At 73.8% G+C, this 115,343-nt stretch carries 82 protein-coding genes and 1 pseudogene (2 of these 83 cut by a window edge); 45 read left to right on the top strand and 38 right to left on the bottom strand.

What is annotated here, in order from left to right; all coding sequences use genetic code 11:
• A protein-coding gene (galU, locus tag ACFY6U_RS43185) for a UTP--glucose-1-phosphate uridylyltransferase GalU (protein WP_390047357.1) crosses the window boundary here: on the bottom strand, window positions 1-102 show its 5' portion. 849 nt of this gene lie to the left of the window's left edge; the window shows 102 of its 951 coding nt (coding positions 1-102); the start codon lies at window positions 100-102; its stop codon lies beyond the left edge, outside the window.
• A 414-nt stretch (window positions 103-516) separates the two neighbouring features.
• On the opposite strand from galU, the gene ACFY6U_RS43180 reads away from it, so the two are divergent.
• On the top strand, window positions 517-2,352 hold the full coding sequence (locus ACFY6U_RS43180) for a ricin-type beta-trefoil lectin domain protein (protein ID WP_390047355.1): 1,836 nt from the start codon (window positions 517-519) through the stop codon (window positions 2,350-2,352).
• 48 nt (window positions 2,353-2,400) lie between these two features.
• Complete coding sequence (locus ACFY6U_RS43175; RefSeq protein ID WP_390047353.1) at window positions 2,401-3,072, top strand: TetR/AcrR family transcriptional regulator; 672 nt, start codon at window positions 2,401-2,403, stop codon at window positions 3,070-3,072.
• Between the two features lie 321 nt (window positions 3,073-3,393).
• On the opposite strand, the gene ACFY6U_RS43170 is transcribed toward ACFY6U_RS43175, so the two are convergent.
• Window positions 3,394-3,702: a DUF6980 family protein gene (locus ACFY6U_RS43170; protein ID WP_390047352.1), complete on the bottom strand. Its 309-nt coding sequence runs from the start codon at window positions 3,700-3,702 to the stop codon at window positions 3,394-3,396.
• Between the two features lie 58 nt (window positions 3,703-3,760).
• Window positions 3,761-4,783 (bottom strand): hypothetical protein, encoded by a 1,023-nt coding sequence (locus ACFY6U_RS43165; RefSeq protein ID WP_390047351.1) that lies wholly within the window; start codon window positions 4,781-4,783, stop codon window positions 3,761-3,763.
• Window positions 4,784-5,064: 281 nt separating this feature from the next.
• On the opposite strand from ACFY6U_RS43165, the gene ACFY6U_RS43160 reads away from it, so the two are divergent.
• From ACFY6U_RS43160 to ACFY6U_RS43125, 8 genes are all read left to right on the top strand, one after another.
• The gene (locus ACFY6U_RS43160) at window positions 5,065-5,670 is read left to right on the top strand and encodes a CGNR zinc finger domain-containing protein (RefSeq protein WP_390047349.1); all 606 of its coding nucleotides are present in this window, start codon (window positions 5,065-5,067) and stop codon (window positions 5,668-5,670) included.
• Between the two features lie 284 nt (window positions 5,671-5,954).
• Complete coding sequence (locus ACFY6U_RS43155; protein ID WP_390047348.1) at window positions 5,955-8,435, top strand: beta-glucosidase; 2,481 nt, start codon at window positions 5,955-5,957, stop codon at window positions 8,433-8,435.
• A 528-nt stretch (window positions 8,436-8,963) separates the two neighbouring features.
• The gene (locus tag ACFY6U_RS43150) at window positions 8,964-15,848 is read left to right on the top strand and encodes an SDR family NAD(P)-dependent oxidoreductase (RefSeq protein WP_390047346.1); all 6,885 of its coding nucleotides are present in this window, start codon (window positions 8,964-8,966) and stop codon (window positions 15,846-15,848) included.
• A 1-nt stretch (window position 15,849) separates the two neighbouring features.
• Window positions 15,850-20,463 (top strand): beta-ketoacyl synthase N-terminal-like domain-containing protein, encoded by a 4,614-nt coding sequence (locus tag ACFY6U_RS43145; protein ID WP_390047344.1) that lies wholly within the window; start codon window positions 15,850-15,852, stop codon window positions 20,461-20,463.
• Window positions 20,460-20,777 carry an acyl carrier protein gene (locus ACFY6U_RS43140; RefSeq protein WP_089105552.1) on the top strand — a complete coding sequence of 106 codons (318 nt, stop codon included), beginning with the start codon at window positions 20,460-20,462 and terminating at the stop codon, window positions 20,775-20,777. Before ACFY6U_RS43145 ends, ACFY6U_RS43140 begins: the two co-directional genes overlap by 4 nt.
• Before the next feature lie 3 nt (window positions 20,778-20,780).
• Entirely contained in the window at window positions 20,781-21,596 is an 816-nt protein-coding gene (locus ACFY6U_RS43135) for an alpha/beta fold hydrolase (RefSeq protein WP_390047342.1), read from the top strand.
• Complete coding sequence (locus ACFY6U_RS43130; protein ID WP_390047340.1) at window positions 21,593-22,783, top strand: glycosyltransferase; 1,191 nt, start codon at window positions 21,593-21,595, stop codon at window positions 22,781-22,783. The genes ACFY6U_RS43135 and ACFY6U_RS43130 overlap by 4 nt, the downstream gene beginning before the upstream one ends.
• Window positions 22,767-23,822: a class I SAM-dependent methyltransferase gene (locus tag ACFY6U_RS43125; RefSeq protein ID WP_390047338.1), complete on the top strand. Its 1,056-nt coding sequence runs from the start codon at window positions 22,767-22,769 to the stop codon at window positions 23,820-23,822. Before ACFY6U_RS43130 ends, ACFY6U_RS43125 begins: the two co-directional genes overlap by 17 nt.
• A gap of 9 nt (window positions 23,823-23,831) precedes the next feature.
• On the opposite strand, the gene ACFY6U_RS43120 is transcribed toward ACFY6U_RS43125, so the two are convergent.
• Entirely contained in the window at window positions 23,832-24,833 is a 1,002-nt protein-coding gene (locus ACFY6U_RS43120) for a YbhN family protein (protein ID WP_390047336.1), read from the bottom strand.
• A gap of 200 nt (window positions 24,834-25,033) precedes the next feature.
• Here ACFY6U_RS43120 and ACFY6U_RS43115 point away from each other — a divergent pair, with 200 nt between their 5' ends.
• Window positions 25,034-25,678, top strand: a complete 645-nt coding sequence (locus tag ACFY6U_RS43115) for a DedA family protein (RefSeq protein WP_390047334.1) — start codon at window positions 25,034-25,036, stop codon at window positions 25,676-25,678.
• A 94-nt stretch (window positions 25,679-25,772) separates the two neighbouring features.
• On the opposite strand, the gene ACFY6U_RS43110 is transcribed toward ACFY6U_RS43115, so the two are convergent.
• A complete protein-coding gene (locus ACFY6U_RS43110) occupies window positions 25,773-26,300 on the bottom strand; it encodes a gamma carbonic anhydrase family protein (RefSeq protein ID WP_390047332.1) in 528 nt (175 codons plus the stop codon).
• 110 nt (window positions 26,301-26,410) lie between these two features.
• On the opposite strand from ACFY6U_RS43110, the gene ACFY6U_RS43105 reads away from it, so the two are divergent.
• Window positions 26,411-27,175, top strand: a complete 765-nt coding sequence (locus ACFY6U_RS43105) for an acyltransferase (RefSeq protein WP_390047330.1) — start codon at window positions 26,411-26,413, stop codon at window positions 27,173-27,175.
• Between the two features lie 38 nt (window positions 27,176-27,213).
• Here ACFY6U_RS43105 and ACFY6U_RS43100 read toward each other — a convergent pair whose 3' ends face one another.
• Complete coding sequence (locus ACFY6U_RS43100; protein WP_390047328.1) at window positions 27,214-28,071, bottom strand: DMT family transporter; 858 nt, start codon at window positions 28,069-28,071, stop codon at window positions 27,214-27,216.
• 127 nt (window positions 28,072-28,198) lie between these two features.
• Between ACFY6U_RS43100 and ACFY6U_RS43095 the strand changes: the two genes are divergently transcribed.
• The gene (locus ACFY6U_RS43095; protein ID WP_351494624.1) at window positions 28,199-28,771 is read left to right on the top strand and encodes a helix-turn-helix domain-containing protein; all 573 of its coding nucleotides are present in this window, start codon (window positions 28,199-28,201) and stop codon (window positions 28,769-28,771) included.
• A 31-nt stretch (window positions 28,772-28,802) separates the two neighbouring features.
• Window positions 28,803-29,357: a YbaK/EbsC family protein gene (locus tag ACFY6U_RS43090; RefSeq protein ID WP_390047326.1), complete on the top strand. Its 555-nt coding sequence runs from the start codon at window positions 28,803-28,805 to the stop codon at window positions 29,355-29,357.
• Here ACFY6U_RS43090 and ACFY6U_RS43085 read toward each other — a convergent pair.
• On the bottom strand, window positions 29,354-30,544 hold the full coding sequence (locus ACFY6U_RS43085; RefSeq protein ID WP_390047324.1) for a cation diffusion facilitator family transporter: 1,191 nt from the start codon (window positions 30,542-30,544) through the stop codon (window positions 29,354-29,356). The genes ACFY6U_RS43090 and ACFY6U_RS43085 overlap by 4 nt on opposite strands.
• A 63-nt stretch (window positions 30,545-30,607) precedes the next feature.
• On the opposite strand from ACFY6U_RS43085, the gene ACFY6U_RS43080 reads away from it, so the two are divergent.
• On the top strand, window positions 30,608-30,973 hold the full coding sequence (locus tag ACFY6U_RS43080; protein ID WP_351494594.1) for a metalloregulator ArsR/SmtB family transcription factor: 366 nt from the start codon (window positions 30,608-30,610) through the stop codon (window positions 30,971-30,973).
• On the opposite strand, the gene ACFY6U_RS43075 is transcribed toward ACFY6U_RS43080, so the two are convergent.
• Window positions 30,954-31,259, bottom strand: coding sequence for a MarR family transcriptional regulator (locus ACFY6U_RS43075; RefSeq protein ID WP_390047322.1), 306 nt, complete (start codon window positions 31,257-31,259; stop codon window positions 30,954-30,956). The two genes, ACFY6U_RS43080 and ACFY6U_RS43075, sit on opposite strands and share 20 nt — an antisense overlap.
• A 125-nt stretch (window positions 31,260-31,384) precedes the next feature.
• Between ACFY6U_RS43075 and ACFY6U_RS43070 the strand changes: the two genes are divergently transcribed.
• Window positions 31,385-31,870: a hypothetical protein gene (locus ACFY6U_RS43070; RefSeq protein ID WP_390047493.1), complete on the top strand. Its 486-nt coding sequence runs from the start codon at window positions 31,385-31,387 to the stop codon at window positions 31,868-31,870.
• Complete coding sequence (locus ACFY6U_RS43065; protein WP_390047479.1) at window positions 31,759-32,205, top strand: MFS transporter; 447 nt, start codon at window positions 31,759-31,761, stop codon at window positions 32,203-32,205. Before ACFY6U_RS43070 ends, ACFY6U_RS43065 begins: the two co-directional genes overlap by 112 nt.
• A 3-nt stretch (window positions 32,206-32,208) precedes the next feature.
• On the opposite strand, the gene ACFY6U_RS43060 is transcribed toward ACFY6U_RS43065, so the two are convergent.
• The 3 genes from ACFY6U_RS43060 to ACFY6U_RS43050 all read right to left on the bottom strand — a co-directional run bounded on the left by ACFY6U_RS43060 (window position 32,209) and on the right by ACFY6U_RS43050 (window position 35,789).
• Window positions 32,209-33,432, bottom strand: a complete 1,224-nt coding sequence (locus ACFY6U_RS43060; RefSeq protein WP_390047320.1) for a 4-hydroxybenzoate 3-monooxygenase — start codon at window positions 33,430-33,432, stop codon at window positions 32,209-32,211.
• 74 nt (window positions 33,433-33,506) lie between these two features.
• Complete coding sequence (locus ACFY6U_RS43055; protein ID WP_390047318.1) at window positions 33,507-35,144, bottom strand: APC family permease; 1,638 nt, start codon at window positions 35,142-35,144, stop codon at window positions 33,507-33,509.
• 231 nt (window positions 35,145-35,375) lie between these two features.
• The gene (locus ACFY6U_RS43050) at window positions 35,376-35,789 is read right to left on the bottom strand and encodes a CoA-binding protein (RefSeq protein WP_390047316.1); all 414 of its coding nucleotides are present in this window, start codon (window positions 35,787-35,789) and stop codon (window positions 35,376-35,378) included.
• A gap of 205 nt (window positions 35,790-35,994) precedes the next feature.
• Between ACFY6U_RS43050 and ACFY6U_RS43045 the strand changes: the two genes are divergently transcribed.
• From ACFY6U_RS43045 to ACFY6U_RS43010, 8 genes are all read left to right on the top strand, one after another.
• Window positions 35,995-36,726: a hypothetical protein gene (locus ACFY6U_RS43045; RefSeq protein WP_390047314.1), complete on the top strand. Its 732-nt coding sequence runs from the start codon at window positions 35,995-35,997 to the stop codon at window positions 36,724-36,726.
• Entirely contained in the window at window positions 36,723-37,265 is a 543-nt protein-coding gene (locus tag ACFY6U_RS43040; protein WP_390047312.1) for a SixA phosphatase family protein, read from the top strand. The genes ACFY6U_RS43045 and ACFY6U_RS43040 overlap by 4 nt, the downstream gene beginning before the upstream one ends.
• Window positions 37,266-37,303: 38 nt before the next feature.
• Entirely contained in the window at window positions 37,304-37,930 is a 627-nt protein-coding gene (locus tag ACFY6U_RS43035; RefSeq protein ID WP_390047310.1) for a YigZ family protein, read from the top strand.
• A 101-nt stretch (window positions 37,931-38,031) separates the two neighbouring features.
• Entirely contained in the window at window positions 38,032-38,175 is a 144-nt protein-coding gene (locus ACFY6U_RS43030) for a hypothetical protein (protein ID WP_390047308.1), read from the top strand.
• On the top strand, window positions 38,172-39,098 hold the full coding sequence (locus ACFY6U_RS43025; protein ID WP_390047306.1) for a PmoA family protein: 927 nt from the start codon (window positions 38,172-38,174) through the stop codon (window positions 39,096-39,098). The genes ACFY6U_RS43030 and ACFY6U_RS43025 overlap by 4 nt, the downstream gene beginning before the upstream one ends.
• A complete protein-coding gene (locus ACFY6U_RS43020; RefSeq protein WP_390047304.1) occupies window positions 39,092-39,853 on the top strand; it encodes a cupin in 762 nt (253 codons plus the stop codon). Before ACFY6U_RS43025 ends, ACFY6U_RS43020 begins: the two co-directional genes overlap by 7 nt.
• 215 nt (window positions 39,854-40,068) lie before the next feature.
• Window positions 40,069-41,232: an exonuclease SbcCD subunit D gene (locus tag ACFY6U_RS43015; RefSeq protein ID WP_390047302.1), complete on the top strand. Its 1,164-nt coding sequence runs from the start codon at window positions 40,069-40,071 to the stop codon at window positions 41,230-41,232.
• A gap of 40 nt (window positions 41,233-41,272) precedes the next feature.
• Window positions 41,273-44,263, top strand: coding sequence for an AAA family ATPase (locus tag ACFY6U_RS43010; protein ID WP_390047300.1), 2,991 nt, complete (start codon window positions 41,273-41,275; stop codon window positions 44,261-44,263).
• A gap of 106 nt (window positions 44,264-44,369) precedes the next feature.
• On the opposite strand, the gene ACFY6U_RS43005 is transcribed toward ACFY6U_RS43010, so the two are convergent.
• A complete protein-coding gene (locus tag ACFY6U_RS43005; protein ID WP_390047298.1) occupies window positions 44,370-44,831 on the bottom strand; it encodes an Lrp/AsnC family transcriptional regulator in 462 nt (153 codons plus the stop codon).
• A 137-nt stretch (window positions 44,832-44,968) separates the two neighbouring features.
• On the opposite strand from ACFY6U_RS43005, the gene ACFY6U_RS43000 reads away from it, so the two are divergent.
• Both ACFY6U_RS43000 and ACFY6U_RS42995 read left to right on the top strand, forming a co-directional pair.
• Window positions 44,969-45,442, top strand: a complete 474-nt coding sequence (locus ACFY6U_RS43000) for a rhodanese-like domain-containing protein (RefSeq protein WP_390047296.1) — start codon at window positions 44,969-44,971, stop codon at window positions 45,440-45,442.
• Window positions 45,443-45,489: 47 nt separating this feature from the next.
• A complete protein-coding gene (locus tag ACFY6U_RS42995; RefSeq protein ID WP_351499245.1) occupies window positions 45,490-46,005 on the top strand; it encodes an immunity 21 family protein in 516 nt (171 codons plus the stop codon).
• Between the two features lie 7 nt (window positions 46,006-46,012).
• Here the strand turns inward: ACFY6U_RS42995 and ACFY6U_RS42990 are convergent, their stop codons facing one another.
• From ACFY6U_RS42990 to ACFY6U_RS42965, 6 genes are all read right to left on the bottom strand, one after another.
• A complete protein-coding gene (locus tag ACFY6U_RS42990) occupies window positions 46,013-47,242 on the bottom strand; it encodes a cytochrome P450 (RefSeq protein ID WP_390047294.1) in 1,230 nt (409 codons plus the stop codon).
• A gap of 34 nt (window positions 47,243-47,276) precedes the next feature.
• Window positions 47,277-48,671, bottom strand: a complete 1,395-nt coding sequence (locus ACFY6U_RS42985; RefSeq protein ID WP_351499249.1) for an FAD/NAD(P)-binding oxidoreductase — start codon at window positions 48,669-48,671, stop codon at window positions 47,277-47,279.
• A complete protein-coding gene (locus ACFY6U_RS42980; RefSeq protein WP_351499285.1) occupies window positions 48,658-48,885 on the bottom strand; it encodes a ferredoxin in 228 nt (75 codons plus the stop codon). The genes ACFY6U_RS42985 and ACFY6U_RS42980 overlap by 14 nt, the downstream gene beginning before the upstream one ends.
• Before the next feature lie 146 nt (window positions 48,886-49,031).
• On the bottom strand, window positions 49,032-49,703 hold the full coding sequence (locus tag ACFY6U_RS42975; protein WP_390047292.1) for a hypothetical protein: 672 nt from the start codon (window positions 49,701-49,703) through the stop codon (window positions 49,032-49,034).
• Window positions 49,704-49,883: 180 nt separating this feature from the next.
• Entirely contained in the window at window positions 49,884-51,572 is a 1,689-nt protein-coding gene (locus tag ACFY6U_RS42970; protein ID WP_390047290.1) for a DUF885 domain-containing protein, read from the bottom strand.
• A gap of 33 nt (window positions 51,573-51,605) precedes the next feature.
• Window positions 51,606-52,097, bottom strand: coding sequence for an Lrp/AsnC family transcriptional regulator (locus ACFY6U_RS42965; RefSeq protein WP_351499255.1), 492 nt, complete (start codon window positions 52,095-52,097; stop codon window positions 51,606-51,608).
• Between the two features lie 59 nt (window positions 52,098-52,156).
• On the opposite strand from ACFY6U_RS42965, the gene ACFY6U_RS42960 reads away from it, so the two are divergent.
• Window positions 52,157-53,341 (top strand): trans-sulfuration enzyme family protein, encoded by a 1,185-nt coding sequence (locus tag ACFY6U_RS42960; RefSeq protein ID WP_390047287.1) that lies wholly within the window; start codon window positions 52,157-52,159, stop codon window positions 53,339-53,341.
• Window positions 53,342-53,352: 11 nt separating this feature from the next.
• Here the strand turns inward: ACFY6U_RS42960 and ACFY6U_RS42955 are convergent, their stop codons facing one another.
• Window positions 53,353-56,142 (bottom strand): AAA family ATPase, encoded by a 2,790-nt coding sequence (locus ACFY6U_RS42955; RefSeq protein ID WP_390047285.1) that lies wholly within the window; start codon window positions 56,140-56,142, stop codon window positions 53,353-53,355.
• Between the two features lie 221 nt (window positions 56,143-56,363).
• Here ACFY6U_RS42955 and ACFY6U_RS42950 point away from each other — a divergent pair, with 221 nt between their 5' ends.
• Together ACFY6U_RS42950 and ACFY6U_RS42945 are read left to right on the top strand one after the other, a co-directional pair.
• The gene (locus tag ACFY6U_RS42950; protein ID WP_390047283.1) at window positions 56,364-57,563 is read left to right on the top strand and encodes an epoxide hydrolase family protein; all 1,200 of its coding nucleotides are present in this window, start codon (window positions 56,364-56,366) and stop codon (window positions 57,561-57,563) included.
• Window positions 57,564-57,683: 120 nt separating this feature from the next.
• Window positions 57,684-58,115, top strand: coding sequence for a VOC family protein (locus tag ACFY6U_RS42945; RefSeq protein WP_390047281.1), 432 nt, complete (start codon window positions 57,684-57,686; stop codon window positions 58,113-58,115).
• Between the two features lie 128 nt (window positions 58,116-58,243).
• Here the strand turns inward: ACFY6U_RS42945 and ACFY6U_RS42940 are convergent, their stop codons facing one another.
• The 5 genes from ACFY6U_RS42940 to ACFY6U_RS42920 all read right to left on the bottom strand — a co-directional run bounded on the left by ACFY6U_RS42940 (window position 58,244) and on the right by ACFY6U_RS42920 (window position 67,277).
• The gene (locus ACFY6U_RS42940; RefSeq protein ID WP_390047279.1) at window positions 58,244-59,647 is read right to left on the bottom strand and encodes a GNAT family N-acetyltransferase; all 1,404 of its coding nucleotides are present in this window, start codon (window positions 59,645-59,647) and stop codon (window positions 58,244-58,246) included.
• Window positions 59,648-59,827: 180 nt separating this feature from the next.
• Window positions 59,828-62,494 carry a DUF6493 family protein gene (locus tag ACFY6U_RS42935; protein WP_390047277.1) on the bottom strand — a complete coding sequence of 889 codons (2,667 nt, stop codon included), beginning with the start codon at window positions 62,492-62,494 and terminating at the stop codon, window positions 59,828-59,830.
• On the bottom strand, window positions 62,494-63,924 hold the full coding sequence (locus ACFY6U_RS42930) for an SWIM zinc finger family protein (RefSeq protein WP_390047275.1): 1,431 nt from the start codon (window positions 63,922-63,924) through the stop codon (window positions 62,494-62,496). Before ACFY6U_RS42930 ends, ACFY6U_RS42935 begins: the two co-directional genes overlap by 1 nt.
• Window positions 63,925-64,075: 151 nt before the next feature.
• A complete protein-coding gene (locus ACFY6U_RS42925) occupies window positions 64,076-65,656 on the bottom strand; it encodes an alkaline phosphatase D family protein (protein ID WP_390047273.1) in 1,581 nt (526 codons plus the stop codon).
• 190 nt (window positions 65,657-65,846) lie between these two features.
• The gene (locus ACFY6U_RS42920; protein WP_390047271.1) at window positions 65,847-67,277 is read right to left on the bottom strand and encodes a PLP-dependent aminotransferase family protein; all 1,431 of its coding nucleotides are present in this window, start codon (window positions 67,275-67,277) and stop codon (window positions 65,847-65,849) included.
• Between ACFY6U_RS42920 and ACFY6U_RS42915 the strand changes: the two are divergent.
• Window positions 67,268-68,113 (top strand): annotated as a pseudogene (locus tag ACFY6U_RS42915) (DMT family transporter); the annotation flags it as partial. The gene ACFY6U_RS42920 and the pseudogene ACFY6U_RS42915 sit on opposite strands and share 10 nt — an antisense overlap.
• Window positions 68,114-68,437: 324 nt before the next feature.
• On the opposite strand, the gene ACFY6U_RS42910 reads toward ACFY6U_RS42915, so the two are convergent.
• On the bottom strand, window positions 68,438-69,268 hold the full coding sequence (locus tag ACFY6U_RS42910; protein ID WP_390047269.1) for an alpha/beta fold hydrolase: 831 nt from the start codon (window positions 69,266-69,268) through the stop codon (window positions 68,438-68,440).
• A gap of 352 nt (window positions 69,269-69,620) precedes the next feature.
• On the opposite strand from ACFY6U_RS42910, the gene ACFY6U_RS42905 reads away from it, so the two are divergent.
• Window positions 69,621-70,382 carry a GntR family transcriptional regulator gene (locus ACFY6U_RS42905; RefSeq protein WP_390047267.1) on the top strand — a complete coding sequence of 254 codons (762 nt, stop codon included), beginning with the start codon at window positions 69,621-69,623 and terminating at the stop codon, window positions 70,380-70,382.
• Window positions 70,383-70,452: 70 nt separating this feature from the next.
• On the opposite strand, the gene ACFY6U_RS42900 is transcribed toward ACFY6U_RS42905, so the two are convergent.
• Window positions 70,453-71,610 carry an ROK family transcriptional regulator gene (locus tag ACFY6U_RS42900; RefSeq protein ID WP_390047265.1) on the bottom strand — a complete coding sequence of 386 codons (1,158 nt, stop codon included), beginning with the start codon at window positions 71,608-71,610 and terminating at the stop codon, window positions 70,453-70,455.
• Between the two features lie 874 nt (window positions 71,611-72,484).
• Here ACFY6U_RS42900 and ACFY6U_RS42895 point away from each other — a divergent pair.
• On the top strand, window positions 72,485-73,540 hold the full coding sequence (locus ACFY6U_RS42895; RefSeq protein ID WP_390047263.1) for a LuxR C-terminal-related transcriptional regulator: 1,056 nt from the start codon (window positions 72,485-72,487) through the stop codon (window positions 73,538-73,540).
• Between the two features lie 62 nt (window positions 73,541-73,602).
• Here the strand turns inward: ACFY6U_RS42895 and ACFY6U_RS42890 are convergent, their stop codons facing one another.
• The 4 genes from ACFY6U_RS42890 to ACFY6U_RS42875 form a co-directional block, all read right to left on the bottom strand.
• Entirely contained in the window at window positions 73,603-74,157 is a 555-nt protein-coding gene (locus tag ACFY6U_RS42890; RefSeq protein WP_390047261.1) for a hypothetical protein, read from the bottom strand.
• Between the two features lie 306 nt (window positions 74,158-74,463).
• Window positions 74,464-74,724 carry a response regulator transcription factor gene (locus ACFY6U_RS42885; protein WP_390047259.1) on the bottom strand — a complete coding sequence of 87 codons (261 nt, stop codon included), beginning with the start codon at window positions 74,722-74,724 and terminating at the stop codon, window positions 74,464-74,466.
• Between the two features lie 142 nt (window positions 74,725-74,866).
• Entirely contained in the window at window positions 74,867-75,070 is a 204-nt protein-coding gene (locus ACFY6U_RS42880) for a hypothetical protein (protein WP_390047257.1), read from the bottom strand.
• 348 nt (window positions 75,071-75,418) lie between these two features.
• Complete coding sequence (locus ACFY6U_RS42875; protein ID WP_390047255.1) at window positions 75,419-76,912, bottom strand: amino acid adenylation domain-containing protein; 1,494 nt, start codon at window positions 76,910-76,912, stop codon at window positions 75,419-75,421.
• Between the two features lie 517 nt (window positions 76,913-77,429).
• Between ACFY6U_RS42875 and ACFY6U_RS42870 the strand changes: the two genes are divergently transcribed.
• Window positions 77,430-79,592, top strand: a complete 2,163-nt coding sequence (locus tag ACFY6U_RS42870) for a BTAD domain-containing putative transcriptional regulator (protein WP_390047253.1) — start codon at window positions 77,430-77,432, stop codon at window positions 79,590-79,592.
• Between the two features lie 94 nt (window positions 79,593-79,686).
• Here ACFY6U_RS42870 and ACFY6U_RS42865 read toward each other — a convergent pair whose 3' ends face one another.
• The 7 genes from ACFY6U_RS42865 to ACFY6U_RS42835 form a co-directional block, all read right to left on the bottom strand.
• Window positions 79,687-80,982, bottom strand: coding sequence for an MFS transporter (locus ACFY6U_RS42865; RefSeq protein ID WP_390047251.1), 1,296 nt, complete (start codon window positions 80,980-80,982; stop codon window positions 79,687-79,689).
• The gene (locus tag ACFY6U_RS42860) at window positions 80,979-87,827 is read right to left on the bottom strand and encodes an amino acid adenylation domain-containing protein (protein ID WP_390047249.1); all 6,849 of its coding nucleotides are present in this window, start codon (window positions 87,825-87,827) and stop codon (window positions 80,979-80,981) included. Before ACFY6U_RS42860 ends, ACFY6U_RS42865 begins: the two co-directional genes overlap by 4 nt.
• 62 nt (window positions 87,828-87,889) lie before the next feature.
• The gene (locus ACFY6U_RS42855) at window positions 87,890-88,636 is read right to left on the bottom strand and encodes a hypothetical protein (protein WP_390047248.1); all 747 of its coding nucleotides are present in this window, start codon (window positions 88,634-88,636) and stop codon (window positions 87,890-87,892) included.
• On the bottom strand, window positions 88,630-91,533 hold the full coding sequence (locus ACFY6U_RS42850; RefSeq protein WP_390047246.1) for a beta-ketoacyl synthase N-terminal-like domain-containing protein: 2,904 nt from the start codon (window positions 91,531-91,533) through the stop codon (window positions 88,630-88,632). Before ACFY6U_RS42850 ends, ACFY6U_RS42855 begins: the two co-directional genes overlap by 7 nt.
• The gene (locus tag ACFY6U_RS42845; RefSeq protein ID WP_390047245.1) at window positions 91,530-95,951 is read right to left on the bottom strand and encodes a MupA/Atu3671 family FMN-dependent luciferase-like monooxygenase; all 4,422 of its coding nucleotides are present in this window, start codon (window positions 95,949-95,951) and stop codon (window positions 91,530-91,532) included. Before ACFY6U_RS42845 ends, ACFY6U_RS42850 begins: the two co-directional genes overlap by 4 nt.
• Window positions 95,948-96,721: a TylF/MycF family methyltransferase gene (locus tag ACFY6U_RS42840; RefSeq protein WP_390047243.1), complete on the bottom strand. Its 774-nt coding sequence runs from the start codon at window positions 96,719-96,721 to the stop codon at window positions 95,948-95,950. The genes ACFY6U_RS42845 and ACFY6U_RS42840 overlap by 4 nt, the downstream gene beginning before the upstream one ends.
• Window positions 96,718-98,556, bottom strand: coding sequence for an AMP-binding protein (locus ACFY6U_RS42835; protein ID WP_390047241.1), 1,839 nt, complete (start codon window positions 98,554-98,556; stop codon window positions 96,718-96,720). The genes ACFY6U_RS42840 and ACFY6U_RS42835 overlap by 4 nt, the downstream gene beginning before the upstream one ends.
• Window positions 98,557-99,124: 568 nt before the next feature.
• Between ACFY6U_RS42835 and ACFY6U_RS42830 the strand changes: the two genes are divergently transcribed.
• From ACFY6U_RS42830 to ACFY6U_RS42780, 11 genes are all read left to right on the top strand, one after another.
• Window positions 99,125-100,981, top strand: a complete 1,857-nt coding sequence (locus ACFY6U_RS42830; protein WP_390047239.1) for an asparagine synthetase B family protein — start codon at window positions 99,125-99,127, stop codon at window positions 100,979-100,981.
• 92 nt (window positions 100,982-101,073) lie between these two features.
• Entirely contained in the window at window positions 101,074-102,681 is a 1,608-nt protein-coding gene (locus tag ACFY6U_RS42825) for a condensation domain-containing protein (RefSeq protein WP_390047238.1), read from the top strand.
• Entirely contained in the window at window positions 102,678-104,072 is a 1,395-nt protein-coding gene (locus tag ACFY6U_RS42820) for an MFS transporter (RefSeq protein ID WP_390047237.1), read from the top strand. Before ACFY6U_RS42825 ends, ACFY6U_RS42820 begins: the two co-directional genes overlap by 4 nt.
• A 9-nt stretch (window positions 104,073-104,081) precedes the next feature.
• Window positions 104,082-105,596: a condensation domain-containing protein gene (locus ACFY6U_RS42815; RefSeq protein WP_390047235.1), complete on the top strand. Its 1,515-nt coding sequence runs from the start codon at window positions 104,082-104,084 to the stop codon at window positions 105,594-105,596.
• Between the two features lie 265 nt (window positions 105,597-105,861).
• A complete protein-coding gene (locus ACFY6U_RS42810; protein WP_390047233.1) occupies window positions 105,862-106,878 on the top strand; it encodes an amino acid--tRNA ligase-related protein in 1,017 nt (338 codons plus the stop codon).
• 59 nt (window positions 106,879-106,937) lie between these two features.
• Window positions 106,938-107,783: a class I SAM-dependent methyltransferase gene (locus ACFY6U_RS42805; protein ID WP_350790012.1), complete on the top strand. Its 846-nt coding sequence runs from the start codon at window positions 106,938-106,940 to the stop codon at window positions 107,781-107,783.
• 68 nt (window positions 107,784-107,851) lie between these two features.
• Window positions 107,852-108,769, top strand: coding sequence for an FAD binding domain-containing protein (locus ACFY6U_RS42800; RefSeq protein WP_390047231.1), 918 nt, complete (start codon window positions 107,852-107,854; stop codon window positions 108,767-108,769).
• Entirely contained in the window at window positions 108,766-111,621 is a 2,856-nt protein-coding gene (locus ACFY6U_RS42795) for a molybdopterin-dependent oxidoreductase (protein ID WP_390047229.1), read from the top strand. The genes ACFY6U_RS42800 and ACFY6U_RS42795 overlap by 4 nt, the downstream gene beginning before the upstream one ends.
• Window positions 111,618-112,874, top strand: coding sequence for a His/Gly/Thr/Pro-type tRNA ligase C-terminal domain-containing protein (locus ACFY6U_RS42790; protein WP_390047227.1), 1,257 nt, complete (start codon window positions 111,618-111,620; stop codon window positions 112,872-112,874). Before ACFY6U_RS42795 ends, ACFY6U_RS42790 begins: the two co-directional genes overlap by 4 nt.
• Window positions 112,871-114,004: an LD-carboxypeptidase gene (locus ACFY6U_RS42785; protein ID WP_390047225.1), complete on the top strand. Its 1,134-nt coding sequence runs from the start codon at window positions 112,871-112,873 to the stop codon at window positions 114,002-114,004. The genes ACFY6U_RS42790 and ACFY6U_RS42785 overlap by 4 nt, the downstream gene beginning before the upstream one ends.
• Window positions 114,005-114,121: 117 nt before the next feature.
• Window positions 114,122-115,246 (top strand): XdhC family protein, encoded by a 1,125-nt coding sequence (locus tag ACFY6U_RS42780; protein ID WP_390047223.1) that lies wholly within the window; start codon window positions 114,122-114,124, stop codon window positions 115,244-115,246.
• Here ACFY6U_RS42780 and ACFY6U_RS42775 read toward each other — a convergent pair.
• A protein-coding gene (locus tag ACFY6U_RS42775) for an MFS transporter (RefSeq protein WP_390047221.1) crosses the window boundary here: on the bottom strand, window positions 115,169-115,343 show its final stretch. It continues 1,127 nt past the right edge of the window; 175 of the gene's 1,302 nt are visible here — the last part of the coding sequence; the start codon falls outside the window, past its right edge; it ends in the stop codon at window positions 115,169-115,171. The two genes, ACFY6U_RS42780 and ACFY6U_RS42775, sit on opposite strands and share 78 nt — an antisense overlap.

Here is a 115,343-nt window from a genome sequence, read left to right as displayed (position 1 = left end):
GGTGGCGGGCAGGAACCGGGTGCCGAGCCCGGCGGCCGGGACGACCGCCTTGCGGACCGGCCGGGGGGACGAGGGGGCGGGGGAGGGGTGGGGGGCGATCATGCGGCACATGCTGGCCCACCGGGATGAGAGGGGGCCGGGAGAAACATGGGAGGTGGCTGTGGAACCCGGCGTTGCGCCGCGGGTGACCCCGGCCGTCCGTGAGTTGAAGATTTCGTGTGCCACCGGGTCCCCGGCGCACACAAGTTGAACCTGTGCGACCGCTGAATCCGGACCGGATGCGGATACCGCCGGTAACTTATCTGAATACGCGGTTTTTTGAACCTGAGTCACCTCAACTTCTTGTTTCCTGTGAGACCTGTGTGCAAAGGTGAGCCACCCCGCGGGAGGGCCCACGGAACGGTACGGCCGTCAGACCGGCCGTTATGGACCCCAAAAGGTACGCACCAATCAGCACTGCATTCCGTCAGGGCGCCATTTCGCATGCCGTCCTGCGGCTCGGAAGGAAATGGTTCAGTGCAATCCCCCTACCCCCCACGCCCGCCCTACCCGCCTCGCCCCGGTTCGGCCCCGGGGGAGTCCGACCGCAATCTCATCGCCCAGCTCACCGGCGCCCCCGCGGCCAGGCATCATGCCGTCGCCCTGCTGCTGGCCCGGCACTGGCGTGCCACCTGCGACTACGCCGTGGTCTGCCTCGCCGCCGCCACGCCCACCGCCCAGCTCGTCGCCAGTGCCGCCTTCGAGCGGGTCCTCGGCAGGCTGGCCGGCGGTGCGGTGGGCGGTGCCCTGCGTCCGCAGCTCCTCGTGGCGGTACGGGAGACCGTCCGCGCGTGGGCCGCCGACGAAGCCGTATCGGTGGTCGCGCCGGAACTGCGCAAGACCACCGGCGGCCGCGGACTCAGCGCCGCAGGACCCGGCACCCCCGAAAGACGGCAACTCGCCGAACGTGCTTTCCAGGCTCTTCCGGGAGCCTCGCAATGCCTCCTCTGGCACACCGAGGTCGAAGCCGAACCCATAAACATACCCACTGGTCTGCTGGGCGTCGACATCGCTACCGCGACCGCCGCACTCGACGAGGCCCGCGAGCAATTCAGGACGGGATTGGTGCGCGCCCACCGGGAACTCGCGCCCTCGAAGGAATGCCGCTTCTACAACCGGCTCCTCGACCTCCCCATTCGCCGGGGCGGCGCTCTGCTCCCGGATGTGCAACGGCATCTCACCGACTGCCGGTACTGCCGGCACGCCGCCGAACAACTCAGCCATTTCGACGGCGGCCTGGGGGTGCTGCTCGCCGAGACCGTGCTCGGCTGGGGCGCCCGCCGCTATCTCGACTCGCGGCCCGGACCCGGCGCGGTCGTGGAGGCCTGGCCCGCCGGAGGCGAGGCCGCGCGCGAGGCAGTGGCGCCCGGCGGACGGCACCGCATCGTGACCGGGAGCGGACGGCGCAAGGCCGTGCTGGCCGGTGCCTGCCTGGTCTCCCTCGCACTCCTGGCCACCGTGCTCGTGGCCAAGGGCTGGTCCGACGACGGCGGTGTCCCGCGCCCCGGCACCACCTCCTGGGGAGCCCCCGGCGGCGGCACCACCCGGTCCGGCCCCGCCGTGAACCCGCCCTCCTCGACTTCCCCGTCCCCGGCCTCGGCAGGCGAGCCCGTCGAGATCGCCCACGGCAGGCTGCGCAGCCTCGACGCCGGGCGCTGCGTCGACGTGCGCGGGGGCAGGGTGCGGACCGGGGCCGAACTGCGGCTCGGCCCGTGTTCGGACGCCGGGTCGCAGCAGTGGTCGTACCAGGACGACGGCATGCTGCGCAGCGCGCTCGACCCCACCCTCTGCCTCGTCGCCGACCCCGGTGCGCACAGCGTCGTGGTCGCCGGCTGCCTGGTGCACGCGGGGGAGGTGTCGTACGACCTGACGGTGCGCGGCGAGCTCGTGCTCCGCTGGGACAAGGGCCTCGTGCTGGCAGCGGACGGCACGCGGGTGGTCGTGGCCGGGCGGAACGGGTCGGTGCGGCAGCGGTGGGAGATGGTGTCCGCGAGCGGCGGTGTGTCGGTGACGCCGAAGACCACGCCTTCCGCACCATCCGTGCCGGGCAGGACCGGCCCGACGGGGATCCTTGTGCCCCCGCCCGTTCCGGAGGAGCAGTCCGCCGAGCCGCAGGAGCCCTACGGCACCCGGGTCGCCCAGGCCGGGGACCGGCGCCCTCCCGCCGCTGTCAAACCGACCGCGCCCCACGAGCCCGAGAGCCCGGGCCCGGGTCCGGCCGACGAGGCCCTGGACACTGTGCCGGCCACCGTGACGGACGTCCTGGACGCCGTTCCCGACGTCGCGAAGGTAGCGGGCGGCCTGCTCGGCTGATACCGGATGGGGCCGGTCGGTCGAGCGCGGCGGAGCGCCGGCGGTCGGTTGCGGCACAGCCGTTCGACCGCCCGGTCGGCGGCGACTGCCTGCCGCAGGCGGTCGACGACCGCGGGCAGGCGCGCGGCGGGCATCCGGGCCGCCTCCCTCTACCAGCTCTTCGGCGACAAGGACGGACTCCTTTCGGCGCTGGCCATCCACGCCTTCGACCTCTGCTTGGCGCAGAAGCAGACCTTGTCGTCGAGCGGCGACCCGGTCGACGACATGCGCCGCGGATGGGACATGCACGTCGACTTCGGTCTCAAGCACCCCGCCTTCCATCTTCTGGTGTACGGCACCGACCGCCCCGGCCGTCGCCCACCTGCCGCGCGGGAGGCTCAGGAACTCCTCATGACGTTCCTCCACCGCGCCGCCTCCGACGGCCGCCTACGTGTACCGCCCGTCCTTGCCGCCCACCTCATCATGGCGGCGGTGACCGGCGTCACGCTCTCCCTGATCGGCATCCCCGAGAACGACCGCGACCCGGAGATCTCACCACGCATGCGGGAAGCGCTCATCGACGCCCTGACCACCGGCACGAGCCCGGCCCCAGAGCCCGCCCTGGCCGCTCGCGCCCTCGCGCTCGATGCCACCCTCGGCGCAGCGAATCCAGCCACCGTCCCGCTCCGCCCCGTCGAGACCGCACTCCTGCAGGACTGGCTCCAGCATCTCGCCCGCTAGGACGAGCCGGGTCCTCCAGAGCCATGTGCCAGACACGGCCCAGGGCCTGTCCGGCGGATCTTTCCGGGCTCGGCGCTCCTTGTCCGGTGCCACCTGGTCTTGAGCTTGTGCCATCCGGGATGGTCCGCGTGTGCGTCAGAGGAACAGCAGAATCGACCACATGATCGCGGCCAGGACCGGTAGTGCGTAGACGACGATCGGCCAGAAGGCCCGGTCGCGTGGTGGTGCGGCCCCCGCGCCGGACACTCGCGCAGTGGCTGCTGCGCAGGCCCGCATCCCGTCCCGCGGGCGCCTGACTCCGGCCGGGACGGCCGCAATCTCTCACCCTCCTCGGGCCAGCCAGCGCTCGTCGCGGAACTCGGCGGGGACCTCGTCCGCCCACGGATCGATCCCGCGGCGTTCCAGTTCGTCGAACCACCGGTCCCGTTGCGACTCGGGGAGACGCCGACCGCACCAGGGGCAGAACTCGATGGTGATGCTCGATGTGCCGCCGTCATGGATGATCAGGCCGTACTCCTGGAACCGGGCGCTGAATTCGATCAGCGCGTCCGGGCAGGCGAAGGGGTCGTCGTGCCGGTCGCAGGGCACGTTCAGGCGGCTGTTCATCGCCTCGCAGCAATGGCTGGTCATGACCTCGGTTCTTCGTTGATCGGGGCTCTGCCCAGCAGTGGATCAGAGTCGCCGTCCGCTACGAGGTCGCGCCCCGGACGGGTGCGTCGAGTGCGGGGAGCGGGGTCGCCGGGCTCTGCTGGGTGGTGCGGAAGGCCAGGAGGACTGCGGAGCCCGCGGCCCACAGGACGAGTGTCGCCAGCGGGGCGAGGACGTGGGAGCCCCGGAAGTAGCTGAGGTCGGCGATGGCGCGGACGGCGGCGCCGGGGGGCAGCAGCTCCGACAGGGCCCGGGCGCCGCCGGGCATCAGGTTGGTGCCGATGGTCGCGCCGCTGGTGGAGTTGCCGACGGTCAGCAGCAGCAGGGTGGCGAGGGGGATGCCGAGGGGGCCGACGTAGGTGGCCAGCATTTTCGTGGCGAAGGCCGCGGCGGCGGCCAGCAGGGCCAGGACGAAGGCGAGGGGGAGATACGGCGCGGGGACGGCTCCGAGGACGGGGCCGGCGATGGCGGCTGCGACCAGGCCGGATGCCGCGGCGAACGCGGCCATCAGGGCGAAGCGGTGCCGCAGCCGGAGCTGGCTGCTGAGTCCCACGACGTTCTGGGCGAGGGCGAAGCCCGAGAGGGTCACTCCGAAGGAGACGTAGAACCCGGCCAGGCCGCGGGCGTCGTACCGGTCGAGAGGCACGATGTCGGAGACGCTGAGGTGCCGGTCGGCGCCGTGCGCGTAGGCCCTGGCGAGTTTCGTGACCGCGGTGGTCGTCGACAGGCCGTTCGCGCTCGCGACATCGAGTTCGAGCTCTCTGCCATGCGGGCCGCTGCCGAACGCGGCCACGACGTCGCGGTGGCGCAGCGCATCGCGCGCCTCGGCGGCGGAACGGGCGTGCCGGACCTCGACGGAGTCGCCGAGGTCCTGCTGGACCTTGTCCGCCAGCTTCGCGCCCGTGACCGCCACGGGGATCCGGTGGGGCTGGGGGTCGCGCATGAGTCCGATGTAGCAGCTGACGAACGCCGAGACGATGACCAGGCCGATCAGGAACGGCTGCAGCCACACACGGACGGCACGGCGGCGCTTGTGGTGCGGGGGGCGGGGCTGGGGATGCACTCCGGGTTTCTCCATGACTGGTGGTGGATCGACGGCAGCGGCACGCGCGTGGCGGTGTCGAACATCTGCCATCGGACACAACGCCCACGCGACAGAAGTGTATGCCCATTGGTTATTTCGGCCCGATGTGACGCTGACCTCGGTCTTTGGTGGTGGACGCCGCCGCAGCCGTGCGGATACTGCGGGACGGGAGGGACGAGTGTCTCGTTCACGACATGGGCATATATTGTTTGGTTGTGTCGTTTACCCAAGTGTTCACGTAGCGTCGAAGGGGTCCGCCGATGTCCTGGACGGCCACAGCCCGATACGGCCTGGAGCCCGCCCCGGGTGGGCTCGCCTTCGTGCAGGACCTGCTGAACACGCTGTCCGCCGGCCAGCGGCGCGAGCCCGACCTGCTGCGGACCGTCGAGGACGCCCGTGCCTGGCTCGACCAAGCCCTGCGGAGCTGGGGCGGCGTGACCCGTCGGCCCATACCCGGCATCGAACTGACGGCCGAGGACGTGGAGGGCCTCCGCGGCTTGCGCCATGACCTGGCCCAGATCCTCGACGCCCGGCACGGTGCCCCGGCGACGGAGTCCGGCCCGGCGGCTTCGGTGCTGACCCTGCCCACCGCACTGCGGCTCGACGAGCACGGGGTCGTCCATGCCGAGCCCCGCGGCACGGGCTGGCGGCAGGTGGCTTCACTCGCCCTGACGGAGCTCTACCAAGCGCAGTGCACCGACACGCTGCGCCGCCTGAAGTCCTGCCGCAACCCCCGCTGTCTGACCGCCTTCTACGACCGCTCCCGCAACAACAGCGGCGTCTGGCACGACGTCCACGTCTGCGGAAACGCGGCCAACCTGCGCAACTACCGTGCGCGCAAGCGGGCGGGCGCGGACCGGGTCTGACGGGAGGCGGGCCCCGGCCCGCCCCGGCGGACCGCCGGCCGTCCCGGTCCCGGAGGGCCGGCCCTCCGTTTTCGGTTCTTGTCGGCGTCGGGCCCTTTTCTTGTTCAGATCGTTGACACGAGTCACCACCGGATCTAGGTTTCCGACGCGCCGGTGATGCGACTGACGGCTCGTCAAGGTCCTGTGGGGGTGGATGCGTTCACAGGCCGAACGCGCTCGGGGGTTGCCTTCGGCGTCCTCGCGGTCCACATCGTCGTGCCCGCACACCGAAGGAGTGACGGCTCATGTCCGAAACCGTCTCCCGACGATCCGCCCTGCGCCTCACGGCCGGTGCCGTCGCCGTCGCCGCCGCGGCCACCGGCGGACTCATACCGCTCACGCCCGCCGCGGCGGCGGACAGACCCGAGACCGGGGCAGGCCCCCGCGTGGAGAGGCTGCTCGCCAGACTCACGCTCGACGAGAAGATCTCCCTGCTGCACGGGGCCGACGACCCCGACTCGCTCGGCCAGGCCGGCTACGTGCCCGGCGTCCCCCGGCTGAACATCCCGCCCCTCCGGCTCGCCGACGGCCCGGCCGGCGTCCGCATCGCCGAACACGCCACCGCACTGCCCGCCCCGGTGCTGCTCGCCTCCGCCTTCGATCCCGAACTGGCCCGCCGCTACGGCCAGGTGATTGGCCGGGAGGGCCGCGCCCTCGGCCAGGACGTGCTGCTCTCCCCGATGGTCAACCTCATCCGCACCCCCTACGCGGGCCGCAATTTCGAGACGTTCAGCGAGGACCCGCTGCTCGCCTCCGACCTGGTCGCCGCCGAGATCCGGGGCATCCAGGGCGAAGGCCTGATCGCGACCGTCAAGCACTTCGCCCTCAACAACCAGGAGCAGGACCGCAACACGATCGACGTGCACGCCGGTGAACAGACCATGCACGAACTCGAACTGCGCGGCTTCGAGGCAGCGGTGGACGCCGGCACCGGTGCGGTGATGGGCTCCTACAACCGGGTCAACTCCACCTTCGCCTGCGAGAACAGGACCCTCCTCACCGACATCCTCCGTGACCAGTGGGGCTTCGCGGGCTGGGTGATGACCGACTGGTTCGCCGCCCACAGCACCGTCGCCGCGATCACCGCCGGCCTCGACATGGAGATGCCCGACGGCACGTACTTCGGGACGGCCCTCAAGTCGGCGGTGCAGAACGGCAGCGTGCCCGAGCGGTACGTCGACCGGGCGGTACGGCGGATCCTCGCGGTGATGGACCGCTTCGGCCTCCTCGACGGCAGCGCCCCGCCCCGCCCCGGCCGCGACGCCACGGCGGGCGCCGCCGTGGCCCTGGCGGTCGCCAAGGCGGGCGCCACCCTGCTGCGCAACGAGCACGGCACCCTGCCCCTGGACGACGGCAGCGTCGCGGTGATCGGACCGACCGGCTCGCTGCCCTTCGTCAGCGGCGGCGGCAGCGCCCATGTCGTCCCCGACCACGCCGACAGCCCCCTCGACGCCATCAAGGCCCGGACCCGCGGCCCGGTCACCTACGCCCTCGGCGAGGACCTGTTCGGCAAGGCCCTGCCGGCCGGCGCCCTCAGCCCCGGCTTCACCAGCGAGGGACAGCGGGTGGGCGCCGGAGAGCAGTGGACGTACGACGGCACGCTCACCGTCGCCGAGGACGACGAGTGGACCTTCGCGCTCCACTTCTCCTCCGCGGCCACCGCCCGCCCCAAGGTCCTGCTCGACGGCGAGGAGCTCTTCCCCCTCGCGGCCGGATACGGCGAGTACTTCTCCGGCGGCCTGGTCGCCGCGGCCCCCGACGGCCTGGGCGTCCGCCGCAGGACACTTCAACTGGCCCGCGGCACCCACACGTTGAAGATCACCGCGGACGGCGGCGACTCGGGTCTGCTGTTCCGGCTGCGCCGCATCACCGGCGCGACCCGCGCCCAGGACCTCGCCGACGCGGTCGGCGCCGCCCGAGCGGCCCGCCATGTCGTGCTGTTCGCCTACGAGGACGCCACCGAGGGCCTCGACCGCACCACCGTCGCCCTCCCCGGCCACCAGGAACAGCTGATCCGCGCGGTGACGGCGGCCAACCCGCGCACCACCGTCGTCCTCAACACCTCGTCGTGCACCTCGATGCCGTGGCTGGCGGGGACCGGAGCCGTGCTCCAGATGTACTACCCCGGCCAGGAGGGCGCGGCCGCCACCGCCGCCGTCCTCTTCGGCGACAGCGACCCGGGCGGACGTCTCACCCAGTCCTTCCCGGCCGACGACGACCACCACCCCGTCGCCGGCGACCCACGCCGCTACCCCGGCGTCGACGGGGTGGAGGAGTACTCGGAGGGCATCCACGCCGGCTACCGCTGGTACGACGCGCAGGGCGTGCGGCCCCTGTTCCCCTTCGGGCACGGGCTGTCGTACACCTCCTTCGCCTACTCCGACCCGCAGGCGCGGTGGGCGCACGGCGGACTGGAGGTCACGTTCACCGTGCGCAACACCGGGCGCCGCGCCGGGATCGCGGTGCCGCAGGTGTACGTCGGGCCCTCTCCGGATCTCCGACTCGACCAGGCGGTACGGGTGTTGGGCGGCTACCGGCGACTGGAGCTGGCGGCCGGGGAGCGGCGGCGGGTGACCGTGCGGGTCGCCGCGCGCACCCTGTCTTCCTGGGACGCGCGGCACCATCGCTGGACGCTCGGCACCGGGCGGCGGACCGTCTGGGTCGGCGCCTCGTCGGGCGACCTGAGGCTGCGCACCGGCGTGCGGGTGGGTGGCGGGCACCGCTGAATTCCTGTCAATGAACGGCCGGAGAGCAGAGGCTCTCCGGCCGTTTACTTCAAGGGTTTACAAGAATTTTCCCCGCTGTGTGTTTCATTTGAAGTGACGTGGTTGAAGGCAGGTTTTTGTCAGGATTGGGTGAGGGCCGGCGCAGGAGCGCTCCGTTCGGGTTTCCGGTGTGCCAGGATCGAGCCAGCGGGCCGAAGTCATCCCGAATTTACAGAGCTCGGCGCGGTCACACGGCGCGTTGCGGTGTGGTGAGTGGCGGGTGAATGGCCAGTGCGCTTTGACGGGCTTGTGGCGGTGTGCCGCCAGTGATCCGGGTGCCGAACGGCCGCCGATCCGCAGTGGATTGCTCGGATTTTCGGCTCTTGCGGTGAATTCCTCCCGCTGGCCGAATCAATACTACCGGACGTGACGGACCCCCTCCGTTATTGACCCGCGAGTAATGAACTCGCTAGTTTCCGGTGGCCTCACCACGAGTTTTCCGCCGCACACATCCCCCACCGTGCTGTCCTCCCGATTATTCGGAGTGTCATGACGTCCCCTGTGCGTGCCGTCGACCTGATCATGTGCATCACCCCTTTCGGAGAACCCGATGCCAGGCTCGCGACAGCGGTCTGTGCCGCCGGCGGACTCGGCGTCCTCGACCTGGGACGCGGCGACCGAAGAGCCCGGGAGGCACTGGCCCGCCTGAGACGGGCGGCACCGGGACCGTACGGCGTGCGGGTCGCCGCCGGCTGTACCCTCACCCCGGACGAGCTCGGCCCGGCGCCCGACACCGTGGTCCGGGCCGCCGACGCACCCTGGACCGTCGCCGAACTCGCCCCGCACGCACGCGTGTTGGCCGAGGTGACCGACCTGGCCGAAGCGCGCGCGGCGGTCGCGGCCGGAGCGCACGGACTGATCGCCCGGGGCGCCGAGAGCGGCGGCCGGGTCGGCGAGCTGAGCACCTTCGTCCTCCTTCAACAGCTGCTCGGCACCACCGAGCTGGACGTGCCCGTCTGGGCCGCCGGCGGCATCGGACCGCACACGGCGGCGGCCGCGGTGGCCGGCGGCGCGGCCGGGGTGGTCCTCGACAGCCAACTGGCCCTGCTCGCCGAGTCCCGGCTCCCCGAGGCGACGGCGGCCGCACTGCGCTCCCTGGACGGCTCCGAGACGGCCGTCGTGGCCGGTCACCGGGTCCTGCACCGCCGCGGCCCGGACGCCGTGCGACCGCCCGCCGACGATCCGGCCGCGGTCGCCGCGCTGCTCGGTGCCGAGGACCTGCGCAGTCAACTGCTCCCGGTGGGCCAGGACGGCTTCCTCGCCGCACGGTTCGCCGAGCGATGGGGCGATGTGCGGCGGACCGTAAGGGAGTTGACGGTGGCGATACGCGCGGACGCGGACGCCTGCGAGGCACTGCGTCCCGGAACCTCCGCCATGAGCCGTGCCCTCGGCACCCGGTTGCCCGTCGCGCAAGGCCCGATGACCCGGGTGAGCGACCGGGCCGCTTTCGCATCCGCCGTCGCCGACGACGGGGCGCTGCCCTTCCTGGCGCTGGCCCTCGCCGACGGCACCCGCACCCGGGAGATGCTGACCGAGGCCAAGGCCGCGCTCGACGGACGGCCCTGGGGCGTCGGCGTCCTGGGCTTCGCGCCCGAGGAACTGAGGAACGCCCAGCTCGAAGCGGTACGCGAGCTGCGGCCCAGCCACGCCATCGTCGCCGGCGGCCGGCCCGCGCAGGCCGAGGCGCTGGAGCGGGCCGGGATCAGCACCTTCCTGCACGTGCCCTCGCCCGGGCTGCTGCGGCAGTTCCTGGAGGCCGGGGCCCGGAAGTTCGTGTTCGAAGGCTCCGAGTGCGGCGGCCACGTCGGACCGCGCGCGAGCTTCCCGCTCTGGGAGGCCCAGCTCGCCGTCCTGGAGGACTTCGCGGACGCCGAGGGCCTGGAGGTGTTCTTCGCGGGCGGCATCCACGACGAACGCTCGGCGGCGATGGTCGCCGCGCTCGCCGCGCCGCTCACGGCCCGGGGCGCGGCCGTCGGCCTGCTCATGGGCACCGCCTACCTCTTCACCGAGGAGGCCGTGGACCGGGGCGCGATCCAGCCCCTGTTCCAGCGCCAGGTCATGACGGCCGCCACGACCGCCCTCCTGGAGACCGCGCCCGGCCACGCCACCCGCTGTGTGCCCAGCCCGTTCACCTTCAACTACCGCGAGCGCGAAGCGGAGTTGCGGGACAGCGGGGTGTCCGACCGGCTGGTGTGGGAGGAGCTGGAACGGCTCAACGTCGGCCGGCTGCGCATCGCCAGCAAGGGTGTCGACCGGTCGGCGGACGGCGAGTTGACGCCCGTGGACGAGCAACGCCAGTTCTCCGACGGAATGTTCATGGCCGGAGAAGTCGCCGTGCTGCGCTCGGCGCCCACCACCGTGGCTGCCCTGCACCACGCCGTGACCGACGCAGCCGCCGACCTCCTGGCGCGGCGGACGGCGGTGGCACGGCCGGCCCAGCCTCCCGCCCCCGCCCCGCTCGACATCGCGATCGTCGGCATGGCCTGCATGTTCCCCGAGGCCCCCGACCTCGCCACCTTCTGGGCGAACGTGGTCGCCGGACACGACGCGGTGACCGAGGTGCCGGTGGAACGCTGGGACCCGGCCGTGCACCACGCCGACGGCTCCACCACCTCGAAGTGGGGCGGCTTCCTGCCACCCATCCCCTTCGACCCGCTGGGCTACGGCATCCCGCCCGCCTCCCTCGGCCACATCGAGCCCGTCCAGCTGCTCGCCTTGGAGGCCGCCCGGCGCGCCCTGGACGACGCCGGATACGGCACACAGGGACGGGAGTTCGACCGGTCGCGCACCTCCGTCGTCTTCGGCGCCGAGGCCGGCAGCGACCTCTCCAACGCGGCCACCCTGCGTGCCGTACTGCCCTCGTACTACGGCAAGGTCCCCGACGGCCTCGACGAGCAGCTGCCCCGGTTCACCGAGGACTCCTTCCCGGGCATGCTGGCCAACGTCATCTCGGGGCGGATCGCGAACCGCCTCGACCTGGGCGGCGCCAACTACACCGTGGACGCGGCCTGCGCCTCCTCACTGGCCGCCGTCGACGTCGCCTGCAAGGAACTCACCGCCGGCACCAGCGACGTCGTGCTCTGCGGCGGCGCCGACCTGCACAACGGCATCAACGACTACGTCCTCTTCTCCTCGGTGCACGCCCTCTCCCCGACCGGCCGCTCCCGCGCCTTCGACGGCTCCGCCGACGGCATCGCACTGGGCGAGGGCGTGGCCTGCGTCGTCCTCAAGCGACTGGCCGACGCCGAGCGCGACGGCGACCGGATCTACGGCGTGGTCAAGGGGCTGGGCTCGTCCAGCGACGGCCGCTCCCTGGGCCTGACCGCGCCCCGGCCCGAAGGCCAGCGGGCCGCACTGCTGCGCGCCTACCGCAATGCCGGGATCTCCCCGGCCCAGGTCGGCCTGGTCGAGGCGCACGGCACCGGGACCGTCGTCGGTGACCGCACCGAACTCACCATCCTCAGTGAGGTGTTCGCGGAAGCGGGCGCGGCTAACGGAGGTTGCGGGCTCGGGTCGGTCAAGTCCCAGATCGGGCACACCAAGTGCGCCGCAGGCCTCGCCGGGCTGATCAAGACCACCCTCGCCCTGCACACCGGCGTGAAGCCGCCCACCCTGCACCTCGACCGTCCCAACCCGGCCTGGAAGGAGGCGGACAGCCCGTTCGCTTTCCACACCGAGGCCCGGCCCTGGGCGGCACCGCCCGCCGAACGGGTCGCCGGGGTCAGCGCGTTCGGGTTCGGCGGCACCAACTTCCACGTGGTGCTGGGCGCCTACGACAGCGCCGTACCACCCGAGCAGGGGATGGACGCCTGGCCCGCCGAGCTCCTCGTGTTCCGGGGGCGGGACGACAAGGCCGCCCACCGGGGCGTCGAGGAGATCCTGCGGGCGGCCTCTACCGGCTCCTGGCGGCTGCGCGACCTGGCGCTCGCCGCGGCCCGCCGCGCGGACGCCTCCCACGAGCCGGTACGGGCCGCGGTGGTCGCGACCGACGTGCCCGGGCTGGTTGGGCAACTGCGCCGCGTCCTCGCGGGGGAGCACGACCCGGCCGCCGGCATCCACCTGACCGACCCGCAGCCCGACGCGGCCGCCGACGCCAAGGTCGCCTTCCTCTTCCCCGGTCAGGGCAGCCAGCGCCCCGGCATGCTCGCCGACGTCCTCATCGCCTTCCCCGAGCTGCAGCACTACCTCCAGCTCGGCCGTGCCCACGCCGACACCCTCTACCCGCCCGCCGCCTTCGACGACGACACCCGCGAGCGCCGCCGGGCCGCCCTCACCGACACCCGGGCCGCCCAGCCCGCCCTCGGCATCACCGGCCTCGCGGCCCACGCCTTCCTGACGGCGGCCGGCGTCCGCCCCGACATGGCCGCCGGACACAGCTACGGCGAACTCGTCGCCCTCAGCGCGGCCGGTGCCCTCACCCCCGAGACCCTCCTGGACCTGAGCGCCGAACGCGCGGCCGCGATCCTGGCCGCCGCGGGCGACGAACCCGGCACCATGGCCGCCGTGTCCGGCGCGGCGGACGACGTCGAGCGCGCGCTGCGCACGGCCGGCGCCCCGGCCGCCGTGGTCGTCGCCAACCACAACTCGCCCCGGCAGACCGTCATCTCCGGCCCGACCGACGAAGTGACCGAAGCCGTACGGCTGTTGCGCGCGGCCGGTCTCGGCGCCAAGCGGATCCCGGTGGCCTGCGCCTTCCACAGCCCGGTCGTCGCCGGGGCGGGCGACCGGTTCGCGGAAGTCCTCGCCGACACGGCCGTACGACCGCCCGAGTTCCCGGTGTGGTCCAACCGCACCGCGGCCCCCTACCGGCCCGACGCCGACGCCGTACGCGCCGAACTCGCCGCCCAGATCGGCTCACCCGTCGCCTTCGCCGCCCAGATCGAGGCGATGTACGAGGCCGGGGCCCGCGTCTTCGTGGAGGCCGGCCCCGGCACCGTCCTCACCCGGCTCGTCGGACAGATCCTCGACGACCGTCCGCACACCACCGTGGCCTGCGAACCCCGTGCCGGCGGCGGACTGCGCGGCTGGCTCGACGCACTGGCCCAGCTGGCCGCGGCCGGCGCGCCGGTACGCACCGCCTGGCTGCTGCGCGGCCGGGACGCCGTGGACGCGGTCCGGGCCCCGGCGCCGAAACGGCCCGGCTGGACGGTCGACGGACAGCTCGTGCGCACCGCCGCCGGAGACCTCCTGCCCGGTGCCCTCGCACCGGCCCGACGAGTCGTGGAGACGACGACTGTGACGACGAACCAGCCGCACGGCGCCCCCGCCGACCGGGACGCGCTGATCTCCGAGTTCCTGCGCACCAGCCGGGAGATGATCGCCGCCCAGCGCGACGTCCTGCTCACCTACTTCGGCGCGGCCCAGGTGCAGGTGCCGGCCGCGCCGGTGCTCCAGCAGCTGCCGCCGGCCGAAGCGGCCGTAGCGCAGCCACCGTCGACGGAGCCCGTACCCGCCCTCGCATCCACCCCCGCCCCCGCGGTCGAGCCCGAGGCGACGGCAGACGTCGAACGGGTCGTCCTGGAGATCATCAGCGAGCGCACCGGCTACCCCGTGGACATGATCGAGCCCGACCTCGATCTGGAAGCCGACCTGAGCATCGACTCGATCAAGCGTGCTGAGATCGCCGGTGAGCTGGCCAAGCGGCTGGGCATCGCGGGCGGTGCGGAGACCCTCGACGACGCCGAACTGGAGGAGCTGGCCAAGGCGCGCACGGCGGCGGCCGTCACCGGGTGGCTGAGGGCACGGGTCGGCACCGGTGCGGAGGCGACGGCCACGGCTGCGACCGGACCGGCCCCGGCCACCACCGACGGGACGGCCGCCGCGCCCGAGCCGGTGAGGGCTGCCGCCGAGTCCGGTCCGGGCGCACCGGCACCGGAGCCCCACCCCGCCGCGGCCGCCGAGGTCCCCCCGGGCGAGGCGCCGAAGCGGTTCGAGATGCGGCCCGTGGCCCTGGCGCAGCCGGATGCCGTGGCCGACCCGGCCGCCGTGCTGTCCGGCAGGCGGTTCTTCGTCCTCGGGGGCGGCGCGCAGGTGGCGGCACGGCTCGCCGGGTACGGCGCCGAGGCCGTGACCGTGGACGCCGGCCACCTGCTCGGGGAGGCGGACGGAGCCGTGGACGGAGTGCTGTACCTGGGCGCGCTGCCCGGCAGCGACACCCCGGTGCTGCCCGACGTCTACCCGGTACTGCGGGCGGCCCTGGCCAGGAGCCCGCGCTGGCTGCTGGCCGCCCGCCCCGCCGGCGGCACGGACGCGGCGCGCTCGGCCGGACTGCACGGGCTCTTCCGCACCGTGGCCCGGGAGTACCCCGACACCGTCGCCCGGGTCGTGACCCTGGGGGACACCGCACCGGAGGCGGTCGCCGACGCGCTGCTCGACGAACTGCTCGCACCGGAACCCGCACCCGTCGTGCTGCGCACGGCCACCGGCCGGCAGGGCCTCGAACTGGTCGAGGTCGCGCCTGGCGCGCTCGGCGGCACCGGGGCGGGTCCCGCCGGGGCCGGGGCCGCCGAGGCCGCCGCGCTCGGCCTCGACCGGGACTCGGTGGTCCTGCTGGTCGGCGGCGCCCGGGGCATCACCGCGAAGTTCGCGGCCACCCTCGCCGCCGCCTGCCGCTGCCGGATCGAACTGCTCGGCCGGACACCCGCGCCGAGCGGTCCCGAGGCCCCGGACACCGCCGCCGCCCGCACCCCCGCCGAACTCCGCGCCGTCCTCGCCGCCCGCGGTGGCCTGAAGCCCGCCGAGATCAACCGCGAGGCCGAACTGATCCTGGCCCAGCGGGAGATCACCGCCACCCTCGGCGAACTCGCCGCGCTCGGCAGCGAGGCCCGCTACCGTGCCGTCGACTTCCGCGACCGCGACGCCGCCCTCCAGGCCGTCAAGGAGATCCACGCCGACCACGGCCGCCTGGACGGGGTCGTCTTCGCGGCCGGGGTGATCGAGGACCGGCTGATCGCCGAGAAGACCCCGGAGTCCTTCCAGCGGGTCTACGGCACGAAGACGACCGGCGCGGCCACCCTGCTCGCCGCCCTGGAAGAACTGCCCGACCGCCCCGGTTTCGCCGTCCTGTTCGGCAGCATCTCGGCCGTCCTCGGCAACCGCGGGCAGGCCGACTACGCCGCCGCCAACGACGCCCTGGAGAGCCTCGGCGCCGGCTGGGCGGAGCGCACCGGCAACCGCGCGCTGACCGTGCACTGGGGGCCGTGGGCGCCCGTCGGCGGACACACCGGCATGGTCAGCCCGGAACTCGGACGCGAGTACGCGCGCCGCGGCATCAGGCTGATCGACCCCGACGAGGGCACCGCCGCGCTGCTGCGGGAGCTCGCCTGGGGCGAGGAGTCCGTACGGGCCGTCGTCTACACCGCCTCGGGCTGGTGACATGACCGACGACCGCCGGACACCGGTCGCGATCGTGGGCATGGCGGTGCTGCTGCCCGGCGCCGCAGGCCTCGACGCGTATTGGCAGAACCTGCTGAACGGCACGGATGCCATAACAGACGTGCCGGACGGGCGCTGGGACGCGGAGTACTACCGGCCCGGCTCGGCGACCGGGCCCGCCGTCCCCGACCAGGTGTACTGCCGGCGCGGCGGCTTCGTGGACGGGCTGGCCGAGGTGGAGGTCACCCGGTACGGGATCATGCCGAACTCCGTCCCCGGCACCGAACCCGACCAGCTGATCGCCCTGGACGTGGCCGCAGCGGCGATCGCCGACGCGGGCGGCGCGGACCGGCTGCCCGACCGGCACCGGATCGGCGTGGTGCTGGGCCGGGGCGGCTATCTCACCCCCGGCCTGGTCCGGCTCGACCAGCGGGTCCGGACGGCGGGGCAACTCGTGCGCACCCTGGGCGAGTTGGTGCCCGACCTCACGCCCGGCCAACTGGCCCGGGTGCGCGAGGCGTTCACCGAGCGGCTCGGCCCCGCCAGCCCCGAGTCCGCGATCGGCCTGGTGCCCAACCTCGCCGCCTCCCGGATCGCCAACCGACTCGACCTGCGCGGCCCCGCCTACACCGTGGACGCGGCCTGCGCCTCCTCGCTGGTCGCCGTCGACCAGGCCGTCACCGAACTCACCGCGGGGCGCTGCGACGTGATGCTCGCCGGGGGAGTGCACCACTGCCACGACATCACCCTGTGGAGCGTCTTCTCCCAGCTGCGCGCGCTCTCCCCGAGCCAGCGCATCCGCCCCTTCCACCGCGACGCCGACGGCATCCTCATCGGCGAGGGCACCGGGGTCGTCGTCCTCAAGCGCCTCGCCGACGCCGAACGCGACGGCGACCGCGTCTACGCGGTGATCCGCGGCACCGGGGTGGCCAGCGACGGCCGTACCGCCGGGCTCGTCAACCCCGACCCCGGTGGCCAGACCCACGCCGTACGCCAGGCCTGGCGGGCCGCGGGCCTCGATCCCACCGCCCCGCACTCGCTCGGCCTCCTGGAGGCGCACGGCACCGCCACCCCGGCCGGTGACACGGCCGAACTGACCACGCTGGCCGAGGTGTTCGGGCCGGGTACCGAGGGCGAACGGGCCGTGCTGGGCTCGGTGAAGTCGATGATCGGCCACACCATGCCGGCCGCCGGGGTCGCCGGGCTGGTCAAGGCCGCCCTCGCGCTCCACCACGCCACACTGCTGCCCACCCTGCACTGCGAGGACCCGCACCCGGCCCTCGCCGCCACCCGCTTCCGCACGCTGGACCGGGCCCGGCCCTGGGAGACCGGTCCCGGACAGCCGGTCCGCAGAGCCGCGGTGAACGCCTTCGGGTTCGGCGGGATCAACGCCCACGTGGTGCTGGAGGAGGCTCCCGGCCGCCGCGCGGCCGCCGTCGTCCGCGGCACGGGAGGCACGGGGCCCCGCGTCGGGGAAGTCACCGAACCCCGCAGCACCGAGGCCACCGAGCCCCGCGTCGCAGAGGTCACCGAACCCGAGCGCATCCTCCTGCTCGCGGCCGACACCCCCGACCGGCTGACCGCGATCCTCGCCGCCGACGACTCCGCCGTCCTCGCCGCCGGTCTCGCCCCGGAAGAGACCCATCCCCAGGTGGGCCCGGTCCGCCTGGGCATCGTCGACCCCACCGCCAGACGGCTCGCGCTCGCCCGGCGCGCGGTCGGCAAGGGCCGTGCCTGGCAGGGCCGCAACGACGTGTGGTTCCGGCCCGCCCGGCTGCTCGGCGGCGAGGCCCACGGCGGACTGGCCTTCGTCTTCCCGGGACTGGAAGGCGAGTTCGCTCCCCGCGTCGACGACATCGCCGCGCATTTCGGCCTCCCCACCGTCACCGGCCCTGCCACGGATGCCGTGCGGGTCGGGGACGTAGGCCGTCATGGGTTCGGTGTCGTCGGCGTGGGGCGGCTGCTGGACTCGGCGCTGCGCCGGATGGGCGTGGTGCCGGACGCGGTCGCCGGGCACAGCGTCGGCGAGTGGACGGCGATGGTGGCCGCCGGGCTCTACGCGGGTGACCAAGTGGACGCCTTCATGGCCGAGTTCGACCCCGACGCGGTCACCGTCCCGGGCCTCGCCTTCGCCGCCGTCGGCGCCCCTGCCGACCGCGTCCTCGCCGCACTCCACGCGGACTGGACGGACGCCGGGATCGTCCTCTCCCACGACAACGCGCCGAACCAGTCGATGGTCTGCGGCCCGGACCGGGCCGTGGCGGACTTCGTCCGCGCCTTCCGGGCCGACGGCGTGCTGTGCCAGGTGCTGCCGTTCCGGTCCGGCTTCCACACCCCGATGCTGGAGCCGTACCTGACCCCCATCAGGGAGGCCGCCGAGCGCTTCAGGCTGCACCGGCCGGCGGTGCCGGTCTGGTCCGGCACCACCGCGGCCCGCTTCCCGGCGGCCGAGGCGGAGGTACGCGAACTCTTCGTCCGGCACCTGCTGGAGCCGGTCCGGTTCCGGCAACTGGTCGAGGCCCTGTACGCCGCCGGGCACCGGGTCTTCGTCCAGACCGGCCCGGGTCAGCTGGCCTCCCTGATCGGCGACACCCTCGGCGACCGCGACCACCTCGCCGTCGCCGCCAACTCGCCGCACCGCTCCGGCCTGGCACAACTCCGGCGCGTGGCAACGGCGTTGTGGACCGCGGGCGCCGTCGTGGCACCGGCGGTCCCGAAGACGGGCAGCGCGGTCACGCCGTCACGGCAGCGGCCGCCCGTCCGGCTCGACCTGGGCGGCGCGCTGGTGTCCCTGGACGGCCCGGAACTGCACGAACTCCGCACGGCGCTGGGCAGCCGACGGACCCCCGCCGGACCGTCCCCGCTGGACGACCTCGCCACCCGCATCCCGGCCGCCGCCGAACTCGACGCGCTGCTGCGGGAGACGGCCGACACGGCAGCGGTCGTCCTCACCACGATCGGCGCCTCGTCCGCCACCGCGGCCCCCACGGCCGCCCGTGCCCTGCCTCGCGTCCCGGTCCCCGCAGTGCCTTCGCCCACCGGACCTCAGCCGCCCCCCACCTCCCGCACCACCACCCTCCGGGTGTCCCCCGAGGCGATGCCCCACCTCCTCGACCACTGCTTCTTCCCGCAACGCCCCGACTGGCCCGACACCGAGGACCGCTGGCCGGTGGTCCCCGCCACCACGATCGTCCGGCACATGACGGACGCGGCCGAGGAGGCCACCGGACTGCGGGCGGTCGCCGTGCACGGAGCCCGCTTCGACCGCTGGCTCACCGCCACACCCGCCGTCGACGTCCCGGTCACCGTCACCCCCGAGGGGCCCGGCCGCGTCGCGGTCACCTTCGGCCCCACCGCCCGCGCGGTCGTAGAGGTGGCCCCGGATTATGTCCCGCCGCCCGCCGGTCCCGCCCGGCCCCCGGCCGCCGAGCGCACCCCCGACCACACCGCCGCCGAACTGTACGCCGAGCGCTGGATGTTCCACGGCCCGGCGTTCCAGGGCGTCACCGAGCTCACCGCGATCGGTGACCGGCACGTCCGCGGGGTGATCACCACGCCCGCCGCCCCGGGCGCCCTGCTCGACAACGTCGGCCAGATCCTCGGCTACTGGATCATGGCCACCCGCACCGAGCGGACCGTCGTCTTCCCGGTGCAGCTGCGGGAGACGCGCTTCCACGGCCCGCACCCCGCCCCCGGCACCGAGGTCGGCTGCCTGGTGCGGATCACCTCGCTCACCGACACCGTCCTGGAGGCGGACGTGGAGCTCACCGTCGGCGACCGGGTCTGGGCCCGGATCGACGGCTGGCAGGACCGGCGCTTCGACAACGACCCGCACACCCGCCCCGTCGAGCGCTTCCCGGAACGCAACACCCTCTCCGAGGCCCGGCCCGGCGGCTGGACCTTACTTCACGAGCGCTGGCCGGACCTGGCCTCCCGCGAGCTGATCATGCGCAACTCCCTCGGCGGTACGGAGCGTTCGCAGTACGCCGAGCACCCGCCCCGCGGCCGCAGGCAGTGGCTGCTGGGCCGGATCGCCGCCAAGGACGCGGTACGCCAGTGGCTCTGGCAGCACGGCGAGGGCCCGGTCTTCCCGGCCGAACTCCGGGTCCGCAACGATGCGTTGGGCCGCCCGTACGTGGTGGGCGTGCACGGCCGCACCCTGCCCGCGCTGGACGTCTCGCTCGCCCACCGGGCCGAGGCGGCGGTGGCGATCGTACGCCCGCACACCCCCGGACCCGGGCCGGGCATCGACCTCGAAGAGGTCACCGAACGCGATCCGGCGGCCATGGAGGTCGCGCTCGGCGCGGACGAACTCCGGCTGCTGCGGACCCTTTCCGCAGGCGACTCGACGGCTCTGTGGTTCACGCGGTTCTGGGCCGCCAAGGAGGCCGTCGCCAAGGCGGAGGGCACCGGATTCGACGGCAGGCCGAGGGACTTCACCGTCCTGGAGGCGGCCCCGGACGGCAGCCTGCTGCTGGTCTCGGGCCGGCTGGAACGCGCCTACCCGGTGCACTGCGCGCCGGTCCGCAATCCCCCCGCACTGCCGGACCGCGACTACGTCGTGGCCTGGACCCCCGGACCGGCAGCCGCAGACCCCGAGGAGGACCCGCGATGAATCCCACCGAGCCCGAGATCCGCGCCGACGAGGAAGCCGTGCTCGCCGACCTCGCGCGGATGCTCCGCACCCTCCTGGAGGAGTACGGCGACGACGACGCCGAGATCGGCATGAGCACCACCTTCAACCGCGACCTGGAGCTGGAGAGCATCGACCTGGTCACCCTGGCCGGGCTCCTGGAGGAGCGGTACGGGAAGCGGGTCAACTTCGCCGAGTTCCTGGCCGGGATGGAGTTCGACGAGATCATCGAGCTGACCGTCGGCCGGCTCGTCGAGTACGTGGTGTGGAGCCTGAAGGCCACGGAGGCGGGCTGAGCCATGGCGATCGTCGACACCGGGGACGTCCGGCTGCACGTACAGAGAATGGGCCCGGGGGAGGGCCGGATCCCGGTCGCCACCGTGGTCCTCGTCCACGGGCTGCTCACCGACAGTCTGGCCAGTTACTACTTCACCGTGGCCCCCGCCTTCGCCGTCTCCGGCCTCGACGTGGTCATGTACGACCTGCGCGGCCACGGCCGCAGCGGCCGCCCGTCGGGCGGTTACACCCTCGACCACAACATCGACGACCTGGAGGCCCTGCTCGACCACCTGTCGATCACCGGCCCGGTCCACCTCGTCGGCAACTCCTACGGCGGCACCATCGCCTTCGGCTACGCGGCCCGCCACCCGGAGCGCGCGGCCAGCCTGACCCTCATCGAGTCCGAACCGGCGACCGCCGCCTGGGCCGCGAAACTCGGCGGCATCCTGCACCGGGTCGTCACCGAACTCGCCCACAACGAGCCGGACGCGATCGCCTGGATCACCGCCAACCGCAGCCACAACACCGCCCGGCTGGCCAAGGGCGCGGCCCGGCTCGCCCGCGAGACCAGCCTCGGCCGGGACATCCCGGCCAGCCGCGTCCTGACAGAGGATCAGATCAGCGCCGTTCGCTGCCCGGTGCTCGGGGTGTACGGCGGTGACTCCGACCTGGTGGAGGTGGTCCCGCTGAAGGAGGCGCTGCTGGCGGACTACCGGTCGGTGGTGCTGCCCGGGCACGAGCACTCCGTGCTGGTCGAGGCGGCCGGCACGGTCGGCGGACACATCCTGGAGCTGATCCACTCGGTCAGCGGCGGCGTACGGGCCGGGGTCCGGTGAGCGGCTTCCTGATCGTCGTACCGCCCCTGGTCGGCCACATCAACCCGGCCGTCGGCGTCGCGGCCGAACTCGCCGGGCGCGGGCACCGGGTGGCCTGGGTCTGTGCGGACGCCGGGCTGGTGCACCGGCTGGCGGGGCCGCAGGCGCGGGTGTTCCCGTGCGCGGGGACCGCGGAGGGGGAGCGGCCCGCCGACCTGCGGGGCGCGGAGGCGCTGAAGTTCCTCTGGGAGTGGTTCCTGGTGCCGCTGGCGGACGCCATGGCGCCCGGCGTGCGGGCGGCCGTCGACGAGTTCCGCCCCGATGTGGTGGTCGCCGACCAACAGGCCTTCGCCGGGGCCCTGGTGGCCGAGCGGCTCGGGCTGCCGTGGGCGACCTCCGCGACCACCTCGGCCGAGTTCGGTGACGCCTACGACGGCATCCCCAAGGTCGCCGAGTGGCTCCGGGACCGGCTCGCGGAGCTGCGTGCCCGCTTCGGCGACCCGGCGGGCACGGCCGACCCGCGCTTCTCGCCGTATCTCACCCTGGCCTTCACCACACCCGAACTGGCGGGCCCCACCGACCGGCCGGCGGTCCGTTACGTGGGCCCGTCGATCTCCGAGCGGCCGGTCGCCGACGGGTTCCCCTGGGACTGGCTGGACCCGAGCCGGGAGCGGGTCCTCGTCTCCCTCGGCACCGCCAACGCGGACGTGGGCGGACGGTTCCTGGCCGAGTGCGTGGCCGCCGTACGCGAACGGGCCGACCGGGTGCAGGCGCTGGTCGCCGACCCCGGCGGCACCCTGCCCCCCGCGGCCGACGACAAGGACATCCTGATCCTGCCCTCGCTGCCCCAGCTCCCGCTCCTGGAACGGGTCGACGCGGTCGTCTGCCACGCCGGGCACAACACCGTCTGCGAGGCCCTGTGGCACGGCGTCCCGCTGGTCGTCGCACCCATCCGCGACGACCAGCCGGTGATCGCCGGGCAGGTCGTCGACGCCGGCGCGGGCCTCCGGGTCCGGTTCGGCCGGGTCACCGCCCCGCGCCTCGGCGAGACCCTCGACACCGTCCTGTACGAGCCCGGCCCGCGCACGGCGGCGGCCAGGATCCGCACCGCGTTCCGCGCGGCGGGCGGAGCGCCGGCCGCCGCGACCCACCTGGAAGCCCTCGCAGCCGACCCGCACGCAAGGAGAGCCGATGAGCAAGCAGAGTGACGTCGAGGCGCTGCGCTCCGCCTACGAGCGGGACCTCGCCGGGGGCACGGACCGCTTCTTCGAGCCCCGGCGCACCACCTGCCCCTGGTGCGCCTCCGACCGGCTGACCACCCGGCTGCGCACCACCGACCTGCTCCAGCACAAGCCCGGCGCCTTCGTCCTCGACCGCTGCGCGGAGTGCGGCCACACCTTCCAGAACCCGCGCCTCAACGAGACGGGCCTGGAGTTCTACTACCGCGACTTCTACGACGGCCTCGGCGAGCAGAAGATGAGCGGCACCTTCGGCGGCCGCACCAAGATGTACCAGGGCCGCGCCCGGTCCATGGTCCCGCACGACGCGACCCCGAAGAACTGGCTCGACGTCGGCACCGGCCACGGCCACTTCTGCGAGGCCGCCCGCGAGGTGCTGCCCGGCACCGCCTTCGACGGACTCGACTTCACCGACGGCGTCGAACTCGCCGCCCGCGAGGGCCGCGTGGAGCACGCCTACCGCGGCGCCTTCCCCGACCTGGCCCCCGAACTCGCGGACCGCTACGACGTGGTGAGCATGTTCCACTACCTGGAGCACAGCACCGACCCCGACCGCGAACTGCGCGCCGCCCACGAGGCGGTACGCCCCGGCGGCCACCTCCTCATCGAGGTCCCCGACCCCGAGAGCCGCTACGCCCGCCTCCTCGGCCGCTGGTGGCTGCCCTGGCTCCAGCCGCAGCACCTGCACTTCGTCCCGGTCGCCAACCTCCGCGAGCGGCTCACCGCCCTGGGCTTCACGGTCGTCGCCGAAGAGCACGCCGAGGCCCACGACCCCGTCGACCTGCTGGCCGCCGTCTGGCTCGCCCTGGACCACACCGCCCCGCGCGAGGACGCCCCCTGGCTGCCGACCCCGCCCGGCGCCCTCCAGAAGACCCTCCGCGCCGCCCTGCTCATCGCGGGCATCCCGGCCCTGATCGCCGGCACCCTCCTGGACCGCTTCGCCGTACGGCCGGTCTCGCACCGTCTCCGGGTCTCCAACGCCTACCGCATCGTCGCCCGACGCGACTGACGCCTCGCCTCACAGCACCTTCGCGCGGATCATCGCCGACAGCACCAGGGCACCCGGCAGCAGCGGGATCCAGTCGGTGAGGACGCGGTAGCCGATCACGGTCGCGGTGGCCACCGCGACCGGGGAGCCGAACGCGACCAGCGTGATCACCAGCGCCGCGTCCACCGCCACCCCGCCGGGCACCGGAACGGCACCCCCCGCCGTGCCCGCCGCCAGGTACGCGAAGATCACGGTGCCCCACGACAGCCCCAGCCCGAGCGCCTCCCCGGTGCAGGCCAGCACGCACGCCTGCACCAGCGGCATCACGGTGGCCCCGCCCCACAGGGCCAGCACCCGGGAGGGCTGCGCATGGACCGTCCGGGCATCGGTGAGCGCCGAGCGCACCAGACCGGTGACCGGCCGCCGCAGCGGTCGTACGACGGCCGTCGCCACGCCCACCAGGGTGAGCACCGCGGCCACCGGGATCAGCACCACGCCGTCCGGGAGCAGCTCGCCCAGCCGCCGCCAGGCGGACGAGGAGAGCAGGAACACGATCAGCACGACCGTCTTCGCGCCTGACTTGGCCACCGAGTACAGCGCGATCGAGGAGGTGGCCCGCTCCACGGGAACGCCCCGGGTGCGCAGGAAACGCACGGTGACGGCGTGCGCGCCGAGCCCGGCGGGCAGCGCGTGGTTGGCGGCGCCGGCGGCGAACTGCGAGGCCAGCAGCAGCCCCGGCGGCAGCCGGTCGGGCACGGCGCCCTGCCGCATGCAGGCGGCCACCACCCAGGTCAGGCAGGTGAAACCGCCCGCGGCCAGCAGCCACGCCGGTTCGGCGCGGGCGAGCCGGGTGACGCCCTCGTACAGCAGTGACCGGTTGGTCAGCCCCCAGACCGCCGCGATGAGCAGCGGGGACAGACACAGGGCGAGCCGGAGCGGCCGGCCCGCCATCGAGGAGGGCGCCGGCAGCGGACGCACGGGCGCGTCGGGGCAGGGCGAGGACAGTGAGGACAGTGAGGACAGTGAGGACACGGGGACGTTGTCCTTCCACGGCGGGCCGGCGGTGGGGAGCCGCAGGCGAGCAGACGCCGGGGAGCCTTCCCGTCCCGTATGACACCCGGATGTCCGAAAACCGAAGGCAGGGGGGCGGGCCGGTGCCGCGGGCACGGTGGTACCCGGCCGACCCGGTAGCCTTCCTGGGGAAGGAGCACGCGACAGGGGAGGATCCGGCGGTGCACGTCCAGGAATGGCTCGACTCGGTGCCTGCGGTCGCCGTCTACGCCATGGTGGCGCTGGTGATCGGACTGGAGAGCCTGGGCATCCCGCTGCCCGGCGAGATCGTCCTGGTCTCCGCCGCACTGCTCTCCTCCCAGCACTCGGGCGTCAACCCGTTCGTCCTCGGCGCCTGCGCGACCGCGGGCGCGGTGATCGGCGACTCCATCGGCTACGCGATCGGCCGCAAGGGCGGCCGCCCGCTGCTGGCCTGGCTGGGGAAGAAGTTCCCGAGACACTTCAGCGAGGGCCATGTCGCCACCGCCGAGCGCTCCTTCGAGAAGTGGGGCATGTGGGCCGTCTTCGTCGGCCGCTTCATCGCCCTCCTCCGCATCTTCGCGGGCCCCCTGGCCGGCGTCCTGCAGATGCCGTACTGGAAGTTCCTCACCGCCAACCTCCTCGGCGGCATCTGCTGGGCGGGCGGCACGACGGCGGTCGTCTACTACGTCGGCATCGTCGCGGAGGACTGGCTGAAGAGGTTCTCGTACGTGGGCCTGGCAGCGGCGGTCCTCTTCGGCCTGGCATCGATGCTGATCGTGCAGCGCCGGGCAAAGAAGGTCCAGGCCACCGAGAAGGAAGCCGAACCTGTGAGCGCCGGCGACTGAAGCGCCCCGACAGGGGCGCTGGGGGTACCCCCGGCCGAAGGCTGGGGGAGGAACTGCGCGACCAGCCCCCGCCCACCCGCACCCGCCGAACCAGCTACTCATGCACCCCGCGATGCGCCACAGCCAACTCCGCATAGAAGGTCCCGTTGAGGGTCACCCCCTCCCGCTCCTCCGCACTCAGCTCGCGCCGCACCTTCGCCGGCACCCCCGCCACCAACGACCCAGGCGGCACCACCATCCCCTGCGGCACCAGAGCCTGTGCCGCGACCAGCGACCCCGCCCCGATCACGGCCCCGTTCAGCACGGTCGCCCCCATCCCGATCAGGCAGTCGTCCTCCACGGTCGCCCCATGGACGACCGCGTTGTGTCCGATCGACACCCGCTCCCCGACACGCACCGGAAACCCCGGGTCCGCGTGCAAGGTCACATTGTCCTGGACGTTCGCCCGCGCCCCCACGGTGATCTTCTCCACGTCCCCCCGCACCACCGCCCCGTACCAGACACTCGCCCTGGCCTCGAGCGTCACGTCCCCGATCACCGAGGCGGTCGGCGCCACGAACACGTCGGCCTCGATCCTCGGCTCGCGCCCCCCGATCCCCACGATCAGCGCCCGCTGCGTCATCACCGTCTCCCATCGTCATCACCGTCCTCGGCAACCTAGCCCACCACCTGGGGCGAAGATCACAGCAGCCCACCCTCTATAAGTCGGCGCCCGCTGAGTAGCGTGACTGCGTGCCGAAGACCAAGAACACGTTCTCGTCCTGGCGCCGTCGCCTTGCCCAACGCGCAGTGCACGCGGCCTGGGCCTGGGTGCAGCGCACGGGATCCGTCAGCGCCGACCACCCGGGCCGCTTCCGGTTCGGCGCCCTCGGCGAAGCCACCCGCCTCGCCTTTCCGCTCGGCACGGTCTTCGGCGAACCGTGGATCCACCTCGGTTCGCACTGCATCGTCGGCGAACAGGTCACCCTCACCGCCGGCCTGATGCCCGACCTCGACCTCGGCCCCGATCCGATCCTCCGCATCGGCGACGGCGTCGTCCTCGGCCGCGGCAGTCACGTCATCGCGGACACGACGGTCACCATCGGCAGCGACTGCTACTTCGGCCCGTACGTCTACGTCACCTCCACCAACCACTCCTACGACGACCCGCACGAGCCCATCGGCCGCCAGTGGCCCCGCATGGAGCCCGTGGAGATCGGTCCGGGCTGCTGGATCGGCACCGGTGCGGTGATCCTGCCGGGCGCGCGGATCGGCCGGAACGTGGTGGTGGCCGCCGGTGCGGTGGTCCGGGGAACGGTGCCCGACCACGCCGTGGTGGCCGGCGCGCCCGCCCGGGTCGTACGCCGCTGGACGCCCGAGACCGGCTGGCAGCCGCCGCTGCGCACACCCGCGCCGGTGCCGATCCCGGCGGGCACCACGCCGGAGCAGCTGCGCGCGCTGGCGGAGCTGGACGAGGAGGACGTGGCGCGGCTCGCCGAGCTGGAGCCCGAGAGCTGAGCGGCGCCCGGCGCCCGGCCGGGGTGTCGGCCGCCGGTTCAGCCGGTGGCCAGCAGCAGCGTCCCCACCAGTGCCAGCCCGGCGCCCGCCGCCTGGATCGCGCGCAGCCGTTCGCTGAGGAAGCCGCGGGCCGCGAGCGCGGTGACCACCGGGTAGAGCGAGGCGAGCACCGCGGCGACGGTGACCGGGCCGTGCTGGGCGGCGACCGAGTACGTGCCGTTGGCCGCGACGTCCGCGAGTCCGACGAAGCCCAGCGCCGGGAGCGTGGACCAGGCGAAGCCGCCCTCCGGCAGCGCGGGTGCGCCCCGCCGCACGGACAGCCACAGGGCGGCGCCGCCCGTCGCGACGCTGGTCACCCGCTGTACGAAGAGGGCCAGGAAGAGGCCGGTGACCGTGGTGGACGCCTCCGTGATCAGCGCGAAGACCGTGCCGAAGCCACCGGCGGCGACAAGGGTGAGCAGGATCGTCCGGCGCTGCACGGGCGCGCCGCGCAGCTGCGGACCGCCGGCCAGGACGACCCCGGTGACGGCGACCGCGATGCCCGCGACCTGGAGCAGCCCCGGCCGCTCGCCGAGGAACAGCCCGACCCCGACCGGGACGGCGACGCTCAGGGTGGCCAGCGGGGAGACCACTCCCATCGGGCCGAGGGCGAGGGCCTCGTAGAAGGAGAAGAGCGCGACGGGTCCGACCAGGCCGGCCGCGAACGCGAACCAGAGCCGGGGCCCGGCCTCGCTCCAGCCGCCCGTGGCGACCACGATCACACCCAGGACGACCGCCGCCAGGCCCTGCGACGCGACGACGACCGTGAGCGCCGGGGCGCGTCGCGTGAGCAGCCCGCCGCCGAAGTCGGCCAGCCCCCACAGGAGACTGGTGGTCAGGGCGAAGAATGCTGTCACAGCCCGCCTCGCAGTACAGTTCGGTGAACGATCAGGTACACCCCATCGTAGTTCTGTCAGATGAACTGCGTCATTCAAAATATTGGACCATCATGCCCACCCCCATGCTCTCGACGACGGACGGAACGTGTCGGACCTCGACCTGCTGACCCAGTCCCTGGCCCGCAACGTGAAGCACTGGCGGGCGGTGCGCGGCTTCACCCTGGACGTGCTCGCGGCCCGGGCCGGGGTCAGCCGGGGCATGCTCATCCAGATCGAGCAGGCCCGCACCAACCCGAGCATCGGCACCGTCGTCAAGATCGGCGACGCGCTCGGCATCAGCATCACCACGCTGCTCGACTACGAGCAGGGCCCGAAGGTCCAGATCGTCCCCGTCGAGAAGGCCGTACGGCTGTGGCACACCGAGGCCGGCAGCTTCAACCGGCTGCTCGCCGGGACCGAGGCGCCCGGCCCGCTGGAGATGTGGGACTGGCGTCTGATGCCCGGCGAGAGCAGCCCGTCGGAGCCGCATCCGTCCGGCACGGTGGAGATCGTCCATGTCACCGCCGGTGAACTGACCCTCACCGTCGACGGGGTCGACTACCGCGTACCGACCGGCGCCAGCGCCTCCTTCGAGGCCAACACGGCCCATGTGTACGGCAACACCGGGGACGTGCCGATGGAGATGGTGATGACGGTCTCGGTGCCGCCCGTGCCCTGAGCCCGGCGGGCCGGGCTGTTAGCGTGCGGACATGCGCGCACCCATCGGAGACTTCGACACCGCCGTCCCCGCCCCCGACTGCCTCGACGAGCTGACCGCGCCGGTCGCCGACGCCGTACGCCACTGGACCGGCGCCGTGCCCGCCGACCGGATCGTCTACGTCGAGACCGACCCGCAGTGGGCGGACACCGCGGTCTTCGTCGAGCACTACGGGCGCGATCTGCTGGGTACGTCGGCCAACTGTGTGGTGGTGGCGGGCAGGCGCGGCGGCGAGACCACGCTTGCGGCCTGTCTGGTGCTGTCCACGACCAAGGTGGACGTCAACGGCGTGGTGCGCCGCCAACTCGGCGCCCGCAAGGCCTCGTTCGCCTCGACGGACACCGCGACCGGCGCGACCGGCATGGAGTACGGCGGTATCACCCCGATCGGACTCCCGCGCGACTGGCCTCTGCTGGTGGACCCGGCCGTGGTCGACCTGCCCTACGTCCTGGTCGGCAGCGGACGCCGGCGCGGCAAACTCCTCGTCCCCGGCAAGGCGTTCGCAGAGCTGCCGGGTGCGGTGGTGCTGGCGGGGCTGGGCGTCTAGGAGGCGGCGTGCGCGTGGTGCGCCAGCGCCAGGTGAGGGTCCGCCTGGCCCGGCGCCGGTGCCGGATCCGCGTGCACCAGGGCCGCCGTCAGCCGCGGTACGGCGTGCAGCAGAGCGTGTTCCGCCGCGACGGCGATCGCGTGCGCCTGGCGTACCGTCGCCTCGCCGTCGACCACGACGGCCACCTCGGCGCGCAGCCGGTGCCCGATCCACCGCAGCCGCAGCTCACCCACCGCCCGCACCCCGGGCACCTCCCGCAGCGCCCGCTCGGCCCGGTCGGTCAGCTCCGGGTCCACCGCGTCCATCACACGCCGGAACACCTCGCGCGACGCGTCCCGCAAGACCAGCGCGATCGCCGCGGTGATCGCCAACCCCACCAGCGGATCGGCGAGTTGCCAGCCGAGGGCGGCGCCGCCTGCCCCCAGCAGCACGGCCAGTGAGGTGAAGCCGTCGGTTCGGGCGTGCAGCCCGTCGGCCACCAGCGCGGCCGAGCCGATCTCCCGGCCCACCCGGATCCGGTACCGGGCCACCCACTCGTTCCCGGCGAACCCGACGAGGGCGGCCACCGCGACGGCCGTCAGGTGCGTGACCGGACGCGGATCCAGCAGCCGTTCGACGGCCGTCCACGCGGCGAAGACGGCCGACCCGGTGATCGTCAGCACGATCGCGATCCCCGCGAGGTCCTCGGCCCGTCCGTAGCCGTAGGTGAAGCGGCGGTTCGCCGCCCGGCGCCCGAGCACGAAGGCGATGCCCAGCGGTACGGCGGTCAGCGCGTCCGCCGCGTTGTGCACCGTGTCCCCGAGCAGGGCGACGGAGCCGGACAGGACCACGACGACCGCCTGCACGAGCGCGGTCGCGCCGAGCACGGCCAGCGAGACCCAGAGTGCGCGCATGCCACGCGCCGAGGACTCCAGTGCGGGGTCGAGCTTGTCGGCCGTCTCGTGGGAGTGCGGCGTCAGGAGATGGGTGAGGCGGTGCCGGAGGCCGCCGGAAGGGGAGTGGCGGGAGTGGGAGTGGCCGTGCTGATGGCCGCGGTCGTGGTCATGGCTGTGGGCGGGGTCGCCGTGCCGGCCGTGCGCGTGGTCGTGGGGGCGGCGGTCGTCGGTGTGCGCGTGGTCGTGGGGGTGGTGGCGCTCGTCCGCGTGTGCGTGTGCGTGTGCGTGCTCGTGATGGTGCCGGTCGCTCATGCGGCTCCCCTCTCCGGTGCGCGGGACGTGGACACGGGACGTCCACGACGCCATTATGTGCGTATGAGCGCACGCTTGCACCTATCACCTGCGCATCATGCGCACCCGCGCACCCCGGGCGAGGAGCAGTTCGCACTGGCCGCCGAACTCCTCGCGCTGCTCGGCGACCGCACCCGGCTCACCCTGCTGCACGCCCTGACCGCCGGAGAGGCCGACGTCAGCACGCTCACCGAGGTCTGCGGCGCCGCCCGTCCCGCCGTCAGTCAGCATCTGGCCCGGCTGCGGCTCGCCGGTCTGGTGGGAACGCGCAAGGAGGGGCGGCGGGTGGTGTACTCGTTGCGCCACGGTCATCTGCGGCGGCTGGTCGAGGAGGCGCTGAAGGTGGCGGACCACCGCCTGACCGAGACCGCTACCGCACCAGACGGTTGAGCTTCTCCAGCAGGGCGAGCACGGTCTCCGGATCGCTGGTCGCGGCCGCCAGCGCCGGGCCGACGGGCGCTTCCTGTACCGCCTTCACGCGGGCGGACGGCTCGGCGGCCGGGCTCAGCAGCGTACGCCGGCCGTCGCGCGGGTCGGGTTCTGTCGTGACCGCCTCGGCGCTGCGCAGCCGGGCCACGCAGTTGGAGACCTGGCTCTGGGCCAGGCCGGTGCGCTTGGCGATCTCGGTGACCGTGGTCCGGGGGTGGTCCCGCAGGTCGGCGGCGACGATCAGCACCGTGCCCGTGCTGGTGGGGTGTTCGCCGATGCCGTCGGTGGGGACGGCGGACTGTCGGCTGGCGCTGGGTCTTCTTCGTCAACGTCCCGATCGGCCTGCTGGTCCTCGCCCTGACCTTCCTCCTCGTGCCCGACCTGCGCACCGGCCGCACCCACCGGCTCGACCTGCCCGGTGCCCTGCTCTCCACCGCCGCGCTGACCTGCGTGACCTTCGCTCTGATGGAAGGCGACCGGTACTCCTGGAACGCCGGGATCCTCGCGCTCGGCGCCGCCGGCCTCGCCCTCGCCGCGCTGTTCCTGCGCCAGCAGGCGCGCCGTCAGGGGGCCGAACCGCTGGTGCCCTTCCGCCTCTTCGCCGACCGCGGCTTCACCGTGATGACCGCGCTGGTCGGCGCGATCGGCGCCGCCCTGATCGCCGCCGTGCTGCCGTTCGGCCTCCACTTCCAGCAGCAGCTCGGCTTCAGCGCGTGCACGCCGGGCTCGCCCTGGCGCCCTCCCCGCTGGTCTCCCTCCTCGTCTCCCCGTTCGCCGGACGCCTCAGCGACCGGATCGGCGGCCGCCGGGTGCTGCTCGCCGGACTGGTGTCCTTCTGCGCGGGGCTGTCCGCGGTGATCCTGCTCGCGCAGGGCTCGGCCACGGCAGCGGTCTTCGCCGTGCCGCTGATGTTCATGGGGCTCGGCACCGGCTGCATGATCGCCCCGCTCTCCACCGAGGCGATGCGGCACGTGCCCGCGCCGCTGGCCGGAGCCGCCTCCGGGGTCAACAACACGGCCCGGCAGCTCGGTTCGGTCCTGGGCTCGGCCGCCGCCAGCGCCCTGATGGCCGCGGGGGCCACGCCCCTGGCCGGCGTCCACCTGGCCATGGCCCTCGCGGTCGTCCTGCTCGCCCTCGCCGGTACGGCGCTGTTCACGACCCGCACCGGGAACCCGGCGGCCGTCCCCGCGTAGTGCTCAGAAGGAGGCTGCCGAACCGAGGTACTGCTCGGCGAAGGCCGTCGCCGCCGCACGCGAGGTGAACAGCCTGCGCAGCCGGGCCAGGCTGGTGCCCGCGAGGAACGGATCGCCGGAGGCCGTGCCGTGGTAGATGCCGGACAGGAACTGCGAGAACTCCTGGTAGTCCCAGACCCGGCGCAGGCAGGCGTGGGAGTAGCCCTCCAGACCACTGTCGTCGCCCTTGGTGACCTGTGCGGCGAGCGCGTCGCCCAGCAGGAAGGCGTCGTGCAGGGCGAGGTTCATGCCCTTGGCGGCGATCGGCGCGGTGAGGTGCCCGGCGTCACCGGCCAGGAAGAGGCGGCCGAACGCCATCGGTTCCACCACGTAGTCGTGCATGTCCAGCACGCGCTTCTCGATCAGCGGCCCCTCGGTGAGCGGCGGCGCCCCGGCCGCGCCGAGCCGCTCGCGCAGTTCGTCCCAGACCCGGTCGTGCGACCAGTTCTCCGGATCGTCGCCCGGCGGGCACTGCAGGTAGTAGCGGGTGACCTCGGGGCTGCGCGCCATGTGCCCGGCGAAACCGTTCGGATGGACGCCGAACACCACGCAGTCCGACGACGGCGGCGCCTCGGCGAGCAGCGCCAGCCAGGCTATGCCGTAGTCCTGCCGGGCGACCCGCACCCGCCCCCGCGGTATCGCGTCCCGGGTCACCCCGCGCGCCCCGTCGCAGCCCGCCACGAACTCGCAGCGCAGAAGGTGCCGTTCGCCGGTCGCCGGGTCGAGGTACGACACGGCGGGCCGGTCCGACTCCAGGTCGTGCAGCGCGACGTCGCGCACCCCGAACCTGATGTCCCCGCCGCGCACGTCGGCGTACTCCCGGACCAGGTCCGTCACCAGCAGCGGCTGCGGATAGACGTAATGGTGCCGGTCCGTCAGCTCGCTGTAGTCGAACCGGAACCGGTCGCCGCCGAACCGGAACTCGCACGCGCTGTGCACCTGCGCCCGGGCCGCCAGGCCGTCGCCCAGGCCGCGTTGCCGGAGCCCGTGCACCGCCCATTCCTCGATGACCCCGGCCCGCGGCCGGGTCTCGATGGACTGTCTGCTCCCGGTCTCCAGGACCACGCAGTCGACGTCGGCGGCCCGCAGGATGTTCCCGACGGTCAGCCCGGCGGGGCCGGCGCCCACGACGACGACCGTACGGCGTTCTTCGGAGGGGGAGTTGTGGTGGGGGGAGGGGTGAGTCACCCCCGCATTATGACGGTGTCCCGTCAGCCACGGCAGTGCCGCCGTGGCTGACGGGACGTAGGCGAGGAGGGGGGTCAGTGCGCGGGGGCGTCCGTGACCACGACCTCGTCGATGCTGCGCTCGATGTCCTCGGCCGTGGAGGCGGTCGCCTTGGCCCAGTAGTAGATGCCGATCGAGAAGGCGGCGATGACCAGGATGTCCCACCACAGCGCGATGTTGTTCTGGCCGCCGAAGCTGCCCTGCCAGGAGATCAGGCCCATGCCGATCAGGTAGACCGGCAGCCACTGCGCGGCCCGGAAGTCCAGCCGGGGCGCGTCCGGCAGGTTCCTGCTGTGGGCGTAGAAGGCGTAGCCGCCGAGCAGCAGGTAGCCGAGGATGATCGCGAGGCCGAGCCGCCACAGGATGTCCCAGCCGGACCAGTAGATGATCAGGTTGGCGACCACGAACGACAGCGGGGAGATCAGCTTGCCGAACGGCAGCCGGTACGGGCGCTCGCGCTGCGGCAGCTTGTCGGTGAAGACGCCGTACGCCAGCGGGGCACCGGCGTACATCAGCACGCTCGCCGAGGTGATGAAGCCGACCAGCTGCTGCCAGCTCGGGAACGGCAGGAAGCAGATCACACCGGTCACGAAGGACATGATGAGGCCGAACCACGGCACACCGCGGGAGTCGGTCCGGGTGAAGAGCTTCGGCGCGTAGCCGTTCTTCGCCAGGCCGTAGGAGACGCGGGAGGTGGCGGTGGTGTAGATCAGGCCGGTGCCACCGGGGGAGATGATCGCGTCCAGATAGAGGACCCAGGCCAGCCAGCCGAGGCCCACCAGGGTGGCGAGGCCGGCCCACGGGCCGCTGATGCCCGCGTACGCGAGGTGGCCCCAGCCGTGCGCGAAGGTGCTGTGCGGCAGCGCGGCGATGAACACGACCTGGAGCAGGACGTAGATCACGGCACCGATCGCGACCGAGCCGAGCGTGGCGCGGGGCAGGTCCTTCTTCGGGTTGCGGCTCTCGCCGGCCAACTGGATGGCCTGCTCGAAGCCGAGCAGCGCGAAGATGATGCCGCTGGTGCTGATCGCGGTCAGGACACCCTTGGCGCCGAAGGGCGCGAAGCCCTCCGAGTGGAAGTTGCCCGGGTGGAAGTTGCCGATCGCGATGATGAAGATCGCGGCCAGTGGCACGGCGATCTTCCACCAGGTCGCGGCGCTGTTGGTGTGCGCGAGCACCCGGACGCCGAAGAAGTTGACGCCGACGAACAGGGCCATGAGCACGACCGCAGCCAGCAGGCCGCTCGCGGTCAGGGTGCCGTCGGCGTGCTGGAGGTGCTGGGCCCACTTCCAGTGACCGGCGTAACCGATCATGGCTTCGACCTCGATCGGGGCCACGGTCGCGGCCTGCAGCCAGGAGAACCAGCCGAAGGACATGCCGGCCAGGCCGCCGAACGCGTAGTGCGGGTAGCGGGCCGTGCCGCCCGCCACCGGGAACATGCCGCCGAGCTCGGCGTGCACCAGTGCCAGGAGCACGATCGCGATCGCGCCGATCACCCACGAGATGATCGCCGCGGGGCCGGCCACGCCGACCGCCTTCTCGGCGCCGTACAGCCATCCGGAGCCGATGATCGAGCCCACAGAGGCCCACATCAGGCCGATCAGGCCGACGTCCCGCCTCAGACCGCCCGAAGGTGTGATGTCCTCCGTGGCGGCTTTCTCGACACTCACCATGTCAAGTGGCCTCTCAGTTTCTGAACGCAGATTTAACGAGCAAGAGGCCACAACGTAAGGGTCCGTTCCGTGCGGACAGAAGAGTGTTGCCAAAGATTTGACCCTCGATCTTTCCTGTCTTGGCCAAAGCTTTTGCACAGGTCAGTGAGGGTCACGGAATGTCCGTATTCAGTTGTGCTCAGTGAGAAGAGGGTAAGACAGGCCCAAGCTCAGATCTTCCTCAAATCCGGTTCAGTTCTGGCCCAGGCGAGGTATTTCGATGGCCGGGCAGTGGTCCATGACCATGTCCAGACCCGCGGCCCGTACCCGCTCGTACGCCGCCTCGTCGACCACCCCGAGCTGGAACCAGACCGCCTTCGCGCCCTTCGCCAGCGCCTCGTCCGCGACGGCACCGGCCAGCTCGCTGTTGACGAAGACGTCGACGACGTCGACCTCGAAGGGGATCTCCGAGAGGGACGCGTAGCCCTGCTCGCCGTGCACCGTCTCCGCCTTGGGGTGGACCGGCACGATCCGCTTGCCGAACCGCTGCAGCACCTGGGCCACCCCGTACGCCGCCCGTCCCCGGTTGGATGACAGACCGACCACCGCCCAGGTGTCACCCGTCCCGGTCAGAATCCTGCGGATCGTCGCTTCGTCGCCGTACACCGTCGGCCTCCTCGGCTCGGGGAACATTCGCCGTGGCCAACAGCGGCCGCCGGACCCTGATTCCCTGGCCCGCAGCGGGTCCCCGCAGTACCGTCGGGACAGTCCGCGCGGCAGGGGGTGTCGCATGTCCCGCATGTCCCGCCACGGTGACCTGAATCGTCGCAAGGTGCCTGCGTGCGGCCCGCCGCCCGCCTACGCTCAGCCCGTGCTGCGCATCCTCGACGCCAAGTCCGGTGAGACCGTCCCCGCCGTCTCCGCCCGCCGTGCCCTGACCCGGGTGGAGGCACACGCCTCCGGGTACGACCTGACGGCGCTGCGGGTCCTGCTCACCACCGACCTCCTCCTGCGCGCGCTGGAACTCGGCGGCACCCCGGTCCTGCCCCTGCTCACCGCCGACCATCACCAGGCCGAGCTGCACGCCGCCGCCACCACCCTCGGTATCCGCCCCTTCGAGGACGGCCGCGACCTGTCGCCGGGACTGGGCGAGGCCCAGGTCGTCCACGTGACGGCCACGGGCGGCACCGTGCCCGGGTCCGGCGTGACCGTCGCCGTCGCCTCCGCAGGCGGCCCTGAGGCCGGTGTCCTCAACACGCTCGACGACCCCGCCGCACTGCGGCTCGCCCTCCTCGACGCCCCGCGCGGCACGGCCGTCCACCTCGGCGCCGGCGCCCTCGACGCGGCCGGGCGGCGGCTCGGCAGGCTGCGGCAATCGGTGGCGCACTGGGCGCGCAGCCCCTCGCGGCCGGTGCCCGAGAAGGTCCGGGGACGGCTTCGGGACGCCTGGGAGGACGACCTCGACGTGCCCGGGGTGCTGGGCGTGCTGCGCTGGATGGAGAACCAGCCCGAGATCCCGGACGGGGCCCGCTTCGAGACCTGCGCCTACGCCGACCGGCTGCTCGCCCTCGACCTCACCCGTGACCTCGGGCGGGCGGCGTGATCACCCGGGCGGGCGCGGGCCCGCTGCGCCGCCTGGTCGTGCTGCGGCATGCCAAGTCGGCCTGGCCCGAGGGCGTCCCGGACCGCCTGCGCCCGCTCGCGGACCGCGGCCGCCGCGACGCCCCCGCCGCCGGGCGTGTCCTCGCCGAGTCCGACTCCCTGCCCGACCTCGCGGTGTGCTCCACCGCGGTACGCGCCCGGCAGACCTGGGAGCTGGCCTCCGGTCAGTGGGGCACACCGCCGCCGGTCCGCTACGACGGGCGGGTGTACGCCGCCGACGTGCCCGACCTGCTCGCGGTCGTGCACGAGGTGCCCGCCGAGGTGGAGACGCTGCTGCTGGTGGGGCACAACCCCGGCCTGGAGGAACTCGTCCTCGACCTCGCGGGCGACGGTCTCGACGACACCCTGGAGCAGGTGCGCGAGAAGTTCCCGACGTCCGCGATCGCCGTGCTGGCCTGGCACGGCACGACGTGGGCGGCCCTCGCCCCGGGAACGGCCCTGCTGACGGAGGTGACGGTGGCCCGCGGGCGCAAGGAGTAGGGGAAGGGGCGGTACACGTGTCCGCATAGGCTGGGCGGATGCAGGACGAGTACCGCACAGTTGCCCGCGCGGGCACGCACGAGACCGAGGTCAACCGCTCCCGCTTCCTGTGCGCCCTCGCCCCGGCGGCCACCGAGCGGGAGGCCCAGGAATTCGTCGCCGCGGTCCGCAAGGAGCACGCCGACGCCACCCACAACTGCTGGGCCTACGTCATCGGCGCCGACGCCGCCACCCAGAAGGCCAGTGACGACGGCGAGCCCGGCGGCACCGCGGGCGTCCCCATGCTCCAGATGCTGCTGCGCCGCGACATGCGGTACGTCGTCGCCGTCGTCACCCGCTACTACGGTGGCGTCAAGCTCGGCGCCGGCGGCCTCATCCGCGCCTACGGCGGCGCGGTCGGCGAAGCCCTCGACACCCTCGGCACGCTCACCCGCCGCCGCTTCCGGCTGGCCACGGTGACCGTCGACCACCAGCGGGCCGGCAAGGTCCAGAACGACCTGCGCGCCACCGGCCGGGAGGTCCGCGACGTCCGCTACGGCGAGGCCGTCACCATCGAGATCGGCCTGCCGGACGCCGAGGTGGACACCTTCCGCGCCTGGCTCGCCGACGCTACGGCGGGCACGGCCACCCTCGAACTGGGCGGGGAGGCGTACGGGGATGCGTGACCCGCGCGGGGGGTTGTCCTGACATTCCTCCGGATCTAGGGTCCCTGCGAGGGCAAGCGCTTTCTCCGTGTCTTGGCCTCCGCCACCTCCAGGAGGACCGCATGCCCCCACGGCTCGACACCCCGTCCGACCACGTGATCACGGGCCGCCCCGTGCACGCGGGCGAGACCGGCCCCGGCGACCTCTGCTCCGCAGCCATGCACGGCGAGCACCCCCACTGGGCCCCCACCGAGGAGCGCGCATGAGCATCCGCGTCAGCCACGTCCACGGCGAGCACGTCGCGGTCGCGGCAGCCGACGGCACCGAGATCCTGCGGTACGTCTACCGCCCCGACCCCGAGGCGTACGAGGCGCGCAAGCCGTACGCCCACCCGGTGCGCACCCTCGCGGGCCGCACCGTCACCGGCTACCGGCCGAGCGACCACCGCTGGCACAAGGGCCTCCAGATGACGGCCAGTCATCTGTCCGGGCAGAACTTCTGGGGAGGCAACTCCTATGTCCGCGGGCAGGGTTACCAGGCGCTGCCCGAGCGGGTCGGCTCGATGCGGCACGACGGGTTCACCGAGTTCGCCGTCGCGGACGACCGGTTCGCCTGCACCGAGCGGCTGACCTGGGTGGAGAACGGCGGCGCCGAGTGGGCGCGGGAGGCGCGCGGGCTCACCGTCCACTCCGTCGACGAGCAGGCCGGCGCCTGGGCGCTCGACTGGACCATCCACCTCACCAACGTCCGCGACGAGCCCCTGACCTTCGGTTCCCCCACCACCGAAGGCCGCGAGGCGGCCGGGTACACCGGGCTCCAGTGGCGCGGCCCCCGTGACTTCACCGGCGGCACCGCGTTCGGCCCGGACTCCGTCACCGGCGCCGAGAAGCTGATGGGCACCCAGGGCCCCTGGCTCGCCTGCACCGCCGAGCACGACGAGGCGGACGGGCACTCCACCATCGTCTTCGCCCACGCGCCCGAGAACCTCGACGCCCGGACGGCGATCCACGAGTCGCACTGGTTCGTGCGCGCGGAACCGATCCCCACGGCCGCTTTCTCCTGGGCGTTCTTCGAGGAGTTCGCCCTGCCGCCGGGGGAGTCCTTCGCCTACCGCTACCGGATCGTCTTCGCCGACGGCGCCTGGGACGCCGACCGCGTCGCCGCACACCTGGCGGGACTGCCGTGGTGAACGCACCCGAGCCGACGCTCCCGCACCCGCTGCCCGGTGCCGTCGGACTGTCCCACCTGAGCGCCTACGACTGGGAGGCCGCCGACGGCGTCTGCGGCGGCAGCCCGCATCTGCACCTGGTGTGCACGGAGGCGTACGTCGTCACGGGCGGCCGGGGCGCCGTGCAGACGCTCAGCCCGGACGGCTACCGGGACATCCCGCTGGAGGCCGGATCCGTCGCCTGGTTCACCCCGGGCACCGTGCACCGCATGGTGCAGGGCGGTGACCTGCGCATCACCGTGCTGATGCAGAACAGCGGACTGCCGGAGGCCGGGGACGCCGTCTTCACCTTCCCGTCCGAGGTGCTCGCCGATCCCGAACGGTACGCAGCCGTGGCGACGTTGCCGCCGGGCACGGGAGCCGAGGCGGAGCAGGCCGCCCGCAGGCGCCGGGACCTCGCCGTCGAGGGCTACCTCGGTCTGCGCGAGGCGCTGGTCGCCGGCGACGACGGCCCGTACGCGGAGTTCCAGCGGGCCGCCGCCCGGCTGGTGCGCGAGAAGGTGCCGCGCTGGCGCGAGCTGTGGCGGGCCGGTGCGCTGGCCGCCGCCGAGCGCACGGGCGCCCAGCTGGACGCGCTGCTGGCCGGCGCGCCGTCCTACCTCGGCGAGGCTACCGCGTACGAGACCGCGCCCACCCGGCTCGGCGGCTTCGGGATGTGCGGACGCCGTGACGAGTACAACCTGCCGGGGACCACGCTTCCGTACGGCGGCGAATAGCAGAGGTTTCCCTCCGGCGCTCACGGCCGTCGGGCTGTGGCACGCGGGACGCCGACGACCGGCCGATGCCCTCGGAAGGTCAGGGAATGTGAGGTGTGTGGTGGGTCAGGGGGTGATATGCGTTAGCGTGGCTGGCGTTGCCGGGGAGTCCCCGTGCTGGTTCATACGGGTCACATAGGTGCAATAGGGGTAAGGGTGCGGGTCGGGGTGGTTTCATGAGAATCCTGCACACTTCCGACTGGCATCTGGGCCGGGCGTTTCACCGCGTCAACATGCTGGGCGCCCAGTCCGAGTTCATCGGCCACCTCGTCGCGACCGTGCGCGAGCACGCCGTCGACGCCGTGGTGGTGGCGGGAGACGTCTACGACCGCGCGGTGCCGCCGCTCGCCGCGGTCGAGCTGTTCGACGACGCCCTGCACCGGCTCGCCGGCCTCGGCGTGCCCACGGTGATGATCTCCGGCAACCACGACTCCGCCCGCCGCCTCGGTGTCGGCGCCGGTCTCATCGACCGGGCCGGGATCCACCTGCGCACCGAGCCGTCGGCCTGCGGCACCCCGGTGGTGCTCGCCGACGCCTTCGGGGACGTCGCGTTCTACGGCCTGCCGTACCTCGAACCCGCCCTGGTGAAGGACGAGTTCGCGGTCGAGCGGGCCGGACACGAGACGGTGCTGGCCGCCGCCATGGACCGGGTCCGCGCCGACCTCGCCGCCCGCCCGCCCGGCACCCGCTCCGTCGTCCTCGCGCACGCCTTCGTCACCGGCGGCGAGCCCAGCGACAGCGAACGGGACATCACGGTGGGCGGGGTGGCCGCCGTCCCGGCCGGCGTCTTCGACGGCGTCGACTACGTGGCCCTGGGCCACCTGCACGGCTGCCAGACCCTCACCGGACGCGTCCGCTACTCGGGCTCCCCGCTGGCGTACTCCTTCTCCGAGGCCGGCCACCGCAAGAGCACGTGGCTCGTCGACCTCGCCGCCGACGGCACAGTCACCGCCGAGCGCCTCGACTGCCCGGTCCCGCGCCCGCTGGCCCGCATCCGCGGCACCCTGGAGGACCTCCTCGCCGACCCCGTCCTCACCGCCCACGAGGACGCCTGGGTCGAGGCCACCCTCACCGACCCGGTCCGCCCCGCCGACCCCATGGCCCGCCTCACCGACCGCTTCCCGCACACCCTCAGCCTGGTCTTCGACCCGGACCGCGCCCCGGACGACCCCGACGTCTCCTACTCCCGCCGCCTGGCCGGCCGCACCGACCGGCAGATCGCCGAGGACTTCGTCGCCCACGTGCGCGGCGCGGGCCCCGACGAACGCGAACTGGCCGTCCTGGGCGAGGCGTTCGACGCGGTGCGCGCGGACGGCGCGGTACGCGAGGTGGCCCGGTGACAGCACACCCACACCCAAGCCCCTGCACGGAGGCGGCCGCATGAGGCTCCACCGGCTCGACATCACCGCCTTCGGGCCCTTCGGCGGCTCCCAGAGCGTCGACTTCGACGCCCTCTCCGCCGCCGGGCTCTTCCTCCTGCACGGCCCGACCGGCGCTGGAAAGACCTCCGTCCTGGACGCCGTCTGCTATGCCCTCTACGGCACCGTCCCCGGCGCCCGGCAGACCGGCCAGGGCCTCACCCTGCGCAGCGACCACGCCGACCCGGCCACCCGTACCGAGGTACGCCTCGAACTCACCGTCGCCGGACGCCGGTTGGAGATCACCCGGCAGCCGCCCTGGGAGCGGCCCAAGAAGCGCGGCGCGGGCACCACCCTGGACAAGGCACAGACCTGGCTGCGCGAGTACGACGCGACGGCCCGCGGCTGGCAGGACCTCAGCCGCTCCCACCAGGAGATCGGCGAGGAGATCACCCAGCTGCTCGGCATGAGCCGCGAGCAGTTCTGCCAGGTCGTGCTGCTGCCGCAGGGCGACTTCGCCCGCTTCCTGCGCGCCGACGCCGGCGCGCGCGGCCAACTGCTCGGCCGGCTCTTCGACACCCAGCGCTTCGCCGACGTCGAGAAGCGCCTCGCCGAGCGCCGGAAGACGGCCGAGGCCCGGGTCCGGGACGGCGACTCCGCCCTGCTGGCCGACGCGCACCGCATGCAGCAGGAGGCCGGCGACGCGATGGAGCTGCCGGAGCTGGCCCCGGGCGAGCCCGGCCTGGCCTCGGCCGTTCTCGCCGCCGCCGCCGTGGCCCGCAGCACCGCGCGGGAGCGCCTGACCGTCGCCCACTGCCGGCTCACCGCCGCCGAGTCCGCCCAGTTCGCCGCCGACCGCGCACTGACCGGCGAACGCGAACTGGCGCGGTTGCAGGCCCGGTTCGAGGAGGCCCGGCAGCGGGCCGTACGGCTGGAGGAACGGGCCGGGGAGCACCGGGCGGCGCAGGCGCGCATGGAGCGGGCCCGGAAGGCGGAAGCGGTGGCGCCGGCGCTGGAGCTGCGGGACGCCGCCGAGGAGGAGCACCGCAGAGCGGCCGCCGCCGAGGTGCGCGCGCGGGCGCTGCTGCCGGAGACCCTCGCGGGAGCCGGTGCCGCAGGGCTCGCCGGCGCTGCCCGCCGGGCCGCCGAGGAGCTGGGCGGGCTGGAGTCCGCGCGCCGGGCCGAGCGACGGCTCGCCGAGGCCGTCGACGAGCGGGGCCGGCTCGACCGGCAGGAGCGGGACGACGAGGACGCCCTGCGCGAGGCCGCGGGCTGGCTCGCCGGCTGGGACGCCAGGCGCGCGGGGCTCCAGTCCCGTGTCGACTCCGCCCAGGAGGCCGCGACCCGCGCCGAGCAGCTCGCCGTACAGCGCGACCCCGCCCGGCGGCGGCTGGAGGCGGCGCGGCTGCGGGACGAGCTGGGCCGGGACACCGACGAGGCCCAGCGCACCGCCCTCGCCTCCGCGCAACGGGCCGTGGAGGCACGGACGTACTGGCTCGACCTCAAGGAACAGCGGCTGAACGGCATCGCCGCCGAGCTGGCCGCGGAGCTCACCGAGGGGGAGCCGTGCGCGGTCTGCGGGGCGACCGAACACCCGGCGCCGGCCGAGAAGTTCGCGGGCCATGTCGACCGCGAGGCCGAGGATCGCGCGCTCGCCGCCCTGCAGCGCGCCGACGAGCAGCGTGCCCGGGACGAACGGCGGCTCGGCACCGTACGCGAGGCCCTGGCCGCAGCCACCGCCGAGGCGGGCGACACCCCGACCGCGCAACTGGCCTCCCTGGCAGACGGGTTGGAGCGGGAGTACGCCCAGGCCCGACGACTGGGCTCCAGCCTGCACGCGGCGCACGAGGAGCTGCGGCTGGCCGAGCAGGAGCGCGAGCACCGGCTGGCCGGGCGCCAGCAGGCCGAACTCCGGGCCGCCGCACGGCTGACCCGCCGCGAGGGCCTCGACGCGGAACTGGCGGCCCTCGAAGAGGAGCTCGCCCAGGCCCGGGGGAGCGCCGCCAGCGTGTCCGCGCGGGCCGCACAGCTGGAGCGGCAGGTGGCGCTGCTCACCGACGCCGCCGAGACGGCGCGTGCCGCCGAGGACACCGCCCGGCACCTGAAGGACACCGACGCGCGGCTCGCCGACGCCGCCTACCGGGCCGGATTCGACACCCCGCAGGCCGCGGCCGCCGCCCTCCTCGACGACACCGCCCACCGCGAACTGCAACGGCGCCTGGACGCACGGCAGTCCGAGGAGGCGGCAGTACGGGCGGTCCTCGCGGAGACCGACACCGCGGCCGCCGCCCGGCAGCCGGCCGCCGACCTCGACACTGCGGAGCACACCGCCGCCCTGGCCGCCCGGCGGGTGCGCGACGCCGCCTCCGCCCGCGACCGGGCCGCCCGCAGCTGCGCCGAACTCGACCGGCTCTCCGCCCGCGCCACCGCGGGCGTACGGCAACTCGCCCCGCTGCGCGAGGAGTACGACCGGGTGGCCCGCCTGGCCGGACTCACCGCCGGCACCTCCGCCGACAACGAACGCAGGATGCGTCTGGAGTCGTACGTCCTCGCCGCCCGCCTGGAACAGGTCGCCGCCGCCGCCACCGTACGCCTGCAGCGCATGTCGTCCGGCCGCTACACCCTGGTCCACTCCGACGACCGCACCGGACGCGGCCGCAGCGGCCTCGGACTGCACGTCGTCGACGCCTGGACCGGACGCGAACGGGACACCGCCACCCTCTCCGGCGGCGAGACCTTCTTCGCCTCCCTCGCGCTCGCCCTCGGCCTCGCGGACGTCGTCACCGACGAGGCGGGCGGCGTCCGCCTCGACACCCTCTTCATCGACGAGGGCTTCGGCAGCCTCGACGACCAGACCCTGGACGAGGTCCTCGACGTCCTCGACTCGCTCCGTGAACGCGACCGCAGCGTCGGCATCGTCAGCCACGTCGCCGATCTGCGCCGTCGCATCCACGCCCAACTGGAGGTGGTGAAGGGGAGATCGGGCTCGGCTCTGCGGCAGCGCGGGGTCTGAGCGCGCCGCCGGAAGTGCCGCGATATGCCGTCTGGCGACCGCGGCGTCGTGGGGGCTGTCGCGCAGTTCCTCCCCCAGCCTTCGGCCGGGGCACCCCCAGCGCCCCTTACGGGGCCCCGGCCTGGGTTCCGACGGCCCGGCGGGGGAGCGGCGACGAGTAGACGACGCTCGTCGTCACCGAGCCCAGCGTGCCGATCCGGCCGGAGACCTCCTCCAGGTGGCGCATCGAGCGGGCGGTGACCTTGAGGACGAAGCAGTCGTCGCCCGTGACGTGGTGCGCCTCCAGGATCTCGGGGGTGGCGGCGACCAGGTCGTGGAAGGGCTTGTAGTTGCCGTTCGGGTAGCGCAGCCGGACGAAGGCGAGGATGGGCAGGCCGAGGCGCTCCGGGTCGACCACCGCCGCGTACCCCTGGATCACGCCCGCCTCTTCCAGCCGGCGCACCCGCTCGGTCACCGCGCTCGGGGACATCGCGACGGCCCGTGCCAGCTCGGCGAAGCTGGCCCGGCCCTCGCGCTGGAGGACGTCGAGGATGCGCCGGTCGGTGGCGTCCGGGGAAAACTCGGTCATGCGGGATGGATAACAGGGAATCCCCGGCCGGACAAGGGTGAGGCCGGGGATCACACCTTCAGGGCGCCCCGTCACCCTCGTAGATTTGCGGCCATGGAGATCCGCCGCACCGACGGCGGCCGGCGAAAGGGGCCCACATGACCGGCACCACCCTCAACCCCGTCCTGCGCGTCGCCCCCGCCGCACCCGCCGAGGCCGCCGCCCACTTCCGGGCGAGCCTCGCCTTCCACGCCGACGTCTCCGACGTGGCCGCGGCCCTGGCCGCCGACGGTCACCCCGGCTTCGTCGTCCTGGACTCCCGCTCCACCGAATCCTGGGACCGGGGCCACATCCCCGGCGCCGTCCACCTGCCCACCGCGCTCATCCCCGGGCAGGCGGCCGAACTCCTCGACAAGGCCGTGCCCGTGGTGACGTACTGCTGGGGTCCCGGCTGCAACGGCGCCACCCGCGCCGCCCTCGCGCTCGCCGAACTCGGCTATCAGGTCAAGGAGATGCTCGGCGGATTCGAGTACTGGGTGCGTGAGGGCTTCGAGTTCGAGACCTGGCAGGGCCGCGAGCGCCGCGCTCCGGACCCGCTGACCGCACCCGTCGCGGGCGACTGCGGTTGCTGATTCCCGGAGGCGAACCTGTGCCCTCGCTGTCCGTGTAGGTTCACCCCATGACTCGATATGCGGATCCAGGCGCGGTGGAGTGGGTGGAGTCGGGCGGCGGCCCGCTCGTGGCGGTCCCGGAGACGGTCCTGCCGTTCTGGGCCGGCGCCGACAGCGAGGACCTGGCCACCGACTACGACCGGGCCTGCGAGGTCGACGGCTACGTCGGACTGCTCCCGGTCGGGGACAGCACCGCCCTGGTCCTCGGCGACGAACCCGCCTCGACGTCCTTCCTGCCGGACCACGGCACCTTCGTACGGTGGTCCGCCGCCAACTCGGAGGAGGAACTCCTGGCACAGGTGCCCGCCGCCCTCGACGGAGCCGCGTGGGAGAACGAGATCCGCTGGCAGGTCCCCGGCCCCGTCGTCCTGTTCGACTCCGCCTGGCCCGGCGGCGAGGCCGAAGGCGGGGACCATCTGCGGGTCCCGCTGGAGCCGGGCACCTACGCGGTGCGCGCCGCCTACACCAGACCTGGCCCGGAAACCTGGCTGGGCCTCGTGCAGTTGCGCCGGCTCCCGTCCTGACGAACCGTCACTTGATGCCGTCGACGGCGATGGCGAGGTGGCGCGGGCCGCGCAGTACCGCGTTGGGGCGATAGGGCGGCGGGTCCTCGACGAGGCGCGGGTTGTCGAGCCGGCGGGCCAGCTGGGACAGCGCGATCTGGGCCTCCAGGCGGGCCAGCGGGGCGCCGAAGCAGCTGTGGATGCCGCTGCCGAAGCCGAGGTGCTGGATGTCCTGGCGGTCCGGGTCGAAGCGGTCGGGGTCCGTGAACCGGTGCGGGTCCCGGTTTCCGGCGCCCAGCATCAGCCAGATGCGTGACCCCTTGGGGATGGTCACCCCGTGCACCTCGAGATCGGCGATGCAGGTGCGCTGCGGGAGCAGCTGCACCGGCGGCTCGTAGCGCAGCAGCTCCTCCACGATCCGCACCGACAGCCCCGGGTCGTCGCGCAGCCGCTCCAGGTACTGCGGGTACCGCAGCAGCGTCAGCATGCCGTTGGTGATGAGGTTGACCGTCGTCTCGTGACCGGCGATGAGCAGCAGCACCGAGGTGCTGAGCACCTCCATCGTCGTCATCGCGCCGTCCGGACCGTGACTGTGCACCAGGTCGGACAGCATGTCCTCGCGCGGCTCCTTGGCGCGCTGCTCCACCAGCCCGTTCAGGTACATGCCGAGCTGGAGCCGGGCCTCCTGCGCGGTCTTCGCGGACTCGTCGGCCGTGCGGCTGTCGGGGTCCAGGCCGGCCACGATCGGGTCGACCCAGGCCCGGAACCGCGGCTCGTCCTCCCGCGGCACGCCCAGCAGCCGGCAGATGACGGTGACCGGGAACGGGTAGGCGACCTGGTCGACCAGGTCGATCTCCCGGGCGTCCCCGAGTCCGTCGATCAGCTCGGTGACGATCTCCTCCAGCTGGCCCCGCATGCCGTCGATCCGGCGCGGCCGGTGCGGCGGCCCGAAGGAACTGTTGGCGATCCGGCGCAGCCGGTCGTGCTCCGGCGGGTCGAGCCGGATGAAACTCGGGGGCAGGCCCGTCGCCTCCGGGCCGGACAGCTCGTCGTCCCCGCCCGCGGTCACGTTGGACTCGTCGGAGCTGATCCGCGGATCGTGCAGCAGGGCCTCGATGTCGTGGTAGGTGCTGATGAGGTAGGGGCCGTCCTCCTCCTCGTGCAGCACCGGCGTCTTGCGGAGTTCCTCGTACAGCGGGTACGGGTTGGCTCGGTTCGCGAAGTCGGTGATCTGGCGCAACATCGAGGTCTGCGTCATGACAGTTCCTTGGAGCGTCGGGGCCGGGTCGCGGTCAGTGGCGGGCGGGGTGGAAGACCAGCTGCGTGTCGGTCGGCGAGTAGCCGCTGAGGGTCACCATGGGGGCGTGCGTGGGCAGGGCCGGGTCCGGGAAGTCCGCGTCGACCGGCACCCGTCCCTCGGGACGGCGGTCCACGGTCGGGAACTCCACCGGGAACGGCGCGGCCCTCTCGATCTGCCGCTGGTAGAACTCCAGCCACCGCGTGTTGTCGAAACTCACCGCGGCGATCGTCCGGCCCTGGTAGCCGTACACCCCGACGAACCGGCGCTCGGCCAGCGAACCCTGGGTGATCATGATCTGCTCGCCCATCGGCGGCACCCCGACCGACTTGATGTTCACCCCGAACTGCGACGACCAGAACGCCGGCACCCACAGATGCGGTCGCCGCTCGGCACTCGGGCTGATCATGTTGTGGGCGGCGGTCTCGGCCTGGGCGACCGCGTTGCCCCAGTGCTCCAGCGACAGGAACTGGTAGCCGAACAGCGCGTGCGGCGACCGGGCGACATCGCCGGCGACGAAGATGTCGTCGGTGACGATGCCCCGGAAGTCGAAGGCACGGCAGCCCGCGTCGCAGGCGATGCCCCGCGGGCCCGCGCCGAGACCGGAACCGGCCAGCCAGTCGGTGTTGCGGACCGCGCCGAGCGACACGATCACCACGTCCGCCTCGACGACGGACTCGTCGGACAGATGGACCGCCCGCACCCGCCCGGCCGGGTCGCCCTCCAAGGCGGTGACCTGGACGCCGGTGCGCAGGTCCACGCCGTTCTCGCGGTGCATCTCGGCCGCCACCGCGCCGATCACCCCGCCGAGGGCGCCCACCAGCGGTGCGCCCGCGCGTTCCGCGACGGTGACCGCGATCCCCTGCTCCCGGCAGGCCGAGGCGATCTCCGACCCGGTGAACCCGGCGCCGATCACGAACACCCGGCGCGGGCCGGCCTTCAGCCGCCGCAGCAGCGCCGCCGCGTCGTCCCGGGTGCGCAGCGTGAACACGCCCTCCAGCCGGGCCTCGTCCTCCTTGGGCCAGGGCCGGGCCCGCACCCCGGTCGCGATCAGCAGGCGGTCGTACTCGACCTCGTCGCCGTCGGCCAGCCGCACCCGTTTGGCCTCGACGTCGAGACCCGTCGCCGCGACGCCCAGCCGCCACTTCGCGTCGATCTCCCCTCGGTGCGGCAGCGCGGTGTGGTGCGGGACCGCCCTGCCGAGCAGCACCGCCTTGGACAGCGGCGGCCGGTCGTAGGGCTCGTACGGCTCGTCGCCGATCATGGTGAGTTCGCCGGTGAACCCCTCCGCACGCAGCGTCTCGGCACCCCGCAGCCCGGCGAGCGAGGCGCCCACGACGACGATCCGGCCCTCGCGCCGCAACCAGTCGAGATAGTCAGTGGGCGGCATCGGATGCCCCTCCCGCGAATCCGTCCAGGCCGTCGGCGGTGATTGCCTGCACCGGGCAGGCGGCGACGGCCCGCGCCACCCGCTCCCGGTGCTCCTGCTCGGCCTGCGGGTTGTAGACGAGGGATTCCTCGCCGTGCATGGCGAAGACGTCCGGAGCGAGGAACGCGCACTGCGCGTATCCCTGACATCTGTTGAGGTCGACGACAAGGCGCATCATGGCTCCGCCCTTCCGGTGGCCAGGTCCGGTGCGTACCGCGGTCCGTCGATCCAGCCCCGGACGGCGGAGAACTCCCCGTACGCCAGCATGGGAGCCCGGTCCCGCCGTCGCCCGCCGGGGCCGCCGATCGGGTGAGCGAGCCGTCAGGCCGCCGGGGCCGCGGTGGAGCGACGGAAGCCCGCCACGATGATGTGCAGGCCGAGCAGCAGCGACCAGGCCGGGAACACCAGCTCGGACCAGGGCACATTGGGCGAGACGAACAGCAGCACCAGGGTGACGAGCAGGCCCAGCACCGTGAGCGGGCGGGGCATGATGCCCAGGCGGTGCCCGATCACCGACGCGGAGCAGGTGAACACGGCCGCCATCCGCATCGCGTACCCGATCATCAGCGTGTACGCCAGGTGCTGGCCGAAGTCCCAGGCGGGCCGGGAGGGCGACGTACCCGCCGGATGCGCGGTGGCAAGCACGGCCGCGGCCGCCGCGGCGCCGCCGAACATCATGGCCGTGAAGAGCAGGCCGCTGCCGAGGAACACGGTGGCCATGAACCGGTCCTCGGCGTCGCCGATGTGCGAGCGGACGGCGCCGATGAACCACAGGAAGAAGATGCCCGCGAACGGCACCAGGGCGAGGGCCGCCTGGACGGCGCTGCGCCGGGCGGGATCCGGCGGCTGGGCGGCGACCGCGGCCGCGCCCTGCGGGATGCCCAGCCGGATCAGCACGATGGCCGCGGCGAGCAGCAGCGCGAACACGATCCCGGCCGCACCGGCTGCACGGGGGGTCTGCAACGGCTCCCTCGGGTGCGTGGAGGTCTGCATCCGCGGCTCGCTTCCTGGTCCGGTGGCCCCGGCACCAGCAAGCCCGCTGCCTCCGCCCGCCGCCACCGGAGCACCTCCGAACGGCAGACCGCGTCGACCCGGTCACGGCTGCCGGCGGGCGCACACCGGCAGTGGGCGCCCGCTCGGTGCCGCCGCTCCGTCAGGCGCGGGCCCGACCCGTCAGAGCTGGGACAGCTCGTCCACCAGGTCGTCCAGGCCCAGCGAGCCCTGGGAGAGGGCCGCCATGTGCCAGGACTTGAGGTCGAAGCCGGTGCCCTGCCGCTCCCGGGCCTGCTCCCGGCCCAGCAGCCAGGCCCGCTCGCCCAGCTTGTAGCCGATGGCCTGCCCCGGCATGGACAGGTAGCGGGTCAGCTCGCTCTCCACGAAGTCCGCGGGCCGGCTGCTGTGCGCGCCGAAGAACTCCTGGGCCAGCGCGGGCGTCCAGCGCTCCCCGGGGTGGAAGGGGGAGTCGTCCGGGATCGTCAGCTCCAGGTGCATGCCGATGTCGATGATGACCCTCGCGGCCCGCATCATCTGCGCGTCCAGGTAGCCGAGGCGGCGCTCCGGGTCGGTGAGGAAGCCCAGTTCGTCCATCAGCCGCTCCGCGTACAGCGCCCAGCCCTCGGCGTTGGCGCTGACCATGCCCACGCTGGCCTGGTAGCGGGAGAGGTTCTCGGCGACGTGCTTCCACTGCGCCAGCTGCAGGTGGTGGCCGGGCACGCCCTCGTGGTACCAGGTCGACACCAGGTCGTAGACCGGGAACCGGGTCTGGCCCATGGTCGGCAGCCAGGTGATGCCCGGGCGCGAGAAGTCGTCCGACGGCGGTGTGTAGTACGGCGCCGCCGCGCTGCCGGGCGGAGCGATCCGGGACTCCACCCGGCGCACCCGCTCGGCCAGGTCGAAATGGGTGCCGTCCAGCTTCTCGATGGCCTCGTCCATCACGGACTGCAGCCAGCCGCGTACCTGGTCGACGCCCTCGATGTGGGTGCCCTGCTCGTCCAGGTGCGCCAGCGCCACCCACGGCGTGGCCGCGCCGGGCAGGATCTTCTCGGCCTCGGCCTTCATCTCGCCGAGCAGCCGGTGGTACTCGGACCAGCCGTACGCGTACGCCTCGTCCAGATCGAGGTCGGTGCCGTTGAAGTAGCGCACCCAGCGGGCGTACCGCTCCCGGCCCGCCACGTCCGGCGCGCCCTCGACCGCCGGCGCGTACACGTCCCGCATCCAGTCGCGCAGCGCCACCACGGCCTCGGTGGCGGAGCGCGCCGCCTCGTCCAGCTCTGTGCGCAGCGCCTCGGGCCCGGACGCCGCGAACTGCTCGAACCAGCCCTTGCCGGCACCCGTGTCGGCCCACTCGCCGAGCTGCCCGACGAAGGTCGCGGTGGCGCGTGGACCGGCGTACAGCTTCCGCTCCAGGCCGAGTTCGAGGGACTGCCGGTAGCCCTCCAACGCGGCCGGCACCGCACGCAGCCGCTCGGCGACCGCCGTCCAGTCCTCCTCGGTGGCGGTGGGCGTCACCGTGAACACCTGGCGCACCGCGTGCGCGGCCGAGCTCAGGTTGCTGACCGAGCGCAGGCTCTCGTCGGCCTCGTGCACGGCGAGGGAGGCGCTGAGCCGCTCGCGCAGCAGACGGGCGCAGCGACGCTCGATGTCACTGTCGGCACCGGGCTGCCGTTCGGCCTCGTCGAGCCTGGCGAGCGTGTCGCGCTGGAGCCGGGCGAGCGCCTCCGCGCCGGCCGGCGAGGTGTCGGGCAGCCGGCCCGAACTTCCCTTGTCGCCGAGGAAGGTACCGGTGATCGGATCGAGGGCGATGAGTGCGTCGACGAAGGCGTCGGCGACCTGACGGGGCAGCGGGTTGCTGGTCTGTGACATGCGGTCCATCCTCGTACGACGGACCGCCGCCCGTCACGGGGATTGAACCGACGGCACCGGCGGAAGCAGCGGCCCGCACTCCCATTGCTGGAAGATCAGCCGGGTCTCCACCCGGGCCACTTCCCGACGGGCGGTGAACTCGTCCAGGACGAGCCGTTGCAGATCCGTCATGTCCGCCACGGCCACGTGGACGAGATAGTCGTCGGGACCGGTGAGGTGGAACACCGTCCGCGACTCCGGCAGCGCCCGGATCCGCTCCACGAACGGTCCCACCAACTCCCTCCGGTGCGGCCTGACCTGCACCGACAGCAGCGCCTCCAGGCCGCGCCCGAGCTTGGCCGGATCGAGTTCGAGGCGGTGCCCGAGGATCACCCCGGAGCGGCGCAGCCGGGTCACCCGGTCCAGACAGGTCGACGGCGCCACGCCCACCTGGGCGGCGAGATCGCGGTAGGTGGTCCGGGCGTCGTTCTGCAGCAGCCGCAGCAGATGCAGATCGACCGGATCCAGTACGACAGAATCGGCCACGGCCCGAACGTAACACGGGGTTCCCCGCGCGCACCCCGTCGGTTGTTCACCCTGCCGTCATGGACGCAGCAAGCACCTACGACGACCCGGCGCCCGTCCGCGGCCCCGTCTCCCGCACACCGCGCGCCCTCGCCACCGAGGCCGTGCACGCCGGCCGCGACGACCTCGCCCGGCAGGGCCTGCACGCCGCGCCGATCGACCTGTCCACCACCTACCCGTCGTACGACAGCAGAGCCGAGGCGGCCCGGATCGACGCCTTCGCCGCCGACGGCGCGGACCCGGCGGGACCGCCGGTCTACGGACGCCTCGGCAACCCGACGGTCGCCCGCTTCGAGACCGCCCTGGCCCGCCTGGAGGGCACCGGGGCCGCGGTCGCCTTCGCCAGCGGCATGGCCGCCCTGACCGCCGTCCTCCTAGCCCGCGCGGCCGCCGGCCTGCGCCATGTCGTCGCGGTACGGCCCCTGTACGGCTGCAGCGACCACCTGCTCACCGCCGGCCTCCTCGGCACCGAGGTCACGTGGACCGACCCGGCCGGGATCACCGACGCGCTGCGCCCCGACACCGGCCTGGTGCTGGTCGAGTCCCCGGCCAACCCGACCCTCGCCGAACTCGACCTGCGGGCCGTCGCCCACGCCTGCGGCACGGTGCCGCTGCTCGCCGACAACACCTTCGCCACGCCCGTGCTGCAACGCCCCGCCGAACTCGGCGCCCGGCTGGTGCTGCACAGCGCCACCAAGTACCTCGGCGGCCACGGCGACGTGCTCGGCGGAGTGGTCGCCTGCGACGAGGAGTTCGCCGGGCAGCTCCGGAAGATACGATTCGCCACCGGCGGCGTCCTGCACCCGCTCGCCGGCTACCTGCTGCTGCGCGGCCTGTCCACCCTCCCGGTCCGGGTCCGCGCCGCCTCCGCCACCGCCGCCGAACTGGCCCACCGCCTCACCGCCGACCCGCGCGTCGCCCGCGTCCACTACCCACGGCTGGGCGGCGCGATGATCGCCTTCGAGGTCTACGACGACCCGCACGAGGTCGTCGCCCGGGTCCGCCTGATCACCCCCGCCGTCAGCCTCGGCAGCGTCGACACCCTCATCCAGCACCCGGCCTCCATCAGCCACCGCGTCATCGACGAGAGAGACCGCCGCGGCGCCGGGGTGAGCGACCGGCTGCTGCGCCTGTCGGTCGGGCTGGAGGACGTGGACGACCTGTGGCGCGACCTGGACACGGCCCTGGGCGAGTTGCGCCCCTGACACGATCGGACTCAGGGCGTGCCCGTCCCCGGAGGGGACAGCGCCGAGCGAAGGTGCCGGCGGGAGCTCACACCGAGCTTGGCGAAGACGTTGCCGAGGTGCCACTCCACCGTGCGGGGGCTGATGAACAGCTGGGCGGCGATCTCGGAGTTGGTGTGGTCCCCGGCCAGCCTGGCGATCTGGGCCTCCTGGCTGGTGAGTCCGACGCCCGCCCCGGCCGTTCGCCTGCGAACGGTCTCGCCGGTCGCCAGCAGTTCCCGGCGGGCGCGGTCGGCGAAGGCGTCGGCTCCGAACCGGCTGAACGCCTCGTAGGCGGAGCGCAGTTGGACGCGGCCTTCCTGACGGCGGTTCCGGCGCCGTAGCCACTCGCCGTACAGAAGACGGGTGCGGGCCAGCTGGACCGCCACGCGGGAGTGTCCGAGACGCTCGATCGCCTCCTGGTAGAGCGCTTCCGCGGTCCGGTCGTCGCTCAGCAACGCTTGCGAGCAGGCCCCTGTGCCCAGGGCCCACTCGGTACCGCTCGCACGGGTGCGCTCGGTGAGATCCTCCAGCGCCGCCGCGCCCGCCTCCGTGCGCCCGCTGCGGGCGGCCGCCTCGACCAGTTCGGCCAGCGCCCACCCGAACAGGCCCAGGTCCTCGTACCGGCATGCGCGCGTCGCGGCTGCCAGCGCGTCGTCGTAGCGGCCGAGTCCGTTGTACAGCAGCGCGGTGGCGTACTCGGCCATGCCGAGCACGCGCCCCTCACCCCTGGGACGCACTTCGTCGACGGTGGTCCCGATCAGTGCCATGGCCGGCTGCGTCTGTCCCCGCCAGGCGGCGAGCATCAGCGACGTGTGCATCATGGGTACGCCGCCCACCGCGTCCGAGATCGCGGTGGCCTCGTCGATCAGATCCGCCGCGGTGTCGAATTCACCGGCCTCGACGTGGGAGCACGCCTGATAGGTCAGTGCCATGGGCAGGACGGCGAGCGCCCCAGCCTGACGGGCGAGAGCGACGGCGGTCACCGCCACCTCATGCCATGCGCCGTCGTCCCACAGCTCGGGTGCGAGTGGCTCGGGTGTCACCCGGAACGCGAGCCACAACCTGTGCCGGTCAGCATCCGTCGCGCCGGCTCTCAGCTCCTGCCGGACGATGCGCAGTGCTTGCCTGAGAGCGGCTGTGCCCCTCTCGTGGCCGTCGAGGATCCGGCCGGCGATGCCGTCCACCAGCACGTCGACCATCCGCGGCGGCGTCCGCGGCGGTGGGCCGGAGCGGGCTGCCTCGGCCACTTCCCGCAGCCCGGGCCCGTCACCGAGACGACCGGCGAAGATCACCGCGCCGAACGTCTCCAGGAGGGTGTCGCGGGCAAGGGCCGCGTCGAGAGGTGCCAGCCGGTTCGCGGCGTCGAGCAGGAGCCGGGGCGCGGCGCCGCCCCGCACCCGGGAGAAGGTCAGCCGGGCTCGCAGCCGCTCGAGGCGGGCACGCCCAAGGTCGTCGAGGGGACCGGTCTCCGCGTCGGCCAGCAGGGTGTACGCCTGGTCGGTTGCTCCGGCGTCGATGTGGGCCTGGGCGGCGACCAGTGCGCGGGCCACCCGCCGCGCGGGATCGGGAGTGAGCTCCGCCGCCTGGCGCAGGAACGCGGCCGCCGCGGCGATGCCGCCCCTGCCCTGGGCCCGGTCGGCACAGCGCTCCAGGTCGACGGCGATGTCCTCGTCGGGCCGGGGCGCGGCATGAGCACGATGCCAGGCCCTGCGATCAGGATCCAGGGGAGCATCCGTCGCCTCCGCGAGTGCCCGGTGCGCCGCCCGGCGTTCCTGCGCGGCGGCCCGCCGGTAGACGGCCGAGCGCACCAGGGGGTGGTGGAATCGCACCCTGGTGCCGAACTCGACCAGTCCCGCGTCCTCGGCGGGTGCTCCGGCGTGCGCCGGTATCCCTTGCAGACCGGCCGCGCGCCACAGCAGGTCCAGATCTCCGGTGGGCTCGGCCGCGGCTGTCAGCAGAAGCCGTCGGGTGTCCGCCGGAAGCGATCGGAACCGCCGGTGAACGGCGCTTTCGATATGGCTTGCCAAAGGACGTCTGCCGGGCAGCCAGAAGCCGCCTGCCAGCTCGGCGGGCGTCAGCGCGCGCGGCAGTTGCAGGAGGGCCATCGGATTGCCGCGCGTCTCGGCGACCATCCGGTCCCGTACCAGAGGGTCGAGCGGCACGTGCACCGCCGAAGCGAGCAGGGCACGCGCGTCGGACTCGCCAAGGCCCTCGACCGTCAGTTCCGGCAGGCCGGCCACCTCACGGCCGCCGTCGGCGTCCCGCAGGGCGAAGACCAAGGCCACCGACTCGGCTGCCAGCCGTCTGGCCACGAATCCGAGCACGTGCAGGGATTCCTCGTCCAGCCACTGCGCATCGTCGACGAGGCAGGCCAGCCGGCGCTCCTTGGCGGTGTCGGCGAGCAGTCCGAGCACGGCCAGCCCCACCAGGAACCGGTTCGGTACCTTGCCGTCCTGCAGTCCGAAGGCCACGGACAGTGCGGCGCGCTGCGGACCGGGCAGCCGGTGAGCCCCGCCCAGCAAGGGCGCACAGAGCTGATGGAGGCTCGCGAAGGGAAGCTCCATCTCCGTCTCCACGCCCGCGACACGGAGCACGCGGAACCCGGCGGCCCGGCCGGCCGCGCAGTCCAGCAGCGCGGTCTTGCCGATCCCGGCCTCGCCGCGCAGCACCAGGACCGCGCTGTGGCCCGCCCGCACGGTCGCCAGTACCTGGTCCAGTGCGGCCAGCTCACGCCGCCGGCCCCGCAGGGCGACCCGCGGATCGATGGTCTGTGCATCCATGGGTTGATCTTCCTGGAACACCCGGAACGCCACTTCGGCACGTCATGTCAAAGGTATTCCTTTCGAGTTCTTCGGGCGGGTTTCTGTGCTTTGTCGTACCCGGGATCCGGCCACGGGGGACACCCCGGGGTTCTCCCTGGGGTGACGCGCGTAGATCTGCAGCACTGTGGACGAGCCGGCGGCACCGGGCCGCCGATCGAACACGGAAGACGCACCCCCACATGTCTGACACCTCAGCAGCGGCGGCCATCCGCCCGTTCACCTGCGAGTTCCCCGAGTCGGAGCTCCAGGACCTGCGTGCGCGCGTCGCCGCGACGCGCTTCCCCGAGAAGGAGACCGTTGCCGACCAGTCGCAGGGCACCCAGCTCGCCACCGTCAAGGAACTGGCGCGCTACTGGGCCACGGAGTACGACTGGCGCAAGGTCGAGGCACGGCTGAACTCCTATCCGCAGTTCATCACCGAGATCGACGGACTGGACATCCACTTCCTCCACGTCCGCTCGAAGCACGAGAACGCGCTGCCGGTGATCGTCACGCACGGCTGGCCTGGCTCGGTCATCGAGCAGCTGAAGATCATCGAGCCGCTCACCGATCCCACGGCGCACGGCGGCTCCGCCGAGGACGCGTTCCACGTGGTCATCCCTTCGATGCCCGGCTACGGCTTCTCGGGCAAGCCCACGGCCAAGGGCTGGGGCCCGGAGCGCATCGCCCGGGCCTGGGGTGAGCTGATGAAGCGCCTCGGCTACACGAAGTACGTGGCGCAGGGTGGCGACTGGGGCGCCGTCGTCACCGACCTCATGGGTGTGCAGGAGCCGGCGGGGCTGGTCGGTATCCACACCAACATGCCCAAGGTCATCCCGCCGGGCATCGAACTGGCGATCGTCGCCGGAAACCCGCTTCCGGACGACGTCGTCCTCGCCGACGACGAGCAGAAGCGCGCCGTCGAGCAGCTGGACTTCGTGTACCGGCACGTCTACTACGCCTACATGATGGGCTCGCGTCCGCAGTCCCTGACCGGCCTCGCGGACTCGCCCGTCGGCCTGGCGGCGTTCCTGCTCGATCACGACACGAAGAGCCTGGCGCTGATCACGCGCGCCTTCGACGGCGTACGGGAAGGGCTGACGCGGGACGACGTCCTGGACAACGTCACGCTCTTCTGGCTGACGAACACCGCCGTCTCGGCCGCCCGCCTCTACGCCGAGAACACCACTCCCTTCTTCGGCGCGAAGGGTGTGCAGCTCCCCGTGGCCGTCAGTGTCTTCCCCGACGAGCTCTACCAGGCGCCGGAGAGCTGGGCCAGGGAGGCCTATCCGAACCTCGTCCACTTCAACCGGCTCCCCAAGGGCGGGCACTTCGCCGCCTGGGAACAGCCCGAGCTCCTCGTCGGCGAGCTCCGCAGCGGCTTCCGCACCCTCCGCTAGACCCCTTCGCAGGGGACGGAAGCCCAGCACATGCGGGGCTTCCGTCCCCTGCGCCACAGTGATTCCTGTCCGGGGCGAACGGAGCCGGGATGGTCACCGATCGAAGATCTGGAGCCGACGATGGACATGAGGTTCGAGGTGGCCGCGATCCCGGTCGCGGACGTCGACCGTGCCCTCGGGTTCTGTCGGAACCTGGGATGGCGGCTCGACGCGGACTACGAGGCGGGCCCGGATTTCCGGATCATCCAGCTGACGCCTCCCGGTTCGGCGTGCTCGATCCACTTCGGCCGCGGAATCACCCCGGCGGCACCCGGCTCCGCCCAGGGCCTGTACCTCGTGGTCAGCGACATCCAGGCGGCCCGTGCCGATCTTCTCGGCAGAGGCGTCGAGGTGAGCGAGGTCTACCACAACGTCTACGACACGGGCAGCCAGGTCCGGGTCGACGGCCCCGACCCGGACGGCCGCACGTACGCCGCGTACGCCTCCTTCAGCGACCCCGACGGCAACGGCTGGATCCTGCAGGAGGTCACGGAGCGGCTGCCCGGGCGCTGACTGACGTCCCCCGAGGCGGGGCTGCGAGGCTGTGGCGACCCTTCGGCTGCGGGGCCGTATTCATGTGCGGGTCCGCCGCGTGGGCGCGGCCGGCCCCCACGCACCCGCAGCCGCCGACCGGCCGTGCGCTACGGCGCTTCGGCGTTCCCCAGCTCACCGGCACCGGAAAGCCACCCCGCGGCGGTCACGGCGTCCCCCGGCACCGCCTCCAGCCGGGCCGTGATGACCAACGTCCCCTCCTCGATCTGGTAATCGAGCGGCAATCCCAGCCCCCGCATCGCCGCCACCATCCCCGTGTTGGACGCCTGCGTCACCGCGTACACGCTCTCGCAGCCCGCCTCGACGGCCATCCTCACCAGCCGGCCGAGCAACTCGCTGCCGATACCGCGCCGCTGCCAGTCGTCCTCGACGAGCAGCGCCACCTCGGTCTCGTCCCCGTCCCACAGCAGATGCCCGAGGCCGACGATCCGGCCCGACGCGGTCTGCACCGCCAGCGTCCGGCCGAAGCGGGGGCTGAGCAGGTGGTTCAGGTAACGGTCCGCGTCCCCGACCGGCCCGTGGTAGCGCAGCCCGAGCGTCCGCGTCGAGCAGCGCTCGTGCATCGCCTTCGCCGCGCGCAGGTCACCGGTGTCGGCCCGGCGCACGGTGATCTCGTTGCCCGCGGGCAACGAGATCACGTCCTGGCTGCGCGGGATGCGCGGCCCGAGCCGGGCGTCCAGCTCCACCAGCGCCCGCGCCCGCGCGAACTCGGTCGGCGTGAACGGGAGATACGGCCGTTCCACGGTGATCACTCCCCCCTCCGGCGCACGCAGCCGCATCACGGTGTCCTCCAGCGCCCCCTCGACGGGAACCGCCTCGGGGCTCCGGGCCCCGCCGACCGGGTGGGCGGGGAGTGAGCGGATCGTGCACCTCCCCAACAACTGCCGGAGGGCCAGCGGAAGTTCCGCCGCGTCCAGGGCGGTTCGGGTGGCCAGGCCCAGGACCCGGGTCGGGGCGTCCACCAGATCGTGGGCGTCGGCCCGCTCGATCCAGGTGTCCGTGCCCCCGGCCAGCGCGACCGCCCGCGTGATCTCGCCGGCGATCAGTCCGCCCGGGGCCCGCAGCAGGAACTCGTCCACGGTGCCGTCGCCCAGCGGATGCGTCTGCAGGCTCAGGATGTCCACGCGCTGCCCGGCGAGCGCGCTGCACAGCGCCGCCAGCGAACCGGGTTCGTCCCGCACCGTCGTCCGCAGCCGCCACAGCGTGCTCGCCCGGTCGCCGGTTCCCGCGGCGTCCGCTCCGGGTCCGGCCTGCCGTGCCTCGGGAACGGCCGGCCGGACGCCGGTATCGGTATCCGTCACCGGCGGTGCGTGACCTGGGCGCCTCGCCCACCAGACGTGGAAGCCCGCCGTCGCCGCCAGCATGAGCGCCGAGATCACCAGCAGTGCCGGACCGTCGGGTCCGTGCCCGACCAGGTTCGCCACCGCGTCGGCCACCGCGACGGCCGTGAACAGGGCGGCGAGCTCGACGACGTCCCGTCGCCAGTGGTGCACGGGCCGTCCGTTCCTCGTGCGTGTCACATCAGACATGTCTCGATTCATGCAGCCACTGTGAAGCAACGGTGTTGCGTGATCACGAACGGTCTGTGACCGATGGGTAAAGCATGCTTACGTTCTTTTTGTGATGGTTTTTACGCTTGCCGGGGTCCGTGAAATGACCGATTCCTTCCCCTGTCAGGCTGCCGCCGTCACGGCCAGGGCGTCCCACAGTCGACGGGCCTGGACGACCAGCCTGGACGAGCCGCGACGGGCCGCCGCCCCGGAGAGATGGGGCAGCTCGCCCCGGGACCCGGACCGCTCGGCGCAGTCGGCTGCGACCGAGAGCAGCTCCCCGAGCCCACGGGCCGCGACCGGGGCGCCGGCGGTCCCCCCGGTCGCGAGGTCGGCGAGGAGCACGGGCAGGGTGTGCCGGAGCATCTCCCATATTGTCGCGTTCGCCCCCGTGGCCGCCGCCGTCCGGGCCGATTCGGCCAGCCGCAGCGGCTTCACCGCACCGCGCCGGACCAGCTGGCCGAGGTCGGCACCGAGCCGCTCCGTGTCGAGCTGCGCGCGTGCGGCGAGCACCAGCAGCGCGTCCACCGCGGCCAGTCGGTCCTCCGGATGCCGGGCGCCCAGCCCGTACGCCACGCACAGGTGCGTGCTCTCGCCCGCCGGGCCGCCGGACTCGGCGAGCAGCGGGAGGACCGCGGTCGCGCCCCGCTGGTCGCCCACGGCGGTCCAGGACAGGTCGTGCACCAGCCGTACGGCCACCAGCTCACGCCGCTCCGGGAGCGCGGCCAGCCAGTGCGGATGGTTCTCCTGGCCCCAGTGGTAGCAGTACCGGCTCTCGCCGAAGGCGGTGACCGGCCGGCCGAGCCGCCGGAACTCCTCGGGGAAGTCCGCCTGGAATTCCGGGACTTCACCCGACTCGACCAGGATCCGCGGCCCCGAGGTCCGGCGGCGGGACGGGGGCACGGCGACCTCCTCGGCCGACAGCAGCCGCGCGAGCCGCTCGCCTTCCGGTGTGCCGAGCGCGACGGCGCGCTCGGCCGCCGCCAGGGCGTCCGCACGGTCCTCGCGGCGCACCCGGAACAGGGCCTGCGCGAAGTCGGCGGCACCGACCCGGGCACCAAGACGGCGGTAGGCGTCGAGCCGGTCGACCAGTTCGCCCGGTTCGAGCAGCCCGGTGCTCCAGGTCGGCGTGGCCAGCAGCAGCGGCTGCGGATCCGTCCGTAGCCGGTGGGCGAGTTCGCGCAGGCGCAGGTCGAGCACCCGGGAGAACCCGGTGTGCGCGCACTCGTGGCCGACCGGACCACGACGGAGGGCGGCCAGCAGGACGTCGGAGCTCACAGCGCCGTACAGCGAGGCCAGAAGCAGTTCGAGGCCGTCCCGGGCGGCGAGGAGACCGTAGCGGGTGTTGCCGAAGTACTCCTCGGTGTGCCACCCGCGACTCGGCTCGGACTGTTTCCACCAGCGGGTGGCCGCGACCGGTTCGAGCGCCTCCCGCAACGCGTCCTGATCACGGTGGGCGTGGCGTGCCAGACCGTCCAGCGCCCGCTCGAACGCGGCCACGTCCCCCTCGGACGCCAGCAGGGCGCCGATCTCCTCGGCGAGTTCCACCGCCGAGTCCGGGGCCGGCGCGAGCCGGAACGGCTCCGGGGCCGGCGGCAGCACCTCCTCGTACGAATCGGGCACCGGCGTCGCCGCGATACCGAGCGCATCGGCCGCCCGGACGCGCAGAGCCGGGCTCAGCCGCTCGGCCGCGACGGCGATCCCGGACCGGACCGCGGGCTCGCCGTCGAGCCGCTTCGCATGCCGCTCCACCAGCTTCAGCGCCCGCTCCTGTACCTGGGTGTCCTCGTGACCGAACGCCTGGGCCACCGTCGGCAGCAGCTCCGCGGCCGCGGACGGGTCGCGAGCCAGCACCTTGCCGAGCAGCACCAGCTGGGCGCGCACCAGCTTCTTCTCGGCGCGGAACAGCAGGCCTTCGGAGGCCTCGGCCAGCCGACGCGGGGTGAGGTCGCCGTCCAGCGCCAGGGCGGCGAGGACCGACTGGGCGTGGGCGGCGACCGGGGAGGCGGCGTCCCGGGCCAGCGCCGTCCAGTCGGCGACCCGCTCGCGCTCCTCCTCCCGGGTGAGGGCGAGCTTGCCCAGCAGCGGCAGGAAGACCCGGTGGTCGGTCGGGCCGCCGCCGCGCAGCAGCCGGGCCACACAGGCGTCGACCACCGCCTTGCGCTCCAGCACGCCCGTGCCGGTCAGCTCCGCGAGGGCGCTCTGCCAGGAACCGGGACCCTCACCGAACAGCCAGCGGACCTCGCCGAGATCGGAGAGCTCGAACAGGCCGTTCACCAGCGGCGCGAGGTCGGGTTCGGCGCGCAGCCGGTCGACGAGGGGCACGCGCCCCCAGCTGTGGCCGATGTACCGGACCCAGCCGACCACATAGGCGTCCGTCACCGGGACCTCGCACCCCGAGCGGCGCACCAGGCCGGCCATCAGCAGGAACGGCACGTCCGCGGAGACCGGCCGCGCGGCCAGCCGCCGGGCCACGTCGGCCTGCCAGCCGGTGTCCCGGTCCGCCAGCGCCTTCAGCAGCGCGTCCGCCGGTACCTGGCGCCAGCGCATGTCGGCCCCCGCGATCCAGGTCGCGGCCGCGGCGGCCCCCGAGTGGCACATGGCCCCGGCCACCTGGAGCGCCGGATACGTGCGCTCGGACCGGCTCTCCCAGGGCGCGGCCCGCAGCTCCTTGCGCAGGGCCTGCAACCCGGGCAGCAGCGCGCGTCGTTCGGCATCCGCCAGCTTTCCCACGAGGAGGGCCGTCTCCCCGACGCGCCCCGCCCGTACCGCCTCCAGCACCGCGCTCATCACGCACCCCCGCCGATCGCCGTCATGTCCTGAGCCACGTTCTGCTTCTCGTCCTGCGCCACCGCGGCCCCCCGCCGCGCCATCCGTACCGCCAGCGCGTGCTTGCACGGCCCGCGTCCGCCGCGGTACTTCGCCCACCACAGACAACTGCAGCTCAGCACCCCCGCCGTATCCCGCACCCGGTGCACATGACCGTCCTCGGCGGTCACCGTGCCCAACTCGCCCTCCAGCGCCACCGCGCCCGCGGCCACCAGCGCCCGGGCCGACCGCAGCCGGGGGTTGTGCCGCTCCACGCGCCCCGCGTCGTACGGCAGTTCGCGGTGGAAGTAGGCGGCCTCCGCCGTGTCGTAGCCGACGCGTCCCGAGGTGCCGAGCCGGACCAGGGCCGCGCGGACCCGCTCCGGGGTGAGCCCGGAGGAAGCGGCCAGGTCGGCGATGTCGACGCGGGGCTCCCAGGCCAGCAGGACCGCGATCAGCTCCGCGTCCTCGGCGGCCTCGTCGGTGGCAAGGGCGTCCAGCACGCCGCCCTCACCGGAGAACCCCCGGGCCGGGTCCGGCGACAGCGTCAGCGTGAGCCGCATGCCCTGGAGCAGGACCTCCCAGGCGGCGGCCGTACCGGAGGCGGCGAGGGCGCCCTGCGGACCGTAGACGCGCAGGGCCGTCGCATGGCGCAGCACCCGCTGCAGCGCGGCCAGCCGCTCCGGTCCCGGCAGGCACACCGCACCCGGCACCCGCCGGGTCGTCGGCCGCAGCCCCCGGCCCGCCGGCACCACCCAGCCGGGACCCGCCGGACCCCGGCGGGCGGTGCCGCCGCGGGGGAGCGAGCGCAGGAAACGTACCGCCTCGTCCGCCGGCAGCTCGGCCCGCAGATCGAACCCGGCGGCTATGACCTGCGCCTCCGCGAAGCCGCGCAGCCAGCGGTCCGGCAGCGGGACCTTCTTCTCCACCACCGGCCCGTCCAGCGTGGTGACCGCCAACTCCTCCGGGCCGACCCGCAGATGCAGCGGGTCGTCCGAGCCGAGCCGGGAGAGCGCTTCCCGCAGCGGGTTGTTGACGTCGACGTTCGTCGTGCCCTGGCCCACCTCGCCGCCGTCCAGTCCCGGGCCGAGGACGTCCAGCCGGGCGTACACGCCGCCGCAGCCGGAGAAGGACTCGAAGCGCAGCCGGTCGCCGTTGCCCGTCACCACCGGGTCCAGCGAGGCGCGCAGCTGCGGCTGGTAGTACCGCGCCGCCGCCACGTCCGCCACCGCGAGCAGCCCGGCCGCGGCCACCTGAGGGGAGGTCAGGAAGCCCGCGAAGAACCGCGGATGGTCCTCGACCCCGGTGGGTGTCGCACCCCGGGAGGTCTCGAGCCCGAGATGGCGGCCGTCGGCGCCGGAGCGCAGCACGGAGAGTTGACGATAGGCCACGGCCTGTGAAGATCGCGTCATGGGAAAAACCGTAGAGGCGACCACTGACAATCGGCTCCGACCTGCGAGAACAACACGAAGACGCACCGTGGGCGGGCGAGTTCGGAGAATGCGGCAGGGCCGCGCGCCGGGGGATGACGCCGGTGCGCGGCCCTGTGAAAGCGTACGGGAGTTACTGGCCGACTCGGCCCGGCTGCAGGGTCTGCGTGAACAGCACGGTGCCGTCGTACTCGCGCAGCCGCACCGTCAGCTCGCCGCTGGCACCGTCGATGTCGACCTCGCCGAAGAACTGGTAGCCCTCGGCGGGTGACACGTTCGAGGCGGTCGGCGCCTTGACGAACACCCGGTCGGGGCCGAACGTGCCGTCCAGCGCGTTGGCCGGGAAGGCACCGGCGTTCAGCGGGCCGGAGACGAACTCCCAGAACGGCGCGAAGTCCTTGAACGCGGCCCGGGACGGGTCGTAGTGCTGGGCCGAGGTGTGGTGGACGTCGGCCGTCAGCCACACCGTGCCGGTGATCTTCCGGTGCTTGATGTACCGCAGCAGCTCCGCGATCTGCAGCTCGCGGCCGAGCGGCGCGCCCGGGTCGCCCTGGGCGACGGCCTCGAAGTTCGCCTTGCCCTCGACCGGGTCGGGCACGACAAGACCGAGCGGCATGTCCGCGGCGATCACCTTCCACACCGCACGCGACCGCGACAGCTCGCGCTTCAGCCACGTCAGCTGCTCGGCGCCGAGGATGCCCTGCGGGTCGGTCGTCTGGTCGTCGGGCGAGTTGGCGTTGCGGTAGGTCCGCATGTCGAGGACGAACACGTCGAGGAGCGGGCCGTGGTGGTGGACGCGGTAGATCCGGCCGTCCGGGCGGCCGCTGATCGTCGAGATGGGGAAGTACTCGGAGAACGCCTGCCGGGACCGCAGCGCCATGTCGTCCAGCTTCGTACCGGCGGGATAGGCGGTGCCGGTGCCGATGACCTCGCCCGGGTACCAGTTGTTGCGGACCTCGTGGTCGTCCCACTGGATGACGTTCGGCACCTGGGCGTTGAACCGGCGCAGCGCCTCGTCCAGCAGGTTGTAGCGGAAGTTGCCGCGGAAGTCGTCCAGCGTGACCGCGACGTGCGACTTCGCCTCGGAGGTGACGTTGCGGTACAGGCTGCCGTCGGGCAGCGCCTGGGTCGTCGAGATGACGCCGTCGGCGTAGATGTTGTCACCGCTGCACAGGAAGAAGTCCGGGTCCAGCTTCGCCATCGCGTCGAAGATGCGGTAGCCGCCGATGGACTCGTTGATGCCCCAGCCCTGCCCGGCCAGGTCGCCGGACCAGACGAACCTCACGTCCTGGCGGCGGCGCGCGGACGCGGTGCGGAAGGTGCCGGTGACCGGCTCGCCCGTGCGGCGCGGGTCGTCCGGGTCGGCGAGCAGCACGCGGTAGTGGATCTGCTCGCCGGACGGCAGCCCGTGCAGCCGCGTGGTGCCGGTGAAGTCGCTGTCGGCGCCGAGCAGCGGGCCGTGCCACCTGCGGGCGCCCCGGAACGACTCGGTGGCCGAGGTCTCCACGATCATCCGGGCCGGCCGGTCCGAACGGACCCAGACCAGGCCGGAGTCGGCGGTCACGTCGCCCGCCTGCACGCCCCAGTCGGCCCGGGGGCGCCCGGACAGTGCGAACGCCGGCGCGGAACCGAGCGCCGTGGGCAGGGTCAGGGCCGCCGACGCGGCGAGCGAGCCGCGCAGCACACTGCGGCGGCCAGGGAGCGAAAGGGACATGGAAGGGCCTCCAGAACGGGATCCGGCCAGTTATGCACAGCCACAACTACTGGGGCGCCGCAGCGCACACGCAAACCGCGAGTGAACAACTGACCCGCCCCCGCAAGCGCTGTCCCTCCGGAGGGCGGCCGGGTCGTGGTCGTTCCGGCCCGGCCGTCACGTCGTCGTTCCGGGGCAGGCCGCGTCGCCGTCACCCGTCCACTGCCTCCGCCATCACCCGCACGCCCTCCCGGATCCGGGCCGCCGGCAGATGCGCGTACCCCAGCACCAGCCGTACGCCGGACTCGTCGCCCGGCGCGTGCGTGCACGCGCTCAGCGGACGCACCGCGACCCCGGCCGCCGCCGCCCGCCGCACGAAACGGCTCTCCGGCCCGTACCGGTCGGGGAGTTCGGCGATGGCGTGCAGCCCTGCCGCGATCCCCGACACGCGCGCGTGCGGGAAGTGCTCGGCCAGGGCGGCGACCAGGACGTTCCGCCGCTCCCGGTAGGCGCGCTGGCAGCGGCGCAGCTGCCGGTCGTAGTCGCCGCGCTCCAGGAACCGGGCGAACACCGCCTGGTCGACGGAGGGATGACCCAGGTCCGTGGTCCGCTTGCGCTCGACGACGGCGTCCGCCAGGAACTCCGGCACCAGCAGCCAGCCCAGCCGCAGTCCCGGGGCGAGGGACTTGCTGACCGACCCGGTGTACGCCACGCGTTCCGGGTCGAGGCCCTGGAGGGCGCCGACCGGGGCCCGGTCGTAGCGGAAGTCGCCGTCGTAGTCGTCCTCCAGGAGCAGCCCGTCCACCGAGCGGGCCCAGTCCAGCAGCCGGGCACGGCGCCCGGGGGAGCAGGCGATCCCGGTCGGGTACTGGTGGGCGGGTGTCGTCACCGCCGCGCGGACGCCGGACGCGTGCAGCGGACCCGGCGCCAGGCCCTCGGCGTCCAGGGGCAGCGGTACCGTGCGCAGTCCGGCCGCCGCGTACAGGGCGTCGTGCTGCGGGCTGCCGGGATCCTCCACGCCGATCTCGCGCACCCCGCGCGCGTGCAGCACGGAACCGAGCAGCGCCGCCGCCTGCGCCACTCCGGAGACGACCACGATCCGCTCCGGGTCGGCGACCACCCCCCGGCGCCGGGCCAGCAGTTCGGCGAGAGCCGAGCGCAGCCGGGGCAGTCCGCGTGGGTCCGGGTAGCCGAGGTCGCGGTGCGGCAGCTCCGCCAGCACCTCGCGCTGGGCGGCGCCCCAGGCGGCCCGCGGGAACAGTGACAGGTCCGGCGACCCCGGCACGAAACTCACCCGTACGCCGTGCGGGCCCGGCGCGAGGTCACGCGCGCGTGGCGCCGCCGCCCGCACGGCACCGCTCACCCAGGTCCCCGCCCCCCGGCCGCTGCGCAGGTAGCCCTCCGCTGCCAGCTGCTCGTACGCCTCCGTGACCAGCCCCCGCGACACCCTGAGGTCCTTGGCCAGCTCCCGGCTGGACGGCAGCCGGGTGCCGGGCGCGAGCCGCCCTGCCCGGATCGCCTCCCGCAGCGCGGCCTGGAGGAAACGCCCACGCGCGCGTGCCGGTGCCGAGGCGGCCGGCAGCAGCAGCTCCCACGCGGCGGAGCCCGGCAGGTCGCCCGGATTGGTCCCCGATGACGTCATGGAAGTGGACCTTAATCCGGACCGCCCGGGTTCCTAGCGTCGTCCTCATGAACGCGACCACCACGCGCGGCTCCTTGCTGACCGCGCTCGCCTACGTGCTCGTCGGCGCCTCCTTCACGGCCAACAGCGTGCTGGGCCACTACCCCTACGCGGGCGGCCAGTTCCTCCGCTACGGACTGGCGTGCCTGCTGCTCGTGCCGTTCGTCGGGCCGGGCGCGGCCGAGCGGCTGCGCGGACTCGGGGCGCGCGCGTGGCTGCGGCTGGCCCTGCTCGCCGCCGTCGGGATGGTCGGCTTCAACCTGGCCGTCCTCGCGGCCGAGCGCACCGCGGAACCGGCGGTGCCGGGCGTCTTCGTCGGCTGCGCCCCGGTGGCGGTCGCGGTCCTGGTCCCGCTCCTGGACCGCCGTCGGCCTCAACGGCAGGTACTCCGCGGGGCGTTGCTGGTAGCGGTCGGCGCCTTCGCGGTCCAGGGCTGGGGGCGGACGGACGCGAGCGGTCTCGCCTTCTCGGTGTGCGCCCTGGCCGGTGAGGTCGGGTTCGCGGTGCTCGCGGGACCGGTGCTGCGCGCGCTCGGTCCCCGGCTGCTGACCGCCGCCGTGTGCGCCCTCGCCGCGGTCGAGGCGGCCGGGACCGGGGCCGTGCTCGACGGTGGGGCGTGGCTGCGCCGGCCCGGTGCCGCGGAGACGGCCGCGCTGCTGTGGCAGGCGGCCGTCGTCACCGTCATCGGGTTCGTGTGCTGGTACATGGGCGTACAGCGGATCGGCACGGAGCGCGCGACGCTGTTCACCGGCCTCGTCCCGCTGACCGCCGTCTGCACCGCCCCGCTCGTCGGGACGGGCTCCTACGGACCCGCCCAGGCCGTCGGCGGGGCCCTGGTGGGAGCCGGGGTCGCCCTGGGCTCCGGCGCCCTGCCACGGCTCGGCCACCGGTCGCCGACGGCCACCCCTCAGCCCGGCAGGGGGCGCTCCGGCGTCGGCGTCCGGCCGGCGACCGGACGTGTTCCGGACTGCCGTGCCGGGGACCGGTCGCCGGTGGCCAGGGCTCTGACTCGTGTCGGCCGCCGCCGGCCACCGGTCGACCGGGCCCCGCACCGCACTGTGTCGCCGGCCGACAGGCACCGGCCGGCCGCTGCGGACACGGCGTCGGCGCCCGGCCGTCCGTCAGCGGCTGCCGTCGAGGATGACGCGGGCGACCAGCGCCGGGTCGTCGTTCATCGGGCAGTGTCCGCAGCCGGGCAGCCGGACCAGCCGGGCCTTGGGGATGATCTGCTTGGCCCGCACCCCCTGGCGGCGTACCAGCAGCATGTCCCGGGTGCCCCAGCCCACGGTGACCGGGATGCCGGGGACGTCGTCGGTGAACTGGACGGCGGAACCCGCCCGCAGGGTCTCGGCGAATCCGCTGGCCTGCGCGAGAGCGAGCGTCTCGGCGACCACGGCCTCGGGTGAACGGCGCGCCGGGCGGGCGTAGATGGTGCTCGTCAGGGCGGTCCGTCCGGCGGCCGACCGGGACAGCCGCTCGATCATCGGGAGCGGCAGCCGCTCCGCGATCCGCCGCATGGCGATGAGTACACCGAAGGCGTAGCGCCGTTCGGCCTGTGACCAGAACCCGGCGGGGGAGAGGGCGGTGACGGAGCGTACGAGCTTCTCGCGGCCCAGCTCCAGCGCCAGCAGCCCGCCGAGCGAGTTGCCCGCCACGTGCGGCCGGTCCAGCTCCAGGGCCTCGAACAGGGCGCCGAGCAGGGCGTTGGTGGTCGGCAGGTCGTAGGCGAGACCGTCGGGCAGGGCCGGGGAGGCGCCGAAGCCGGGCAGGTCCACGGCGATCACGTCCCGCTCGGTCGCGAGGATGTCCACCACGGGGTCCCAGGCCTGCCGGTGATGCCCTATGCCGTGGATGAGGACCAGCGGTTCGCCGCGGCCCACGCGCGCGTACGAGACGGTCACATCCTGCCGGCCGTGCGCGGCCGGGGCTTTGAACGAGACGGTGGCGGACATGGGGGGCTCCTCGTCTGGCGACTTCGGCGGACGCCGTAGACAGCTTGTCAGCAATTGCTACTCGCGGGTAGTCCCCGGTGGGGCGTGTCGCGCCCCGGCCACCGGTCTCCGGATCATTCTGGGCCGGGGGTGCGGTCCTGCGACGGGAGCTTTGCCACCACGTCACGAAAACGCACCCGCGCGAACGCCCCGTGAACGCTCTGTGGCACCGCTTTCTATGCGTTGGCCAAGGGATCGAGGATTGGTCTTGACCAAGGGTCTGCGCCGTCCTATGGTCGCAGATAAGTAAAACAACCTTTAATAAACAAGGGCGCTAAAACGCCGCCGGACCACGGCGATTGCGGAGGACAGGGTGGGGACCACGCAGCTGGAATCGGTGCCGGAGCCGAAGTACTGGCATCTCAAGACCGTGCTCAGTGAGGCACTGGACTCGGAGTTCTCGGTCGGTGAGATCCTGCCCAACGAGCGCGACCTCGCCGCCCGCTTCGGCGTGGCCCGAGCCACCCTCCGTCAGGCCCTCGAACAGCTCGAGCTGGAGGGCCGGCTGCAGCGCCGCCGCGGTGTCGGTACGACGGTCGCGCCCCCGCGCATGGGCGTGGCGGTCGGCACCGACCAGCACGCCTGGCCGGGCGCCCCCGGGGACGCCTGGCAGCCCGCCGACTGCACCCTCGCGGTGCCGCCCGCCGCCGTCGCGACTGCCCTGGAGACCGGCGCGGAGGAGCCGGTGCATATCGTGCGCCGCTCCCGCGTCACGCACGGCCAGCCCGTCGCCGCCGAGCTGATCTACATCCCGGCGGCCTCGGTCCCGGAGCTGACGGCGATCGACGCGCCGTCCGGAGCGCCCCGCGCGCGTGCGGTGCTGCGGGAGCTCCAGCGCCTGGAGCTGGAGGGCCAGGACCGCGCCGTGGAGCTCGGCTCGGCCCGCGCGGACGACGCCAAGGAACTCGACCGGCTCCCCGGCGCCCCGGTGCTGGTCGTCACCACCCGGTTCCTCGCCGCCGGCCGCGCCGCCGCGCTCTCCGTCGCCACCTACCGCGCGGACACCTGCCGGCTGACCTTCGGCGACACCGGCGGCGTGGAGATCCACCACGGCCCCGAGCGGCAGGCCTCCTAGCCACCGCCCCTGACCCCAGGTCGCGCCCCGGTTCTCCGCCGGGGCGCGACGCGTTTCCCGGCGCCTGCGCTCAGCGGCGCGCGGTGACCGTCCCGTCCACCGCGAACAACTGCTCCTCCACATGGTCGAGGGCGAGCCGCAGCGCGCCCGTCGCCACCGCCGCCTCACCGAGCAGGGAGAGCGCCACCCGGGGCGGCCGCAGACAGTAACGCGCGAGCTCCCGGCGCAGCGGCTCCAGGACGCCGTCCAGGCCGGCCGCCCAGCCGCCGATCACCACCAGCTCCGGGTCCAGTGCCAGCACCAGTGCGGCCACGTCGTGGACCAGCCGCTGTATGAACCGGTCGACGGCCGCCCGCGCCCGCGCATCCCCCTTGCGGGCCAGCGCGAACACCTCGGCGACCGCCGGTTCGTCCAGCGGATGCAGCGGCTCGTCGGTGGTGGACAGCAGCGTCTCCGGGGTCACCTCCCGGCCCAGCAGATGCAGCGCGCCGATCTCCCCGGCCGCCCCGCCGTACCCCCGGTGCAGCCGCCCGCCGATCAGCGATCCGGCGCCCGGACTCAGCCCGGCCAGCACCATCACCACGTCGTCGGACTCGGTGGCGGCGCCCTTCCAGTGCTCGGCCACCGCCGCTGCGTTGGCGTCGTTCTCCACCAGGACCGGGCACTTGAAGGACCGGCTCAGCCGCTCGCCGAGGCGCAGCCCCGTCCACTCGGGCAGCGCGGTGCCCAGCCGCACCCGGCCGTCCGCCTCGACTATGCCGGGGGTGCCGACCCCGACGGCCCGCAGCGAACTGCGCGCCACCCCGGCCCGGCGCAGCAGCTCGGCCACGGCGGTGCGCAGCCGCTCCAGCCGCTCGTCCGCGTCGGCGGTCTCGTCGACATCCTTGGCCTGTGCCCCCAGCACCCGGCCGTCGAGGTCGGCCAGGAGCGCGGCGACGCGGTGCGGGCCGATCTCCAGTCCCAGCAGGTGCCCGGCCTCGGCCCGGAACCGGAACCGCCGCGCCGGCCGCCCCTGTCGCCGGGTGGCGCCCTCCTCGGCGGCCGTCTCGACGACCAGTCCGGCCTCGATGAGCCCCTCCACGACGCCCTCGACGGTCGGCCGGGACAGCCCGGTGACCCGGGTGATCTCGGTGAGCGTCGCACAGTCCGTGGCCCGCAGCGCGTGCAGCACCACCGCGGAATTGATCCTTCGCAGCAGAGACGGATCACCGCCGGTCAATCCCGCCAAGGTCCGTCCTCCCAGCTTGCCCCGCACGTTGGCCGGATCGTACTTCGGCGCCGACGACCCAGGCGAGTGCCGGATGCCTTCGATCTGCCGGAGATCCGCGATCGGCGGGGCGTGACCGCGACCGGTCGCGGCCGGACCGACCGGTGACCGGCCGGCCCAGCTCCGGACGCACCGCGTGCACGGCTCGTGGAATCCCCCGACGTGCCACGTCCGCCTCGCCCGGATCGGCTGACTTCGGTCGGTCGTCGACCCGGCAGGGCGGCGCGCGGTGGCGCGCACGTGCCGCGGCGCGCCGAGCGGCTCCGATTGTCATGTCACCTTGCCTACCAGGACGCTATGGTTGTCTCTGCCCAGCGAGGGACTGGTTGCGGCACGAGGACCGCCGGTGAGGACCGGTGGCGGTGTGTCGTCCGGGGGTGGGTTTGGCGACTTGTGAGGCCGGCCGGGCTGCGTTGGGGGAGCGTCCCATATGTCTCCAATGCGGCTGGCCGTATCGTGCGGTGCCGGGCCTGACGGTCCTCGCCGACGTCGCGGTGAACACTCGTCGGATTATCGGCCCGCCTGGTGCACGTGGGCCGACCTGGGGAACGGATGCGATGAACACACGACACCTTCTCGACCCCGGCGGAGGAGACGCCTTGCCACCCACGACCGTCGCCGGCCGGTTCGGCTCGGCGCGAGATGCCTCCTGCTCACACAGAGGCCGCGGAGGTCACGCGGTACCGGAACGCGCCGGTCGGGCCCGGGCGAATCGATTCCCCGAGGGCTGCCCGAGTCATCTCCCCTTCACCACGTCATCGCCGCGCCACGTACCGGCCCGGGGGACGTTCGGCGGCGTGTCCTGCGTTCCCGCGTTACTTGTCACGGAGAGGGGATGACGTTGAGGCAGGAGGCCAAGAGCCAGCCTTTCGGTGTGGGCGACCGACTCGGCGCCGAGGAGGTGGCCGTCTACCGGTGGCTCGCCCTGCGCCGGCAGTTCGACCTCTCCCGGATGGCCGCGGAACTCGCGCTCGACGAAGCCACGGTGACGCGCGCCGTCGACGCTCTCCTCCAAGTGGGCCTGCTCCAGCGGCACGCGGAGGACGACCAGGTGATGCGGGCGGTCGACCCGCATCTGGCCGCCGCCGTGGCCACCGCCCCGCTGGAGAGGGCCATACGCGAGCAGCAGATCTCGCTGCGCGCCTTCCGCGACCAGTTCGCCCAGCTCTCCTCGCACTACGAGGAGGCGCAGCGTGCCACCCCCGCGCCCCTCGACACCATCCCTGCTCTGACCGAGGTACGGGTCGCCCTGGACCGGGCGGCCGAGCTGTGCCGCGAGGAGATGATCACCGTCCAGCCGGGCGGCACGCGGGCACCCGAAGTGCTCAAGGACGCGCTGGCCAGGGACGGCGAGATGCTCGCCCGCGGGGTGCGGATCCGGACCCTCTACCACCACACCGCACGGTTCAACAGCCCCAGCCAGGCGTACGTCGCCATGGCCACCGCCCTCGGAGCCGAGTACCGCACCGCCCACCAGCTCTTCGGCCGGATGATCGTGTTCGACCGTGAACTGGCCTTCCTGCCCGACCACAAGGGGACGTGGGGCGCGGTCGTCATCCGTGAACCGTCGGTCGTGCACTTCCTGTGCGAGCTGTTCGAGCATGCGTGGACGGAGGCCCAGCCGTTCTCCGACGCGGCCACCGATGGACTGGAAGCCGTTGCCAAGGACCTTGACCGCACCATCCTGAGGCTTCTCGCAACCGGGCGGAAGGACGAGACGATCGCCCGGCGCCTCGGCATGTCGCTGCGCACCACACGGAAACACATCGCGGACATCATGCAGACCCTCGGGGCGGAGAGCCGCTTCCAGGCCGGTTTCGCGGTAGCCACCAGGGGGCTGTTGGGCGACGACCCGGACGACGAGAGCGCCGACGTCCCGCATGGCGAGTAGTCCGGTCCCGCGAACAGGCCGACGACAGGGGCGGCTTGATGGCCCGTCAGCCCGTCAGCCCGTCAGTCCGCCTCGCCCAGGAGGAGTTCCAGCAGGACCGTCGGCGTGTGGACGTCCAGCAGAGCGTAGGCGTGGTCGCGGGGCACGAAGAGTGTCCCGCCCGCGCGAAGGCGCAGATCCACGGTGCTCCCCGGAATGCCGTCCGTGCGGGTGAGCCTGCATCGGCACGCGCCTTCGAGCACGGTCACGATGTACTCGACCGTGCTCGACGCCTGTTGTTCGCCGACCGACATGGAGTGCATGAACCGGAAGGACGGGCGGACCCGGAGCTCCAGCAGCGCGCCGAGCGCCGAGGCCAGCAGCAGCGGCTCCGCCTCCTCTCCCGGGGCCCCGGGCTCCCGCGGACCCTCGTCGGTCCGAGGCGGCGCCGCGTCGGAGGCGTACGGCCAGCGCTCCTGGTGATAGGCGAGCCGCGCGACGCGCAGCAGCTCCGGTAGCGTCTCGGAGTCCTCGGGCCACAGCAGTGCCGGTCCCCTGTCCCCGTTCGTCGCGACGCACAGCGCCAACTCCTGGACAAAGGACTCGAGCGGCTTCACCAGCCGTCTGGGCTCAGGCACAGCTCTGACTCTCCGATCTCGCGTCGGCCCGATCCCTGGTGAGGGGCTTGTGGACACCGTCGAGTCGGCTTCGTCTTCGTTTGCTTCCTCCGGGACCCAGATGTCCCGCTGCCGTCCGACGGCGGTGTGAGAGGCATCGTGGCGTTCGTGCCGCGAAACATGTAGTCACGTGTTCCCGCCACACAGGGGGCTGAACGGGAGAAGGGGACCGCGTCACACGACCGCCCGGTGGGGCCGACGGCCGGTCTCTGTCCGTGACCGTCGGCCCCACCGGGCGGTTGCGCTCCACGCCTGAGGGGTTGTCGTCTAGTCCGGGTCCTGGCCCCGGCCCCTGTCCTGGTCCTCGGCCACGGCGATGGCGAGACGCAGCAGACCGACCCGGCTCCGGGCCCCCGACTTCTCCCGGATCCTGCGCAGATAGGTGTCGACGGTGTGCGGGCTCAGGTCCATTCGGCGTGCGATGGACGTGTAGGTGAGGCCGTCGGCGAGATGTCGCAGGACCTCACGCTCGCGGACGCTCAGTGAGGCCAGAGCTTCGGCAGCCATCGGCGGTCGACGTGTGTCCATTCCGTTTTCCTCGTCGCAGGAGAACCCTGACGTGGGCCGGTCCGCCCCCGGCGGAAGGGCGGACTGGTCCGTTCTCGGGTGGTGCGGGGAACCTCCGCGCAGAAGGTCCTGCCAGGCGCGTGGAGCGCCCCACGTGCCCGGCTCAGCCCCAGCCGCTGTCGTCCGTCGGGTGCGGCGTGGGCAGCTGGTCCAGCGCTACAGGGGGTTTCACGCTGCCCCAGCCGCTGTCGCCGGCGACCACCACGCCGACCACGGACTGAACGGTTGAGCTCTGCGCGCCGGATATGACGCCGAGGGCGAGCAGCACGGCTGCGATCACTGTGATGACGGGACGGCTGACTATCACGGTTGCTCCTGTTTTGTAGCGATTTGCAGCGATAAGTGCGGAGTTTTCCGGTTGTGATCCCCGCTGCTTCAAGGTTCTCCAGTGCGCGACTCGCTGACCATGGGGGAAGGTGCTCACCAAACTGTCCGGCAGCAAAGACGAACGGGTAGCGAAAAGAGCGAAATGGAAGAAACGGGTGTGAACAGCCTGTGCAGAAGACGCAGTTCGAAAGGATCCGAGCCGGGAGACGTGGGCCCAGAGGGTCGCGGCAGTGTTGATCGGCGACCGGCGAGGGTGTCGAGCGCGTCCGGCCCGAGGTGTCACTGCTCGCGGGCGTGACCTCGGGCGGGACCGGGTCAGGACCCGACGTCACCGGGTGCGGGGGCGGCGTGCGCCGGCGGTCTTCTCCAGCTCGCCGCGGTCCAGCTTGCCGCTGAGGGTGAGAGGCAGCGTGGGCAGCGGCAGGAACCTGGCGGGCACCATGTGGGCCGGCAGGAACGCCGCCAGCTCGGCGGGCAACCGCTCCGCGAGCGTGTCGTCGGCTTCGTCGCGGGGGACGAAGCACGCGACCAGCATGGGTTCCCCGCGCGGACTGGGCACCACGACCACGGCGCCGGAGGCCACCCCGGGGCATGCGAGGAGACGGCTCTCGATCTCTCCCAGCTCGACCCGCATACCGCGCACCTTGACCTGGCCGTCGGCCCGGCCGAGGCAGCGCAGGGTGCCGTCGTCGTCCCGGACGGCGAGATCACCGGTCCGGTACCAGGTCCGGCCGTCGGCATCGCGGACGAACGCCCGCTCGGTCAGCTCGGGGCGCCCCAGATAGCCGTCCGCGATCCCCCCGGCGAGAAGGATCTCCCCGGTCTCCCCGTCGGCCACCGGGCGCCCGTCGGCCCTCAGTTCGACGTCGACGTGCGGGAGGGCGCTGCCGATCGGGGTGCCCGGGGCGTCCCGCCGGGCCAGCGTGCGCGGGGTCAGCTCCTGCCAGGTCGCGTACACCGTGCCCTCCGTCGGGCCGTACAGATTGTGGTAGGTCGCGCCGGGGGAGAGCCCCAGATCGGCCCAGCGGGAGACCACCGTCAGTTCCACCGGCTCTCCCGCGAGCAGCACGCGGCGCAGTGCGGGGAAGGAGGTGCCGGTCCGCTCGGCGGCGTCGAGCAGATAGCGGAAGACGGTCGGCACCTGGCTCAGGACCGTCGCGCCCGCCTCGGTCAGCAGGGAGGCGAGACGACGTGGGTCCCGCAGCGCCTGCTCCGGCACCGCCAGCAGCCGGGCGCCGGTCACCAGCGGAGCCCATGACTCGGCCAGACTCACGTCGAAACAGGGGGACGTGGACTGGGCCCAGACCTCGTCGGCGCCGAGACCGAGGGACGACACGAAGCCGAGGAGGAAGGCCGCCAGACTCCGGTGCGACATCACCACACCCTTCGGGCGGCCCGTGGAGCCCGAGGTGTGGATGACGTAGGCGGTACCGTCCGGCGCGGGCGATGCCGGCGAGTCCGCCGCCGGAGGGGTGCTCAAGGTGAATCCCTCGTCGGGACCGGGCTCGACCACCGTGCGGGCCCCGGCGTCGGCGAGTACGAAGTCCTGGCGCGGTCGCGGATAGGAGGGGTCCACCGGCACATAGCCGCAGCCGTGCCGCCAGATGCCCAGCACCGCGGCGTAGACCCGCCATCCGCGAGGCATGCGCATCCCCACGAGCTCGCCGGGCCGGACGCCCGCGTCCACCAGCATCCGCCGTACCGTTTCGGCAGCCGCTCCCAGTTCGCCGTACGTGACATCCCGGGAGGAGTCGGTGACGGCGATCCTCTCGGGATGGTCGGCGATGCTCTTCTCGACCCAGACGTCGACCCGGTCGCCCATGACGCCGAACCACCCTTCCGCTGTGTGCCGTTCGTGGTGCGCCAGGCACCGTCGGCGGGACGCTAGCCACTGAACGGATGCAGGTCAACACGTTCCGTGACCGTTCCGGATCGGTGCCCGGCGTGGACGGGTGGCAAGGGGGAGGCGTGCCGGCGCCGGGAGCTGGGGGATCGGCCGGGAAGGGGGTGATGGGGTCGGCGGCGGGCCGCGCGGGCAGCCTGGGGCGGGGGAGTCGCCGGAACCGGAAGAGAACCTGGGGTGGATCCTGACGCCCTGTCATCGCACCCCCGACGGAGGGGGCAAGGGGGGAGGGTTCCGTACGCCGAAACCCTGTCCGTGAAGCGGTATTTGTGGCGGAGCGAGGCTTTTCGTGCCCCCGTTACCTTGCTGCCGTGCAGGTCGGTGAGGCGGGTGCGGCATGGCCCGCGCCGTCCGGCCCGGTGATCGTGGAGGGCCAGCACAGCCGTACACACCACGGCAACGCACGCCGGGGACGTACCAGAAGCCGGAGACGCCCATGCCCCAGCACGAACTCCCGAAGCCAGACCACGAGGCCGCGCACGGACCGGTGTTCAAGGTGCTCGGCCCCTTGGAGGTGTGGGACGGGGATCGACGGGTCAACCCGGGCGGCGTGAGACAGCGTCACGTCCTCGCGACGCTGCTGATCTACGCGGACAGGGTCGTTCCCGTGAACCGGCTGATCCGCGCGGTCTGGGACGAGGAAGCGCCGGACACGGCGGGCAACCAGGTGCGCAAGATGATCTGGAACCTGCGCCGCAGGCTGCCCGGCTCGGTGCGCATCCTCACCGAAGCGCCGGGCTACCGGCTCGTGCTGAGCGAGGGCCAGCTCGACGCCCGTACCTTCGAGACCCTGCTGGGCCGCGCCGGTACCGCCGTCACCGAGGGCCGCGCCGAGGAGGCCGTCGAGCATCTCTCCCGCGCCCTGAAACTGTGGCGCGGCCGTGCGCTGAGCGGACTGAGCGGCGCCGTCGTCGGCTCGGGCGGCCGGGACCTCGACGAACGACGCCTCATCGCCACCGAGCGACTGGTCGACCTGCGGCTGCTGAACGGGGAGGCGCGGGCGCTGGTGCCCGACCTGTATTCCCTGGTCAACGCCCACCCTCTGCACGAGGGGCTGCGGGAGCGGCTCATGCTGGCCCTCTACCGGATCGGCCGACGCGCGGATGCTCTGCAGGTGATGGCCCAGGGCCGGGCGGAACTGGTGGAGCTGGGCATCGAGCCCGGCACCGGGCTCAGCCGCCTCCAGGAGCGCATCCTCAGGGACGATCCGGGCCTCATGCTTCCCGAACCCGAACCCGAACCTGTAGCTGGACCTGGACCTGGACCTGGACCTGGACCTGGACCCGAGCCCGAAGCCGGCCCTGGCCCTGTACCCGGAACCGCGCCCCAGTCCGGGGACGAGCCCGACTGCGATCCCGCCGCCGCCCCCGTCCCCGCCTCCGCGTGGACCGTGGACGGCACCACGGGAAACGTCTCACCAGCCGCAGAGGCGACCGTGGCGACAGCCGCCGACCGGGGACGGGATCACGGCAGCCTGCCCTACGACCTCAAGGACTTCACCGGACGCCGCCGGGAACTGGACGCCCTCCTCGCCCTCGGCGCCGCCGTCACCGACCGGGCCCCCACCATCGTGACCCTCACCGGCATGCCCGGTGTCGGCAAGACCGCCCTCGCCGTGCACGCCGCCCACCGCCTGTCCGCCGCCTTTCCCGACGGACGGCTCCACCTGGACCTCCAGGGGCTCACCCCGCACAGCGGTCCCCCGACCCTGGCGGAGGCACTGCGGCATCTGCTGCTCACCCTGGGCACGCCCGCTGGGGACGTTCCCGACGACCTCGACGCACGGTTGATCGCCTGGCGGCGGGCCGTGGCCGGACGGCGGGTGCTGATGATCCTCGACGGAGTGGTGGACACCGCGACCGTGCGCCCGCTGCTGCCCGGCACCGGAGGCTGTCTCGTCGTGGTGACCAGCCGTACCGTCATCGGCAATCTCGACGGTGCCGTCCCGATCCATCTGGGCCCGCTGTCCGAGGAGGAAGCCGTCGGCCTCCTCGGCAGCATCATCGGCACGCACCGGATCGGCGACGCCGGCGAGGCCCGCGACCTGGCGGCCGTGTGCGGGCGGCTCCCGCTCGCGCTGCGGATCATGGGCGCCCGGCTCAACAGCCGCCGCGCCTGGAGCCTCGCCCAGGCCGTCCGGCGGCTGCGCCGTCACGACCTGAGGCTGCGCGAACTCACCCTCGCCGACCGCAGTGTGGCCACCGGGATCGGCCAGTGCTACCGCGGACTGAGCCCCGCCCAGCAACGCATGCTGCTCGCCCTGCGCGCGGCACCGTCCGGCAGCATCGACGAACGGACCGCCGCCCGGCTGGCGGGCGTCAGCGCCGCCGAGGCGGAGGACGCCCTCGAAGGACTCGTCGACGCCTGCCTGTTGCAGTCCCTTCCGCAGCCCGGCGGCTACGCCCTGCCCGAACTGGTCCGCAGCTTCGCGGTCCAGGAGTCCGCCACGTCCCGCCCCGGGCCGACCCCCGCGCAGACGCAGCTCCCGCCCCGGACCGGGCCCCGGCCGACCGAGGGCCGCGCGACCCCGCCCGGCAACCGGCCCAGGCCCGACGGCGCCCGACGCCGCGGCCCCGCCGCCCGGCGGTCCGCCGCCTGAGCCCTCGGTGAGGGTGAGGGATGTGCCACGGCCCCGGGAACGGAGGTGATCGCCGCGGACTCCGCCGGACCCGGCCCGTGGCGCGACGCCTGGTTCACGGTCTGGCGGCCCCGGCCGTCTGGACTGCGGTGTGCCTTGGCAGCGCGGTGCGCAGCGGCAGCAGAAGGAGACAGGCCCCCGCCATCCCGACGGCCCCGACGAGCAGTGCCGTCGGGGCCCCGGCGCGGTGGCCGAGCCAGCCGCCGGCCAGTCCGCCCAGCGGTGCCACGCCCAGGACGACCGTGCGGATCGAGGCATTGACCCGGCCGTACAGCTCCTCCGGGGTCAACGTGGTGCGCAGGGTGCGCTGCGTGACGTTGAAGACGATGACGAGGGCGCTCGTCACGAAGTGGGAGCCCGCCACCAGAGCGGGCACCGCCGGGGCGGGCGCGAGGACCGCGGCCGGTACCGCGAGGCCGGCGGCCCCGGCGAGGGCCAGCGTCGCGAACAGTGTCCTCGTCGTCCCCAGCCGTCGCGCCACGCCGCCCGCCACCAGCGCGCCCGCGCAGGCACCGGCACCGGAGGCCGCGTACACCGTGCCGATCCAGGACGCCGGGAGAGTCAGGCCGTGGGTGAGGAACACGAGCAGCGGCGGTTCGCTCACGAACAGGAACAGGTTGAAGACGGTGGTCGCGAGGGTCACGGCTCGCAGCGGGCGGCTGCGCAGGACGAAGGCCGCGCCGATCCGCATCTCCTCCCGCAGGGCCGTCCGAGCCCCGTCCGGTTCCCGTGCCGCACCGTTCTCCTGCCGTGGCGCCTCCGGCCGTCGCGCACGCTCCGTTTCGGGGAGTCGGCGGGTGAACAGCGCGGACACCACGTATGCCGCCGCGTTGCACAGCAGCGCCCACGGGCCGGTGAGCATCTGGACCGCCACGCCACCGACCGAACTTCCCACGATGGTCGCCCCCGACGCCGTCAGCTCGAACCGGGCGTTGGCGCGGGCCAGGTCCTCGGCGGCGACCAGGGTGGGCAGGCAGGCGCTGTACCCGACGTCGGACACCGCCCCCTGAGCGCCGATCAGCAGGGCCAGCACCGCCAGCAGGGGCAGCGAGAGCATCTGGCACACCGCCGCGACGGGCACCGCGAGCAGCAGCGCGGCACGGACGAGATCGGCGCCGATGAGCAGGCGCCGCCGGGAGTGGCGGTCCACCCAGACCCCCGCGAACGGACTGACCAGAAGGTGCGGCAGGGTCCCGGCCGCGCTCAGCAGCCCCAGCTCCAGCGCGTCGGCGCGCAGGGTCACCGCCCCGACGAGGGGGAGCGCCACGACGGTGACGTTCGCGCCGAACTGAGAGGCGGTCTGCGCGGCCCACAGGTGTCCGAAGGCGGAACGGCGCAGGGGCGGGTTCATGAGCGGCTCGTCTCCTCACCCAGGTCCGCGAGGACACGCGGATGCCGGACCAGGCCCTGGTGGTCGGTGTCGACCTCCCGCAGGTCGAAGTCGCCCGCCACCCGGTCCCGCCAGCGCCGTACGTCCGCGTCGGAGACGTCCCGGCTGCGGTGGAAGAGCAGCGCGCCGTCGTACCGGGGCGGCCGGTACCGGCTCAGCGCCCGCAGGTGTGCCCGGAAGACCGCGAAGTCGGCGTCGGGCGCCTCGCGCAGATGGCGTTCGCGCAGCTCGTCCTCCGAGGGCGGGCGCGCGCCCGGGTAGGCGCTGTCGAGGACCGCCAGCAGCGACACCTTCTCGCCCCTGGCGCGCAGTCGGGCCGCCAGTTCGAAGGCGACCACACCCCCGAAGGACCAGCCGCCCAGCCGGTACGGGCCGTTGGGACGGACCCGCAGGATCTCCGCCAGGTGGACCTGCGCCACCTCCTCCACGGACCCCAGCGCGCGGGACATGCCGAGCGCGTGGACCGGGACTCCCGAGGTGGCCAGTTCGCGGTAGCACAGGATGGTCCCACCGACCGGATGCACCAGGAACAGGGGATCGCGTTCACCGGTCCGGCCGTCCAGCAGCGCGGCCTGGAGAGCCGGGGTCGAGTGGTTCAGGACCGCGCCGACCGGCAGGCGCTCACCGAACTCCTCCTGGAGCAGGCCGATCAGCCGCAGGGCCGCCAGCGAGTGCCCGCCCGCCATGAGGAAGTCGTCGTGTGCCCCGATCGGGCCACGGCGCAGGGCCCGCTCCCAGACGGCGGCCACCCGTGCCTCCGTGGGAGTCCTGGGCGCCGTCCACGTGGCGCGGTCCGCGTCGGGCCGGGGCAGCGCGGCATGGTCCAGCTTGCCGTGCCGGGTCAGGGGCATGCGGTCCAGCGGGACGACCACCGAGGGAACCTGGTGCTCGGGCAGCAGCGTCCGGGCGAAGCGGATCAGCTCGCCGGGCTCGACCGGCGCTCCTTCGGTCCCGGGTGCCCCTCCGGCCACGGCGTCCGCCGCCCGTGGCCCGTCGCCGGACGACCAGGTCACGTACGCGACCAGGCGGTCACCGTCGGCCGTGACCGCGCAGTGGCGCACCGCGGGATGCCGGGTCAGGGCCGCCTCCGTCTCGCCCGGTTCCACCCGGAAGCCTCGGATCTTGACCTGCCGGTCGGCGCGGCCCACGAACTCCAGTTCGCCGCCGGGCAGTCGGCGTACCAGGTCCCCGGTCCGGTAGACCCGGCGCGTGGTGCCGTCGGGCAGTTCGATCCGCGGGAAGGAGCGTGCGGTCGCCTCGGCGTCGTGGTGATAGCCGATCGCGAGCTGGGCGCCCGCGATGTGGAGTTCGCCCGGTACCCCGAAGGGCACTTCCCGGCCGTGCCGGTCCAGGACGTGCAGATCGACGCCGTCGACCGGGTGGCCGATGGGCACGCCGTCCTCGCCTCCGGGGACGCAGCGCCACCAGGTGACCTCCACCGCGGCCTCGGTCGGACCGTAGAGGTTGAACAGCGCGGTGTCCGGCAGGGCGGCCAGGAAACGGTCCTGGAGCGGGCGCGGGAGGACTTCCCCGGTGCACAGCACGCGGGTGAGGCCCGCGCCGACGGCCGCGTCGGCCGCGTCGGGGTCGTCGAGGAACGCGTCGAGCGCTGACGGCACGAAGAACGCGGCGGCGATCCGTTCCGCGCGCACGAGCCGGGACAGGGCGCCGGGGGTGCGGGGCGCCTCCGGTCCGGCCACGACCACCGTGCCGCCCGAGGTCAGCGGCCAGAACAGCTCCATCACCGCGACGTCGAACGTGCACGACGTCTGGTGCAGCACCCGTTCCCCGGGCGCCAGCGCAAAGGTCTTCCGCAGCCACAGCAGCAGGTTGCACACGGCTCGGTGGGGCACGACGACCCCCTTGGGCTCGCCGGTCGAGCCGGAGGTGTGGATGAGGTAGGCGGGATCGTCCGCGGACACCGCCGGCAGCGTCACCGGCGTACCGCCGGGCCCGGCCTCCCGGTGCACCTCGGCCTCCGCCTCCGGGGTCCGAACGTCCGCCTCCGCCTCCAGAGCGCGAACGTCCGCCTCCGTCAACGTCAGGTGCAGACCCGCCCGTTCGGCGAGCGCGGCCCGTCGCAGGGGCGGGTCGCGCGGATCCAGCGGGACATGGGCGGCGCCCGCCTTGAGCACGGCGAGGAAGGCGACCGCCTGGAGCGCGGACCGCTGGAGCACCAGCCCCACGAACCGCCCCGGGCCACAGCCCCGGCGCACCAGCGCGGCGGCCAGCCGGTCCGAACGGGCTGCGAGCTCCCGGTAGGTCAGGACGTGTCCGTCCTGCCGCAACGCGGCCAGGCCGGGGGTGCGCCGGGCCTGGTCCGTGAAGAGCGCGTGCAGCAGGGCGGGCCCGCTCCGCCGCGCGCCCGCCTCGTCCTGGCGCCGGCCGGGGGAGCGTTCCGGCTGCGACAGCAGGACGGCGTCGGCGTACGGGGAGTCCGGCCGCGCGGTCATGGCGCGCAGGGCCGCCGTGTAGTAGCCGTGGGCGAGGGCGATCCGGTCCTCGGTGAAGCGGTCCGCGTCCCACCGGAGCCCCAGGCGCAGTGCGTCGTCGGCGCTGTCCAGCGAGAACTCCGCGCCGAACGGTATGTCCGCGTCGGCGGACCCCTCCTCCGCCACGATCTCGGGCGCCCCGGGCGGCAGTTCACGCTCGACGTGGAAGTGGGTGAAGTTGAAGAACGTGGTGAACAGGGCCGGCCGCCCGGTCACCCGCATGATCTCCGCCATCGGGTAGTGGACGTGCCGCTGGATCCGCAGATCGGCCTCGGCGGTGGCCCGGACGAGATCCGCCCAGCTCCCGCCGGTCATCGCCAGGCGCAGCGGGAGGGTGTTGACGAACAGTCCGATGGCCCGGTCGCCGTCGGGCTCCGGAACCCGGCCCGGGCAGACCGTGCCGCTGACCACGTCGTCCGTGCCCGACAGCAGGGCCATGACCCGCAGATGGGCCGCGAGGAGCACGGTGCGCACCGGCACGCCGAGGCCGCGCGCGAGGCGGGTGACCCCCTGGGAGAGGTCCGCGGGCACGGGCCGCTCCAGGTAGCGCATCGTGGTCCCGCCGCGGGCGGAACGCCGGCCGGGCAGTTCCGTCAGCGTCATGCCCGCCAGCTCCCGGCGCCAGAAGTCCCGCGGCGCCGGGTCGTCGAGCGCGGCCCGCTCCAGGGCGACGTAGGAGCGGAACCGGGCGGCGGGCGGCGGGCGTACGCCGGTCCGGGCGTACCGGGCGAGGAGTTCCACGAGGAGGGAGCGTTCGCTCCAGCCGTCCATGACGGCGTGGTGCTCGGTGACGAACAGCCGGGTCAGGTCGTCGGTGAGCCGCTGGAGGTGGAAGCGGATCAGGGGCGGCCTCGACGGGTCGAACGGGGTGGTGCGTTCGGCCTCGAACCGCGTCGCCGAGCGCCACTGCCGGTCCGGCAGGCCGCGCAGGTCCTCCACGGTCAACGGCACCGGCACGCGTGCGTGGACGAGTTGGACGGGCTCGGCGAACCCGGTCGGCTCGAACGAGGTGCGCAGCAGTTCGTGGCTCTCCGTCAGGCCCGCGACGGCCTCCCGCCAGGCGTCCGTGTCGAACCCGCCGCGCAGGGTGTACGCCTTGACGTTGTGGTAGAGCCCCGAGCGCTCGCTGTGGAAGAACATCCCGGCCTGGAGCCGGGTCATCGGATAGGCGTCCGTGATCCCGGCGCCGATCCCGGCGCCGATCCCGGCGCCGATCCGGGCCCGGTCCTCGGCGGGGAGCAGGGCGAACGGCTCCTGCGGGTCCGGTCCGGTCGGTGGCGCGCAGACGGCGACGGCCGCCAGCTCGCGGACCGTCTGATGCCGCAGCAGGTCGGCCACGTCGATGTGCAGCCCCGTGTCCCGGGCGCGGGAGACGATCCGGACGGTGCGCAGGGAATCCCCGCCCAGCGCGAAGTAGTTGTCGTCCACGCCGACCACGGGCCGCTCCAGCACGTCGCGCCAGATCGCGGCGAGCGTCGCCTCGGCCTCGGTCGCGGGTTCCACGTGGGGGCCCACGGCCTGCTCCACGGGACTGGGCAGCGCGGACCGGTCGACCTTCCCGTTGGCGTTCAGCGGCAACCGGTCGAGCACCACCAGATGGGCCGGGACGAGATGGTCGGGGAGCCGCTCGCGCAGCCGGCGCCGCAGGACGTCGGAGCGGACCCGGGCGCGGGCGTCGGCGGAGGAGCCGGGCACGACGTACCCGACGAGCCGGCCGTCGCAGTGCGCGACGTACGCCTCCCGTACCCCGTCCAGTGCCGCGAGCGCCGCCCGCACCTCGCCCGGCTCGACCCGGAACCCGCGGATCTTGACCTGGTCGTCGATCCGCCCGTGGTACTCCAGCTCCCCGTCGGGCAGCGTCCGCACCAGGTCGCCGGTGCGGTACCTGCGGCCCCCCGGCCCCGCCACGAACCGCTCCGCGGTCGGTCCCGGCAGACCGAGGTAGCCGTCGGCCAGTCCGGCGCCCTCCAGCCACAGTTCGCCCACGACGCCGCGCGGCACCGGGCGGCCCCGGTGGTCCAGGACATGGGCGCGCAGGTCCGGCAGGGTGACCCCGATGGGGCTGCCGGGACGGGTCAGGTCGGCTGCGGTCATCCGGCGGCACGTGGCGTGCACGGTGGTCTCCGTGATGCCGTACATGTTCATCACCTGGGGGCTGTCGTCACCGTGCCGGGCGAACCAGCCGCGCAGCACGGCCGGGTCGAGGGCCTCCCCGCCCAGGACCACCCGGCGCAGCGCCAGTCCGTGCGGCGCGTCCGCGTCGTACCGGATGAACTGCGCGAACGCGGACGGCGTCTGGCTGAACACGGTGACCCGCTCGCGGCGGAGCAGCGCGTGGAGGCGTTCGGGCGACCGGGTGGTGTCCGGGTCCACGACGACCAGCCGCCCGCCGTGCAGCAGCGCACCCCACAGCTCCCACACCGAGTAGTCGAAGGCGTGGCTGTGGAACAGCGACCACACGTCGTCCTCGCCGAAGCCGAACCACCGGTCGGTCGCGGAGAACAGCCGCACGATGTTGCGGTGCGGCACCAGGGTGCCCTTGGGGGTGCCCGTCGACCCGGACGTGTGGATGACGTAGGCGAGATCGTCCGGGGTCACCCCGGTGTCCGGCGCGGTGTCCGGGTGCCGGGCGAGCGAGGGGTCGGTCACGTCGACGCTCTGTCCGGCGAATCCGGGCAGAGCGCTGTCGGCGACGAGGACGCGGAGGCCCGCGTCGGCCGCCAGGCGCCGCAGGCGGGCCGGCGGGTGGGCCGGGTCCAGCGGCAGGTACGCACCGCCCGCCTTGAGCACCCCCAGCAGTCCCACGACCAGTTCGACGGACCGCGACACGTGCAGACCCACCGGCGTCCCCGGACCCACCCCGTGCGCCCGCAGCCGATGTGCCAGCCGGTTCGCCCGCCTCTCCAACTCGCCGTACGTCAGCGCGCGGTCGCCCGCGACGACGGCGACCGCCTCCGGACGCCGGGCGGCCTGCTCGGCGAACACCTCGTGGGCGCACCGCGTCACCACGGGCTCGTCCCGGGCGGGCGCGGCGGGCGCCGGAACGACCTCCACCCGGGACAGGGGGACGTCGGGGTGCTCCGCGACCTCCCGCAGCAGCCGCGCGTAGTGCTCGGCGAACTGCCGTGCCGTCGCCTCGTCCAGGGTGTCGCCCCGGTACTCCAGGGTGCAGCGCACCCCTCGTCCCTCGTCCAGGACGTCCAGGAGCAGCGGGAACTTGGCCTCCGTGACGGGTACGTCGACCTCCTCGACGCGCAGTCCGGGCCGCGGGGTCCGGGGCGGCTCGTGGTAGCGCAGGGTGAACGCGGCCCGCACCAGCGGGGCACCGTCCACGCCCCGCTCCGGGCGGACGGCCGCCACGACCTCGTCGAACGGCAGCCGCTGGTGCTCCAGCGCTGCGAACAGCTCGTCGCGCACCGCGACGCTCACGGCGCGGAAATCGCGGTCCGTGCCGACGTCGGCCCGCAGGGCGACGGTGTTGGCCAGCAGCCCCACCGTCCGGTCGAAGCGCGCGTCGGTCCGTCCGGCCACGACCGTGCCGATCACCACGTCGTCGACCCCGGTGTACCGGCCGAGCAAGATCGCGTAGGCGGTCAGCAGCACCCCGAACAGGGTGGTGTCCGACGCGGCGGCGAGCACGCGCAGCCGCTCGATCACCTCGGCGGGCGGAGCGAACACGTGGCTGCCGCTCGGCGCGCCCCGCGTCAGGGGCGACGGAAAGGCGAGCGGCGGCGGCCCGTCGCCCAGTCTGTCCCGCCAGTACGCCCGTTCCCGATCGGCCTCCGCTCCCGTCAGGAACATGTCCTGGTCGGCGGTGAACACCCGGTACGGCACCGCGGGCGGCGCCTGCGCGGCGAACAGTTCCTCCAGCAGCAGACCCACCGACCAGCCGTCGCTGATGATGTGGTGCATGCACAGCAGGAGCCGCCACCGCCGGGGGCCCGTGCGCAGCAGCCGGACCCGGAACAGGGGACCGGCCGCCAGGTCGAAGGGGCGGTCGCGCTCGGTCTCCGTCCACCGGCGCACCGCGTCGTCCGGGAGGGACTCCCGCGCGGTCCCCGGCGGTTCGTCGTACCGCCAGTCGACGGCCGCGCCCTCGTCCACGACCTGGGTGAGCCGTCCGTCCCGGAGGGCGAACCGGGTCCGCAGCGCCTCGTGACGGCCCACCAGGCGCTGCGCGGCGGCGGCCAGTTCGTCCGGCCGCAGGTCACCGCTGATCAGGCGGGCCACCGGCAGGTGGTGGACGGCCGAGGGACCGGCCGCGGCCTCCAGGTAGTACATCCGTTGCTGGGCGCTGGACGCCGGAAGTTCCATGGTGGTCTCCGCTGGGGAAGTCGAGCCAGAAGGTCGTGTGCGGTGCCCGTGAGGGTGCGGGACTACGCCGGGGCCCGCTCGTGGCCGGTGAGGGCGCCGTGCGCGGTCAGGAAGGAGACGACGGCTTCGGCCGTGCGCGGATCCCGCAGCAGGTCCGTGCGGTCGCACATGACCCGCAGGCCGTCGCCGGGCGTGTGCGCCGACAGGATGCGCAGGGTCGGGCCCGTGCGGTCGGGCGGCGGTGCGTGGTGGGCGGCCAGCAGATGGGCCAGCCACCGCAGTGCGGAGTCCGTGACCGCCGAGGTGAGGTCGTCGACCTCACCGGTGGCGGCCCCGTCGGCGCGCAGGGCCGCGCCGACGTGGTCCGACAGCCGGGCCCGCGCCGCGCTGAGGAAGGCCCCGGGATCCGGGACCTGCGCGGCCAGGTGCCGCACCTCCCGGGGGTCCGGCCGGACGCCGAGCTGGGCCAGGGTGGCGCCGTAGGCGGCCAGGACGGTCGCGGCGGTCACGGGTTCGGCGTCGAAGAGCACCAACGGCGCCGCACGGCCTCCGCGCCCGGCTCCGGCGGCGAGTACGGCGGCCAGCGGAGCCGAAGCGCAGTAGGCCAGCACCGCTCCGGCCGATCCCGGTGGCCTCCCGGCGGACAGCGCGGCCAGGTACCGGCCGGGCGGGAGGGGCGGCGGCGGCACGGCGAGCAGGTCGCGCGCTCCGGGCAGGCCCAGCTCGGACACGCGGGCCTCCGGACGCTCCCCCGGGTAGTCGAGCACCAGCAGGGGCCCGTCATGCCCGGAGCCCGCCGGGCTCACCACGGGAACCTCCGGCGGGCGAAGGGGTGGCCGGGCAGCGGGGCCCGTGGGCCGGGGCCGTTCAGCGCGGCCCAGTCGAGCGGGGCGCCGCGCCGGTACAGCGCGGCGAGCCCGGAGGGTCCCCAGAGGTACCAGGCGCTGTCGGGCAGCACCCGGCGGCCGAAGTCCCGCAGCACGGGCGTCGGCGCGATCTCCACGAAGTCCCGGGTGCCGGCGGCGCGCAGGGTCCGCAGCGCGGGGTCGAAGAGCACCGGGTACCGGACCTGACGCACCAGACAGTCCGCCTCGGGGACCGTCCCCGCGGGCAGGCACTCTCCGTCGGCCGCGGAGGCCCACGGCATGCGCAACGGATGCCAGTCGAGGTCCCGGGCGTGCTCGGCCAGCCGGTCCAGGACCGGTTCCATGAGGTGGGAGTGGTACGCGGTCGTCATCGGCAGCCGCCGGTGGGGCACCCTGTGCCGGTCGAGCCAGGACTCCGCCCGGTCCATCAGGGCCTCCGGGCCCGACAGGGTGTGCGAGGTGGGCGCGTTGTGGGCCGCGAGGTCCGCCCCCGTCGCCGCCGCCGCGTCGAGCGCCACGTCCACGGGAGCACTGATCGCCAGCATCCGCCCGGTTCCGGTGGACCGGGTCAACTCCTCGCGCACCAGCGCGAACCGGACCGCCTCGGCGAGCGGCAGGGCACCCGCCGTGCACAGTGCCGCCAGCTCGCCGAGGCTGTGCCCGACGACGGAACCGGGCCGTACCCCGGCGGACTCCCACAGCCGGGCGAGCGCGACCTGGAACACGACCTGGGCCGCCTGGGGCCGGTCCAGGACCTCGCCGAACGGTTCCACGACGGACCGGAAGACCGCCTCGTCCCGGAGGGCTTCGAAGTCCACCGCACCGGCGCCCTGGCCGCGGAACGCGAACGCCGCCGGACCGAACGCGACCGGACCCTCGCCGTGCTGCGGCTCGTCCCGCTGCGGTGCGGCGAGCGCGGCGTCCAGGGCGTCGGCCACCTCGCGGGACGTCCGCCCCGACACCGCCAGACGCGCGGCCGAGCGGGGCGGCCCGGCGTGCAGCCGCCTGGCCACGTCGCCCGCCGGGACGTCGTCGTGCCCGCGCAGCCAGTCGCGGAGCTGCTCGGCCCGGCGCCGCAGCGACGCCTGGTCCGGTGCGGCGAGCGGCACGAGCACCTCCCGCCCCGGGGCGCCCGCGACGGCGGGGGCGGGCGGTTGCTCCAGGACGACGTGCGCGTTGGTGCCGCCGAACCCCAGGGAGCTGACGCCCGCCCGGCGCGGTCCCGGCCCGGCCGGCCACGGTGCCCGTTCGGTGACGGGGAAGAACGGGCTGTCGGACCACGCCAGCCGGGGATCGGGGACGGTCGTGTTCACCGTGGGCACCAGTTCGCCGTGGCGCAGCATCAGTACGGTCTTGATCAGACCGGCCATGCCCGCGCACGTGTCGAGGTGCCCGACCGACGGCTTGACCGAGCCGAGGCCGGTACGTCCGGTGGGACCCGGCCCGGCGGTCAGCGCCTCGGTGAGGGCCCGGAACTCGATCGGGTCGCCGACGGCGGTACCGGTGCCATGGGCCTCCAGATAGCCGATCGTGTGCGGCTCGGCGCCGGCGCGCTCCAGGGCGTGCCGGACCGCAGCCGCGTGCCCGCGGACGGACGGGGCCGTGAAACCCGCTTTGGCCCGTCCGTCGTTGGTGACCGCCGACCCCAGGATCACCGCGTGCACGGTGTCGCCGTCGGCCAGCGCCCGCTCCAGCGGCTTGAGGAGGACCGCGGCGACGCCGTCCCCGCCCAGGGTGCCGTCGGCGGCGGCGTCGAAGGCGCGCACGACCCCGCTGGGGGACAGGATGTACTCCGGGTCCGGCGGCCCGTCGGGCACGGGCGTGCGACGGACCGCCGCGGCACCCGCGAGCGCCAGGTCCGCGTCGCCCGTCAACAGGGCCTGGACCGCCAGGTGCACCGCGACCAGCGAGGTGGAGCAGGCGCTCTGCACGGTCACGGCCGGGCCGGTGAGACCGAGGTGGTAGGCGACCCGGGTGGCCAGGAAGTCCCCCTGGCCACCGATGAGTTCCGCGACCGCGTCAAGGGGGTCGCCGGTGGCGTCGGCCCGCAGGAAGTACGGAGGCTGCGGACCGTAGAGGTTCATGCCGGACCCCGCGAAGACACCGATCCGGGTCCCGTCGTCCGGGTCCGGACAGCCGCCGTCCTCCAACGCGTGATAGCAGGTCTCCAGGAGCAACCGGTGCGCCGGATCCGTCCGTTCCGCCTCGCGCGGACTCACTCCGAAGAACGCGGCGTCGAAGGAATCCACGTCGGACAGCGGCTCACCGACCGAGCAGACCCCGGCCCGCAGGTTCCGCCAGAACGCGTCGATGTCCGGCGCGCCGGGGAACCGGGCGGCCATGCCGATGACGGCCACCCGCCGATCCACGACCGCCGGCCGATCCACGACCGCCGGCCGATCCACGACCGCCGGCCGATCCACGACCGCCGGCGCGCCGATCCGGGCCGGGGGCCGCGGCTCGGTCCGGTCGGTGCCGTCGAGATGCCGGGCCAGGGCGGTCACCGTGTAGTGCTCGGTCAGCGCGGCGGCGGGCACGGGCCGGTCGAACTCCCTCTCCAGGCGCACCCGCAGCCGGGTGCCGAGGAGAGAGGTCAGGCCCAGCGCGCGGAAGGGGACGTTCCGCTCGACCGGGCCGCCACCGAGCAGACCGGAGAGGGCGGCGGCGATGCGCTCCTCGGTGCCCCTCTCCGCGGCGCTCCGCTCCTCGGTGCCGTGTGCCGCGCCGCCGCGCGCCTCCGCGGCGGTCGACCCGACGCCCCGCTTCTCGGCGGCGGTCAACGCATCGCCCCGCTTGTCGGCGGCGGTCAATGCATCGCCGCGCGTCCTGGTGCCGGTCATCGCACCCCCTCGAAACGCCGGGCGAGGGCGCGGATCGTCGGCGCTCTCAGGAACTCGGCCATCGGCACCCGGTCGCCCGTCTCGGTGCGGATCCGCTCCAGCATCCGCACGGCGTTCAGGGAGTTGCCGCCCACCTGGAAGAAGGACACCTCCGCGGGAAGGCTCTCCGCCCCCAGTTCCAGGCACCACAGCCGGTGCACCCGTTCCTCCTCGGACGTGGCGGGCGGACCGCCGGCCGGCAGCGTCTCGGCGACGCCCGAACTCCGCAGCAGGTCCCGGTCCAGCTTCCCGTTGGCGCCCACCGGGAGCCGGTCCACGGCGAACCAGGCCGCCGGGACGAGATGACCGGGCAGCGATTCCGCCAGCCCCGCCCGCAGGACGGACACCCAGTCCTCCAGCGGCTCCCGCAGCACCACGTGCGCGACGAGCCGCGGTTCCGGCTCGTGCTCCGCGAGCACCGCCGCCCCGGCCACCTGGGGCAGCGCGTTGAGCGCCGCCTCCGCCTCGCCCGGCTCGACCCGGAACCCGCGGATCTTGACCTGGTCATCGGTACGGCCGAGATGGTCGAGGGTGCCGTCGCGGTTCCAGCGGACGACATCCCCGGTACGGAACCAGCGCCGGGTCCCGTCGTCCACGAAGCGGCGCGCGGTGAGGGCCTGGTCGCCCGGGTAGCCGTCGGTCACCTGCTCCCCGCCGACCAGCAGCTCTCCGGGCACCCCGGGTGGGACCGGACGGCCGTCGCGGTCCTCGACGCGCAGCAGCACGCCGGTGACGGGGCGTCCGATCGGCGGACTCGGCCCGTCGTCCGGGGTCACCAGGTGTTCGGTGACGATGATCGAGGTCTCGGTCGGACCGTACTGGTTGAACAGACGTGTCTGCGGCTGGGCTGCCAGGAACCCGCTGAGCGGGGGCAGCATGCGCAGGGGTTCACCCGCGCAGAAGATCTCCCGCAGCGAGGGCATCGGCCCGGCGCCTCGCAGGAGCGCCGCCAGCGGTGTGCCGGGCAGGCAGAGGCGTGCCACCTCGTGACGCCGCACGATCTCGCCCACGGTCGCCGGATCGAGGCGGTCGGCGTCGTCCAGGAGGACCAGTTCGGCCCCGACGGCGAGCGTCCCGAAGATCTCCTGCACGCTCACGTCGAAGCCGGGGGAGGTCCACTGGAGCGTGCGCAGCGCGGGGTGCGCCCGCGACTGCCAGCGCACCAGCGCGACCGGACCCCGGTGCGGCACCGCGACCGCCCGGGCACCGCCCGTGGTCCCCGAGGTGAAGATCAGGTAGGCCGTCGAGCCGGGGTCGGTGCGCAGGCCCGGCGAGGTCGCCGGGAAGCCGGGATCCGCCTGCGGGTCGGTCAGGACGAGCACGGCCCCGCTGTCGCGCGCCATGGCGGTGCGCCGCGCCTCGGGCAGCGCCGGATCGATGGGGACGTACGCCGCCCCGCACTTGAGGACCGCCAGCACGGCGGTGATCAGTCCGGCTCCCCGGGGCAGGAGGATGGCCACTGTGCTGCCGGGGGACACCCCTTCGCCGATCAGGCGGTGGGCGAGGCGGTTGGCGGCGGCGTCCAGCTCGCCGTACCGGGTCGTGCCGTGCGGGCCCGACAGCGCGATCGCGTCGGGCGTGGCGGACGCCGCCCGCTCGAACAGTTCGTGCAGACAAGCCGGTTCGTCGGCCCCGACGGCCAGGGCCGAGGAACCGTCCTCGGCCCGCTCGGGCTCCGCGTCCCCGGACCCGTCGTGGGACGCCACGAACCGCGCGTCCGCCTCGGTCAGTCCGGTCAGCGCGGACAGGGCGCCCGCCGAGTCGGTGAGTCCCCGTCCGAGCAGATCCTCGGTGTAGCGCAGCAGCCGGGCGACGGTCTCCGCGTCGAAGAGGCGCTCGTCGTACTCCACCGTGCACCCCAGGCCGTCCGGGCGCGCCGTGAAGTAGAAGGTCAGGGCGAACGGCGCCTGCGCGCGCGGCACTTGCAGAATCCGGGCGGACAGACCCCCGCCGCCCAGGTCCGCGTCGGCCGCCTGCTCGTACTCCACCAGCACGTCGAACAGCGGGTTGGTACCCGGGACCCGCTCCGGGTTGACCGCCTCCACCACGGCGTCGAGGGGCACGTCCCGGTGCTCCAGCGCGTCCATGACCGCGCCGCGCACCCGCCGTACGAGACCGGCGAAGGACGGGTCGCCCGACAGGTCCAGACGCAGGGCCAGGGTCTCCACGTACATCCCGATCCGGTCCTCGGCGCCCGACGGGCGGTGGGAGACCGCGGTGCCCAGCACGACGTCGTCGGTGTCGCCGAAGCGGCCGAGCACGGAGGCGACCGCGCTCAGCAGCGTGGTGAACGCCGTGGCGCCGACCGAGCGGCCGAAGGCGCGGACGCGCCGGGCGAGCGCGCCGTCGAACTCGTGCGTGAGGGTCGCGCCGAGCGCGGGGCGCGAGACACCGCGCGGCCGGTCGAGGGGCAGCCGCAGCACCGGGGCACCGTCCAGCAGTCTCTTCCAGAACTCCAGACCGTCGCCGGCCAGGGGCGTGTCCGGGACCGGTGCCGGGGAGAGCGGAGGCAGCAGAGCGGCCTCGCCCCGATGGCACGCCGCGAGATCGCGGAGGAAGACCATGGTCGACTGCGCGTCGAAGACGCTGTGGTGCGCCACCAGATACAGCAGATGGCGGTCAGGACCGAGCACGCCCAGCGCCACCCGCCACAGCGGACCGGTCGTCAGATCGAAGGGTGCCGAACCGTGCGCCGCGTGCAGCGCGGCCACCGCCTCCTCGCGCGTGCGCCCGGTGAGATCGGTGACGGGACAGTCCGGGGTGAACGACGGCCCGACGATCTGCCGGAGGACACCGTCCTCCTCCCGGAAAGCGGTGCGCAGCGCCTCCTGGCGGTCCACCACCGCGCGGAGCGCGTCGAGCAGCGCGTCCCGGTCCAGCGGACCCTCCAGCTCCACGGCCTTGGGCTCGTTGTGGACGGCGCGTCCCGGGTCCATCCGGTCCATCAGCCACATCCGCCGCTGCTGCGGGGAGGCGGGCGCGGCCACGGCAGGGGACGGTTCGTCCGCGGCGACGGCAGGGGACGGTTCGTCCGCAGCGACGGCAGGGGACGGTTCGTCAGGTGCGACGGCAGGCGACGGTTCGTCCTTGAGTACGGCCAGGTGGGGGAGACCCGCCAGCATGTCCGCGGCCGGAAGGCCGAAGTCCACGAACGCGCCCACCTCGTCCACGCCCGCCCGCACCAGCGCGTCCAGCACCGGCCGCACACCGTGCGGGGAGCCGATGAGGGCGCGGGTCGCGCAGTAGCGGTCGTAGGCGCGTTCCAGCAGGAACTCGACGTCGTCGGCCGGGGTCCGGGCGAGGTCCACCTCGACCCCGAGGCTGCGCACCGCGTTGTCGAACAGGGAGAGCGAGGACATCAGATAGGCGCGGAACGGCCCGTATGCCTCCTGCCGTGCCCGCTCGGCGTCGCCGCGCAGATAGGTGTGGACGAGGACGGTGACCCGGCCTCCCCGCGGGTCCAGCCCGCACTGGGCGCGCGTGCTCCGGTACAGCGCGATGTTGCGCGCCAGGTCGTCGACGTCCTGCTGCATCAGGTTGGTCACCACGCCCACGTCCTCGCGCGCCGCCCGTTCCCAGCTCGCGGGGCTGGACAGGACGGCCACGGACAGCGGCGGCCGTGACTGCACGGGCGCCGGGAAGAGGGTCACCTCCACGGTGTCGCCGTCGCCGGAGACACCGGTGTGCGGGGTGCCCGACCACAGCCGGCGCACGGTGTCCAGGCGTTCGTACATCAGCTCGCGCCGATCCTCGAAGTGCTCGGGCGCCAGGACGAAGTCGCCGGAGTGCCAGCCGGACGCCACGCACAGCCCGGCCCGGCCGCCGGAGAGGTTGTCGACCATCGCCCACTCCTCGGCCACCCGGACGGGATGGTGCAGGGGCAGCACCACCGAGCCCGCGTGCAGCCGGATGGAACGGGTGCGCACCGCGAGCGCGGCGGCCAGCACCGCCGGGTTGGGGAACAGCCCGCCGAAGGAGTGGAAGTGACGCTCGGGCACCCACAGGGAGTGGAAGCCGTTGCGGTCGCCGAACTCGGCGGCGGCCAGCAGCGCCTCATACCGCGCGGGTCCGTCCCCGTGCGGGTAGTCGCCGAAGAAGTACAGGCTGAAGTCGACGGACCCGGCCGCCGGCGAGCTGCCGGAGACGTCCGTGTCCGGGGCGAGCCGGGCGGTCACCGAGCGGACGGACAGCTCGTCCTCGAAGAGCGCGCGGACCGGCAGCCGCACCCCGAACCGGTCGTGGACCTTCCGGGTCAGGGCGAGCAGCACCAGCGAGTCCGCCCCCAGAGCGATCAGCGGCCGGTCCGGGTCGACGGAGTCCACCGGCAGCCCGAACACCTCGGCGACGAGGGCGCGCACGGCGGGGAGCGTTGCGTTCACGGGGTGGTTCCTTCCGGGGGCGTCAGGCGCCAGAAGGCACCCAGTCCGTCGATGTCCTCGATCTCCTCGGTCACCCCGTGGCGCTCGCGCCAGTCGTGCACGGCGGCACGGCAGGCCGGGATGTGGTAGTCGTCGACGATCACGAATCCGCCCGGGGACACCTTCGGGTGGAGGAGGTCGAGGGTCTCGACCGTGGAGGTGTACAGGTCGCTGTCGAGCCGGAGCACCGCCAGCTTCCCGATCGGCGCGGCGGGGAGCGTCTCGTGGAACCAGCCCGGCAGGAAGACGATCTGGTCGTCGAGCAGGCCGTACCGTTCGAAGTTCCCCCGCACGGTGTCCAGGTCCACGGCGATGACGTCGTTGTGGGTGTGCGCGGCCAGCGCGCGGTCGGCCGGGTGGGTGTCCGCGTCGGGCAGCGGCATGCCCTGGAAGGAGTCGGCGACCCACACCCGGCGGTCCGTCACGCCGTGGGCGCGCAGCACCGCCCGCATGAGGATGCACGCGCCGCCTCGCCAGACGCCCGTCTCGATCAGGTCGCCCGGCACGCCGTCCGCCAGCACCCGCTCCACGCAGAACTGGAGGTTGTCCAGCCGCCGTCGGCCGATCATCGTGTGGGCCTGGCTGGGCCAGTCGACGCCCAGTCTGCGGTTGAGCGGTTCGTAGACGGTGGAGGGCGCCCAGCCCGCGGGGATCGGCGGATCCTCGTAGATGGTGTTGGACAGCACCTCCTTCATGAGGTCCAGATACAGGTCCAGCGTCCGCGGGCTCATGCGTCCCCCACCGGGTCGGGCGTCTCGGTCAGTCGTCGGGCCAGCTCGCGCACGGTGGGCGCGGACAGGAAGCTGTGCAGGTCGATCCGGGCCGGGTAGCGGGTGCGCAGCCTGGCCAGGACCAGCGCGGCCGACAGGGAGGTGCCGCCCAGCGACTGGAACGGCTGGTCCCGTCGGATGTCCGTGTGGCCCAGGACCGCCGACCACACCGACGCGACGTCCCGCTCCACGGTCCCGGTCGGCGGGTCGCCCGCCGCGTCGGGGCCGGCCGGGGCGGGCAGCCGCGCGCGGTCGACCTTCCCGTGCGCGGTCAGCGGGAGCCGGTCCACGGCCTGGATCCGCGCGGGCACCAGATGGGCGGGAAGCGCCGCGGCGAGCCGGGCCCGCAGTCCCGCCGTGTCCCCGGCGACATGAGCCGCCAACTGCGTCTCCCCGGCGACCTGTTCGGCCGTCACCGCGCACTCGCGCACTCCGGGCAGGCCGCCGAGGACCGCCTCCACCTCCGCCGGGTCGACCAGATGGCCGCGGATCTTGACCTGGTGGTCGACCCGCCCGAGGAAGCGCAGCAGTCCGTCCGGATCCCGTGCGACGAGGTCGCCGGTGCGGTAGGCGGTGGCGGTCCGGCCTCCGTCCGCGGTCCGCGCCGAGTCGTCCGCGGTCCGCGCCGAGTTGTCCGTGGTCCGCGCCGAGTTGTCCGTGGTCCGCGCCGAGTCGTCCGCGGTCCGCGCCGAGTCGTCCGTGGTCCGCGCCGAGTTGTCCGTGGTCCCCGACGGGCTGTCTTCGGTGCCCGCCGAGTCGTCCGTGGTCCGCGCGGAGCCGTCGGCCGGGACGAAGCGGCGTGCCGTCTCCGCAGGGTCGTTGAGGTAGCCGTAGCCCACACCCGGCCCCGTCAGCCACAGCTCCCCGTCGACGATCCGCGCCCCGAATCCCGGCAGCGGGGTGCCGATCGGCGGCAGGTCCGGCCAGGACGCGGGCGGGCCCGTCAAGGTGTGTGCGACGGCCACATGGGTCTCCGACGGACCGTAGTGGTGGTGCAGCCGGCATCCGGGCAGCTCCTCGAAGAAGCGCCTGAGCCCCGGCGTGATCCGGAGTGCCTCGCCCGCCACCGCCACCTGCCGCAGCGAGCGCGGGACCGTACCGGTGTACGGCGCGAGCGCGGCGAGCCGGTCCAGCACGACCGGTGGTACGAACAGCCGCTCGATCCGCCACGCCTCCAGCAGTTCCGCCAGCCGCACCAGGTCCCGGCGTTCCTCCTCGGCGGGCAGCCGCAGTGCCCCGCCGCTGCACAGCGCAGTGAACACCTCCTGCACGAATACGTCGAAGCCCAGCGGGGCGAACTGAAGGGTGCGCAGCGGCCTGCGCGAGGTGCTCGCCAGGGTCCAGTCGATCAGCGCGTCGACGGCCCGGTGGGGCATCCCCACCGCCTTCGGCCGTCCCGTGGAGCCGGAGGTGAACACCACGTACGCCAGCCCCTCCAGGGGCGGGCCGGGGCGTCCGGGACGCAGTTCAAGACCCGGGGCCACCACGAACCGGGCCCCGCTGTCGCGGTGGATCCGCCGGATCCGGGACGGGGGGTAGCCGGGGTCCACGACACAGAAGGCGCCGCCCGCCCGCAGCGTCGCCAGGACGGCGACGAGCAGCTCCGCGGTGCGGCCCGTACCGACGACCACGACCTCGCCGGGCCGCAGTCCCCGCGACGTCATACGGGCGGCCAGCCGTCCCGCCCGCTCCCACAGCGCACCGCGGGTCAGGACGCCGTCCGCCGACTCCACCGCGGGGGACTCGGGACGGGACCGTGCCCGCTCCTCCACCAGCTCAAGAACGCGTGATTTCACCTGCGTCTCCTCCAGGACAGGACACCTCGGGCCGCTGCCGGAGCCCGGCGGGGCCAGGACCCCCGCTGCGCCAGCAGTGCACCAGAGCGGTGTTCCGGGTTCCGGGCCGAGCGGGTTCCGGCCCGGTGTCCGGCCGTTTCCGGCCATGCCCGCCTGCGCGGGGTGGCGGCGACACCGGGAGGTGAACGGTGCAGGGGCGCCGGGCTGTTGAAGGGAAGTGCGGGGGAGTGACTGGCCAGGGGGTGCGGGGGGAGTGGTGGCGGTGATTGCCCAGAGGCCGTGGGCCGGAGTGACGGGGACCGTCCAGAGGCCGTGGGCCGGGGTGACTCCGACCGTCCAGGGAGCGCGGGTCGGCGCCGCGGCGACCGCCGAGCGTGGGGGCGGGGGACCGGGCGCGGCGTCGAGCGGCAGCGTTCCCGCACCGTGCCCTTCGCGTTCCGGGGCCCGCTCGGCGGAGCCCTCCGGTGGAATCCCGACGGAGGGTCGCCCGGTACCGCCCCCACCTAGCGTGACGGCGTCAAGGCGACGCGGACCAGCCGGTCCGGGCCAGCGGGTCCGGGGGCATCGCGTGGCGCGCAGCAGACGGCCGTGGGCGAGGTGGGACCGGGTGGCGGGCATCGCGGGATGGACCGACGGACAGCGTGATCTGACACGCGCGGACGCTGAGGTGACCGGGATGCTCACCGGCCTGCGGGTCCGGGCCCCGCACGACGGCGGCACCTGGAGCGAGCCGCGTGCCGCGCTCGTCCAGCGCGGCGACCCCGTCCGGCGCGGGCCCGCCGCCCCGGCCACCGTCCGCGAGGACGGCCGGACCGTCGCCGTCGCCGTGTGCGACGGCCATCTGCGCAACGCAGCGGCCCTGTGGGACGCGCTCGGCGCCGGCCGCCGCCCCGGTCCGCACCCGCCCTCCGCCTCGGAGGTGATCGCGCGGGCCTACCTGCGCTGGGGCACGGGACTGGCCGAACGGCTCGAAGGACTCTGCTCGTTCGCCGTCTGGGACACCCGGTCCGGTGACCTCGTGCTGGGCCGGGACCGGTTCGGCGTCCGTCCCCTGAGCTGGATCCGCACGCCCGGCGGCGTGGTCTTCGCCTCCGATGTCGCTGTCGTGACCGCGCACCCCCTGGTCACCCCCGAGGCCGACGCCGACGCCCTGTGCGCCCTGCTCACCCTGATGCGCGAGGACGGCCGCGGCGCCCTGAGCGGTGTCAACGAGGTCCCGCCCGCCACCGTGCTCCGCTTCACCCCGGACGGCGCGATCCGCGCCCGCGCCTACTGGTCCCTGGAGGCCCACGAACACGTCCTCGACGCGGACGCCACCGCCAAGGAGGCCGACCGGCTGCTGCGGGCCTCGGTCGCCGCGGACATCGAGGACGACGACACGGCCGTGCTCCTCTCCGGCGGGCTGGACTCCAGCGTGCTCGCCGGACTGGTCGCCACCGGGACCGGGCGCCGGCCGGTCACGGGCACGGTGTCCTTCGCCCGCACCACCTCCCGCATCCCCGACCGCCCCTTCATCGAGGACGTCGTCCGCTTCTGGGACTGCGACCACGAGGACGTCGTCGTCGACATCGACCAGGTCCTCGACTCCGCGACCCGCGAAGAGGTGCTCGCCGCGAAGGACTACCCCACCCCCTGGGGCGACAAGAACGTCACCCCGTACCTGCTCAGCCGGTCCCTCGCCACGCACTGCGCCGTCGGGCTCTCCGGCGAGGCCGCCGACACCATGTTCGGCGGCCTCTACGGCGACCTCGACGGCGTGCCCGAACTGACCACCTTCCCCTGGCTGGAACAGGCCCGTCGGTTCGGCGTCGCCCACGGCATCGGCACCGGCCTGTTCCACCCCGACCTGCTGCGCGTCCTCGACGTCGACGGATACCTGGAACGTGTGTTCCGCACCGCGCTCGATCGCGTCCCCGTCCTCCCGGACGACTCACCGGGCCGCCGCACCGTACGGCAGATCGACCATCTGACGGTCACCCGGCTGCTGGAACAGACGATGCTGCACACCGAACGCCTCGGCGCCGCCGCCGGGGTCCAGATGCGGTTCCCGTTCGCCGACCACGCGCTCTACACGTTCATGTACAACGTCCCGGTCGCGATGAAGTTCACCGGCGGACGCACCAAGAGCATTCTGCGCGACCTGGCCCGCGACCTCGTGCCGCCCTCCGTCCTGGAACGCCGGAAGTCCACCTTCCCCGCCCTCTACGACGACCGGTACAAGGCCTTCGTCACCCGCCGCCTGCGCGACCTGCTCGAGGACCCGTCGGCACCCGTGCACGCCGTCACGGACCTCGACGCCGCCGCCCGGGTGGCCGACGACCCCCGACTCCTCGACCGGGGCGGGTGGTTCGGGCGCGCGGACGTGGAGATGCTCCTCCAACTCGACGCCTGGCTGCGCCGCCACCAGGTACGGCTGCGGATCTGACCCGGCCGCCCCTCCGCCGGCGAGGACGCCCCACGCGTCCGGCGCCCCTCATCACGACACCACCACGCGTGGAACCCGGGAGACGACCTTCGATGAACACCACCCCGAACACCACCCCACACACCACCCCGCACAGCGTGCCCCTTTCCGTGGGGCAGGAGGCCATGAAGGTGGCCTGGCAGATCGATCCGCGGCAGTGGACCAACATCATCCCCGTCCCGCTCGCCGTCGACGGCGACCTCGATCCCGCCCGACTGCGCCACGCGGTCGACCGCCTGGGCACGGCGTTCCCCCAGCTCAGGGGGCGTGTGACGGGCAGCCCCGGCGGCCACCGGCTGGACTGGGGCGACGCCCCGCCGATCCCCGTCACCGAGATCACCTCGCACCTCGCCCGCGACGAGGCCGTACGCCTGGCCTGGCAGACCCCGTTCGACCTGCGCACCGGCCCGCTGGCCCGGGTCCAGCTCCTCACCGGCCCCGACTGGAAGGTCCTGCTGCTGACGTTCCACCACATCGTGGCCGACGGCGCGTCCGTGCTGCTCCTGCTGGAGGCCCTGCGCCGGGCGTACGCAGGGGAACCGGTCGACGTGCCCGGCGACCCCCGCGCCCTCCAGGCGCACGCCCTGCGCTCGGTCCGGCTCGCGGAGGACACCGACGGCGAACGCCACCGGGCCTACTGGGCCGCCGAGCTGGGCACCGGGATCACCCCCCTCACCCTCCCGGCCACCCCCGCCGACCCGCCCCGCCCCACCATGCTCAGCGACGTCCTGCCCGACGACCTGGTCTCCGGACTGCGCCACCGCGCCGAGACCTCCGGCGTCTCCTACGTCACCACCCTGATGGCGGGCTACTACGCCCTGCTGCGCCGTCACACCGGTGCCCAGGACGTCCTGTCGTTCCTGCCCTTCCACGGCCGCACCCTGGAGGAGACCCGGCAGCAGGTCGGCTATTTCGTCAACCTGCTCCCGGTGCGCGCCCAGGTGAGCGCGACCGACACCTACACGGACGTGATGCGCCGGCTCCGCGGACGGGTCAAGAGCGCCCTCGCCCACGGCGACCTGCCGCTGCCGACGATCATGCGCAGCGCCGGACTGGTGGGCCCGCAGGCCCGCGAACTGACCCACCGCAGCATCTTCCAGTACTGGCACGCGGGCCTGCGCGACGGCCTGGACGTCATGGACCTGCGGCTGGACGCGCCCGGCTGCCACGCGGTGCTCAGCCTCCAGGACATCGAGAGCACCGCCGGTTTCACCCTGGCCGTCATGGTCCGCGAGGACAGCGCCGGCACCCATGTGCTGTGGAAGGACCCCGCCGGAGCCCTGGGAGAGCCCCTGCTCAAGGCCCTGGCCACCGACTACCAGGACATCCTCTGGACCGTCGCCGACGACCCCGACACCCCGGTGGCCGGGATCCTCTCGAACCCGGCCTCCGGTGCCGTGTCCGGCACCGGCCCGGCCGACCCCGCGCACACCGACGACGACGCCCTCGCCACCATGATCGGACTGTGGCAGGACGTCCTCGGCATCGACGACGTCCGGCCCGAGGACAGCTTCTTCGAACTGGGCGGCCACTCGCTCCTCGCCGAGAGCCTGATCATCGAGGTCTCCCGCCGGTTCGGCCGCGAGGTGGACCTGAGCGTGCTGTTCAGCCTGCCGCGCCTGGCGGAGTTCACCGAACACGTGGTCGGACCGCGCCCGTGAGCGGCACCGGCACCGCCCCCGACACCAGCGCCGCCCGCGGCGCCGGCCTGTGGCGCCACCCGGCGCTGCGGGCCGTGCTCGCCGCGGAGTGCGTGTCGATGCTCGGCAGCTCGCTGAGCGTCGTCGCCGTGCCGTGGCTGATGCTCACCCGGACCGGATCGGCCGGTGCCATGGGCGTGGTGATGGCCGCTCAGATGGCCGGGACCACCCTGATCGGCACCCTGGGCGCCTCCTGGACCGGTCGCGCGGGACCCCGCCGCGTGATGCTCCTGGGCGATGCCTGCCGCGGGGTACTGATCGCGCTCGTCCCGCTCCTGGCCTCGGCGGGAACCCTCGCGGTGCCCCTGACCACCGCGGCGATGTTCGTCTTCGGCGCCGTGATGGCGCCCTACTCCGCAGCTCAGCAGGCCACGCTCTCGGACGTCGTCGGCGAGGACGGGACACTCCTGAGCCGGGCCACCGCCGCGCTCCAGGGCGCCATGCGGCTCAGCATGATGCTCGGACCGCCCCTCGCCGGCGTCCTCGTCGCCCTGTTCGGCCCGGTCCCCGTGATCCTCGCCGACGCCGCCAGCTTCGCCCTGTCGCTGCTGGTGCTCCGCCGCTTCCTCCCCCCGGCCGTCCCGTCGCCGCCCCCTCCCTCGCGGCTGGGCACGGCGGGCGTACGCGCGCTGCTCGCCGATCCCCTCACCGCCACCTGGTCGCTCGCCCTCGTCTGTTCCGAGTTCGCCTGGCAGGGCCTGTTCGCGGCCCTGCCGGTCGTCGCCCTGGAGTTCGGCGAACGCGGGCCCACGGTCGCCGGGGCGCTGTCCGGTGCCTTCGGCGCCGCCGCCCTCACCGGAACCCTGCTCGTCGGCCCCCTGCTGCGGCGCCTGTCCGCACCGGTGCTCGCGGTCGGCGGCCGGGTGCTCCTCGCTCTCTGCTTCCTGGTCCTGCCGCTGCCGCTCGGGATCACCGCCGTGTTCGGCTGCCTGGTCCTCGCCGGACTCTTCAACGGCGTCTCCAGCGCGCCGGTCGCCGCGGTGCGTGCGCTGCGCCTGCCGGGCGCCGTCCGGCCCGAGGCGCTCACCGTGGCCACCGCCGTCGCCCTGGCCGGGGGCACCTGCGGACTGCTGGTCAGCGGCACGACGATCCGGGCGGAGGGAGCCCGAACGCTCTTCGTCGTGCTGGCCCTGGCCCAGGTGACGGCGGCGTTCCTGCACCTCGCGGGCTTCGCCGCGGACCGCCGTTCCACCGGTGCGGGACCGCGGACGCGTGCTCCGGGCCCGGCGCCCGACCACGACGGCGCCGCCCCGATCGCGAATCCCGGGCCACCGCTTCCCGGGCAGGCGCCGGGCCGGACGGCGCTCGCGGCCCGTGACGGCGCACCGCCCGCGCAGCCCCGCGATTCCTGAGGAGTTCCGTTGACCGCCCGACCCGCCGAAGTCCCGGCCGAATCCTCTGCCGGAGTCCCGGCCGAAGCGCTGACCGAAGTCCCGGCCGAATCCTCTGCCGGAGTCCCGGCCGAAGCGCTGACCGAAGTCCCGGCCGAATCCTCTGCCGAAGTCCCGGCCGAAGCGCTGACCGAAGTCCCGGCCGAATCCTCTGCCGAAGTCCCGGCCGAAGCGCTGACCCAAGTCCCGGCCGGTGCCCCCGCCGACGCCTCGCCCGACCTCTGGCGCGGCGTCCCGCACCGGATGAGCATCGGCCTGCGCCACCAGCTCCGTGACGACGGTTCCCTGCCGTCGGAGAACCTGACCTGCTTCCTCTTCGCGTTCCCCGGCGTCGACATCGACGTGCCCCGCCTCGAGGGGGCGCTGGCGCGTGCCGTGGTCCTCAATCCCGCGCTCGCGCACCGCTACCGGGTCGACCCCGACCACGGACCCCAGTACCGCGAGACGGCCTGGCGTCCGCGGGTGGACCTCGTCGAGCCGGTCGCCGCCGACTGGGAGTCCACCCGGGCGACCGCCCGCCGTCTCGCGGACGCCGAGATGACCAGGCCCTTCGACCTGCGCGACGGGCGCCTGCTGCGGGTCACCCTGGTGCGGCACCCGGGCGGGGAGGGCTGCGTCCTGGTCGTCACGGCCGATCACACGGTCTGCGACGGGATCTCCTACGCCCGCTTCCTCGACGACCTGTCCACCGCGTACCGCGACGGTGACACGACCGGAACCGACCGCGCCCGGCCCCGTGCCTCCCTGGCCCGGGTCGCCGCCGCCGAACGCCGTGCCCTGGCCGGCGCGGCCCGCGACGAACTCTGCGACGCGTGGCGCCGACGACTGCCCGACGGCATCCCCGACATGGTGCTGGCCCGGCCCCTGTCCTGGACGGAGTGCACCCGGGAGGGCGAGCAGGCCGCCACCGTCCTCACCGGCGCCGCCTACGAACGACATGTCCGGCAGGCCGCCGAACTGGCGGTGTCCAGCTTCATGCTGGCCACCGCCAAGCTGCTGCACGCGATGCGCCCCAGCGTGCTGGGGCCCGGCCTCTCCTTCTTCTCCCCGCTGCCCGGACGCTTCGTGCCCGCCGCCCGGGACGTGCTCGGCAATTTCGTCAGCGTCCTGCCTGTCACGGTGCGGGAACCGCGGTCCGCCGACCTGACCGCCATGGCCGAGGCGGTCCGCGAGAGCGTGCTGTGGACCCTGCGCCACCAGGGCGTCCCCTTCGACGTGATCCGGGACGCGGTGGGCAACGGCGGCGCCGGGAACGGGGAGTTCGCTTACGAACGCCGGTCGGTCTTCATCTCGGGGAACCCCGTCATGCGCCTGGAACTGGAAGGCGTGCGCGGGCAGTTGAGCGTACCGACGCTGTCCGACGCCATGTTCGACCTCAGCCTGTGGATCTCGGACACCGGCGACGAACTCCGCTGCAGCGGCGTGTTCCGCAAGCGCCTCCTGGACCGTTCCCTCGTGGAGACCTGGCTCGCCGCCCTGGGCTGAGCCGGGATCAGGAGCCCACGTGGTGCGCTCCCCGTGGCCCGGTGCGGGAGGGCCGCGCCCCACGCCGTACCCATCGCTTTCCCTACGTCCCGCGCACCCGGCGGTGGCCACGGAACGAACGGCAACGGAACGGGAATCGCCGGGTGCCAGGCTGCGATCAGTCGAACGGCCGCCGGTAGCGAGGACCAACCGCCCGGTCGCCGGCGACCCCCCTTCCCCGATCCCGTCCCTGACGGGCGTGCGCGAAAAACTGGAGGTCCACGGTATGTCGAAAGTCGATTCACGCCCGCCGCAGGGGTCGCTCACCGAGGCCCTGCCGCGCTTCCTGCGGATCCTGGACGACCCGCTGTACACCTCCCTGGTCGACCTCCAGGACCTGGTGAACTACGAGACCGCCGCGTTCTGGCGGGCCCGGCAGGTCAAGGCGCTCCACCTCCCCGTCACCACCTCCTCCATCTCCTCGCCGATGGGCCTGGGCAGCGACTCGCTGCCGGTCCAGGTGGACCTCTTCGGCGTCCCCACCTACCTCGCCGACTCCATGCAGTTCCTCCTGGAGTACGGCTGCCGCATCGCCGACCAGGGCTGCTACTACCTCATGCCGAGCTTCCGCGGCGAGGAGACCGACGCCACCCACCTCAGCCAGTTCTTCCACAGCGAGGCCGAGATCCCCGGCGGCCTCGACGACGTGATCGCGGTGGCCGACGCCTACCTGCGTCACCTCACGGAGGCGGTCCTGCGAGAGCTGGAGGGCCCCGTCGCCCGGATCGCCGGCGGCGTCGAGCACCTCACCGACTTCCTCGCCAAGCCGACCGCCCGGATCACCTTCGACGAGGCCGTGACCGCCCTCGACGGCGACCCGGAGTACTTCGAGTTCCACGACCAGTGGCGCACCATCACCAGGGCGGGGGAGCGCCGGCTCATGGAACTGCACGGTCCCGCCGTGTGGCTCACCCACTTCGACCACCTCTCCGTCCCCTTCTACCAGGCCACCGACGCCACCGGCGCCAAGGCCCTCAACGCCGACCTGCTCATCGGACCCGGCGAGGTCGTCGGCTGCGGCGAACGGCACACCGACGCCGCCCACGCCCTCGGCGCGCTCGCCGCACACGGCGTCTCGCCCGACGACTACGACTGGTACCTGCGGATGAAGCAGGAGAAGCCCCTGCACACCAGCGGCTTCGGCATGGGCGTGGAGCGCTTCTTCATGTGGGTCCTGCGCCATTCCGACGTACGCGACCTCCAGCTCCTGGAGCGCGCCAACGGCCTCCCCGCCACCCCCTGACCCCTCCGGCTCCACCTCTCGGCCCGGACATCTCCCACCCCTCTCACAAGGAGCACCTCATGAACCTCGGCGACCTGACCGCCCAGCAGATCCGCGCGATGAACTACAACGAGCTGATCTCCGTCGTGCGCGAGACCAACCGCCCGCCCGGCGGCGTGAAGACCATCTCCCACCTGGCCGTCGGAGCCCACCTCGACAAGGACAGCCACGTCCTGGAGATCGGCACCAGCACCGGCATCACCGCCATCGAGCTGGCCCGTCTGGTGGGCTGCCGGGTCACCGCCATCGACATCAACGAGCGCAGCATCGCCGAGGCCAGGCGCCGCGCCGAGAGCCTCGGCGTGGACCACCTGATCACCTTCGAGGTCAACGACGCCACCGCGACCGGTTACCCCGACGACACCTTCGACCTGGTCTTCTGCGGCAACGTCACCTCCCTCATCCCGGACCGCGCCAAGGCGCTCGCCGAGTACTCCCGGGTGGTCAAGCCGGGCGGGTTCATCGCCGCCATCCCGATGTACTACGTCAAGCAGCCCTCCGAGCAGCTGCTCGCCGACGTCACCGCCGCCATCCAGGTCACGGTGGAGCCCCTGGAGGAGTCCTACTGGCTGGACTTCTTCCTCGGTGACGGCCGCATCCCGTTCTCCCGCGAGCAGTACACCTTCGACTGGATCTCCGACGAGGTCGTGGAGTCCTTCATCCAGGACATCCTCGCCCGTCCGCACCTCGACGAGCTGAGCGCCGAGGCCCGGGAGGTCCTGGCCGAGCAGTACGCCGTCTACATGCGGCTCTTCCGCGACAACCTCGCCCAGATGGGCTACACCGAGCTCCTGGTGCGCTGCGAGGCGGACGAGCTCGGCGAGCCGGAGCTGTTCGACTCCAGCCCGGTCCTCCCGCGGCCCTGACCCCCGCCCCGCACCGGATCCCCCGGGCTCCGGTGCGGGCCCCGTCCCGAGAGAGGGCGTCGTCGTCCGTGAAGCTCCCCCCGATCGCCCATGTGGCGCCCCGGCGCCTCGGTGAGGCGGTGTCCCGCCTGGCCGACGCCCCGCCGGGCCAGGCCCTGCCGCTGGCGGGCGGCCAGAGCCTCGTCCCGCTGCTGGCGTCCCGGGACCGTACGCCCCGCCTGCTGGTGGACCTCCGCGACCTGGGGGAGCTGACCGGGGTCGGCGAGCACGACGGCTTCCTGCGGATCGGAGCCATGACCCGCCAGCACACCCTCGCCACCCACGCCCGTATCGGTGCCGCCGCCCCCCTGGTCGCCGAGGCCGCGGCCCGCACGGGCCACGCGTCCGTCCGGCACCGCGGCACCTTCGGGGGCACCCTCGCCCACGCGGCCCACCCCGCCCAGCTCGTCGTCGCCGCGTACGCCCTCGACGCACGCCTCCTCGTCAGCGGTCCCGGCGGCGCGCGCACGACCGCTCTGCGGTCCCTCTTCGCCGGCCCGGGACTGCGGCACGACGAGATCCTCACCGCCGTCGAGCTGCCCCTGCGCGGGCCGGGCAGCGGCCACGCGTTCGGCCAGTTCGCCCATCCGGTCGGCGGCCGGCCGGTCGCCTCGGTCGCCGCGGTCGTCGACACCGCACCGGACGGCACCGTGCTGCGGGCCGAAGTCACCGTCGGCACCCGGGTCTCCCCGCCCACCGCGGTGGACGTCACCCACCGGCTCCGGGACGCCGGCGCCGCCGCCGGGGAGACCGTGCCCACCGGCCCGGGACAGCCGCAGCGGCAGGGACCTCCCGCCGCGTACTGCCGGCACGCCGTACGGGTCCTCGCGGACCGCGTGCTGACCGAGGCGATCACCAGGGCACGCCGCCCCGGCGCGGGCGCACCACCCGTACCGAGCGGCTCCGGCCACGACGCACCGCCCGTACCGACGCGGGAGACACCATGACCTGCACACCCGGCACCGCCCCCGAACCACCCCCGGGCGAGCCGCACCGGTGCGGGACCCTCGCCGACCACCTGCGCGACTGCCTCGGACGCAAATCCGTCCGGCTCGGCTGCGAGGACGGCGTCTGCGGCTCCTGCACCGTGCTCCTCGACGGCCGTACGGCCCGCGCCTGTACGGTCCTCGCCGCGCAGGCCGAGGGGCTGCCCGTCCGCACCGCCGAGGACCCGGGGGACCCGCTGATGCGGCACCTGCGCGAGGTGCTCTGGGCCGAACACGCCTTCCAGTGCGGATTCTGTGCCGCCGGATTCCTCATGGAGATCCACGCCCTGCTCACCGAGCACCCCGACCCGACCGAGGAACAGGTCCGGCACCGGCTCGCGGGCAACCTGTGCCGGTGCACCGGCTACGAGAGCATCGTCCGCGCCACCCTCGCCGCGGCCCGCACCTGGACACCCGCTCCGCCGGGCGGCGCGTCCACGCCGTCCGTTCCCGCCGCGACCACCTACCCCGCCATCGGCACCAGCGCCCTGCGCGCCGAGGACCGCACCGTCCTCGACGGCCGCGCCCGCTTCATCGCCGACCTCGACCGTCCGGGCGTCCTGCACGCGCGCTTCGTCCGCAGCACCCGCCCGCACGCCCGCATCACCGGTCTCGACATCGAGGCGGCCCGTACCGCGCCCGGGACGGTCGCGGTCCTCACCGCCGCCGACCTGCGCGGCAGCCTCAACCCGATCACCATCGCCTGCCCCCTGGAGGGCTACACCGCCCCCGGCTTCACCCCGCTCGCCGAGGACCGCGTCCGCTTCGAGGGCGACCCCGTCGCCCTGGTCGTCGCCACCGGCCAGGCGGACGCGGAGCACGCCGCCTCACTCGTCGTCGTCGGCTACGACGACCTGCCGCCCGTCCTGGACGCACGTGCCGGCGCCGACGGCGCGCACCAGCCCCTCTTCCCCGACCTGGACGGCAACGTCCTCTACACCGAGCACCGCGTCCACGGCGACGTGACCGGCGCCTTCGCGCGGGCCGCCCGCGTGGTGCGCCACCGGCTGAGCCAGGAGCGGGTGCAGAACGCGCCCCTCGAACCCCGGGGCGGCCTCGCCTCCTACGATCCCGGCAGCGGCCGGCTCACCTACGACGTGGCGTCCCAGTCGCCGACCTCCCACCGGCAGTACCTGTCCGACGTCCTCGGCCTGGACCTCGACCTGGTCAGGGTCCGCGTCCCCGCGAACATGGGCGGTTCCTTCGGCATCAAGGGCGGGGTGTTCCGCGAGGACATCGCCGTGTGCTGGGCGAGCCGTCACCTGGGCCGCCCCGTCCGCTGGATCGAGGACCGCCGCGAACACCTGATCGCCGCCGGACAGGCCCGGGGCGAGGAGATCGACGTCGAGGCGGCCCTGGGGGCCGACGGCGAACTGCTCGCCCTGCGCGCCGATCTCGTCGTCGACCAGGGCGCCTACCCCGTGCCCCCGGTCGCCAGCGCCGTCTTCGTCGCCATCGTCGGCTGCCTGATCCCGAACGCCTACCGCGTGCCCGCCTACGAGTTCACCGGCCGCCTCACCCTGACCAACCGCACCCCGTACGTCGCCTACCGCGGCCCCTGGGAGATGGCGACGTTCGCGGCCGAACGCACCATGGACCTGATCGCCCGCGCGGTGGGCGAGGAACCCGCCGACTACCGGCTGCGGCACCTCGCGCCGGTGGACGGCCCCGATCCGCGCATGATCACCGGCGCCCGGCTCACCGACGTCCCCGCACTCGGCTCGACCCTGCGGCGGGCCCGGCACGAGGCCGCCGTCGCGGAGTTCCGCACGCGGCAGGCGGCGGCCCGCGCGCAGGGACGGCTGCTCGGACTGGGCGTCGCGACCCTGCTGGAACCCGCGCCCGGCCCGTGGAGTCTGCACGAGGCGATGGGCGCCCACATGGGTCCCGAACCCGTCCGGGTCCTCTTCGGCCCCGACGGCCGCGCGCAGGTCAGGACCGGACAGATCCCGCACGGCCAGGGCCATGTCACCACGCTCGGGCAGATCGCCGCGACCACCCTGGGCCTGCCGCTGGACGCGGTCGACGTCGTGCACGGGGACACCGACCTTGTGCCCTACAGCCTGGCCGGGACCGGCGCGAGCCGGGCGGCGGCCCTCGCGGGCGGGGGAGTGCTGCGCGCCTCCCGCACCCTGCGGGCCAACCTCCTGACGGCCGTCGGGCGCCGCACCGGACTCGCCCCCCTGGACCTGGACGTCGTCGCCGGGAAGGTCGTGGACCGACGCGACGGCCGCACCGTGGGCACGGTCGCCGACCTGGCCGCCGCGTGCGTCGCCGCGGAAGGGGAACGGGCGCGGCTCGACGTGAGCGAGGTCTTCGACAGCGAGGAGACCGGCTGGGCGGAGGCCACCCACTGCTGCTGGGTCGAGGTGGACCCCGAACTGGGCACGGTCGCCGTCGACCGCTACCTCGTCGTCGCGGACAGCGGACGCATCATCAACCCGGCGATCGCGGACGGACAACTGCGCGGCGGCGCCGTGCAGGGCATCGGCACCGTGCTCCAGGAACGGTCGGGGTACGGACCCGACGGCGCCCAGCTCTCCCGCGACCTCACCGAGTACCTGCTGCCCACCACCCGCACCGCGCCGGCGATCGACGTCGTCCACCTGGAGTCCCGGCGGACCGGCGACGTGCCCTTCCGCGGCCTCGGTGAGGGCGGCGCGGTCCTGGCCCCCTCGGCCGTGGTGGGCGCCGTGGAGGACGCGCTCGCGCACCTCGGCGTCCGCCTCACCGAGCGCCATCTGCCGCCCTGGCGCCTCCTGGACCTGCTGGCGGCCCACCGGATCCCTACGCCCGTACCGGAGTACCGATGAGACTGAGCAGGATCCCGCACAGCGAACTGCTGGGCGCTCCTCTTCCCGATCCCGACGACACCGAGGCCGACCTCGCGCACCACCTGGGACTGGCCCGCTTCACCGACGCCGGATTCCCCTGGTTCGCCCCGATCGGCCAGCGCCTGGTCACCCACATCCGGCAGGTCGTCCGCAGAGAGATGGAACGCGCCGGGTACGCCGAGTTCCGCGGACCCGCCGTGCACCGCGTCGAGACCCTCGCGCCGGCCGGGTGGCTGGAGCGGTTCGGCGGCGAACTGATCGGCTTCAGCGCCCCGTTCGAGCAGTACACCCTCGCCGCCACCAGCGAGGAGCCGCTGCTGAGCTGGATCGGCTCGGCGGGCCTCGCCTCCCACCGGCAGCTCCCCATGCGGCTGTTCGAGTTCCGGGAGATCTTCCGGTTCCGCGACCGGCCGCAGAGTATTTACAACTCCCGCCAGTTCCAGTGCTGTCTGTTCGCCAGCCTGGACACCGACCACACCGCGTACCTCGCCAGCGCGGCGCACGCCCAGCGCACCGTCCGCGCGGTCCTGGACCGCCTGCGGCTGCGCGCCGAACTGGTCCGCGACGAGGCCACCGGCGGCTTCGAGTTCATCTTCCCCTACGCCCGCGGCGACCGTCCCCGCAGCCGCACCATCCCCTACCACCGCGACGCCGCGCGCCCCAGGACCGCCGAGGACGACATCCCTCAGGGCGGAGTCGCCATGGGCTACGGCTACACCCACACCCCCGCCTTCGACGTCCGCTTCCGCGACGAGGACAACCAGCTGCGGACCCCGGTGATGGGCACCTACGGCATCGGCGTCCAACGCTGCGTGCTGGCCCTGCTGGAACAGCACCGCGTCGCCGAGGGCGTCGCCCTGCCCGCCGCAGTGCGGCCCTTCGACGTCACGGTGACCGTCCAGGGCCGCGACCCCGGCACGACGGAAGCGGCCGAGCGGGTCTACCGGATCCTCCTCGACGCCGACGTCAGCGTCGTCCTCGACGACCGGCACGGCGCGTCCATGGGCAGCCGGATGCGCTTCGCCGACGCGGTGGGCGTGCCCTGGCGGGTGGTCGTGGGCCGCGACGCCGCCGGGAGCGGGACCGTCCGCCTGCGCGGCGCGCGCGGCACGGGTGAACCGGAACGAACCCTGACCGTCGACGGCCTCCTCGACCACCTGGCCCTGCGCGGCCACGAGGAGTGGACCGCCGGCCCCGACCGCCGCGACGAGGAGATCGGAGCGACCGCATGACCACGACCACCGAACCGAGTACGACCACCGAACCGAGCACGGGCACCGAACCGAACACGGCCACCGAACCGAACACGACCCCGGCCGCGCCCGGCGGCGCCACGCCGGCGCGCTGGCCCGCCGCGCTGCCCGCGAACGCCACGCTGGGCGTGTGGGCCTCGAGTTCCCCGGCCCCGGTCCTCTTCCCGCGCCGCTTCGCCCGGGGCCTCGCCGCGCTGCGCCGACGCGGACACGCCGTCGTCGTCGGCGACTCCTGCCGGTCCGCACAGGGCCCGGGCACCCTGCCGCCCGCCGCGCTCGCCGAGGAGCTGCACACACTCCTGGAGGAGACCGACGGCGTGATCGCGGCCGTCGGAGGCTGGACGCTCACCCCCGTCCTCCCGTACCTGGACTTCGACCGCATCGGCCGCGCGGGCAAGCCGCTCGTCGGCTACAGCGACCTGACCTCCCTGGTCAACCTGGTGCCCCACCGGTCCGGACTGATCGCCTTCCACGGCCCCATGGTCGTCTCCGAATGGGGCGAGGCGGACGGCCCCTGGGAAGCCACCGAGACCGAGTTCGACCAGTTGCTCGGCGCGCGGCACCCCTGGACCGAGCGGACTGTGCCGACGGCGGGCGACTGGTCGGACGAGAACCTCTTCTGGGACCGTGAGGACGACCGGCGCCGCCACGGCAACAGCGGCGCCCAGCCGCCCCGCACCCTGCGGACCGGTACGGCCGAGGGGCCCCTGTGGGGAGGCTCCCTCCTGGTGCTCGGCCTGCTGCTCGGCACCCCCCTGTGGCCCGAACCCGCCCCCGGCTCGATCCTGTTCCTGGAGGCCGACGGCATGGCCCCGGACGAGTTCTGGGCGCGCCTGGAGCAGTTCCGCCTGGCCGGTGTCCTCGACCGGGCGGCCGGTGTGGTCCTGAGCCGGATCAGCGGTCCGCGGCCGACGTCCTCCGGATTCGCCGGGCACGACGAGACCCTGCTGCGGATCCTGCCGGACGGCCTGCCCGTGGCCGCGGGCCTCCCGCTGGGCCACGCCGACCCGATGGTCACCCTCCCGGTCGGCGGCACGGCCCGCCTCGACTGCCAGGACCCCACCGCTGTACCCCGGTTGAGTCTGCTGCGCCCGCGGCCCGCCGGGTGACCACCGGGGCCCCGCGTCCACCGCCGGTACCGGCCGGGCGCGGGGCCCCGGCCGTGACCGCGGCCCGCCGATCCGGCCCGCCCGCCCCACGAGCACCGCGTACGAGAAGAGCCCCCCGTGCTGAACATCGCCCCCGCCCTCGCCGCCTGGTGCCGCGCCGACCGCCCCTTCGCCGTGGCCACGGTGATCGATGCCACCGGCAGCACACCGCTGCCGGTGGGCACGTCCATGGCCGTCGACGCCGACGGGCGGGTGGCGGGGAGTGTCTCCGGCGGGTGCGTGGACGCGGCCGTCCACGAGCTGTGCCGACAGCAACTGGAGGAGGACGGAACCCCGGAGGAGGCGCACTTCGACTCCTCCGACTCCGACGCCTGGGCGGCCGGCCTGATGTGCGGCGGCGGCATCCGCGTCCACGTCCAGCGCGTCCACCCGGCCGACCGGCACCATCTGGCGGTCACGCTCACCGCGGCGGCCGAGGGGCGGACCGTGGGCCTGCTGCAGATCACCCGGAGCGCCGACCCGACGCTGGCGGGCCGCGTCCTGACGCTGTCCGACGACGGGACCCCCGCTCTCGCCGGGCCGGTGCCGCCGCGTCTGGCCGCGCTCGCCGCCGGCGTCCACCGCACCGGCGTCACCGGGCTCGTGCGCATCCCCGGGGGCGCCGACTGCTCCGCTGCCGAGGCGCTGGTGCACACCCGCAGACCCGCCCCGCGGATGCTCGTCTTCGGAGCGGTGGAGTTCGCCGACGCCCTCACCCAGGCGGGCCGCTTCCTCGGCTACCACGTCACGTTGTGCGACGCCCGCCCGGTCTTCGCCACGGCCGAGCGGTTCCCCCACGCGCACCGCGTCGTCACCGACTGGCCGCACCGGTTCCTCGCCGCCACCGCCACCGACGAACGCACCGTGGTGTGCGTGCTCACCCACGACCCCCGGTTCGACATCCCGCTGCTGCGCGACGCGCTCCGGCGCCCGCTCGGCTACGTCGGCGCCATGGGGTCGCGCCGCACCCACGCCCGCCGCCTCGAACTCCTGCGTGCGGAAGGGGTCGGGCCCGACGCCCTCGCCCGGCTGAACGCGCCGATCGGGCTCGACCTCGGCGCCACGACCCCGCAGGAGACGGCGGTGTCCGTCGTCGCCGAGGTCCTCGCCCGCACCCGCGGCCGGTCAGGCGCCCCGCTCGGCGGCACCACCGGCCCCATCCACCCCCGGGCCGGCGAAGTCGCGCATCCCGCGCAGCGGTGAGCACACCACCCACACCGCGGCCAGGCAGGTGCCGCAGGCCGCGATCCACAGGGTGCCCCTGATCCCCGCCGCCGACCCGCCGAGCACGCCCCCGGCC

Source organism: Streptomyces sp. NPDC013157 (assembly GCF_042899865.1).
Lineage (GTDB): Bacteria > Actinomycetota > Actinomycetes > Streptomycetales > Streptomycetaceae > Streptomyces.
The sequence above is the reverse complement of the archived record's forward strand: the minus strand, read 5'-3'. Positions and strand labels throughout refer to the sequence as shown.

Excerpts from the sequence above, each read along its gene's own strand:
- ACFY6U_RS43170 (WP_390047352.1), bottom strand. The coding sequence starts at position 3,702 with ATGACCAGCCATTGCTGCGAGGCGATGAACAGCCGCCTGAACGTGCCC.
- ACFY6U_RS43160 (WP_390047349.1), top strand. The coding sequence starts at position 5,065 with ATGTCCTGGACGGCCACAGCCCGATACGGCCTGGAGCCCGCCCCGGGT.
- ACFY6U_RS43155 (WP_390047348.1), top strand. The coding sequence starts at position 5,955 with ATGTCCGAAACCGTCTCCCGACGATCCGCCCTGCGCCTCACGGCCGGT.
- ACFY6U_RS43150 (WP_390047346.1), top strand. The coding sequence starts at position 8,964 with ATGACGTCCCCTGTGCGTGCCGTCGACCTGATCATGTGCATCACCCCT.
- ACFY6U_RS43145 (WP_390047344.1), top strand. The coding sequence starts at position 15,850 with ATGACCGACGACCGCCGGACACCGGTCGCGATCGTGGGCATGGCGGTG.
- ACFY6U_RS43140 (WP_089105552.1), top strand. The coding sequence starts at position 20,460 with ATGAATCCCACCGAGCCCGAGATCCGCGCCGACGAGGAAGCCGTGCTC.
- ACFY6U_RS43135 (WP_390047342.1), top strand. The coding sequence starts at position 20,781 with ATGGCGATCGTCGACACCGGGGACGTCCGGCTGCACGTACAGAGAATG.
- ACFY6U_RS43125 (WP_390047338.1), top strand. The coding sequence starts at position 22,767 with ATGAGCAAGCAGAGTGACGTCGAGGCGCTGCGCTCCGCCTACGAGCGG.
- ACFY6U_RS43110 (WP_390047332.1), bottom strand. The coding sequence starts at position 26,300 with ATGACGCAGCGGGCGCTGATCGTGGGGATCGGGGGGCGCGAGCCGAGG.
- ACFY6U_RS43090 (WP_390047326.1), top strand. The coding sequence starts at position 28,803 with ATGCGCGCACCCATCGGAGACTTCGACACCGCCGTCCCCGCCCCCGAC.
- ACFY6U_RS43085 (WP_390047324.1), bottom strand. The coding sequence starts at position 30,544 with ATGAGCGACCGGCACCATCACGAGCACGCACACGCACACGCACACGCG.
- ACFY6U_RS43080 (WP_351494594.1), top strand. The coding sequence starts at position 30,608 with ATGAGCGCACGCTTGCACCTATCACCTGCGCATCATGCGCACCCGCGC.
- ACFY6U_RS43055 (WP_390047318.1), bottom strand. The coding sequence starts at position 35,144 with ATGGTGAGTGTCGAGAAAGCCGCCACGGAGGACATCACACCTTCGGGC.
- ACFY6U_RS43035 (WP_390047310.1), top strand. The coding sequence starts at position 37,304 with ATGCAGGACGAGTACCGCACAGTTGCCCGCGCGGGCACGCACGAGACC.
- ACFY6U_RS43030 (WP_390047308.1), top strand. The coding sequence starts at position 38,032 with ATGCCCCCACGGCTCGACACCCCGTCCGACCACGTGATCACGGGCCGC.
- ACFY6U_RS43025 (WP_390047306.1), top strand. The coding sequence starts at position 38,172 with ATGAGCATCCGCGTCAGCCACGTCCACGGCGAGCACGTCGCGGTCGCG.
- ACFY6U_RS43015 (WP_390047302.1), top strand. The coding sequence starts at position 40,069 with ATGAGAATCCTGCACACTTCCGACTGGCATCTGGGCCGGGCGTTTCAC.
- ACFY6U_RS43010 (WP_390047300.1), top strand. The coding sequence starts at position 41,273 with ATGAGGCTCCACCGGCTCGACATCACCGCCTTCGGGCCCTTCGGCGGC.
- ACFY6U_RS43005 (WP_390047298.1), bottom strand. The coding sequence starts at position 44,831 with ATGACCGAGTTTTCCCCGGACGCCACCGACCGGCGCATCCTCGACGTC.
- ACFY6U_RS43000 (WP_390047296.1), top strand. The coding sequence starts at position 44,969 with ATGACCGGCACCACCCTCAACCCCGTCCTGCGCGTCGCCCCCGCCGCA.
- ACFY6U_RS42995 (WP_351499245.1), top strand. The coding sequence starts at position 45,490 with ATGACTCGATATGCGGATCCAGGCGCGGTGGAGTGGGTGGAGTCGGGC.
- ACFY6U_RS42990 (WP_390047294.1), bottom strand. The coding sequence starts at position 47,242 with ATGACGCAGACCTCGATGTTGCGCCAGATCACCGACTTCGCGAACCGA.
- ACFY6U_RS42985 (WP_351499249.1), bottom strand. The coding sequence starts at position 48,671 with ATGCCGCCCACTGACTATCTCGACTGGTTGCGGCGCGAGGGCCGGATC.
- ACFY6U_RS42980 (WP_351499285.1), bottom strand. The coding sequence starts at position 48,885 with ATGCGCCTTGTCGTCGACCTCAACAGATGTCAGGGATACGCGCAGTGC.
- ACFY6U_RS42975 (WP_390047292.1), bottom strand. The coding sequence starts at position 49,703 with ATGCAGACCTCCACGCACCCGAGGGAGCCGTTGCAGACCCCCCGTGCA.
- ACFY6U_RS42970 (WP_390047290.1), bottom strand. The coding sequence starts at position 51,572 with ATGTCACAGACCAGCAACCCGCTGCCCCGTCAGGTCGCCGACGCCTTC.
- ACFY6U_RS42960 (WP_390047287.1), top strand. The coding sequence starts at position 52,157 with ATGGACGCAGCAAGCACCTACGACGACCCGGCGCCCGTCCGCGGCCCC.
- ACFY6U_RS42955 (WP_390047285.1), bottom strand. The coding sequence starts at position 56,142 with ATGGATGCACAGACCATCGATCCGCGGGTCGCCCTGCGGGGCCGGCGG.
- ACFY6U_RS42950 (WP_390047283.1), top strand. The coding sequence starts at position 56,364 with ATGTCTGACACCTCAGCAGCGGCGGCCATCCGCCCGTTCACCTGCGAG.
- ACFY6U_RS42945 (WP_390047281.1), top strand. The coding sequence starts at position 57,684 with ATGGACATGAGGTTCGAGGTGGCCGCGATCCCGGTCGCGGACGTCGAC.
- ACFY6U_RS42935 (WP_390047277.1), bottom strand. The coding sequence starts at position 62,494 with ATGAGCGCGGTGCTGGAGGCGGTACGGGCGGGGCGCGTCGGGGAGACG.
- ACFY6U_RS42930 (WP_390047275.1), bottom strand. The coding sequence starts at position 63,924 with ATGACGCGATCTTCACAGGCCGTGGCCTATCGTCAACTCTCCGTGCTG.
- ACFY6U_RS42925 (WP_390047273.1), bottom strand. The coding sequence starts at position 65,656 with ATGTCCCTTTCGCTCCCTGGCCGCCGCAGTGTGCTGCGCGGCTCGCTC.
- ACFY6U_RS42920 (WP_390047271.1), bottom strand. The coding sequence starts at position 67,277 with ATGACGTCATCGGGGACCAATCCGGGCGACCTGCCGGGCTCCGCCGCG.
- ACFY6U_RS42910 (WP_390047269.1), bottom strand. The coding sequence starts at position 69,268 with ATGTCCGCCACCGTCTCGTTCAAAGCCCCGGCCGCGCACGGCCGGCAG.
- ACFY6U_RS42895 (WP_390047263.1), top strand. The coding sequence starts at position 72,485 with ATGACGTTGAGGCAGGAGGCCAAGAGCCAGCCTTTCGGTGTGGGCGAC.
- ACFY6U_RS42885 (WP_390047259.1), bottom strand. The coding sequence starts at position 74,724 with ATGGACACACGTCGACCGCCGATGGCTGCCGAAGCTCTGGCCTCACTG.
- ACFY6U_RS42875 (WP_390047255.1), bottom strand. The coding sequence starts at position 76,912 with ATGGGCGACCGGGTCGACGTCTGGGTCGAGAAGAGCATCGCCGACCAT.
- ACFY6U_RS42870 (WP_390047253.1), top strand. The coding sequence starts at position 77,430 with ATGCCCCAGCACGAACTCCCGAAGCCAGACCACGAGGCCGCGCACGGA.
- ACFY6U_RS42865 (WP_390047251.1), bottom strand. The coding sequence starts at position 80,982 with ATGAACCCGCCCCTGCGCCGTTCCGCCTTCGGACACCTGTGGGCCGCG.
- ACFY6U_RS42860 (WP_390047249.1), bottom strand. The coding sequence starts at position 87,827 with ATGGAACTTCCGGCGTCCAGCGCCCAGCAACGGATGTACTACCTGGAG.
- ACFY6U_RS42850 (WP_390047246.1), bottom strand. The coding sequence starts at position 91,533 with ATGACCGGCACCAGGACGCGCGGCGATGCATTGACCGCCGCCGACAAG.
- ACFY6U_RS42840 (WP_390047243.1), bottom strand. The coding sequence starts at position 96,721 with ATGAGCCCGCGGACGCTGGACCTGTATCTGGACCTCATGAAGGAGGTG.
- ACFY6U_RS42825 (WP_390047238.1), top strand. The coding sequence starts at position 101,074 with ATGAACACCACCCCGAACACCACCCCACACACCACCCCGCACAGCGTG.
- ACFY6U_RS42810 (WP_390047233.1), top strand. The coding sequence starts at position 105,862 with ATGTCGAAAGTCGATTCACGCCCGCCGCAGGGGTCGCTCACCGAGGCC.
- ACFY6U_RS42805 (WP_350790012.1), top strand. The coding sequence starts at position 106,938 with ATGAACCTCGGCGACCTGACCGCCCAGCAGATCCGCGCGATGAACTAC.
- ACFY6U_RS42795 (WP_390047229.1), top strand. The coding sequence starts at position 108,766 with ATGACCTGCACACCCGGCACCGCCCCCGAACCACCCCCGGGCGAGCCG.
- ACFY6U_RS42790 (WP_390047227.1), top strand. The coding sequence starts at position 111,618 with ATGAGACTGAGCAGGATCCCGCACAGCGAACTGCTGGGCGCTCCTCTT.
- ACFY6U_RS42785 (WP_390047225.1), top strand. The coding sequence starts at position 112,871 with ATGACCACGACCACCGAACCGAGTACGACCACCGAACCGAGCACGGGC.